This window comes from Subtercola frigoramans (assembly GCF_016907385.1).
Lineage (GTDB): Bacteria > Actinomycetota > Actinomycetes > Actinomycetales > Microbacteriaceae > Subtercola > Subtercola frigoramans.
In genome coordinates this window covers 2808540-2921586 of sequence record NZ_JAFBBU010000001.1, presented here as the reverse complement: position 1 = coordinate 2921586, position 113047 = coordinate 2808540, and the positions used below count along the sequence as shown (strand labels likewise).

The 113047-nt window shown below is 65.2% G+C and carries 113 protein-coding genes and 2 pseudogenes (2 of these 115 only partly in view); 70 read left to right on the top strand and 45 right to left on the bottom strand.

All coding sequences use genetic code 11. The annotated features are described in order from the left end of the window. The 5 genes from JOE66_RS13685 to JOE66_RS13665 form a co-directional block, all read left to right on the top strand. On the top strand, positions 1 to 430 hold the end of the coding sequence (locus JOE66_RS13685) for an acyl-CoA dehydrogenase family protein (protein ID WP_205110285.1). 755 nt of this gene lie to the left of the window's left edge; 430 of the gene's 1185 nt are visible here — the last part of the coding sequence; its start codon lies beyond the left edge, outside the window; it ends in the stop codon at positions 428 to 430. A 124-nt stretch (positions 431 to 554) separates the two neighbouring features. Continuing rightward, a complete protein-coding gene (locus JOE66_RS13680) occupies positions 555 to 1487 on the top strand; it encodes a LysR substrate-binding domain-containing protein (RefSeq protein ID WP_205110283.1) in 933 nt (310 codons plus the stop codon). Positions 1488 to 1572: 85 nt separating this feature from the next. Then, positions 1573 to 2034: a VOC family protein gene (locus JOE66_RS13675; protein WP_205110281.1), complete on the top strand. Its 462-nt coding sequence runs from the start codon at positions 1573 to 1575 to the stop codon at positions 2032 to 2034. Continuing rightward, positions 2031 to 2768: a 3-oxoacyl-ACP reductase FabG gene (fabG, locus tag JOE66_RS13670; RefSeq protein WP_205110279.1), complete on the top strand. Its 738-nt coding sequence runs from the start codon at positions 2031 to 2033 to the stop codon at positions 2766 to 2768. The genes JOE66_RS13675 and fabG overlap by 4 nt, the downstream gene beginning before the upstream one ends. Positions 2769 to 2987: 219 nt before the next feature. Beyond that, positions 2988 to 4343, top strand: a complete 1356-nt coding sequence (locus tag JOE66_RS13665) for an MFS transporter (protein ID WP_205110277.1) — start codon at positions 2988 to 2990, stop codon at positions 4341 to 4343. A gap of 105 nt (positions 4344 to 4448) precedes the next feature. Here the strand turns inward: JOE66_RS13665 and JOE66_RS13660 are convergent, their stop codons facing one another. Further along, positions 4449 to 5855 carry a serine/threonine-protein kinase gene (locus JOE66_RS13660; protein WP_205110275.1) on the bottom strand — a complete coding sequence of 469 codons (1407 nt, stop codon included), beginning with the start codon at positions 5853 to 5855 and terminating at the stop codon, positions 4449 to 4451. Positions 5856 to 6135: 280 nt separating this feature from the next. Here JOE66_RS13660 and JOE66_RS13655 point away from each other — a divergent pair, with 280 nt between their 5' ends. Continuing rightward, positions 6136 to 6393, top strand: a complete 258-nt coding sequence (locus tag JOE66_RS13655) for a DUF6458 family protein (RefSeq protein WP_205110273.1) — start codon at positions 6136 to 6138, stop codon at positions 6391 to 6393. Between the two features lie 51 nt (positions 6394 to 6444). Here JOE66_RS13655 and JOE66_RS13650 read toward each other — a convergent pair whose 3' ends face one another. Then, entirely contained in the window at positions 6445 to 7218 is a 774-nt protein-coding gene (locus tag JOE66_RS13650) for a ParA family protein (RefSeq protein ID WP_205110272.1), read from the bottom strand. Between the two features lie 145 nt (positions 7219 to 7363). Here JOE66_RS13650 and JOE66_RS13645 point away from each other — a divergent pair, with 145 nt between their 5' ends. Continuing rightward, a complete protein-coding gene (locus tag JOE66_RS13645; RefSeq protein WP_239518315.1) occupies positions 7364 to 7789 on the top strand; it encodes a YchJ family protein in 426 nt (141 codons plus the stop codon). Positions 7790 to 7792: 3 nt separating this feature from the next. On the opposite strand, the gene JOE66_RS13640 is transcribed toward JOE66_RS13645, so the two are convergent. Together JOE66_RS13640 and JOE66_RS13635 are read right to left on the bottom strand one after the other, a co-directional pair. Continuing rightward, on the bottom strand, positions 7793 to 8449 hold the full coding sequence (locus JOE66_RS13640) for an alpha/beta hydrolase (protein WP_239518314.1): 657 nt from the start codon (positions 8447 to 8449) through the stop codon (positions 7793 to 7795). A gap of 2 nt (positions 8450 to 8451) precedes the next feature. Beyond that, positions 8452 to 9519 (bottom strand): ring-cleaving dioxygenase, encoded by a 1068-nt coding sequence (locus tag JOE66_RS13635; protein WP_239518313.1) that lies wholly within the window; start codon positions 9517 to 9519, stop codon positions 8452 to 8454. Positions 9520 to 9611: 92 nt separating this feature from the next. Here JOE66_RS13635 and glsA point away from each other — a divergent pair, with 92 nt between their 5' ends. From glsA to JOE66_RS13620, 3 genes are all read left to right on the top strand, one after another. After that, on the top strand, positions 9612 to 10607 hold the full coding sequence (gene glsA / locus JOE66_RS13630; protein WP_205110268.1) for a glutaminase A: 996 nt from the start codon (positions 9612 to 9614) through the stop codon (positions 10605 to 10607). A gap of 66 nt (positions 10608 to 10673) precedes the next feature. Next, positions 10674 to 12074, top strand: coding sequence for a MoxR family ATPase (locus tag JOE66_RS13625; RefSeq protein ID WP_239518312.1), 1401 nt, complete (start codon positions 10674 to 10676; stop codon positions 12072 to 12074). Continuing rightward, the gene (locus JOE66_RS13620; RefSeq protein WP_239518311.1) at positions 12067 to 14151 is read left to right on the top strand and encodes a vWA domain-containing protein; all 2085 of its coding nucleotides are present in this window, start codon (positions 12067 to 12069) and stop codon (positions 14149 to 14151) included. The genes JOE66_RS13625 and JOE66_RS13620 overlap by 8 nt, the downstream gene beginning before the upstream one ends. A gap of 43 nt (positions 14152 to 14194) precedes the next feature. On the opposite strand, the gene JOE66_RS13615 is transcribed toward JOE66_RS13620, so the two are convergent. From JOE66_RS13615 to JOE66_RS13600, 4 genes are all read right to left on the bottom strand, one after another. Beyond that, positions 14195 to 15577, bottom strand: a complete 1383-nt coding sequence (locus JOE66_RS13615) for an LLM class flavin-dependent oxidoreductase (protein WP_205110266.1) — start codon at positions 15575 to 15577, stop codon at positions 14195 to 14197. A 3-nt stretch (positions 15578 to 15580) separates the two neighbouring features. Then, positions 15581 to 16774, bottom strand: a complete 1194-nt coding sequence (locus tag JOE66_RS13610) for an acyl-CoA dehydrogenase family protein (protein ID WP_205110264.1) — start codon at positions 16772 to 16774, stop codon at positions 15581 to 15583. A gap of 112 nt (positions 16775 to 16886) precedes the next feature. Continuing rightward, positions 16887 to 17420 (bottom strand): RNase H family protein, encoded by a 534-nt coding sequence (locus JOE66_RS13605; RefSeq protein WP_205110263.1) that lies wholly within the window; start codon positions 17418 to 17420, stop codon positions 16887 to 16889. Between the two features lie 179 nt (positions 17421 to 17599). Next, entirely contained in the window at positions 17600 to 18880 is a 1281-nt protein-coding gene (locus JOE66_RS13600; protein WP_205110262.1) for an HNH endonuclease signature motif containing protein, read from the bottom strand. Between the two features lie 62 nt (positions 18881 to 18942). Here JOE66_RS13600 and JOE66_RS13595 point away from each other — a divergent pair, with 62 nt between their 5' ends. Further along, positions 18943 to 19248 carry a hypothetical protein gene (locus JOE66_RS13595; RefSeq protein WP_205110261.1) on the top strand — a complete coding sequence of 102 codons (306 nt, stop codon included), beginning with the start codon at positions 18943 to 18945 and terminating at the stop codon, positions 19246 to 19248. Positions 19249 to 19422: 174 nt separating this feature from the next. On the opposite strand, the gene JOE66_RS13590 is transcribed toward JOE66_RS13595, so the two are convergent. Genes JOE66_RS13590 through JOE66_RS13575 form a run of 4 tightly spaced genes read right to left on the bottom strand, consistent with a single transcriptional unit; the run spans position 19423 to position 21469 of the window. Further along, positions 19423 to 19782 (bottom strand): hypothetical protein, encoded by a 360-nt coding sequence (locus JOE66_RS13590; protein ID WP_205110260.1) that lies wholly within the window; start codon positions 19780 to 19782, stop codon positions 19423 to 19425. After that, positions 19779 to 20537 (bottom strand): SDR family oxidoreductase, encoded by a 759-nt coding sequence (locus JOE66_RS13585; RefSeq protein ID WP_205110259.1) that lies wholly within the window; start codon positions 20535 to 20537, stop codon positions 19779 to 19781. The genes JOE66_RS13590 and JOE66_RS13585 overlap by 4 nt, the downstream gene beginning before the upstream one ends. Next, positions 20534 to 21001 carry an MmcQ/YjbR family DNA-binding protein gene (locus tag JOE66_RS13580; RefSeq protein WP_205110258.1) on the bottom strand — a complete coding sequence of 156 codons (468 nt, stop codon included), beginning with the start codon at positions 20999 to 21001 and terminating at the stop codon, positions 20534 to 20536. Before JOE66_RS13580 ends, JOE66_RS13585 begins: the two co-directional genes overlap by 4 nt. 33 nt (positions 21002 to 21034) lie before the next feature. Next, positions 21035 to 21469: an MFS transporter gene (locus JOE66_RS13575; protein WP_307827210.1), complete on the bottom strand. Its 435-nt coding sequence runs from the start codon at positions 21467 to 21469 to the stop codon at positions 21035 to 21037. A 128-nt stretch (positions 21470 to 21597) separates the two neighbouring features. Here JOE66_RS13575 and JOE66_RS13570 point away from each other — a divergent pair, with 128 nt between their 5' ends. Continuing rightward, the gene (locus JOE66_RS13570; RefSeq protein WP_205110257.1) at positions 21598 to 22053 is read left to right on the top strand and encodes an SRPBCC family protein; all 456 of its coding nucleotides are present in this window, start codon (positions 21598 to 21600) and stop codon (positions 22051 to 22053) included. 18 nt (positions 22054 to 22071) lie between these two features. On the opposite strand, the gene JOE66_RS13565 is transcribed toward JOE66_RS13570, so the two are convergent. Continuing rightward, positions 22072 to 22716, bottom strand: a complete 645-nt coding sequence (locus JOE66_RS13565; RefSeq protein ID WP_239518310.1) for a TetR/AcrR family transcriptional regulator — start codon at positions 22714 to 22716, stop codon at positions 22072 to 22074. Between the two features lie 173 nt (positions 22717 to 22889). On the opposite strand from JOE66_RS13565, the gene JOE66_RS13560 reads away from it, so the two are divergent. The 3 genes from JOE66_RS13560 to JOE66_RS13550 all read left to right on the top strand — a co-directional run bounded on the left by JOE66_RS13560 (position 22890) and on the right by JOE66_RS13550 (position 24872). Beyond that, positions 22890 to 23483, top strand: a complete 594-nt coding sequence (locus tag JOE66_RS13560) for a DUF6230 family protein (RefSeq protein ID WP_205110255.1) — start codon at positions 22890 to 22892, stop codon at positions 23481 to 23483. A gap of 127 nt (positions 23484 to 23610) precedes the next feature. Further along, positions 23611 to 24117 carry a DUF6114 domain-containing protein gene (locus JOE66_RS13555; RefSeq protein WP_205110253.1) on the top strand — a complete coding sequence of 169 codons (507 nt, stop codon included), beginning with the start codon at positions 23611 to 23613 and terminating at the stop codon, positions 24115 to 24117. Next, complete coding sequence (locus JOE66_RS13550) at positions 24114 to 24872, top strand: hypothetical protein (protein ID WP_205110251.1); 759 nt, start codon at positions 24114 to 24116, stop codon at positions 24870 to 24872. Before JOE66_RS13555 ends, JOE66_RS13550 begins: the two co-directional genes overlap by 4 nt. A 4-nt stretch (positions 24873 to 24876) precedes the next feature. Here JOE66_RS13550 and JOE66_RS13545 read toward each other — a convergent pair whose 3' ends face one another. Next, positions 24877 to 25302 carry a nitroreductase/quinone reductase family protein gene (locus JOE66_RS13545; RefSeq protein WP_205110249.1) on the bottom strand — a complete coding sequence of 142 codons (426 nt, stop codon included), beginning with the start codon at positions 25300 to 25302 and terminating at the stop codon, positions 24877 to 24879. 62 nt (positions 25303 to 25364) lie between these two features. On the opposite strand from JOE66_RS13545, the gene JOE66_RS13540 reads away from it, so the two are divergent. Together JOE66_RS13540 and JOE66_RS13535 are read left to right on the top strand one after the other, a co-directional pair. After that, complete coding sequence (locus JOE66_RS13540) at positions 25365 to 26396, top strand: LLM class flavin-dependent oxidoreductase (RefSeq protein WP_205110247.1); 1032 nt, start codon at positions 25365 to 25367, stop codon at positions 26394 to 26396. Positions 26397 to 26480: 84 nt separating this feature from the next. Beyond that, positions 26481 to 27131, top strand: a complete 651-nt coding sequence (locus tag JOE66_RS13535) for a TMEM175 family protein (protein ID WP_307827208.1) — start codon at positions 26481 to 26483, stop codon at positions 27129 to 27131. A 12-nt stretch (positions 27132 to 27143) separates the two neighbouring features. Here JOE66_RS13535 and JOE66_RS13530 read toward each other — a convergent pair whose 3' ends face one another. After that, positions 27144 to 28271 (bottom strand): NAD(P)-binding domain-containing protein, encoded by a 1128-nt coding sequence (locus tag JOE66_RS13530; protein ID WP_372435519.1) that lies wholly within the window; start codon positions 28269 to 28271, stop codon positions 27144 to 27146. A 92-nt stretch (positions 28272 to 28363) separates the two neighbouring features. On the opposite strand from JOE66_RS13530, the gene JOE66_RS13525 reads away from it, so the two are divergent. Further along, complete coding sequence (locus JOE66_RS13525; protein WP_205110245.1) at positions 28364 to 29740, top strand: NtaA/DmoA family FMN-dependent monooxygenase; 1377 nt, start codon at positions 28364 to 28366, stop codon at positions 29738 to 29740. Between the two features lie 11 nt (positions 29741 to 29751). Here the strand turns inward: JOE66_RS13525 and JOE66_RS13520 are convergent, their stop codons facing one another. Both JOE66_RS13520 and JOE66_RS13515 read right to left on the bottom strand, forming a co-directional pair. Continuing rightward, a complete protein-coding gene (locus tag JOE66_RS13520) occupies positions 29752 to 30588 on the bottom strand; it encodes an undecaprenyl-diphosphate phosphatase (protein WP_205110243.1) in 837 nt (278 codons plus the stop codon). Positions 30589 to 30770: 182 nt separating this feature from the next. Next, positions 30771 to 31433, bottom strand: a complete 663-nt coding sequence (locus JOE66_RS13515; RefSeq protein ID WP_205110241.1) for a TetR/AcrR family transcriptional regulator — start codon at positions 31431 to 31433, stop codon at positions 30771 to 30773. Between the two features lie 123 nt (positions 31434 to 31556). Here JOE66_RS13515 and JOE66_RS13510 point away from each other — a divergent pair, with 123 nt between their 5' ends. Beyond that, the gene (locus JOE66_RS13510; protein WP_205110239.1) at positions 31557 to 33065 is read left to right on the top strand and encodes an MFS transporter; all 1509 of its coding nucleotides are present in this window, start codon (positions 31557 to 31559) and stop codon (positions 33063 to 33065) included. A gap of 209 nt (positions 33066 to 33274) precedes the next feature. Further along, positions 33275 to 34270, top strand: coding sequence for a GDSL-type esterase/lipase family protein (locus tag JOE66_RS13505; RefSeq protein WP_205110237.1), 996 nt, complete (start codon positions 33275 to 33277; stop codon positions 34268 to 34270). A 54-nt stretch (positions 34271 to 34324) separates the two neighbouring features. On the opposite strand, the gene JOE66_RS13500 is transcribed toward JOE66_RS13505, so the two are convergent. Together JOE66_RS13500 and JOE66_RS13495 are read right to left on the bottom strand one after the other, a co-directional pair. Further along, complete coding sequence (locus JOE66_RS13500) at positions 34325 to 34720, bottom strand: VOC family protein (protein ID WP_205110235.1); 396 nt, start codon at positions 34718 to 34720, stop codon at positions 34325 to 34327. Between the two features lie 29 nt (positions 34721 to 34749). Next, positions 34750 to 36198 carry an MFS transporter gene (locus JOE66_RS13495; protein WP_205110233.1) on the bottom strand — a complete coding sequence of 483 codons (1449 nt, stop codon included), beginning with the start codon at positions 36196 to 36198 and terminating at the stop codon, positions 34750 to 34752. 120 nt (positions 36199 to 36318) lie between these two features. Here JOE66_RS13495 and JOE66_RS13490 point away from each other — a divergent pair. The 3 genes and pseudogenes from JOE66_RS13490 to JOE66_RS13480 form a co-directional block, all read left to right on the top strand. After that, positions 36319 to 36645: pseudogene (locus JOE66_RS13490) on the top strand (alpha/beta hydrolase); the annotation flags it as partial. Between the two features lie 118 nt (positions 36646 to 36763). After that, positions 36764 to 37609, top strand: coding sequence for an HAD family hydrolase (locus JOE66_RS13485; RefSeq protein ID WP_205110231.1), 846 nt, complete (start codon positions 36764 to 36766; stop codon positions 37607 to 37609). A gap of 18 nt (positions 37610 to 37627) precedes the next feature. Then, positions 37628 to 40135 (top strand): glycoside hydrolase family 65 protein, encoded by a 2508-nt coding sequence (locus JOE66_RS13480; protein WP_205110229.1) that lies wholly within the window; start codon positions 37628 to 37630, stop codon positions 40133 to 40135. Between the two features lie 24 nt (positions 40136 to 40159). On the opposite strand, the gene JOE66_RS13475 is transcribed toward JOE66_RS13480, so the two are convergent. Then, on the bottom strand, positions 40160 to 41410 hold the full coding sequence (locus tag JOE66_RS13475; protein WP_205110227.1) for an amidohydrolase: 1251 nt from the start codon (positions 41408 to 41410) through the stop codon (positions 40160 to 40162). 81 nt (positions 41411 to 41491) lie between these two features. On the opposite strand from JOE66_RS13475, the gene JOE66_RS13470 reads away from it, so the two are divergent. Continuing rightward, positions 41492 to 43291, top strand: a complete 1800-nt coding sequence (locus JOE66_RS13470; protein WP_205110225.1) for an amidohydrolase — start codon at positions 41492 to 41494, stop codon at positions 43289 to 43291. Positions 43292 to 43361: 70 nt separating this feature from the next. Here JOE66_RS13470 and JOE66_RS13465 read toward each other — a convergent pair whose 3' ends face one another. Further along, entirely contained in the window at positions 43362 to 43736 is a 375-nt protein-coding gene (locus tag JOE66_RS13465) for a DUF4190 domain-containing protein (protein WP_239518309.1), read from the bottom strand. A gap of 131 nt (positions 43737 to 43867) precedes the next feature. Here JOE66_RS13465 and deoC point away from each other — a divergent pair, with 131 nt between their 5' ends. The 3 genes from deoC to JOE66_RS13450 are packed head-to-tail and all read left to right on the top strand — an operon-like array spanning position 43868 to position 47360. Then, a complete protein-coding gene (gene deoC / locus JOE66_RS13460; protein WP_205110221.1) occupies positions 43868 to 44920 on the top strand; it encodes a deoxyribose-phosphate aldolase in 1053 nt (350 codons plus the stop codon). Between the two features lie 47 nt (positions 44921 to 44967). After that, positions 44968 to 46503: an aldehyde dehydrogenase family protein gene (locus JOE66_RS13455; RefSeq protein ID WP_205110219.1), complete on the top strand. Its 1536-nt coding sequence runs from the start codon at positions 44968 to 44970 to the stop codon at positions 46501 to 46503. Further along, positions 46500 to 47360: an aldehyde dehydrogenase family protein gene (locus JOE66_RS13450; protein ID WP_205110217.1), complete on the top strand. Its 861-nt coding sequence runs from the start codon at positions 46500 to 46502 to the stop codon at positions 47358 to 47360. Before JOE66_RS13455 ends, JOE66_RS13450 begins: the two co-directional genes overlap by 4 nt. 187 nt (positions 47361 to 47547) lie before the next feature. Here the strand turns inward: JOE66_RS13450 and JOE66_RS13445 are convergent, their stop codons facing one another. Together JOE66_RS13445 and JOE66_RS13440 are read right to left on the bottom strand one after the other, a co-directional pair. Next, complete coding sequence (locus JOE66_RS13445) at positions 47548 to 49143, bottom strand: HNH endonuclease signature motif containing protein (protein ID WP_205110215.1); 1596 nt, start codon at positions 49141 to 49143, stop codon at positions 47548 to 47550. A gap of 928 nt (positions 49144 to 50071) precedes the next feature. Beyond that, on the bottom strand, positions 50072 to 50563 hold the full coding sequence (locus JOE66_RS13440) for a MarR family winged helix-turn-helix transcriptional regulator (RefSeq protein WP_205110212.1): 492 nt from the start codon (positions 50561 to 50563) through the stop codon (positions 50072 to 50074). Between the two features lie 196 nt (positions 50564 to 50759). Between JOE66_RS13440 and JOE66_RS13435 the strand changes: the two genes are divergently transcribed. Further along, on the top strand, positions 50760 to 51086 hold the full coding sequence (locus tag JOE66_RS13435; RefSeq protein ID WP_205110210.1) for a hypothetical protein: 327 nt from the start codon (positions 50760 to 50762) through the stop codon (positions 51084 to 51086). Positions 51087 to 51272: 186 nt separating this feature from the next. Continuing rightward, positions 51273 to 52037 (top strand): 3-hydroxybutyrate dehydrogenase, encoded by a 765-nt coding sequence (locus tag JOE66_RS13430; protein WP_205110207.1) that lies wholly within the window; start codon positions 51273 to 51275, stop codon positions 52035 to 52037. 30 nt (positions 52038 to 52067) lie between these two features. Here JOE66_RS13430 and JOE66_RS13425 read toward each other — a convergent pair whose 3' ends face one another. After that, positions 52068 to 53018, bottom strand: a complete 951-nt coding sequence (locus JOE66_RS13425; protein ID WP_205110205.1) for a LysR family transcriptional regulator — start codon at positions 53016 to 53018, stop codon at positions 52068 to 52070. 93 nt (positions 53019 to 53111) lie between these two features. Here JOE66_RS13425 and JOE66_RS13420 point away from each other — a divergent pair, with 93 nt between their 5' ends. From JOE66_RS13420 to JOE66_RS13410, 3 genes are read left to right on the top strand one after another with little or no spacing between them, the layout of a single operon-like run. Then, complete coding sequence (locus JOE66_RS13420; protein ID WP_205110203.1) at positions 53112 to 54002, top strand: phosphatase PAP2 family protein; 891 nt, start codon at positions 53112 to 53114, stop codon at positions 54000 to 54002. Further along, on the top strand, positions 53999 to 55186 hold the full coding sequence (locus tag JOE66_RS13415; protein ID WP_205110201.1) for a diacylglycerol/lipid kinase family protein: 1188 nt from the start codon (positions 53999 to 54001) through the stop codon (positions 55184 to 55186). The genes JOE66_RS13420 and JOE66_RS13415 overlap by 4 nt, the downstream gene beginning before the upstream one ends. After that, complete coding sequence (locus JOE66_RS13410) at positions 55179 to 55982, top strand: DUF1206 domain-containing protein (RefSeq protein WP_205110199.1); 804 nt, start codon at positions 55179 to 55181, stop codon at positions 55980 to 55982. The genes JOE66_RS13415 and JOE66_RS13410 overlap by 8 nt, the downstream gene beginning before the upstream one ends. A 30-nt stretch (positions 55983 to 56012) precedes the next feature. On the opposite strand, the pseudogene JOE66_RS17680 reads toward JOE66_RS13410, so the two are convergent. Beyond that, positions 56013 to 56459 (bottom strand): annotated as a pseudogene (locus tag JOE66_RS17680) (phosphatase PAP2 family protein); the annotation flags it as partial. Positions 56460 to 56842: 383 nt separating this feature from the next. Between JOE66_RS17680 and cls the strand changes: the two are divergent. Next, positions 56843 to 58327: a cardiolipin synthase gene (gene cls / locus JOE66_RS13400; protein WP_307827206.1), complete on the top strand. Its 1485-nt coding sequence runs from the start codon at positions 56843 to 56845 to the stop codon at positions 58325 to 58327. A gap of 47 nt (positions 58328 to 58374) precedes the next feature. Here cls and JOE66_RS13395 read toward each other — a convergent pair whose 3' ends face one another. Both JOE66_RS13395 and JOE66_RS13390 read right to left on the bottom strand, forming a co-directional pair. Beyond that, positions 58375 to 59007, bottom strand: coding sequence for a DUF2510 domain-containing protein (locus JOE66_RS13395; protein WP_205110195.1), 633 nt, complete (start codon positions 59005 to 59007; stop codon positions 58375 to 58377). Between the two features lie 376 nt (positions 59008 to 59383). Next, positions 59384 to 59779, bottom strand: coding sequence for a hypothetical protein (locus JOE66_RS13390; protein ID WP_307827205.1), 396 nt, complete (start codon positions 59777 to 59779; stop codon positions 59384 to 59386). A gap of 195 nt (positions 59780 to 59974) precedes the next feature. On the opposite strand from JOE66_RS13390, the gene JOE66_RS13385 reads away from it, so the two are divergent. The 17 genes from JOE66_RS13385 to JOE66_RS13305 all read left to right on the top strand — a co-directional run bounded on the left by JOE66_RS13385 (position 59975) and on the right by JOE66_RS13305 (position 75449). Then, on the top strand, positions 59975 to 61312 hold the full coding sequence (locus JOE66_RS13385; protein WP_205110193.1) for a phenylacetate--CoA ligase family protein: 1338 nt from the start codon (positions 59975 to 59977) through the stop codon (positions 61310 to 61312). Between the two features lie 32 nt (positions 61313 to 61344). Continuing rightward, positions 61345 to 61563 (top strand): hypothetical protein, encoded by a 219-nt coding sequence (locus JOE66_RS13380; RefSeq protein WP_205110192.1) that lies wholly within the window; start codon positions 61345 to 61347, stop codon positions 61561 to 61563. Between the two features lie 11 nt (positions 61564 to 61574). Continuing rightward, positions 61575 to 63821 carry a bifunctional salicylyl-CoA 5-hydroxylase/oxidoreductase gene (locus JOE66_RS13375; RefSeq protein WP_205110190.1) on the top strand — a complete coding sequence of 749 codons (2247 nt, stop codon included), beginning with the start codon at positions 61575 to 61577 and terminating at the stop codon, positions 63819 to 63821. Positions 63822 to 63943: 122 nt separating this feature from the next. Beyond that, a complete protein-coding gene (locus JOE66_RS13370) occupies positions 63944 to 64798 on the top strand; it encodes a tryptophan 2,3-dioxygenase (protein ID WP_205110188.1) in 855 nt (284 codons plus the stop codon). Beyond that, entirely contained in the window at positions 64795 to 65856 is a 1062-nt protein-coding gene (locus JOE66_RS13365) for an amidohydrolase family protein (protein ID WP_205110186.1), read from the top strand. The genes JOE66_RS13370 and JOE66_RS13365 overlap by 4 nt, the downstream gene beginning before the upstream one ends. Next, positions 65853 to 67106 carry a kynureninase gene (locus tag JOE66_RS13360; protein WP_205110184.1) on the top strand — a complete coding sequence of 418 codons (1254 nt, stop codon included), beginning with the start codon at positions 65853 to 65855 and terminating at the stop codon, positions 67104 to 67106. The genes JOE66_RS13365 and JOE66_RS13360 overlap by 4 nt, the downstream gene beginning before the upstream one ends. Continuing rightward, positions 67099 to 68043: a PaaX family transcriptional regulator gene (locus JOE66_RS13355; protein ID WP_205110182.1), complete on the top strand. Its 945-nt coding sequence runs from the start codon at positions 67099 to 67101 to the stop codon at positions 68041 to 68043. The genes JOE66_RS13360 and JOE66_RS13355 overlap by 8 nt, the downstream gene beginning before the upstream one ends. Beyond that, positions 68036 to 68410, top strand: a complete 375-nt coding sequence (locus JOE66_RS13350) for a hypothetical protein (protein WP_205110180.1) — start codon at positions 68036 to 68038, stop codon at positions 68408 to 68410. Before JOE66_RS13355 ends, JOE66_RS13350 begins: the two co-directional genes overlap by 8 nt. A 164-nt stretch (positions 68411 to 68574) precedes the next feature. Next, positions 68575 to 69567, top strand: coding sequence for a transporter substrate-binding domain-containing protein (locus JOE66_RS13345; protein ID WP_205110178.1), 993 nt, complete (start codon positions 68575 to 68577; stop codon positions 69565 to 69567). A 122-nt stretch (positions 69568 to 69689) separates the two neighbouring features. After that, complete coding sequence (locus JOE66_RS13340; RefSeq protein WP_205110176.1) at positions 69690 to 70583, top strand: amino acid ABC transporter permease; 894 nt, start codon at positions 69690 to 69692, stop codon at positions 70581 to 70583. Next, complete coding sequence (locus JOE66_RS13335) at positions 70583 to 71389, top strand: amino acid ABC transporter ATP-binding protein (protein WP_275576821.1); 807 nt, start codon at positions 70583 to 70585, stop codon at positions 71387 to 71389. The genes JOE66_RS13340 and JOE66_RS13335 overlap by 1 nt, the downstream gene beginning before the upstream one ends. Before the next feature lie 10 nt (positions 71390 to 71399). After that, complete coding sequence (locus tag JOE66_RS13330) at positions 71400 to 72167, top strand: SDR family NAD(P)-dependent oxidoreductase (RefSeq protein ID WP_205110174.1); 768 nt, start codon at positions 71400 to 71402, stop codon at positions 72165 to 72167. 31 nt (positions 72168 to 72198) lie between these two features. Then, complete coding sequence (locus tag JOE66_RS13325; RefSeq protein WP_205110172.1) at positions 72199 to 73488, top strand: acyl-CoA dehydrogenase family protein; 1290 nt, start codon at positions 72199 to 72201, stop codon at positions 73486 to 73488. Continuing rightward, the gene (locus tag JOE66_RS13320) at positions 73485 to 73796 is read left to right on the top strand and encodes a TIGR04076 family protein (protein WP_205110170.1); all 312 of its coding nucleotides are present in this window, start codon (positions 73485 to 73487) and stop codon (positions 73794 to 73796) included. The genes JOE66_RS13325 and JOE66_RS13320 overlap by 4 nt, the downstream gene beginning before the upstream one ends. Continuing rightward, on the top strand, positions 73793 to 74125 hold the full coding sequence (locus tag JOE66_RS13315; protein WP_205110168.1) for a TIGR04076 family protein: 333 nt from the start codon (positions 73793 to 73795) through the stop codon (positions 74123 to 74125). The genes JOE66_RS13320 and JOE66_RS13315 overlap by 4 nt, the downstream gene beginning before the upstream one ends. Further along, positions 74118 to 75152 carry an LLM class flavin-dependent oxidoreductase gene (locus JOE66_RS13310; protein WP_205110166.1) on the top strand — a complete coding sequence of 345 codons (1035 nt, stop codon included), beginning with the start codon at positions 74118 to 74120 and terminating at the stop codon, positions 75150 to 75152. The genes JOE66_RS13315 and JOE66_RS13310 overlap by 8 nt, the downstream gene beginning before the upstream one ends. A gap of 3 nt (positions 75153 to 75155) precedes the next feature. Then, positions 75156 to 75449: a putative quinol monooxygenase gene (locus JOE66_RS13305; protein ID WP_205110164.1), complete on the top strand. Its 294-nt coding sequence runs from the start codon at positions 75156 to 75158 to the stop codon at positions 75447 to 75449. Between the two features lie 43 nt (positions 75450 to 75492). Here the strand turns inward: JOE66_RS13305 and JOE66_RS13300 are convergent, their stop codons facing one another. Beyond that, positions 75493 to 76347 carry an acyl-CoA thioesterase gene (locus JOE66_RS13300; protein ID WP_205110162.1) on the bottom strand — a complete coding sequence of 285 codons (855 nt, stop codon included), beginning with the start codon at positions 76345 to 76347 and terminating at the stop codon, positions 75493 to 75495. Continuing rightward, complete coding sequence (locus JOE66_RS13295; protein WP_205110160.1) at positions 76344 to 76799, bottom strand: cupin domain-containing protein; 456 nt, start codon at positions 76797 to 76799, stop codon at positions 76344 to 76346. The genes JOE66_RS13300 and JOE66_RS13295 overlap by 4 nt, the downstream gene beginning before the upstream one ends. 110 nt (positions 76800 to 76909) lie before the next feature. Between JOE66_RS13295 and JOE66_RS13290 the strand changes: the two genes are divergently transcribed. From JOE66_RS13290 to JOE66_RS13275, 4 genes are all read left to right on the top strand, one after another. Further along, the gene (locus JOE66_RS13290) at positions 76910 to 77737 is read left to right on the top strand and encodes an IclR family transcriptional regulator (RefSeq protein ID WP_205110158.1); all 828 of its coding nucleotides are present in this window, start codon (positions 76910 to 76912) and stop codon (positions 77735 to 77737) included. Between the two features lie 41 nt (positions 77738 to 77778). Beyond that, positions 77779 to 78183 (top strand): RidA family protein, encoded by a 405-nt coding sequence (locus JOE66_RS13285; protein ID WP_205110156.1) that lies wholly within the window; start codon positions 77779 to 77781, stop codon positions 78181 to 78183. 131 nt (positions 78184 to 78314) lie between these two features. Next, positions 78315 to 79826, top strand: coding sequence for an ATP-binding cassette domain-containing protein (locus tag JOE66_RS17675; RefSeq protein ID WP_307827204.1), 1512 nt, complete (start codon positions 78315 to 78317; stop codon positions 79824 to 79826). 36 nt (positions 79827 to 79862) lie between these two features. Next, complete coding sequence (locus JOE66_RS13275) at positions 79863 to 82373, top strand: HAD-IC family P-type ATPase (RefSeq protein WP_307827203.1); 2511 nt, start codon at positions 79863 to 79865, stop codon at positions 82371 to 82373. Between the two features lie 26 nt (positions 82374 to 82399). On the opposite strand, the gene JOE66_RS13270 is transcribed toward JOE66_RS13275, so the two are convergent. Next, positions 82400 to 83002, bottom strand: a complete 603-nt coding sequence (locus tag JOE66_RS13270; RefSeq protein WP_205110151.1) for a nucleoside deaminase — start codon at positions 83000 to 83002, stop codon at positions 82400 to 82402. Positions 83003 to 83250: 248 nt separating this feature from the next. Here JOE66_RS13270 and JOE66_RS13265 point away from each other — a divergent pair, with 248 nt between their 5' ends. Continuing rightward, complete coding sequence (locus JOE66_RS13265; RefSeq protein WP_443741971.1) at positions 83251 to 83550, top strand: DUF7882 family protein; 300 nt, start codon at positions 83251 to 83253, stop codon at positions 83548 to 83550. A gap of 32 nt (positions 83551 to 83582) precedes the next feature. Here the strand turns inward: JOE66_RS13265 and JOE66_RS13260 are convergent, their stop codons facing one another. After that, positions 83583 to 85304, bottom strand: a complete 1722-nt coding sequence (locus JOE66_RS13260) for an AAA family ATPase (RefSeq protein ID WP_205110147.1) — start codon at positions 85302 to 85304, stop codon at positions 83583 to 83585. A 226-nt stretch (positions 85305 to 85530) separates the two neighbouring features. On the opposite strand from JOE66_RS13260, the gene JOE66_RS13255 reads away from it, so the two are divergent. Genes JOE66_RS13255 through JOE66_RS13240 form a run of 4 tightly spaced genes read left to right on the top strand, consistent with a single transcriptional unit; the run spans position 85531 to position 88260 of the window. Next, the gene (locus tag JOE66_RS13255; protein ID WP_205110145.1) at positions 85531 to 86100 is read left to right on the top strand and encodes an alternate-type signal peptide domain-containing protein; all 570 of its coding nucleotides are present in this window, start codon (positions 85531 to 85533) and stop codon (positions 86098 to 86100) included. 59 nt (positions 86101 to 86159) lie between these two features. Beyond that, positions 86160 to 86663, top strand: coding sequence for a SipW-dependent-type signal peptide-containing protein (locus tag JOE66_RS13250; RefSeq protein ID WP_205110143.1), 504 nt, complete (start codon positions 86160 to 86162; stop codon positions 86661 to 86663). Continuing rightward, the gene (locus JOE66_RS13245; protein WP_205110141.1) at positions 86660 to 87583 is read left to right on the top strand and encodes a hypothetical protein; all 924 of its coding nucleotides are present in this window, start codon (positions 86660 to 86662) and stop codon (positions 87581 to 87583) included. Before JOE66_RS13250 ends, JOE66_RS13245 begins: the two co-directional genes overlap by 4 nt. 35 nt (positions 87584 to 87618) lie before the next feature. Next, positions 87619 to 88260: a signal peptidase I gene (locus JOE66_RS13240; protein WP_205110139.1), complete on the top strand. Its 642-nt coding sequence runs from the start codon at positions 87619 to 87621 to the stop codon at positions 88258 to 88260. Between the two features lie 19 nt (positions 88261 to 88279). On the opposite strand, the gene JOE66_RS13235 is transcribed toward JOE66_RS13240, so the two are convergent. After that, the gene (locus JOE66_RS13235) at positions 88280 to 88543 is read right to left on the bottom strand and encodes a DUF3892 domain-containing protein (protein WP_205110137.1); all 264 of its coding nucleotides are present in this window, start codon (positions 88541 to 88543) and stop codon (positions 88280 to 88282) included. Between the two features lie 170 nt (positions 88544 to 88713). Beyond that, complete coding sequence (locus JOE66_RS13230) at positions 88714 to 92169, bottom strand: proline dehydrogenase family protein (protein WP_205110135.1); 3456 nt, start codon at positions 92167 to 92169, stop codon at positions 88714 to 88716. Between the two features lie 125 nt (positions 92170 to 92294). On the opposite strand from JOE66_RS13230, the gene JOE66_RS13225 reads away from it, so the two are divergent. Beyond that, positions 92295 to 93224, top strand: coding sequence for a LysR substrate-binding domain-containing protein (locus JOE66_RS13225; protein ID WP_205110133.1), 930 nt, complete (start codon positions 92295 to 92297; stop codon positions 93222 to 93224). 2 nt (positions 93225 to 93226) lie between these two features. On the opposite strand, the gene JOE66_RS13220 is transcribed toward JOE66_RS13225, so the two are convergent. From JOE66_RS13220 to JOE66_RS13180, 9 genes are all read right to left on the bottom strand, one after another. Continuing rightward, positions 93227 to 93574: a DUF202 domain-containing protein gene (locus tag JOE66_RS13220; protein ID WP_205110131.1), complete on the bottom strand. Its 348-nt coding sequence runs from the start codon at positions 93572 to 93574 to the stop codon at positions 93227 to 93229. Continuing rightward, positions 93571 to 93933 (bottom strand): YidH family protein, encoded by a 363-nt coding sequence (locus JOE66_RS13215; RefSeq protein WP_205110129.1) that lies wholly within the window; start codon positions 93931 to 93933, stop codon positions 93571 to 93573. Before JOE66_RS13215 ends, JOE66_RS13220 begins: the two co-directional genes overlap by 4 nt. Positions 93934 to 94019: 86 nt before the next feature. Continuing rightward, positions 94020 to 95045, bottom strand: a complete 1026-nt coding sequence (gene add / locus JOE66_RS13210; protein ID WP_205110127.1) for an adenosine deaminase — start codon at positions 95043 to 95045, stop codon at positions 94020 to 94022. Continuing rightward, positions 95042 to 96058 carry a nucleoside hydrolase gene (locus JOE66_RS13205; protein WP_205110125.1) on the bottom strand — a complete coding sequence of 339 codons (1017 nt, stop codon included), beginning with the start codon at positions 96056 to 96058 and terminating at the stop codon, positions 95042 to 95044. Before JOE66_RS13205 ends, add begins: the two co-directional genes overlap by 4 nt. Then, entirely contained in the window at positions 96055 to 96825 is a 771-nt protein-coding gene (locus JOE66_RS13200) for a nucleoside phosphorylase (protein ID WP_205110123.1), read from the bottom strand. Before JOE66_RS13200 ends, JOE66_RS13205 begins: the two co-directional genes overlap by 4 nt. Before the next feature lie 100 nt (positions 96826 to 96925). After that, a complete protein-coding gene (locus JOE66_RS13195; RefSeq protein WP_205110120.1) occupies positions 96926 to 97819 on the bottom strand; it encodes an ABC transporter permease in 894 nt (297 codons plus the stop codon). Further along, positions 97819 to 98718, bottom strand: coding sequence for an ABC transporter permease (locus JOE66_RS13190; RefSeq protein WP_205110118.1), 900 nt, complete (start codon positions 98716 to 98718; stop codon positions 97819 to 97821). The genes JOE66_RS13195 and JOE66_RS13190 overlap by 1 nt, the downstream gene beginning before the upstream one ends. After that, positions 98711 to 99499: an ATP-binding cassette domain-containing protein gene (locus JOE66_RS13185; RefSeq protein ID WP_205111996.1), complete on the bottom strand. Its 789-nt coding sequence runs from the start codon at positions 99497 to 99499 to the stop codon at positions 98711 to 98713. The genes JOE66_RS13190 and JOE66_RS13185 overlap by 8 nt, the downstream gene beginning before the upstream one ends. Positions 99500 to 99662: 163 nt before the next feature. Beyond that, on the bottom strand, positions 99663 to 100802 hold the full coding sequence (locus JOE66_RS13180) for an ABC transporter substrate-binding protein (RefSeq protein WP_239518307.1): 1140 nt from the start codon (positions 100800 to 100802) through the stop codon (positions 99663 to 99665). 173 nt (positions 100803 to 100975) lie between these two features. On the opposite strand from JOE66_RS13180, the gene JOE66_RS13175 reads away from it, so the two are divergent. From JOE66_RS13175 to JOE66_RS13155, 5 genes are all read left to right on the top strand, one after another. Next, positions 100976 to 101593 carry a TetR/AcrR family transcriptional regulator gene (locus JOE66_RS13175; protein WP_205110116.1) on the top strand — a complete coding sequence of 206 codons (618 nt, stop codon included), beginning with the start codon at positions 100976 to 100978 and terminating at the stop codon, positions 101591 to 101593. 125 nt (positions 101594 to 101718) lie between these two features. After that, positions 101719 to 103134: an NtaA/DmoA family FMN-dependent monooxygenase gene (locus JOE66_RS13170; RefSeq protein ID WP_205110114.1), complete on the top strand. Its 1416-nt coding sequence runs from the start codon at positions 101719 to 101721 to the stop codon at positions 103132 to 103134. Then, positions 103131 to 103622 (top strand): cupin domain-containing protein, encoded by a 492-nt coding sequence (locus JOE66_RS13165; protein ID WP_239518306.1) that lies wholly within the window; start codon positions 103131 to 103133, stop codon positions 103620 to 103622. The genes JOE66_RS13170 and JOE66_RS13165 overlap by 4 nt, the downstream gene beginning before the upstream one ends. Beyond that, on the top strand, positions 103619 to 105013 hold the full coding sequence (locus JOE66_RS13160) for an amidohydrolase family protein (RefSeq protein WP_205110112.1): 1395 nt from the start codon (positions 103619 to 103621) through the stop codon (positions 105011 to 105013). The genes JOE66_RS13165 and JOE66_RS13160 overlap by 4 nt, the downstream gene beginning before the upstream one ends. Positions 105014 to 105064: 51 nt before the next feature. After that, positions 105065 to 106072 (top strand): adenosine deaminase, encoded by a 1008-nt coding sequence (locus JOE66_RS13155; protein ID WP_205110110.1) that lies wholly within the window; start codon positions 105065 to 105067, stop codon positions 106070 to 106072. Between the two features lie 137 nt (positions 106073 to 106209). Here the strand turns inward: JOE66_RS13155 and JOE66_RS13150 are convergent, their stop codons facing one another. Then, positions 106210 to 107046 (bottom strand): HAD family hydrolase, encoded by an 837-nt coding sequence (locus tag JOE66_RS13150; RefSeq protein WP_205110108.1) that lies wholly within the window; start codon positions 107044 to 107046, stop codon positions 106210 to 106212. A 157-nt stretch (positions 107047 to 107203) separates the two neighbouring features. On the opposite strand from JOE66_RS13150, the gene ligD reads away from it, so the two are divergent. Next, the gene (gene ligD / locus JOE66_RS13145) at positions 107204 to 108241 is read left to right on the top strand and encodes a non-homologous end-joining DNA ligase (RefSeq protein WP_205110106.1); all 1038 of its coding nucleotides are present in this window, start codon (positions 107204 to 107206) and stop codon (positions 108239 to 108241) included. 6 nt (positions 108242 to 108247) lie between these two features. Here the strand turns inward: ligD and JOE66_RS13140 are convergent, their stop codons facing one another. Next, positions 108248 to 109300 (bottom strand): ATP-dependent DNA ligase, encoded by a 1053-nt coding sequence (locus JOE66_RS13140; protein WP_205110104.1) that lies wholly within the window; start codon positions 109298 to 109300, stop codon positions 108248 to 108250. A 115-nt stretch (positions 109301 to 109415) separates the two neighbouring features. Here JOE66_RS13140 and JOE66_RS13135 point away from each other — a divergent pair, with 115 nt between their 5' ends. From JOE66_RS13135 to JOE66_RS13125, 3 genes are all read left to right on the top strand, one after another. Beyond that, entirely contained in the window at positions 109416 to 109718 is a 303-nt protein-coding gene (locus JOE66_RS13135) for a zinc ribbon domain-containing protein (protein WP_205110102.1), read from the top strand. A 173-nt stretch (positions 109719 to 109891) separates the two neighbouring features. Beyond that, positions 109892 to 110782 (top strand): DUF4097 family beta strand repeat-containing protein, encoded by an 891-nt coding sequence (locus tag JOE66_RS13130; protein WP_205110100.1) that lies wholly within the window; start codon positions 109892 to 109894, stop codon positions 110780 to 110782. Further along, positions 110779 to 111522 carry a PadR family transcriptional regulator gene (locus JOE66_RS13125; RefSeq protein ID WP_205110098.1) on the top strand — a complete coding sequence of 248 codons (744 nt, stop codon included), beginning with the start codon at positions 110779 to 110781 and terminating at the stop codon, positions 111520 to 111522. The genes JOE66_RS13130 and JOE66_RS13125 overlap by 4 nt, the downstream gene beginning before the upstream one ends. Before the next feature lie 84 nt (positions 111523 to 111606). Here the strand turns inward: JOE66_RS13125 and JOE66_RS13120 are convergent, their stop codons facing one another. After that, a complete protein-coding gene (locus JOE66_RS13120) occupies positions 111607 to 112371 on the bottom strand; it encodes a TIGR00645 family protein (RefSeq protein ID WP_205110096.1) in 765 nt (254 codons plus the stop codon). A 208-nt stretch (positions 112372 to 112579) separates the two neighbouring features. Between JOE66_RS13120 and JOE66_RS13115 the strand changes: the two genes are divergently transcribed. Then, positions 112580 to 113047: the start of a TerC family protein gene (locus JOE66_RS13115; protein ID WP_205110094.1), read on the top strand. The gene runs 537 nt beyond the window's last position; 468 of the gene's 1005 nt are visible here — the first part of the coding sequence; its start codon is at positions 112580 to 112582; its stop codon lies beyond the right edge, outside the window.

Below are 113047 nucleotides of genomic sequence, written 5' to 3'. Positions count from 1 at the left end.
CCGCACGACCGTGGCCTGGGAGGCGGTGGGCCACGCGATCGCTGCCTTCGAGATCGCCCGCGACTACTCGCTCGAGCGAAAGCAGTTCGGCAAACCGATCGCCAGTTTCCAGCTGGTTCAGAACAAGCTCGCGAACATGCTCAGCGACCTCACCTGCCTGCGACTTCTCGTTCTTCGGGCCTCCCGGCTTCAGGATGAGAATCGCTTGTCGAACGCGCAAGCGTCACTGGCGAAGCTCGCCGCTGGACAGAAGGCCAGGGAGATCTGCCGGGAAGCCCGGGACATGCTCGGCGGGAATGGACTGCTTCTGGAGCGTCACGTGGCCCGGCATCTTCTCGATATGGAGGTCGTGCACACCTACGAGGGAACCGACTCCATGCAGTCACTCATCATCGGTCGCGAGATAACGGGTATCGCCGCTTTCAGCTGATCCCTGTGCAGCGCCGTAGCTGGCGAGAGTGTCAGCCCGTATTGGTGGCCCATCGGCAATGAATCCTGACCCTATTGATATAGTTATGGTTCGTAAAGCCGACGGTGCTGTCAAGGGAGATGCAATGGAGCTTCGACATCTGAAAGCCTTTCTGGCGGTTGCCGAAGAGCTCCATTTCGGCCGAGCCGCTGAACGACTTCACATGGCCCAGCCGCCACTGAGTCAGTTGATCCGAAAACTCGAGACGCACCTGGGCACGCCGCTCTTCGAGCGAAGCACGCGCGCGGTTCGGTTGACGTCGGCCGGTGTCGCACTGGTTGGCCCGGCGAAGGCGGCGGTCGACGCTGCCAACGATGCCGAGCGGGCGGCACGGGCCGGGGGCCGGGGCGAGTACGGGCGCGTGACGATCGGCTTCGTCGGGGCGACGAGCAGGGAACTGATGCCGCTGCTCATGCGCGGTGTTCGTGCTGCCTACCCCGACATCGAGCTGGTGTTCGCAGGCCAGGTCTACACGAGCACGGCATTCACCCAGGTCGCCGAACGAAAGCTCGACATCGGCTTCGTTCTGATCCCCACCACCTTCCCCGGCTTGCGCTATCGCGCGCTCGAGGAGGAGACCCTCTACGCGGTCCTGCCCACCGACCACCCGCTCGCCGAACGGGAGAGCATCGAGGTCGGAGAGCTGTCGCAGGACGTGTTCGTCAGTTTTCCCTCAGACACCGGCTCGTTCGTGCGCACGGTGATGCTGGAGGTCTGCCACGACGCGGGATTCTCTCCTCGGATCGTTCTCGCTGCCCCCGACTCCTACATGATCCATGCCTTCGTCGCAGCCGGCGCGGGGGTGACCATCACGATCTCCTCGTGCCTGCACATCCAGCAGCCGGGCGTCGTGTACGTGCCCTTGCGAGGCATCCAGCAACGGTATCAATCTGCCCTGGCCTGGCACGAGGAGAACTCCTCCGCCGCCGTACATGCAGTGCTTCGAGTTGCTGACTCCGTGTTGCCCCGGCCCGAACATCCACTGTCGCCCGTGCCGCAGGTGGTACAGCGATTGTGATGGTATCGCTCTTATTCCGAGCCTGATTGGGTATTGGACACGACGGAAGAGCCTTGTAAAGATCAGTCAACGAAAGGACACACTCATGGCCACTCTTCGACTGCATCATGTCAACGTCACATCTGACAACATGGGCACCCTGGCAGCGTTCTACCGGGATGCGCTGGGTCTGGAACTGCTGCCTTCCCCTCCCATGATCGCCACCAGCGCCAATGACGGCACAGACGGTGACGAGGAATGGGACGAGGGCGCCAAGTTCTTCAACGCCGGCGACCCTGTCGAGCTGCAACTGCACGCGACCCGTCGCCAGCCCTATCTGGCTGCGCAGGAGGGGCACTCGGTCAACCCGCTCATCGCTGGGCACTTCGCTTTTCGCACCGACGACATCGAGGCCGTCAAAGCCCAGCTCACCGAGAACGGAATTCCCTTTGACGATTGGGGAATCTGGTCAGTCAAGGGCTGGTACCAGATCTTTTTGACCGACCCGGCCGGCAACATGATCGAGATCCACGAGCTGAAGGACGATGCTCTTCCCTCGCCGTCATGATCGTTGCGGGCAAAGTCGCGGTGATCACTGGAGCGGCTGGCGGGCTCGGTCTCGCGATGTCCCGGCGCCTTCTGGCTGAGGGAGCTCGCGTAGTGCTCACGGACATCTCCCAGGAGGCATTGGACAGGGCGCTCGCGGAGCTGGATTCTTCGGGCTCCGCTGTCGGCGTCGTGGCACGTGCGTCAGATCCGAACGACGTCGAAACCGTGGTGACGAAGACGGTCACCGAGTTCGGCAGGCTCGACGTGTGGGTCAACAACGCAGGCATCACTCGCGACGCAACGATGCGCAAGATGTCTGTCGAGGACTTCGACCTGGTGATCGACGTGCATCTGCGCGGTACCTGGCTGGGAACGCGGGCCGCCGCGAACTGGATGCGCGACAACGGTGGTGGCTCCATCATCAACGTGTCATCCATCTCGGGCAAGGTCGGCAACGCCGGCCAGACGAACTACAGTGCGGCGAAGGCCGGCATCGTCGGGCTGTCGAAAGCGGCCGCGAAAGAGGTCGGATTCGCGGGCGTGCGCGTCAATGCCATCCAGCCGGGGCTGATTCGAACGCCCATGATCGAATCCATGCCCGACCACGTCAAGACCGCGCGCTTGGCCGAAATTCCGCTCGGGCGATTCGGCGAGCCTGACGAGGTCGCCGATGTGGTCCTGTTCCTGGCCAGCGATCTCTCGCGGTACCTGACAGGGACCGTCATCGAGATCTCGGGTGGCCGCAACATCTGATTCTCGGACGGGCTCGGGCGCCCATCCGGTAGTGGCTGAGTACTTATTTGTATCGAGTCTCAATTTCAGCAAGTTTCGGTATTAGACATCAATCAATCGCCTTGTCATTCTCTATAGACAAGGTCGCCAACCCGCACAGACCGACAGCCGGACGACCAGTCCCTCTCGTTCACAGCGACGCATCCCTGCACGTAATGCTGATCAAAGGAGATACAACGCATGACGCAACTCACCGCTGAGGAGCAGCGAACAGCCGCTCTCGGCTCACCACAGAAACTCAAGACCGCTCTGGCTGCCGGCACCGGCGCGATGATCGAGAACTACGACTTCCTTGCCTTCGGAACCGCATCTGCGCTCTACTTCGGCAAGGCATTCTTTCCCTCGGCCGACCCCACCATCGGCACGCTCCTCGCGTTCCTGACCTTCGGGGTCGGGTTCCTTGCACGCCCGCTCGGTGGGGCCATCGGTGGCTACCTCGGAGACAAATACGGGCGCAAGCCAGTTCTCGTCACCTCGCTTCTGGTGATGGGCTCGGCGACGTTCGTCATCGGTCTTCTGCCCACCTACGGGCAGATCGGCTTCCTCGCTCCGCTCATTCTCGTTGCGGTGCGCCTGATCCAGGGTCTCGCCTACGGTGCCGAATGGGGAGGGGCCGTCATGATGACGTTCGAGCACGCTCCCTGGCGGAGCAAGGGTGCCTATTCGGCCATTCCCCAGGCCGGGAGTCCGACAGGAATCGCCCTTGCCACCGTGGTGTTCCTGGTCTCGGCCCAGCTGGGCAACGATTGGGCGTGGCGGATTCCGTTCCTCGCCAGCGCAGTGCTCATCGCCGTCGGCCTGTTCGTTCGCCTGAAGCTCGAGGAGTCCCCGGACTTCAAGGAGGCCAAGATCGCGGGTGAGATTCTGAAGAACCCGCTCAAGGAGGTCGTTCGCAAGGGATGGCGCACGATCGTGCAGATCATCTCGCTGCGCATCGTGGAATCCTGCGCGTACTACATCGTCGCGACGTTCCTGCTGTCGAACATCAACGTGCATCACCCGGAGGCCAAACAGACGACACTGTTCGCCCTTCTCATCGCTTGTGTGATCGCTATCCCCGCTGTGATCACCTCAGGCTGGATCTCCGATCGCATCGGCCGCAAGCGGATGTACTTCATCGGCACGATCGCCGTGATCGCCTTCGGGTTCCCCATGTTCCTGTTGACCAACGGTGGAGACCCGGCGTTGATCGTGCTCACCTACATCATCGGCATCAGCCTGATCTGGGCGTCTCTGGCGGGCGTGCAGGGTGCCTGGTTCGGAGAGCTCTTCCCCACGAACACCCGCAACTCGGGAGTCTCGCTGGGTTACCAGCTCGCGTCGAGCATCTCCGGGTTCGCTCCGTTCATCGCTGGTGCACTCGCAGCCACGTTCGGCTGGGTGGGCGGCTCGCTCTTCTACATGCTCGTCGGCGTGATCGGACTGGTCGGTGTGCTGGTCACTCGTGAGACCTGGGGCAAGTCGGAGCGCGCCCGGGTCCAGGCGATTCTCGACGGAACCGCCTCGACCGACGCCTCGGTGAACGCGGTTCGCTGACCCGGTTCATCTGAACAGCTCAAGGAACGGCTCATCGGAGACGGTGTGTCTGAGGCTCCGCTAGGGGCCGGCAGGCGCACCGTTTTCGTTCGGGTGAGGCCTGGTTCAGCCCTTCCCTTTACCCTTGTCCTTCCCGTTACCGTTGGTGCCATTCCCGTTTCCGTTGTTGCCCGAAGTTCCACCATCGGCGGGAGTTGTCGAGTCGACCGGTGCCGCGGTCTGTTCAGCGGGCGTCGGCGAATTGGTCGCTGTCGCGGTCTGTGCAGTTGTCTCAGGCGTCGGAGTGGGTGTAGCCGTGGGAACGGAGACGCCGGTCTGCGCCGGGTCAGACACCGAGGATGCGTTCGAGCCAGCGAGACTGGTGCCGGCCCAGATCACGCCGCCTAGCAACACGAGCACGGCGGCGGCAACAAGGGGAGCGCGGCGTCTGCCCTGTGGGGTGGGCGGGTCCTGGGTGAGGAGTTCTGCCGCACCAGAGAGTCTCTGTGTCGCCGCAGTGTTCGACATGGTGTTCGCCCGCGTGTCTGACGCTGTGCTCGACGCTCTGGGCAGAAGCTCGCTCGGCATTCTGACCGTGGGTGTCGGCATCGCCGCGGTGGCGGCATTGATCGTTCCCGCTCCTGCGGCAGTTCCAGCGGCGGTGACGAGCTGCCACCCGGCCAGGTCTGCAGCGACACCCCGTGCGCGCACGGCCACGTCGAGGGCGCTCGGGCGGGCATCCGGGTCGCGTGCGGTCATCTGGGTGAGCAGCGTGATCCAGCTTGCCGGGATTCCCTCACCGACCACAGGATCCCGGAAGGCGCGGGCGCTCAGCGATTCGACGATCGTGCCGGGATACTCCCGCCTGCCAGTGAGGCACTCGAGGATGACGAGACCGAGCGCATAGACGTCGGTCGCAGGGCCCGGTTTCGCCCCCGAAGCCTGTTCGGGGCTCAAGTATGCGGCGGTGCCGATGACCGTTCCGATCGTCGTCATGCGATCGGCACCCACGAGGTAGGCGATTCCGAAATCGGCGAGTTTCGCCCGATGAGTGGGCGAGGGCAGCCCGGTGGGTGCCAGGAGGATGTTCGCGGGTTTCAGGTCGCGATGCACGATGCCGATGGCGTGCATCGCAGAGAGGCCTTCGGCGATGTCGCTGGTGATCTGGGCGACGAGGTCGCCGGTGAGCCTCGCCGCGCCCCGCGCATTGTCGAGGGCCGAGCGTAGGTCGAGCCCGTCGATGAGCTCCATCACGAGAAAGCTGGGGATCGCTGAGTCGCCACCCGCGAGGTGAGCGTCGTACATCGTCACCAGGTTGGGATGATTCAGCCGGGCGAGCACATCGACCTCCCCCCGCCGCCGGCCGTCATCGCGTGCCTCGCCGGCGCTGAAGAGCTTGACGGCGACCTTTCGGCCCAACTGGGTGTCGAGCGCTTCGTACACGGTGGAGAATCCGCCGGAACCGATCCGACGCACGATGGCGTAACGGCCAGCGAGGGTCCTGCCGGTCCAGCCGGTGCCGACCTCTGTCATGACTCTGCCTCTGATTGACGGATCTGGGAGTGCGCCTCCCGGAGTGGTCCGTGTCGATCCAGCGGGCCGGAAGGCCTCCCCGCACGGTAGTCATTGTGACTGATCCGCGCGTCTGACGCGAGCTGCGCGAGCCCGCTTGACACCGGCCCCGGCCCGTGTCAACCCCATACCCGGCCAGGTGTCGGGTTGTTACGATCGCTGGGTCCTCAAGCGAGGCACGCCGTGTCGGTCTGCTGCTCCGCAGTATGTCAGTCAGGCGAACGAAGCAAGGAGAACCATCATGAGTCTTGGATCAGGAATTGTGCTCTTCGTCATCGGGGCGATCCTCGCCTTCGCCGTTGACGTGCAGGTGTCGTGGATCGATCTGCACCTCGTCGGCTACATTCTCATGGCGGCCGGTGTCCTGGGAATCATTCTCGGCATCGTCTTCATCACCCGCCGTCGCCAGACCACCATGACGACACGCTCGGCGGTCGATCCGGTCAGCGGCGAGCACGTTTCACGCCGCACCATCGACCGCGACGACCCGCTGGTCTGATTCGAGCAGTTTGAATCGTCGGGCGGCGCATGTGCAATCGCCGAGCGCCGATCAGCGCTTACGCTTGCGCGGCTTCGACTTGTTCGTGGCCTTCACGTTGGACTGCACCCGCACCCAGAGTTCGCTGAATGCGTTTGCGGATTCAGTTCGAGGTGCGTAGACCCCAACAGGTGAGCGTTCGGTTCCCATCCGCTCGATCACGACGCTCGACGGCACAACGACGTTGACGACCACACCTCTGTCGCGTGGTAGGTCTCTCACGGCTTCGCGGTGAAGCGTCTTTCGCCGGTCGACCATGGAGAGAAAACCGAGCACGGGTGCGGAACTGGCGGAGCCCGACACGAAATCGGTGACCTGCTCCAGCGAACGCAAGGAGAGTGGCGAGGGCACCACCGGCACAACGACGAGGTCTGCCGCATTGACGGCATTCGACGCGACCAGCGATGCTCCCGGGGGGCAGTCGAGAATGACGACGTCGTAGTCGCTCGCGACGGTCTGCAGAATCCGCGAGAGTCGACTTGTTGACCCTTTCGCGTGGTCGAGCACCAGGTCGAGGTCGCGGTAACTGGCGTCGGCCGGCAGCACATCGAGCCGCTCGAATGCCGACGCCTTGATGGCACTCTTCGCCGCTACCTTACCCCCGACGAGCCCGTCGACACCTCCCTTGAGTTTCGGCTTGACCTCGAGGAGGAACGTTGCGGCCCCCTGGGGATCGAGATCCCAGAGCAACACACGGAAGTCTTCCGAAGCGGCCCAGGCGAGGTTCACCGCCGCAGTCGTCTTGCCGACTCCGCCCTTGGTGCTGTACACCGCGACGATCTTCATGCGACACCCGCCGTTGCTTGATGCGTGTTCGCCTCTCGTTCAGCGAACGTTCACGTGACGAACCTACTGCTGGCTCACCGCAATGCAGGGGGGACCGCGCCGTGGGCGGGCTATTCTGGGCTGGTCTGTGCTCTGGAGGATGACGATGACCGGCACCCCCGCTTTCGCATGGCCGCAGCTGGCCGAGACCGACCGGTGCCCGTGCCTCAGCGGGCTGCCCTACGGTGAGTGCTGCGCGCCTGCCCACTCCGGGGCCCAGCCGTCGCTCACCGCCGAACGGCTCATGCGATCGCGATACTCCGCGTTCGTTCTGGGCGACGAACCCTACCTGCTGGCGACCTGGCACAGCTCAACCCGCCCTGTGTCGCTCGGGCTCGACCCGGCACAGCGCTTCTACCGGCTCGACATTCTCTCGAAGACAGGCGGTGGGATGCTCGACCGCTCGGGCACCGTCGAGTTCGTCGCCCGGTTCAGGCTTGACGGGCGCGCCGGTCGACTCCACGAGACCAGTCGGTTTGTCTCCGAGCGCGGTTGCTGGTTCTACGTCGATGGAATCCTCGGCGACTCCTGATCTTCAGCTCGCCGCTGTTGCCAACCAGGCCTGTGCTTTCTCGATCTCCTCGGCGGTGATTCCGTGGCCGCCGCTTCGAGCGACACGCTCGACGCCGGCGCCGGCCCGAAGCAATTCGGTCTCGAGCTGGTCGACCGACGATGACGGCGCCATCGGATCGGCTTCTCCGTTCAGCAGCAGCACTCGGGAATCCGGGAGCGGCAAAGGAAGCTCACGGTTGCCGAGAGGGTACATCCCGGAGAACGCCATGGCGAGGGTGACAGTTTCGGGGTGCAGAACCGCAAGCGCGAGGGCGATGTTCGCGCCGTTCGAGAAACCGACCGCAATGATGGGCCGAGCATCCATACCGGGTGCCAGGCCGTATTCCTGACGCGCCCAGGCTACAAACTCGGCGAGTTCAGCCGCCTTCACGTTCACGTCGTCGACGTCGAACTGCCCCTCGGCGATGCGGCGGAACCATCGGGTCGCACCGTGCTCGCTCACCCTGCCACGGGGAGCGAGCACGGCCGCCTCAGGGTCGATGGCGTCAGCGAGCGACAGGATCTCACGCTCGTTGCCGCCCGTGCCGTGGAGCATGAGCAGTACCGGAGCGTCTCTGCGAGCATCGAGCCCCGGTCGGTACACGTGCGGCCACGACGAAAGCTCCGCGGCGTCCATCATGGCTATGCTCCCGTGGAATCTGTGTCGCTATGTATGGAGTCGCTGAGTACGGAGTCGTTGAGTACGGAGTCGTTCCGTACGGAGTCGCCCAGCGCGGGATTGTTCTCTGCGGGCAGCCGAACGGGGATGACCGAGTGCTCGATCGCCTCGCGCGACGGCTCGAGCCACGGCGGCAGTTTCAGGCTGCGGCCGAGTTCGAGCAGCGGTTCGTCGATGTCGAACCCGGGGGTGTCTGTGGCGATCTCGAAGAGTACGCCGCCGGGCTCACGAAAGTAGATCGAAGTGAAGTACTGGCGGTCGAGAATCTGCGTGACCTCGTAGCCGTGGCCGGCGAGCTGCTCGCGCCAGAGCTGCTGGGTCTCCTGGTCGGGCACGCGGAACGCGATGTGGTGCACGGTCCCGCCGGCGGTGAGGCCGGTCTGTGCCTTCGGGTCGGCGATCACGTCGACGATGTGCCCGGCGAGTTCGGAGCCGCCGGCAGAGAAACGCAGACGGTTGCCCTGCTCAGAAATCAGGGACATGCCGAGTTCTTCGGTGAGCACCCGCGCGGTGCCCGTCGGGTCTTTCACCGTCAGAACAGAGGAGTGCTGGCCCCGAACGGCGAACTCGGCGGGTACGGATGCTGAATCCCACGGGTCGCGCGGGTCGACGATGCTCGAGGCCACCAGGTCGAGTTGAAGTCCGTCGGGGTCGCGCAGCGAAAGGCGTTCCTCTGCCTGGTTCTCGCTGGTGACAGTGGATTCTACGCCGAGCCCGGCGAAGTGCGACTTCCACCAGCCGATGCTCCCTGCCGGCACGGAGAAGGCCGTGCTGGTCGACTGGCCCGCGCCGATGCGGCCTGGGCGGATTCCCTTCCACGGGAAGAACGTCATCAGAGAACCGGGGCGGCCTGCGTCGTCGCCGTAATACAGGTGGTAGGTGCTCGGGTCGTCGAAATTGACCGTCTTCTTCACGAGCCGGAGGCCGAGGCCGGTGATGTAGAAGTCGATGTTCTTCTGCGGGTCGCCTCCGATCGCGGTGACATGGTGTAGTCCGGAGGTCTCGGCGGTCATGGTGTTCTCCTGTTTCATGAACGATTGTATGTATGCAAACGTATGGAAATCTGGATTATTCCCGAGATGTTGCCTGACCACTATCGTGGTGTTGAAAGTGGGGCACTGACATGAGCACCGAAATCGATCCCGACGCCACTCGCCCGCCCCGACCGCGGGTCTCGACGGGCGTTCTGCCGTCGATCGCCGAGGTCACGGCGCTGCTGGACGAAGCCCACGGCCGTTACCGCCATCTCGACGAGGGTGATGTCGCCGACTACATTCCCTCGCTCGGTGAGGCCGACCCCTCACTGTTCGGCATCAGCGTGTGCGGGGTGAATGGCGGAATCAGCAGTGTCGGTGACGCGCTGCGTGAGTTCAGCATCCAGTCGATCTCGAAGGTGTTCGTCTTCGCCCTGGTGTGCCAGCACAGCGGCCATGACGCCGTGTCTGAGCTCGTCGGGGTGAACAGCACCGGCCTGCCGTTCAACTCGGTCATGGCGGTCGAGCTCAACGGCGGCAACCCGATGAACCCCTTGGTGAACGCGGGGGCGCTCGCGACCACGAGCCTGGTGCCGGGTGACGACGCCGAAGAGAAGTGGGCCTTCATCCAGCACGGGCTTTCGGAGTTCGCCGGTCGCCCGCTCGAGCTGGATCAGTCCACCTTCGAATCAGAGACCGCGACCAACCAACGCAATATGGCGATCGCGCGCCTGCTCCAGAGCTACGGGCGCATGAATTTCGACCCGATTGTGACCACCGAGGTCTGCACGAAACAGTGCTCGCTGCTCGTCTCTGCGCGCGATCTGGCGGTCATGGCAGCCACACTGGCATGCGGGGGAGTGAACCCGGTCACGGGTATTCGCGTCGTCGACGCCCGGGTCGCCAGGGACACGCTCTCGGTCATGGCGACGGCCGGCCTCTACGAGCTGTCGGGCGACTGGCTCTTCGAGGTCGGGGTCCCGGCGAAGAGCGGTGTGTCGGGTGGCATCGTCGCCGTCTCGCCGGGCAAAGGCGGGCTCGGCACGTACTCGCCTCGTCTCGACCCCGCAGGCAACAGCGTTCGTGGGCAGCGCACCGCGCGCTTCCTCTCCATCGCCCTGGGGCTCGACATCTTCGCTTCGTGAACGGCTCACGTTACGGGCTTGTCACTGACAGGCGTGTCACCTGTCCAGCGGCGTAGCATTACATGGATGATGCGCTCATCCTCGTCCATGCCCACACCCGCAACGGTCGGCGAGCTCCGCTCTTCGGGGCACGTCTACAAGACGCTGCGCGCGGAGATCCGTGACAACCTCCTCGACGCGCTGCGGGAGGGCCGGGATCCGTGGCCCGGGCTCCACGGGTTCGAATCGACCGTCATCCCGCAGCTCGAACGGGCGCTGATCGCGGGGCACGACATCGTGCTGCTCGGCGAGCGCGGGCAGGGCAAGACGCGCCTGCTCCGAACGTTGAGCGGTCTGCTCGACGAGTGGTCGCCGGTCATCGAAGGCTCCGAGCTCGGCGAACACCCGTTCGAGCCGATCACCTCGCAGAGCATTCGCCGGGCATCCGAATTCGGCGACGAGCTGCCGATCTCGTGGCGCAGTCGCGACGAACGGTACTTCGAGAAACTGGCCACGCCTGACACGAGCGTGGCCGACCTGATCGGTGACGTCGACCCGATGAAGGTGGCCGAGGGGCGCAGCCTGGGCGACCCCGAGACGATCCACTTCGGGCTCATTCCGCGGAGCCACCGCGGAATCGTGGCGATCAACGAGCTGCCCGACCTGGCGGAGCGCATTCAGGTCGCGATGCTGAACGTGATGGAGGAGCGCGACATCCAGATTCGCGGTTACGTGCTGCGCCTGCCGCTGGACGTGCTCGTCATGGCGAGTGCGAACCCCGAGGACTACACCAACCGCGGCCGCATCATCACGCCGCTCAAAGACCGGTTCGGTGCGGAGATCCGCACGCACTACCCGATGGAACTCGCCGATGAGGTCGCGGTCATCCGGCAGGAGGCGAAGCTCGTCGCCGATGTGCCCGACTATCTCGTCGAGATCCTGGCGCGATTCACTCGTGCCCTCCGCGGTTCGAACGCGGTCGACCAGCGCAGTGGCGTGAGCGCGCGCTTCGCCATCGCCGGCGCCGAGACGATTGCGGCCGCTGCGCTGCACCGCGCGACACGCCAGGGCGAGACCGAGGCGGTCGCGAGGCCCGTCGACCTCGAAACGGCGGTCGACGTTCTCGGCGGCAAGATCGAGTTCGAGTCGGGCGAAGAGGGGCGTGAAGACGAGATTCTCGACCACCTCCTGCGCACAGCGACGGCTGAGGCGGTCAGGGCACACTTTCGAGGCATCGATTTCGGCCCGCTCGTGGATGCCGTCGAAAGCGGGGTCATGGTCACGACGGGCGAACAGGTTTCGGCACGCGACTTTCTGACCGGGTTGCCGCCACTCGGGGAGTCGCCGCTCTACGACGAGATCGGCGAGCGCCTCGGGGCGACGAACGATGGGCAGCGGGCCGGGGCGATCGAACTGGCGCTCGAGGGCCTCTACCTGGCGCGCAGGCTGAGCAAGGAGAGCGGCGGGGGCGAGACGATCTATGGCTAGGGCCAACCGCCGCCTCACGCACGACTCCCGGTACGGCAGGTACGTCGACGGTCCAGATCCCCTGGCGCCCCCGGTCGACCTGGCCGAAGCCCTGGAGGCGATCGGTGAAGACGTGATGGCCGGTTCGTCGCCCGAGCGCGCCCTCAGCGAGTTCCTGCGGCGGGGCGGCGCAAACCAGGCCGGCCTCGACGACCTCGCACGACGGGTTGCCGAGCGTCGCCGGGAGCTGGCCCAGAAACACAACCTCGACGGCACCCTGCACCAGATCAAAGAGCTCCTCGACAAGGCGGTGCTGGCCGAGCGCAAACAGCTGGCCCGCGATGCGTCGATGGATGATGGCGACCGCGCCCTCGCCGAGATGCAGCTCGACGCGCTCCCCCCGTCTCCCGCCGCGGCCGTCAGCGAGCTGAGCGACTACCAGTGGCAGAGCAGCGAGGCCCGCGCGGAATTCGAGAAGATCAAGGACCTCCTGGGCCGGGAGATGCTCGACCAACGGTTCGCCGGCATGAAGAAGGCGCTCGAGAACGCGACGGAGGCCGACCGCGAAGCCATCAACGCCATGCTCGCCGACCTCAATGAGCTGCTCGATGCGCACAAGCGCGGCGAAGACACCCCCGAGCAGTTCGACGACTTCATGGCCAAGCACGGTGAGTTCTTTCCGGAGAACCCCGGCACCGTCGACGAGCTCATCGATGCGCTGGCCGGGCGGGCCGCCGCCGCCCAGCGCATGCGCAACTCCATGACCCAGGAGCAGCGCGACGAGCTCGATGCCCTTGCCCTGCAGGCGTTCGGTTCGCCAGAGCTGATGCAGTCACTGGCCCAGCTCGACGACACCCTCCAGTCCTTGCGTCCCGGCGAGAACTGGAGCGGGTCTGAGCGCATGAGCGGCGAGCAGGGTCTCGGGCTCGGCGACGGCACCGGCGTCTTCCAGGACATCGCCGACCTCGACGAGCTCTCGGAGCAGTTGTCGCAGTCCTACAACGGCTCGCAACTCGACGATCTTGACCTCGACAAACTCTCGCGGCAACTCGGCGATGAAGCGACAGTGGATGCCCGGGCGTTGCAACAGCTCGAGAAGGCCCTCCGCGACTCCGGCACCCTGAAGCGCGGCACCGACGGCACGCTCAAGCTCAGCCCGAAGGCCATGCGCCAGCTCGGCAAGGCCCTTCTGCGTGATGTCGCCGACCGCATGTCCGGCCGCCAGGGCAACCGCGACCTGCGCCAGGCCGGGGCTGCCGGCGATCGTTCGGGCGCGACCCGCGAGTGGGCCTTCGGCGACACCGAACCGTGGGACGTAACCCGCACCATCACCAACGCGTTGACGCGCACGGCGGGGGAGCGGGCGGGCAGTACCGGTTCGACAGCTCGGCCCACGGGCATCCGGATCGAAATCGGCGACGTCGAAGTTCAGGAGACAGAGGCGCGCACCCAGGCGTGTGTGGCCCTGCTCGTCGACACGTCTTTCTCGATGGCGATGGATGGCCGGTGGGTGCCCATGAAACGAACCGCGCTTGCCCTGCATACGCTCATCACGTCGAGATTCCGTGGCGACGACCTCCAGCTGATCGGTTTCGGCCGCCACGCTGAGGTGATGGACATCGAGCACCTCACCGGCCTCGACGCCATGTGGGACAAGGGCACCAACCTGCACCACGCGCTTCTGCTGGCCAACCGGCACTTTCGCAAGCACCCGAATGCCCAGCCGGTGCTGCTCATCGTCACAGACGGCGAGCCGACCTCCCATCTGGAGCCCAACGGCGAGGTGTACTTCAGTTACCCGCCCGACCCGGTGACGGTGGCGTACTCGGTTCGCGAGCTCGACAACTCAACTCGTCTGGGCGCCCAGACGACGTTCTTCAGGCTCGGCGACGACCCCGGGCTCGCCCGCTTCATCGACTCGATGGCCCGTCGTGCCGGAGGCACAGTCGTTGCCCCCGAGCTCGACGACCTCGGTGCGGCCGTGGTGAGCTCGTATCTCGGCTCGAGGCGTGGGCCAGGCGGCGGCTCCGGTTCTGGTGGAGGTACTTCCGGCTTCGACGACATGTTCGGCCGAGGCTGGGGTCGCTGGGCCGGCTAGTCCGCCAACCAGCTAGCCCGCCAACCAGCCCGCCAGCCAGTCGTCAGTCTGTCCCGAACGCCGCCCGCCGGAGCGCCCTGGCCGGATGCTCGTCGGGCAGGTAGGGCCCCGTGCCCGGGAACACCTTCTCGCGCAGGGTGCCCGGTGCGTACGACTCCTGCATGAGGCCCCGGCGGCGGAGCTCTGGGCTCACGTGCTCCACGAAGTCCTCGAAGGTTCCCGGTGAGACGACGTACTGCACGTTCATGCCGTCGATGCCGGCATCCTGCCATTTCTCGAGATGATCGACGATCTGCTCCGGAGTTCCGACGACCCGCTGGTTGCCGTACCAGCGGACGAGTTCACCGATCGTGTACCGCGGATTCGGCGACATCCGGATGAGTTCAGCGACGATTCCCGTGGCTCCCTCCGGGCGCTTGGCGATCTCGAAGATGGGCTCGGCAGGGTCGAGGGTGCTGAAGTCGTAGTCGAGAAACACACTCTGCTTGGCGAGGTTGGCCTCGATACTCTGAAAGTCGGTGATCTCCTGGTGAAGGCGCTGCGCCTCTTCTTCTGTGCTGCCGACGACGAACCCGAGAATGCCGAAGAGCTTGACGTTGTGGGGTGAGCGGCCGTGCCGTGCGGCGGCAGCACGAACATCCCGAACCACTGGCGCTGCCTCCTCGGGCGAGAGTGCATTGATGAAGAGACCCTCGGCGTTGCGACCGGCGTAGTCGCGCCCGCGCGGTGAAACCCCCGCCTGCATCAGAAACGGTGTGCGCTGTGGCGACGGTTCGCTGAGGTGCGGCCCGACGACGTCGTAGAAGGGGCCGACGTGGTTGATCTCGTGGATCTTGGACGGGTCGCTGTACTGGCGAAGAGCCGCGTTGCGCACCACGGCATCGTCTTCCCAGCTCGCCTCCCAGAGTTTGTAGACGACCTCGATGAAATCGTCGGCGCGGGCGTACCGGTCGCCGTGGTCGGGAAGACCGCCGAATCCGAGGTTTCGCCCGGCCCCGGGAAGGAACGTCGTGACGATGTTCCACGAGATGCGCCCCCGCGTGAGGTGGTCGAGCGACGACATCTTGCGTGCGAACGAATACGGCGGCTCCTGCAGAATGTTCTGCGTCAGCACAAACCCCAGGTCCTTCGTGGCATATGCCAGAGCGGGAATGAGTTCGCCTGGGTCGTTGATCGGGAACTGCATACCACTGAAGACTGCCGAATCGCGAGACGATCCGAAGGTGTCATAGGGAGCGAGTACATCGGCGAAGAACAGCGTGTCGAAGTGCCCGCGCTCGAGCAGCTGGGCAACATCGACCCAGTAGTCGATGCTGTTGTACTCGAGCTGACGGCTGCCCGGCCACGCCCACATGCCCTGGTCATGGTGCGAAGCTGCGAACATGTTGAACGCATTGAAGATCATGCGCGGCCGCTCGGAGGGCATCGCTCAGTTGCTTTCGGTTTCGATGTCTTCGGTTTCGGAGATGCCGAACACAGCCTTGCCGATCTCGCCCGCGAGCACTTCGGTCGAGTAGGCCATCAACTGGCCTGCCTGGGCGTCACGCAGGTGCCGCTGAATCGGCGAAGTCTTCAGGAACCCGGATGCCCCACCCACCCTCACCCCGAGCTGCGCCACGTCGACCGCGATCTTGTTCGCAAGATACTTCGCACGCGAGAGGTTGCCGAAGAAGGCCGGTACGCCGCTATCTGCCTGCCACAGGGTCTGTCGGATGAATGCCCGCACCGATTCAAGGCGGCTCTGCACCTCTGCGACCTCGAACTGCAGCCACTGCTGGTGGCTCAGCGGCTTGCCGAGAATGATGCGGTTTGTTGCATGCTGGATGATCGCCCCCAGCGCCGCGTCAGCAATGCCCAGCGAGATCATCGGCAGTCCGGCGGGAATCACGGCGAAATCCGTGAAGAGGGGAGCGCGCCCACGCTGGCTCGCTCTCAGCACCGTGTTGTTGAACGAGAGCAGCTGGCTTCGCGTGGCACGAAGCCCCAGCGTGTCCCAGATCGGGATGATCGTGACCGACTCGTCTGGCGCCACACCGAAGAACGTGGGCTCACCGTCTACCAGCGCGTTGACGAGCAGGTATTCGGCGATCTCGCTCCCCGACACGAACCGCTTGGCCCCGTCGAGCGCCCAGCCGCCGTCGACCGGCAGCGCTTGCTGCTGCGGATTCAGGAACTTGTTGCCGCTGGTCGGTTCTGAGAGGGCATTCGAGAATCGCTTGCCTGCCCTCAGCTCGTCGGCGTAGAAGGAACCGAGTGTCTCGTGGGTCAGTTGCGCGAGACTCACGCCGGCACCGGAGTGCATGGTGAAGATCGTGCCAGTGGACGGGTCGGCTTCGCAGATCATCCGCACGATCTCGCCGAAGGCCTGGTAGCTCAGCCCCCGACCGCCGAGGTTCCTCGGAAGCACTGCCTCGGAGAGACCCGCGTCGTGGAGTGCCTTCAGGTTGTCGACGGCGATTTCGGCCTTGTCGTCATACGCGGCGGCCGTCGTAGCGAAGCCGACGCACAAAGAACCAACTGCGTCAATGAGGTCGTTCTCCCATGCGGCAACGGCAAAGGGTGTCTCAGCGAGGGCGATTGTCGGGCTGAGGCTGAGGACGGGCAGACTGTCGGAACGAGGCACAGTCCGATCATCCGGGGTGATGTGACGTGCTTCTTTTCCACTTCATGGCCAGCATGTAAACACCGGCCGGATTCGGCCCTCAGAACGGGTTGAATCTGAGAAGTCCGTCCGATCAGAAGAGCGTGTCAGCCGAAGCGTCGGCAGGCGCGGATACTGTCTCTGTCTGCGTCACCGGCGCGCGCCCCCCGGGAAAGCCTGGCCCAGTGTCTGGGGTGCGCCCGCGAGCGAAGGCCTCCGCAGCGCCTCGGGCACGGATGTCCGCGGCCTCATTCAGCTCGTGCCCGACGTGGCCCTTGACCCACTCGAATCGGTAGCGGCGCCCGACGATGGCATCGTCGATCTCTTTGATGAGGTCGAGATTCATGACCGGTTTGCCGTCTCCCTTGCGCCATCCCTTGCGCTTCCAGCCGGGCATCCACTTGGTCACCGTGTTGATGACGTACTGGCTGTCGCACAGGATGTGCAGGTCGTCGTCGACGTGCGCGGTCGCCCGGAAGAGCTCGAGAACGGCTTTGAGCTCACCCATATTGTTTGTTCCGTGTGGCCAGCCGCCCGCGCCCCAGGTGTTCTCATCGATGTACCAGGCCCAACCTGCCGGGCCTGGGTTTCCCAGCGCTGAGCCGTCAGCGGAAGCGGTGATCGTCATCTGATCAAGGGTACCCGTCGATGGAACGAGGTCGGTGACCCGCGAAGGGTCAGAAGGGGCAGACGAAGCAGGCGAAGCAGACGAGGCAGACGAGGCAGGCGAAGCAGGCGGAGCAGACGAGGCAGACGAGGCAGGCGAAGCAGGCGGAGCAATAGGGACGATTCGGTCACTGTGGGAGGTCAGAAAGGCGGTTCGTCTGAGTTGTCTCCTTCCTCCTGCTGTTCGGTGAACTGCACGACGGGTTTCGCGAGGGGTGTGCGTTCGATGTTGTATTGGTGGCCGGCGGGTGAGGTCCAGGTGATGGTCGGGGCGTGCCCGTTTTCTCCGGGGGTTTGTCGGATGGTCCATTGGGTGTGGTGTTTGACTTTGTGGTGCGTGGTGCAGAGTGGGCTGATGTTGTTGTAGGCGGTTTCGCCGCCGTCGGCCCAGGGGATGGTGTGGTCGAGGTCTGCGGTGGTGGAGGGGTGGCAGGGGGTGGGGAAGGTGCATTCGGTGTGGGTGAGCCGGATGAGTTCGTCGAGGTCGGTGGGGGGTTTGTAGCGTTGCCGCCCGTAGCTGAGGACGACACCGGTGGCGGGGTCTGTCAGGATGCGGGTGAAGGAGTGGGCGTCGCGGGTGATGGTGAGGGCGGTGTGCCGGTCGATCGGGCCGTACCCTTCGAGGTTTGCTGGGCCTGAGGTCTGGTCGGGGTCGGGGTCGCCTTGGTGGTTCCGGCCCAACAGGGTGAGGGCGGGGACGGTGATGTTGACGCGGGCCCGGATGTGGGGGGTGACGCGGGGGGTGTGGGTGTCGCTGTTGAGCATGAGGTCGGTGAGGATGTCGACACGGAGTTGGGTGAGGGTGCGGGGGTCACCAGCGTGTTTGGCGGAGCGGGCCATGTCGGTGGCGCGGTTGTGGATGGCGACCGCTTCGACGGCGGCGGTGTACAGGGTCAGGTACGCCATCCCGTCGGACCCGGGTTCCAGATACAGGCGCCTCCCCGTGACGGCGTCGGTGTGGCGTTGGGTGTCGGTGCGGGGTTGTGCTTCCTCTACGACTGCGCGGGCTATTTTGTCGAGGCGTTGCGCGGTGACTTTCCGCGCCCAGGGCAGTACCGCCTTCTCGTACCTGCCTAACGCTTCCCGGGGCAGCGGGTGCGAACGGGTGACAATCGTTTCGGTGTGCCGGTACGACACCCGCCCCAAAGCAAGGGCTTCACGGGTGCTCGTGAACGGGCCGGCAAGACCTTCGCAGGTGTCGACCAGTCGCCTCGCATCATTCTCGGTGAGGTGCAGGGCGACGGCGAGTTCGAGGACGACCTGGCGCTCGACGATCTGGTCGGAGGACCACTGCGGGCCCCCGCCGCCACTGCTGGCGAAGCTGTCCTGGGTGTGCAGCGCGAACCCCGCGATCCTTGCTTCCTCGACGAGGAGGGCGTGTGCGGCGTGCGCGGCCGCGATCGCCCGATGCGACACCACCACCGCAGCGACCGCCGCCGCGAACCGGGCCCGCCGCGACGACGACGACGAAGACGACCCTGACGGTGATCCTGACGACGGTGATCCTGACGACGCTGATCCTGACGACGCTGATCCCGATGACGCTGATCCCGATGACGCTGATCCCGATGACGCTGATCCTGACGACGCTGATCCTGACGAGGCCGATCCTGACGAGGCCGATCCCGACGACTGTGACCCTGGCGACGACGACGACGACCGTGGTGACCGCGACGGTGCCTCGTTTGCGGCAGGGTCATCATTCGTCGAACCCGCGGGCTCTAGGCCGAAGTGATCGGGGTCTGTGGAGGTCGAACCAGATAGGCCCGGATCAACCTCGTCATCGGTGAGTAATGCTCGTGTCATGAGAGCAGTCAACCACCCACCCCCGACACCGAAAACCCAAAATCCCAGATCAGTGCACAACTCGCACAATCGACCGCCTGTGGAGGAGAAGCGCCGGTTACGCAGTCGCAACAGATCTGAACGACCAGCGAGCCGGTGAACAGCACGGCCGGCAGCGCTCAGTCGTCGTCGCTCTCGCCGAAGTCGGGCCGAACATCCCACGCGGTCTGCCGCCGCAACGCAGAGACCAGGGTCAGCGCCTCGAGCCGTGCCTGATCTGTGCTCACCGTGCTGTAGACGTCGATCGCCAGCGGAGGTGGCTCTCCGAGTTTCGGCAGCTCGACTTCGACCCATGCCTGATCGGCGAGACGGATGACCGGCCGCCCCAGTTTTGCATTCTCAACCGGCGCATCCACGACCAGCGAGATCACTGCGAGGGTGTCGAGCTTCGAGATCGCCTGGTACAGGATGATCGTGGCGCAGTATTCCGCCACCTCGATGTCATCCCGGCGTGCGCCGCGTCGAAACCACCAGCTCATCGCCACGACAGCCGCTCGACTGATTCGATCCACTCGGTGAAGGTCTGCCTGCCGTGATCGGCCGACGGGCTTGCGACCAGGGTGGAGTTGCGCAGGGCTCTGCCGAACCCACCGGGCAGCGGGAGTTCGAGAACCCGTGCGGTGCCGCCGACGGCCTTCGAATAGCGCCTCACCATCTCTGCCATCCGGAGTACTTCGGGACCGGCGAGGTCGGTCGCGAGGCCGTTCGGCTTTGATTCTGCGTGGAAGATCAGCCGTTCGGCGACCTCGCGCGCCGCGACCGGTTGCGAAATCATGGTCGGGATGATCGTGAAGGGCCCGATCGTCACCTGGCCGTAGATTTGCCGAGCGAACTCATGGAACTGGGTGGCCCGGAGGATGGTCCACGGTACGGCTGCCTCGTTCACCAGGCGTTCCTGCGCGGCTTTCCCGGCGTAGTACCCGAATGGCGCTTGGTCGCTGCCAACTATGGAGAGTGCGATGTGGTGGGCGACGCCCGCCTGCACCTCGGCCGCCAACAGGTGGGAGGTGACGAGAGTGAAGAATCGCTTCGACTCTTCGGCAGACTGCGTCGAGATCGAAGTGACGTCGATGACGGTCTGGGATCCCGAGAGCGTCTCGGCGAGACCCAACCCTGAGGTGAGGTCTACGCCGGCAGCGCGCGAAAGGGCAAGAACCTCGTGACCGCGTTCGCGAGCGACGGCCACAACGTGGCGCCCGACGGTGCCGGTGGCCCCGGCGACGGCGATCTTCATCGTGGCTGCGACCCTTTGTCGGCGTCGGTGCTGGTGCTGGCACGTGCGTCGGCATTCGCGCTGGCGCTGGGATCAAACGGCCGCCGGTCGCGCGGCAACAGAGAGACGACGATGTCGTACGAATTGCCGATCAGGTCTTCGACGAGCGTCGTGTCGACGTCGGGGACACGTGTGAGCGTTGCGCTCGAGGGGGCAGGACCGCTTGCGACTATCGAGATCCAGTGCTGCTTGTTCACGTGGTACCCGGGGATGATGCTCTCGTAGCTGTATACCAGTGACCTCGCATGGGGCGGGGCGCACTTGAGAGTGAGGCAGGCGGGACGGTCGCCGAGGTTGACCAGCGCGAAGACTTTGCCGACGACTTTGAAGACCTCTGTTCCCTCGCCGAAGGGCTGGCCGCGAGTCACTGCCGGGAAGCTGCCGGCGACGCGGAGTGCGAGTTCGGTGAGTGCCTCTCGTTCCATGAATCCAATGTAGGCGCCAGTCGCGGAAACTGCCTACGGCTTGATCGCGGTGACGAGGATGCCGTAGAGGAGCGGAGCGCCTGCCCCGGCGATCTGGCCGAGATCGAAGAAGTACGAGATCGCCTGGCTGCGCAGTTCGAGCGGGAAGATCTCGCTGACGGTGAGGTAGGCGCTCGACGCGCCGGCACTTGCGGAGAAGAACGATACGCACCAGAAGATCGTCTGGGTCGTGGCGTTCAGAACCTCGGCCTGGAACAGTACTGCGGAGACGGCAAGCACAACCCCGGCGAGGCCGTAGGTGAGGAAGATCATCTTGCGACGGCCCCACACGTCGAAAAGGTGCCCGAGCAGGAGTGGCTCGAGGAGGTTGCCGATCGCGAACGGGAAGAAGAAGTACTGGCGAGACCGAGGATCGGGCCGAGGAAGAAGCCGATGCGCCAACCGATGGCACGTGGCACCTACCCGCACTCTCCGCGCCTCTAGCACCTCGAATGCCAGACGGTAAGGGGGTCAGGCCCCAGAATTTCGACGCTTAGGCTCGAACGATCATCCGTCTCAGAGTCATCCGTCTCAGAATGAAACAATTGGAGCAGTCCATGCCTCAGGTCATTGAAACCATCGACGTCGACGTACCCGTGTCCGTCGCCTACAACCAGTGGACGCAGTTCGAGGAGTTCCCCCGATTTCTCGACGAGGTCGTGTCGCTCACCCAGCCAAGCGACACGCTCACTCTCTGGAAGGTCAAGGTCGGCCCTGTCGAGCGCGAGTTCGAAGCGACGATCACAGAGCAGCACCCCGACGAAAGGGTTGCCTGGAACAGCACCGGCGGCGAGGTCGATCACGCAGGAGTCGTGACCTTCCACAAGCTCGCCGAGGACAAGAGCCGCGTGACCGTGCAGATCGACTGGGAAGCCACAGGGCTGCTGGAGAAGCTGGGCGGTGCGCTGGGCGCGGACAACCACGCGATCAAGAAGGATCTGGCGAACTTCAAGAAGTACATCGAAGCGCAGGGCACCGCAGACGGCGCGTGGCGGGGTGACGTGCAGGCGTAACGCGCCACCCAAACAGGACTACAGAACGACCCCGCTCAGCGATTCCCCGTGAGCGGGGTCGATCGCTGTGGTGATGGCAACGAGGCTGTTCGTCAGGAGCTGCACGATGTCGGCGTCACTCATGTCAGTGTTGAGCGCAGCATCCACGAGCGTCTGCTCGGCGAAGGCGACCCACGACCGAACGGCGATGCGCAGGAGCCCGGAATCGGGGATGCCGAGCTCCAGGAACAGGACCAGCACGCGTTCGGCCTGAGTCGCGCGGGCGTGTTCGATCACCTCGCGGACTTCGGCGTCGCCACTCGCTGTACCCCGCACGAGCGAATAGAAGGTGCTCTCATGCTCACGTGCGAAGCGCACCGTTCTGCGAAGCGTCGACCAGAGCCTCTCGGCGGGCGGCAGTTCGAGTAGTGGCTCTGTCGCGTGGAGCATGCTGTTGAAGGCGGCACTCACGATCTCGCGGTGAAAGCCCTGCTTCGAGCCGAAGTAGTAGAAGAGCAGGCCCTTGGAGACGCCGGCCTGCTTCGAGAGCTCTTCGAGCGGCAGGGACTCGAGTGTTCGGTCGGCCAGTGCGGCGACGCCGAGGGCGACGAGTTGCGCCCGGCGTGCGTCGGGCAGGAGCCGAGTGCGCCGCTCAGGCTGGATTGCGTGGTCTGGCATAGCCATAACAGCCAGCGTAACTCGCCGGGCGCGGCCGGGCTCGTCGACCACACGCTCGCGCGCTACTGACCGTTGAATAATTAACTACTGACCAGTGCGCAGTTAACTATTGACAAGCGGTCAATAGGTTGAATAACCTCGCTCTGTCTGCACCACTTCATTCGTATCAAGGAGGATCCATGAAGTTCCGTTCACTCACGCGCTCGAGGCCCGGTCGTATCGCCCTCGCCGCCGTGCCCGTCACGATCGCCGCAACGCTGCTGATGGGAAGCGTGGCCAACGGCGCCGTTCCCGTTTCGTTCGCCATCTCGGGCAGCCAGTTCCAGATCGGTGCATCGCAGCTTGATGGCACCGGGTTCTCGCAGTATTCCGGCGTCGCAGTCGATGCAAAGGGCGCGCCCCATCCTGTTGCGATCGCCAACATCGCCTCGGCCAGCCTCGCCGACCTCTGCCAGTCGGTCGTCGCAGACACACCCCTCGGCCAGCTCGGCCTGCTGATCAACGCGGGCGGCGGCGGAAACCCCGCGACGGCGACCGGCCTGCAGCTCGGAATGACCGACCTCAAGGGTGACGCCACGTTCAACAACATGCGCATCGGTGTCGATGCGTCGAAGGTGAACACCTCGGCCAAGGGTTCTGTCGGCGACTTCTCGCAGGACGCCGATTCGCTCACCATCAAGAACCTGCAGCAGACCGCGTGGAGCACGCAGGCGTCGGTCTTCACCCTCACCGGGCTGCACATGTCGATCACCGGCGGGACGACCTGCTTCTAGCAGCTCCTCCCCTTCAGATCGAGGATGACCGGGGTGCCGGTGGCTGCGTGCGCACTGCGATGCGTTCCGGCCCTCCGGCCCCCGGGCATCACATGAACAGTTGCTTGAAAAGACGAGGAGCTCACCGATGAGTACAGAAACCGTTCCGAATCGCCGGAGTGCACGGGCCGCCGTCGTGGTTCGCGACGAGGCACTGCCACGGGCATCCACCGCCCGACGCGCTCGCTTCGCGGCGTGGTACCGGCAGCGACCGCTGATCGGCGGGCTGCTCACGATTCTCGCGGGAATCGAGATGTTCCTCTCGAGCCAGCTCGACCTCGGCAACATGCACATCCAGGTCGGGATCGAGGGGTTGCAGGCGACGATTCTGCCGATTCTGATGGTGCTGCTCGGCACGCTGGCCATCGTCATGCCGGCGCACCGCGTGTTCTACGGCATCATCTCGCTGGTGCTGGCCGTGTACTCGCTGGTCGGTGTGAACCTCGGCGGGTTCTTCATCGGCATGCTGCTCGGGATGATCGGGGGAGTCATGGTCGTGTCGTGGATGCCCCGGCGACCGGCCCTCGACGGCGTCGCCACGGCCGACGTCACCACAGTCGACGTCTCCACAGCCGACATCACCACGAAGGAATGAGGTTCGCCTCGGGCATTCGCAGCGCGGGCCTTCTCGCCGTCGTCGCCATCGGTGTGGTCTCTGGTCTGGGTGCTGCGCCTGCCGACATGACGCAGGCGACGCTCGCACCGCGAGACACGTGCTTCCTGGGGATCATCGGGTGTTCGCCCGCCCCGGCTCCGACGGCTACGCCGACGCCCAGCGCCACGTCTGGTCTGCCCGTGCTGCCTCTGCCGACGGCCCTTCCCACGCCTCTCGCGAATCCGCTGCCCTCGGCCGCCCCGCTGCTTGCTCCGACGGCTACGCCAACGCCGTCGGCAACACCGGGCCCCTCACCGATTCCGGTTCTCGCACCGGCCGACCCTGGCGCCATGCCGCTCACGCGCAACCCAGCCAAGCTCTCGGGTTCGACGCTGTCGATCTCGGGACTCAGGGGCCTGGGCGTCGTCACAGTGACCCTGCCTGACGGTTCGACGATGCGCGTGATCAAACTCGAAGCAGACCATGTGTCGATCGATGGCTTCGTTCTCGACGCGGCCGGTCCCGACGGCCACGGTGTGCTGACCCATGCGACGAACATGACGGCCGACGGCTCGGTCGTGGTCTATCTCGATTCGATCGCCGGGCTGCTCGGCAGTGGTGCTGCAGCGGTGTTCGACGCAGTGACTCCGCCGACAGCATCCGATCTGGGCGGGCTGAACGCCCTGACCCTCACCCTCTACGGGCTGTCGGCCGATGTCGATACTCTCAGCGGTTCACACGAAGAACTGCACTGAGCGATCACTTCCGTGGGGTGAGTTTCACGACCGGGATGGTGCGTCCAGCTGCTTTGGCCTCGTACTCTGCGAAGCCGGGGGAGCGAGAGGTGAACTGGGCCCACGCACTGTCGCGTTCATCGCTGCCGAGCACGGAGGCGACGACCTCCACCGTCGCCGTGCCGCTCTCCGCCGGCACCTCGACCGTGGTGTCGGGGTGCGCGAGCAGGTTGGCGAACCAGGCAGGGTTCTCGGGTGCGCCGCCCTTGGACGCTGCTATGAACCACGAGCCGTCGGACTGGGCGATTCCCATCAGGGGGTGAACCCGTTCGATGCCGGACTTGGCTCCGAAGGAGTGAACGAGGATCAGGTTCGACCCGAAGCCGGCCGTCTGCACGTGGCCGTTGTTGGCGCGGAACTCCGCGATGATCTGTTCGTTGAAGTCGGTCATGGTTTCAGCGTATGACGTTGGTGCGCGTGGGGCCACAGCCAACGGCGATAGTGTGATTGACCATGAGCGAGATCAGCGGTCGGCCCCTTTCGAAGCTCGGCTTCCTGACCATCGGCACCTTCGACGAGAACGACCCGTTCACCGGGCATGAGAACACCTTGCGGCTCATCGAATTCGGCGAGCAGCTGGGGTTCGACAGCGCGTGGCTTCGCAACAGGCACCTGCAATACGGCATCTCATCGCCGGTCGCGGTGCTCGCCGCGGCAAGCCAGCGAACCAGGCACATCGAACTGGGCACCGCCGTGACTCCCCTCGGTTTCGAGAACCCGTTCCGGCTGGCCGAAGACCTCGCGACGGTCGATGTGCTCTCGCACGGGAGACTGAACCCGGGCATCAGCACGGGATCGCCGACGCATTTCGACGACGTCAAAGCGGCCCTCTACCCGGATTCCTCAGAAACGGAAGACTTCGGCTACGAGCGCGCCACCCGGTTGCTTGCGGCACTGCGTGGCGACACGATGAGCACCTTTGAGGGAACGGAGGGTATCGAGGAGTATTCGCCGATCATCCAGCCGCACTCGCCGGGCCTGATCGACCGGGTCTGGTATGGCGCGGGCAGTCTCTCCTCGGCCGCGTGGGCCGGCGACCAGGGTCTCAGCCTGCTGAGCAGCAGTGTGGTGCGAGCTCAGGAGAACGACGACAACGACTTCGCCCGCATCCAGCGTTCGCTGATCGACACCTTTCGCGAACACCACCCGCTCGGCGCGAGCGCTCGGGCGTCGCAGGGGCTCGTCGTCATTCCGACCGACACCGCTACGAGCGAGCAGGCGGCAAAGTACCACGCTTACGCAGAAAGCCGCTTCGCACGAACGCGCACGCCTCAGGGGCCCGGCAGATTGCTCTTCGCCCCCGACCTGGTCGGCCCCTCCGAGGTCATCGCCGAGGCGTTGACGGCCCACGCAGGCTACCAGGCGGTCGACGAGGTGGTGTTCGCGCTGCCCTTCACCTTCGGGCAGGCGGACTACCTGCAGATTCTCACCGACATCGCCGGTTCGCTCGGCCCGCTGCTGGGCTGGTCGCCACAGAGCCGATAGCGCCAGAGAGCCCATAGATGGGCCAGCCCCGACGGTTCACGTGAAACGCTGGACCGTTCCCAGCCAGAGCTTTACGCTGTTGCCGTGGGAAAAGCGAGACTCGAGGCCTTCAGCGACGGCGTCATGGCGGTCGCAATCACGCTGCTCGTGCTCGATCTGCACACCAGCGCATCCACCGGCGTTCCGCTCGGCCAGCAGCTCGTCGAGGAGTGGCCGTCGTTCCTCGCCTATGTTCTGAGTTTCTTCGTGATCGGCACCATCTGGGTCAACCATCACATGATGTTCCGCCGGGTGGTCGAGGTCGATCGCCTCACGATGCTCTACAACCTGCTGCTGTTGCTCTTCGTCAGCACGATTCCCTTCACCACGTCGACGCTCGCCGAGTTCATCCAGGACGGCGGTGAGGATGCCCGAGTTGCCGTGATTCTCTACGGCTCCGTCTCGTTCGCCATGAGTGTGTGCTTCACTCTGCTGTTGCAGCGCATCTTCAGCAGGGATCTGATCAGGCAGAACATCGACCAGCGCAGCAGGCGGATTGCCCTGCGGCGCTTCGGCGTGGGGCTGGTGCTCTATCCCGTCGCAACCGTCGTCGGCCTGTTCTCGCCGATCGTCATGATGGTGGGGCTCATCGCGCTCGCACTGTACTACCTGGTTGGCAGTTCGGGAGTCATCCCCGAGGAGTGGTTCGAGAGTTCAGAGCACGCATCGGATGATCGGATCGACGGCGCCGTCTGACGAGCTGGCTCGCTAGGGGCGGTGCAGAATCGTCTGCGTCAGACGGGTGACGGCCTCCCTGCCCGCGCGGTTGGCTCCGACGGTCGACGCCGACGGGCCATAGCCGATCAAGTGCACCCGCGGTTCGGCGGCGACGGCCGTGCCGTCCATCTCGATTCCGCCACTGTGGTTGCGGAGTTTCAGCGGCGCGAGGTGGTCCAGCGCCGGGCGGAACCCGGTCGCCCACAGGATCACGTCGACCGCGAGGAATGTGCCGTCGGCCATGCGCACACCGGTCGGTTCCATCCGCGTGAACATCGGCTGCCGGTCGAGCACCCCGCGTTCTGCTGCCGCCCGCAGCGAGGGTGTCCAGATGAGCCCGGTGACCGACACCACGCTCTGCGGCGGGAGCCCTTCGCGAACCCGACTTTCGACCAGGGCGACGGCGTCGTGGCCGGCCCGTGAATCGAACTCGGCGTCGCGCCAGATCGGTTCGCGCCGGGTGAACCAGCTTGTCGTCGTCACCAGCGAGATCTCGTCGAGCAGCTGCACGGCAGAGATTCCGCCGCCGACCACCGCAACGTGGAGGCCCGCGAATTCCTGCGCGGAGACGTACTGGGCCACGTGCAACTGGCGACCAGTGAAGTCGAAACGACCCGGATAGCTCGGCCAGAAGGGCTTCGTCCAGGTTCCGGTCGCGTTGATCACGGCACGGGTGCGCCAGAGTGCACTCCCGTTCCCATCGGCATCCGGAACACGCGTCTCGACCACCAGCCGCCCGCCCGGGTCTTTGTCGGCACGTCGAACCGACGAGACAGTGACGGGCCGGATGATCGGCAGCTGCTGCGCGCGTTCGTACTCGGCGAAGTACCGGGGCAAGACCTCTGCAGCTGGCTCGAGTGGGGCGAAAGGGGGCTTCTGCATTCCGGGCAGGTCGTAGATGCCATTGACGGTCGCCATCCGGAGGGAATGCCAGCGATGTCGCCAGGCTCCACCGGCAGCGTCTTCAGAGTCGAGAATGACGAAGTCAGACGTGTCGAACCCGCGCCGTCTCAGATGGTATCCGGCCGAGAGTCCGGCCTGCCCTGCGCCGATAACGACGACGTCGACATCTTTCACCGTTGTCGTCCGGATCTCGTCGGGTTGGCTCACCCCACCAATCTACGCAGGAACCCTTCGCCGAAACGCCGCCGAAATACTCAGAGCGTATGTTGTACCAAACAGTTCACTTTCTTCGCCGGTGGGAGTTCTCCATGACAGACAAGACCATCATGCTCGGCATGTTCCAGGCCATGGGCCTCGGTGGCGCCTGGCGCCTGCCCGGCAATACCTCGACCGAGTTTCTCGACCTCGACCACTGGATCACCATGGCGATGCGTCTCGACGAGGCCGGAGTCGACTTCCTGTTCTTCGCCGACGACTACGCCTACCCGATCATGAATGGCCAGGTCATCGATGTCGCCATCAAGGAGGCGCTGCTGTTTCCGAAGGCAGACCCGGTGACCCTGCTCTCAGCACTCGCCGCGGTGACCACAAAACTGGGGCTCGTCGTCACCTCCTCGACGACCATCGAGAAGCCGCAGGCTCTCGCAAAGAGGTTCGCCACGCTCGACCACCTCTCCAAGGGCCGCATCGGCTGGAATGTCGTCACCGGAGCTGGCCAGAACTCCTCGGCCAAACTCTTCGGCGAGAAGATGATCCCGCATGACGAGCGGTACGCACTGGCCGAAGATCACCTTCAGCTCGCGATGAAGTTGTGGCAGGGCTCCTGGGAAGACGGCGCACTCAAAGTCGACAAAGAGAACAACGTCTACGCAGACCCATCGATGGTGCACGAGATCGAACACGACGGCCCGTACTTCCAGGCCCATGGTCTCCTCACAGTGCCGCCGTCACCGCAGCGCACCCCGGTGCTCTTTCAGGCCGGCACCTCGACGAAGGGCCGCGACCTTGCATCGCGCTACGCAGAGGCGGTCTTCCTGGCTGCCGAACCCGACATGATGGCCGAGCAGATCGCCGACCTGCGGGCCAGGGCCGTCTCGCACGGACGTGCTCCCGATGCGATCAAGTTCCTCATTGCGGGTACCTTCATCACCGCCGAAACCGAAGAAGAAGCACTCGCGCTAAGAGAACGGATGATCGGATTCAACACCCTCGAGGGAGCCGCCGCTGCCTACGCGTTCTTCACCGGTCTCGACTTGCTGTCGATGGAGCTCGACAAGCCCCTCTCCACGGTGAAGACCGAGCAGGGCCGCACCAACGTCGAGCGGTTCGCCGGGGAGAACGGCAAGCCCGCACCGACAGTGAGGGAGATCCTCGAGGAGTTCCGCCGCAACGGCGTCATGGGCCAGCCCTTCATCGGCACTCCCGCCCAGGTCGTCGACCAGGCGAAGGCCGTGATCGCCCAGACCGGCGCCGACGGATTCCTGGTACAGCCGGGTCCTGACGGAACCTACGACGACTTCATCGACCTGCTGATGCCGGTGATGCGGGAGCGCGGGCTCATCGCGCCACCGGCATCAGCTGGAACGACACTGAGGGAACGGATCTTCGGTGCCGGCCAGAAGCGCCTGCCCCACGATCATCCAGGTGCACAGTACCTCGCCGGCGCGGAGGTCCTCACCGGGTGACGCCGCGGATGTCAGGTCGCTGAGATCACGCCGGTCACGATGAGGGCCGACACGACCACGGCGAGGGCGATGCGGTACCAGATGAAGACCGTGATCGGGTGTTTGGCGACGAGCCGCAGCAACCACGCAATGGCGACGTAGGCGACGAGGAAGCTGACGACGGTCGCCACGATTGTGGGCACCCAGCCGACCGAGGCGCTCACATCACTGGCGCTCGTCGCTGCTTCGTAGGCGCCTGCGGCCGTGAGTGCGGGGATGGAGAGGAAGAACGAGATCCGCGTGGCCGCGACCCGGTTGAAGCCCTGGAAGAGCCCCGCGCTGATGGTCGCGCCTGAACGGGAGACCCCGGGAATCAGGGCGATGCACTGCATGAGACCGATGATGAGCGCCGACTTCACAGTGAGTGACTTCTCGTCTTTCAGCTGCTTGCCCACTCGCTCGGCCACGTACATCACGATGCTCCAGAGCAGCAGTGCTGCGACGACCACCCAGAGGTTGCGGAGCCCACCGGCGATGAAGCCCTTGGCGGCGAATCCGATGATGCCGATGGGGATCGAGCCGATGATGATGTACCAGGCGAAGCGGTAGTCGTGGTCGGCGCGGGCTTCGGCATTGAAGAGCCCGCGAATCCATGCCAGGAACAGCCGCGCGATGTCCTTGCGAAAGTACACGAAGACCGCGACGATGGCACCGACCTGGATGATCGCGGTGAAGGCCGTCACGCCGGCATCGTCGATCTGCATTCCGAAGAGCTTCTCGAAGATCGTGAGGTGCCCGGTGCTCGAAATGGGCAGGAACTCAGTGATTCCCTCGACGATGCCGAGGATGATCGCCTGGATGATGTTCATGGAGGGGGGTATCCGTTTCGCTCGAGGCACTGCGACCGCGGAGCAGGCTCACGGCTCACGGCACACACAGGCGCTCGCCCAACGCTACAGGCCGATGATCTCCCGCGAATCAGTCCTGCGGACCATCCCCGCCGTACACCTTCAGGATGACGCGCCTCAGGATGACGCTGGCCACTCTTGCTCTATTCGCTGTCGGAAGTGTCGAGCGAATCGGCGGCCGCGACCGCTCGCACGAGGTCGAGCTTGTTGGGGAAGGCGCACTCCATCAATTCTCTGACGTCGACGTCTGTCTCGAAATCGTCGGTCATGCGCAGCCCGATCATGGTGTTGATCAGCATGCCCTGCGCCAGGAAGTTCTGCACCTCCGGAACGCTGAATCCCGCTTCGTCGCGCAGGTACCGGTAGACCTCCATGAATCCGGCCCGCCCGGCCGTGCCGATGACGGGTTCGCGGCCGAGAATGAATCCGTGCATCAGCGACAGCAGGGTGCCGTGCTCCGAAAGTTGGTTCACATACGCCAGGCCCAGGCGGTTGTCGAGCGGTATGGGTGAGGCGGTGTCGGCGACGGCGTCCCTGAACGCGTTCATGAGCAGCGTGAGTGCGCGCTGGATGACCTCGAGGAACAGCTGTTCCTTGCTGCCGAAGGTGCGTACGACGTAGGGCTGGCTGACGCCGGCGGCCGCGGCGACCTGCGCCGTACTCGAGCCGTAGTAGCCGTACTTGCCGAACGTCTCTGTCGCTGCCCTGAGGATCTGTTCGCGGCGCTCGCCGGCCTTCATTCGCGTCGTCGTCACGCTGGGAGAACCCGCCGGCTGCTTTGCCGAGGGATTCGCAGAAACTGTCATGTTGACATGGTATCAGTTGATAACTAAAGTCTAAGTTATCGCGCGATTACCTAGTGTTTCACCACCGTTTCTTCCTGTGCCTTCTCCTGTATTTCTCCGTCTTCCCGATGAATCGAGACGATCATGACCACCGCATTCCCGCCCACCAGCGAGCAACTCACGACCGCGCGCTCCCTCTCCGAGCCGGGTGATCCTGTCGACCCCGCCGTGGTGCACCGCCGCCGCATCCCCATCTGGCTCGCCATCGTCGCCGCGAGCGTACCCATGTTCATGGCCACGCTCGACAACCTGATCATGACCAGTGCGCTGCCGGTCATCCGGGTCAGCCTCGACGCGTCGATCACGGAGCTTCAGTGGTTCATCAACGCCTACACGCTCTCGTTCGCGACCTTCATGCTGATGGCCGTCGCGCTGGGCGACCGCCTCGGGCGCCGCAGGGTCTTCGTGTTCGGCATTGCCCTCTTCACGCTGGCCTCGGCTTTCTCTGCTCTGAGCACAGAGCCGTGGATGCTCATCGTCGGCCGCGCGTTCCAGGGTGTCGGTGCTGCAGCGCTCATGCCGCTCTCGCTGACGCTGCTCGTCGGCTCAGTGAGTACGCGCCTCCGCCCCCTTGCCATCGGCATCTGGGGCGGCATCTCGGGACTCGGGGTCGCGCTCGGCCCGCTGATCGGCGGGGCCGTCATCGAGGGCTGGAGCTGGCAGGCCATCTTCTGGATCAATGTGCCGGTGGGCATCCTGTCGATTCCTCTCGCGTTGTTCGCGCTGCCCAACACCTTCGGAGCCCGCGTTCGTGCCGATTTCCTCGGGCTCGTTCTGGTGGGGCTCGGCGTGCTGGGTGTGGTGTACGGAATCGTTCGCGGCAACGACGCCGGCTGGGGCAGTCTCGAGGTGGCAGGGTCGATCGCGCCGGGCGCCGTGCTGCTGGTGGCCTTCGTGCTGTGGGAGTCGCGAACCCCCGCGCCCCTGCTGCCACTGCGACTGTTCCGTGACCGAAGCTTCACGGTGGCGAACATCATCGGCATCACTTTCAGCTTCGGTATTTTCGGCTCGATCTTCATCCTGATCCAGTTCCTGCAGATCGTGCAGGGGCACTCGCCGCTCGAGGCCGGGCTCATGACGATGCCGTGGACCATGGCACCCCTCGTGATCGCGCCGCTCACCGGGTTCATCACGCCTCGAGTGGGCACGCGCATCCTGATCGTCGCAGGCCTCGCCCTGCAGTCGGTGGGCATCTTCTGGCTCGCGGCCATCCTGTCGCCGACGGCCTCGTACGGCAGCATGGTCGGCCCGTTCCTGCTCACAGGAATCGGCATGGGACTGGTGTTCGCACCGAGTTCATCTGCTGTTCTGCTGAACATGGCACCCGCCGACCAGGCGAAAGCATCGGGCACCAACTCGACCGTGCGTGAGATCGGGGTGGCCCTCGGCATCGCGGTGCTCACGGCAGTGTTCACCGGTCACGGTGGCGAGCTGACGCCGACGGGCTACGTGGATGCCGCCGTTCCGGCGGTGCTCGTGGGCGCGTCGGCCCTGGCGCTTGCAGCGCTCTTCGGGCTGCTCCTGCCGGCGGGCCGCTCTGGCGCCCACGCGGAGCGCCAAGCGGGAGTCGATTCAGGGGCCCTGGCGGTGTAACCCAAGCGGGGGACAAATGGCCGAAATCGTCGTTCTGACCCGTGTTTCTGCGGGTTCCACCCGATTAATTCAGGGTCAACGGTCAGTTTGTCGATAGGGTTCTCTCAAGCTTGAGCGTTCGCTGACAAGCCGGACTCGCGCTACCCCAGTACGCCTCTATTCAACAACGCAGTGTTGGCTGACGATACCCGCAGCCCGGAAGGTATGTCATGAAGCTCACCCGATTCCGCTCCCGAAAAACCACCAGGGCGATCACCGTTCTCGCAGCGGTGGCGGTTGCCTCGCTCTTCGCTGTCGGTGCCGCGGGTTCCGCCTCCGCAGCCCCGCTCTCTGCCAAGTCAAACAAGACGATCGTGAACTACGTCGCCCTCGGTGACTCGTACTCGTCGGGTCTCGGGCTGAAGAACTTCACCGGCCCCGCCGGCTGTGCCCGCTCGAGCAACAACTACGCGAACCACATCGCGAACAACCTGAAGCTCAAGCTCACCGACGTGAGCTGCGACGGGGCTGCAGCCGACAATATCTGGAAGACGCCGGAGACCCTGGCCGGCGGCAGCACTGTTCCCATCCAGACCTCCGCGCTGAGCGCGAGCACTGACCTCGTCACCATCACGGTCGGTGGCAACGGTCTCAAGTTCACTGACATCGCCGCCGTCTGCGCCGCCAAGTCACCGACCGGGCCGCTCGTGCTTCCCCCGCTCTCGGCGTTCCCGAACTGCCAGTCGTACTTCGCCTACGCGCACACCAACTTCGCGAACGTCGTCAACTTCAGCGTCATTCCCGACCTCCGCGCGACCTACGCCGCCATCAGGGCGGCAGCGCCGAACGCCAAGGTGTTCGTGCTCGGCTTCCCGACGATCGCGCCGTCTGCGCCGACTCCCACGTGTTTCTCGCCCCTCACCACGGCGAACAGCTACCCGTTCACCACCAGTGACACTCCGTTCCTGCACGGCGTCGAGACTCTGTTCGCCAATGCCATCAGGACAGAGGCCACCAACGCCGGCTTCACCTACGTTCCGACGTTCGAGGAGTCAAGCGACGACAGCCTCTGTGTTCGCCACCCGTACGTCAATGGCGTGAACGCCACCCTGACCTCGACCGGCGTTCCGGTGATCGACCCCGCGTCGCTCCACCTCAACTACAAGGGCATGGACTTCTTCGCCGACACTGCGCAGCCGCTCATCGCAGCAGCCCTCGGCCGCTAGACGATCGGTGGTCGGGCCACCCCACACAGGGGAGCCTGATTACAGGCAACCACATCAGGCTTCGTAGATCTCGAGCGGCAGGTCATCCGGGTCTCGAAAGAAGAACATCTTCTTCAGAGTGTTCGGGTCGATGCGCAGTTCTTCGACAGTGATTCCTTGCGCCAACAGCTCGGCGTGGGCGGCGTAGACGTCAGTGACGGCAAACGCGAGGTGCCGGAGGCCGAGGGCCTCCGGGTTGCTGGGCCGCGCGGGTGGCCCGGGCGTGCCGCCGAAGCTGAACAGTTCGAGGATGTAGGTGCCGTTCAGAGCGAGCTTGCCCATCCAGGAGTCGCGTTCTGCCCGAAAGTACTCCGCTTCGAGCGTGAAGCCCACGACATCCGTGTAGAAAGCCTTCGACGCTTCGTAGTCGCTGGCGATGACGGCAATGTGGTGAACCCCGAGTAGCTGCATGCACCAACGGTAGCGGGTGAGAGTCAGCCTCAGGCTGCGTCGGCCGCGGCCATGATCGCGTTTTCGGCATCGGCCTTGTGGCGGCGAACAGCGGCGACGCTGGGCAGGAAGATCGCGGCGATCGCCGACAGTGCCAGGGCGACGATGGGCACCCAGATCCCCCCGAGGAACGCGTCGCGAACGACCGCAGAGGTGAACGTGGTGCCGATGAGGCCGAAGAAGACCACGCCCACGATGGCGACGCCGAGGGCTCCGGCGACCTGCTGCACCATTCCGAAGACGCCGGAAGCCGCGCCGGCATTGGTGATCGTGGTGTTGGCGAGCGCAACGTCGGTGAGGGGAACGATCTCCAGCGTCAGTCCGATACCGGCCAGGGCCATCGGAAGGATGAGGTCGGCGCCGACCAGCGCGTCACCGGTGTCTCTGACGATGCCAGAGATCCAGATGAGCCCTGTTATCTGGGCCACCCCGCCCATGGCGATGAGCCCCTTGCCAAGCCGCGGCCCGAGGGGCACCGAGATGAAGCTGCCGATGAGTGCACCGATGCTGAACGGCAGGGCCGCGAGGGCGGCATCGATGGCCGAATAGCGCAGGCCGACCTGCAGGTACAGCACGAGAATGAGGAAGAATGCGCCGATCGACGACGAAAGGGCGAACTGGGTGATGACGCCGGCGCTGTAACCCCGGTTGTTGAACAGGCTCGGGGGCACGAGGGCCGAGCCGTCGCGTTTGTCCCGCCACGACTGGTACACCACGAAGATGATGAGGATGACGGGACTGGCCCCGAGCATCATCCAGATCCAGGGCGCCCAGTCCTGCTCGCGCCCTTCGATGAGTGCGAAGACGGCCAGAAACAGCCCGAGAGACACCAGGAACACGCCCAGCAGGTCCAGCCGCGGCGAGTCGGCCGACCGGGATTCGGGAACCACGACGAGGGCTGCGATGAAGAGCAGGATTCCTACCGGCACATTGATCAGGAAGACCGTACGCCAGCCCAGACCGAACACGTCGCCGGAGACCAACACCCCGCCGACGAGCGGGCCTGCAACGGCTGCAAGACCCGAGATCGCCCCGAGTGCGCCGAACACGGGCGCCCGTTCCTTCGGAGAGAAGAGCACCTGGATGACCGACAGCACCTGCGGCGTCATCAGGGCGGCGAACAGCCCCTGCACGATTCGGAAGGTGACGAGTGTCTCTCCCGTGCCAGCGGCAGCACAGGCGGCCGACACCAGGGTGAAGCCTGCCACGCCGACGAGGAAGAGCCGCTTGCGCCCGAAGATGTCGCCGAGTCTCCCGCCGGTGATGAGCAGTACGGCATAGGCGAGAACGTACCCGCTGACGATCCACTCGAGCTGGGCGGCTGAGGCCGACAGGTCTTCCTGGATCGACGGGAGCGCGACATTCACGATCGTCGTGTCGAGAAGATCCATGAACGACGCGACGATCAGGATGACGACGACTACGAGCCGGTGGGGCACGAATACTGCTCTCTGTTGAGACTGCTGCCGGACTCGAACGGGGGGTGTCTCACGTCGTCGGCGTGACGAGCCTACCGGTCTTGAAACGGCAGGTGAAAAGCCCGGTTCGGCGGAGCATCCACCAGCTCGGCTCCCGCTGCACCGCCCGTCGTCGGCCTGCTGCTCTTCGCCTCCTATCCCGCAACCGACATGAGTACGTCACCGAATGCGAAGGTGCTGTCCATCTCCGGCTCGAACGACGGCCTCGCGACACCGGCGAAGATCGCCGAATCGAAGAAGCTGCTGCCTGCCGCTACGACCTTCGTCGTGGTCGACGGGGGAGTGCACGCCTTCTTCGGCGACTACGGGCCGCAGTCCGGAGACGGCCAGCCCGCCACGACGCATGACGACGCCAGAACGCAGATCTCTGGAGCGAGTGTGGCGTTCGTTGACGGCTTCGACAAATAGGGCGTGAACGCGCTTGCAGTTTGACACTATTCTGTCAATCAGTGGGCTGGGCCCGTCGATGGGCGAACGCCCGGCCGACGGGCAACGTCAGCCAATTCATTTGACCTGAGGGAGTTGCATGACGGCCGAGGCTCCGCAAGAATCGCGGTTCGGCGAGATCCGTGCCGTTCTGTTCGACCTCGACGGTGTGCTGACCCCCACTGTCGACATTCACGTCGTGGCCTGGGCGAAGCTCTTCGAACCGTTCCTGGCCGCCCGGGGGGTCGTGCCGGCCTACAGCGACGACGACTACTACCGGTACATCGACGGCCGACCGCGGGTCGACGGCGTGCGGGCCCTTCTCGCTTCGCGCGACATCGTGCTGCCGGAGGGAACCCCCGACGATTCACCGCTCGAGGAGACCGTCTGGGGACTGGGGCTGCGCAAGAACGACGAGTTCTTTCGGATTCTCGACACCGTGGGTGTGGTGCCCTACCCGGGTTCCGTTGCGTTCCTCGACGCCACCATCGCCTCCGGCCGCGCTGTTGCGGTCGTTTCGAGCTCACGCAACGCGGTGAGCGTGCTGATCGCGGCGCAGCTCAGCGAGAACTTCGCCATCGTCGTCGACGGAATGGTCGCCGACGCGACGGGCCTGCCCGGCAAGCCCGCACCCGACACCTTCGTCTACGCCGCAGATCTCCTGGGTCTTCCTGTCTCTGAATGCGCCGTGATCGAAGACGCCCATTCCGGAGTGCAGGCTGCCAGGGCAGGCGACTTCGGCCTCGTGGTCGGTGTCGACCGTGGGGTCGGCGCGCAGGGGCTCTACGACTCCGGTGCAGACATCGTCGTGAGCGATCTGGCGGAGTTGGTCTCTTCGATCTCAGAACCCGCGATCTCAAAACCCGCGATCTCAGAACCCGCGATCACCCCAGCCACCCCACACCACCCCAACCCCTCCCAGCCCAGCCCACACGACCCAGCCTGACCCGGAAGGCCCCGAACAGTGAACACCGTGACCTCTGATCCACTCGACCGTTACCGATTCCCGATCGATGAATGGGCCCTGACCGAGTCGAGCTTCGAGTCTGCCAACCAGGGGCACACCGAGACGCTCTTCGCCGTCGGCAATGGCTACCTGGGCATGCGCGGCAACGCAGAGGGCGGCTACGGCGGTCACTCCAACGGCACATTCATCAATGGCTTTCATGACACCTGGGCCATCAAGCACGCCGAAGAGGCCTTCGGTTTCGCGCGCGTAGGCCAGACGATCGTCAACGTGCCCGACGCCAAGCTCATCCGACTGTACGTGGATGATGAACCCTTCATCATCGCCGAGGCGGACTGCATCTCCTACGAGCGTCGCCTCGACTTCCGCACAGGGGTGCTTCACCGCGAGATCGAGTGGCGCACACCATCGGGCAAGCGCGTGCTTGTGCACTCCAAACGGCTGACCTCGTTCACCGACCGCCACCTGGCCGTCGTCGACTATGAAGTCACGCTGCTCGACAGTGATGCCTCTGTCGTCTTGTCGAGCCAGACGCTGAATCGGCAGGACTGGGTCGACGAATACGCGGCGACGGCGAACTCCGAGCATCCGATCGACGACCCGCGGCGCGCGGCTGCTTTCGCCGACCGGGTGCTGCTGCCGCGGTTCAAGAAGGCCGAGGGTGGCCGGTACATTCTGGGGTATCGTGCCGCGAACTCGGGCATGACAATCGCCTGTGGCACCGACCATCGCCTCGAAACCGAGAACGAGTATGTCGAGAGCTCGCAGATCGACGACGATCTGGCGAAGCATGTGTACAGCATCCGGGCCAAGAAGGGCCAGCCGATCAGGCTGGTCAAGACGATCACCTATTACACGACCCAGGCGGTGCCCACACGCGAGCTGGCCGATCGCTGCGACCGCACCCTCGACCGCATCGCTGAGGCGCCGATCGAGGAGGTCTTCGATCGCCAGCGCGAGTGGCTCGATGCGTTCTGGCAGCGCTCGGATGTCGAGGTGAAGGGCCAGCCCGCGATCCAGCAGGCTGTGCGCTGGAACATCTTCCAGCTCGCCCAGGCGACCGCGCGAACCGACGGCGGCGGTATCGCGGCGAAGGGCGTCTCGGGTTCGGGGTACGGCGGCCACTACTTCTGGGACACCGAGATCTACGTGCTGCCCTTTCTCACGTACACCTCGCCTGCCGTCGCGCGGAACGCCCTGCGATTCAGGCACGGCATGCTCGACGCAGCGAGGGACAGGGCACGTGAGCTCAACCAGCTCGGCGCGCTGTTCCCCTGGCGAACGATCAACGGTCTCGAATCGTCGGCGTATTACGCCGCCGGAACCGCCCAATACCACATCGACGCCGACATCTCGCATGCGCTCTCGCAGTACGTCTCTGCCACCGGTGACGAGGACTTCCTCATCGCTGGCGGCGCCATCGACATCCTCATCGAGACGGCTCGCATGTGGGCCGACCTCGGGTTCTGGCGCAGCAACGGCAAGCAGACGTTCCACATCCACGGGGTGACCGGGCCCGACGAGTACACCACCGTCGTGAACGACAATCTCTTCACCAACGTCATGGCGAGGGCGAACCTGCGGGCCGCGGTGCGCCGATGCACCGCCATCCGCGCGACGTCGCCCGAGGAGTACGCGCGCATCGCCTTCCGGCTCGAGCTTCGCGACGAGGAGGTCGTCGAGTGGGCGGCCGCTGCCGAGGCCATGCACATCCTGTACGACGAAGAGCTGGGCATCCACCCGCAGGATTCGCAGTTCCTCGAGAAGGAGTTGTGGGACCTGGAGAACACTCCGGCATCGAAGCACCCACTCTTGCTGCACTACCACCCGCTCGTGATCTACCGCTTCCAGGTCATCAAGCAGGCCGACGTCGTGCTTGCCCTGCTGCTGCAGGGTGACGAGTTCAGCCAGGAGGAGAAGCGCCGCAACTTCGAGTACTACGACGCTCTGACCACCGGGGATTCGACCCTCTCTGCCTCGACCCAGTCGATCGTTGCGGCGGAGGTCGGCTACCGCGACCTGGCGCTGGAGTACTTTCTCGCAGCACTCTTCGTCGACCTCGGCGACCTGCACCACAACTCCTCAGACGGCGTGCACGTCGCGTCGACGGGTGGCGTCTGGAGTGCGCTGGCGTTCGGATTCGGTGGAATGCGTGACTACCTCGGCACCTTCACCTTCGACCCCCGCTTGCCGGAGGAGTGGGAGTCGCTCGTCTTCAGGGTCACCATCCACGGCTCGAGAGTGCTCGTGACACTCACCCTCGACGACATGACGTTCACCGTCGAATCCGGTGACGGAGTCGAGTTGTACGTGCGTGGCCGACGGGTGGTCGTGACCCCCGAGAAGGCCGTGACAGTCACCCTCACCAACGAGCCTCCCGCCCTCGAAGGCGCACCGAGCACCAGCGACATCGAGGGCAGCCTCCGTGCAGACGGTTCGGTCATCGTTGCCACGATGCCGACAGACGTCATCGACCTGCCGGGGGAGTACATCCAGACGGAGTGAGTGCGCGCAGGGCGTCGCGGGGCGTCACGCGGGCGCGAGCCATTCGAGCGCCGCGACGGTCAGGTACCGCACTCCGGCGTCAATGGTCGGCTGGATGACCGGGGCGAAGTACGGCGAATGATTGCTGGGAATGTCGGCGTCGACCCGACCTGCCGCTACTGCCGCTGCGAACGCCTCAGGGTCGCTCCCCCCGAAGAACCAGAACACCAGCGGCACTCCGAAAGCGGTGGCCAGTTCGCCGACGTCTTCGCTGCCCGATGCCGCGCCGATGTCGACGACGGAGCGAGCTCCTGATTCACCGTCGGTTTCGAACTCGCGCACGAACCGGGCGCGGAGCCGCTCTGTCGCGACCGCGTCATTCACCGTCGCATCACCACTCTCCCTGACAGTGAACAACGGCTCGATCTCCATGCCGGAGGCCTGCGCCTCTGCTGAGGCGATGCGGCGGATCGCCTCGACCACTTTCGCCCGGGTGTCGGCGTCGAGGGTGCGGACGTTCATACCGATGGTCGCCGTCGCCGGGATCACGTTGCTCTTCGTTCCGGCGTGGAAGGTGCCCACCGTGACCACTGCGAGCGTGCCGGGTTCCACCTCCCGGGCGACCACGGTCTGCAACCGCATCACGGTCGCCGACGCCGCGACGATCGGGTCGATGGTGGTCTGCGGCCTCGACCCGTGCCCGCCCCGGCCCGTGAAGGTGATGTCGAAACTGTCGACACTCGCCAGAGTGGTCCCAGAGTGCAGCGACACCACGCCGGCCGGCAGGGGAGCGACATGCTGCCCCAGCAGGATCTCCGGTCTCGGAAAGCGGTCTGCGAGGCCATCGGCCACCATCGCCTGGGCGCCGGCGAGAGTCTCTTCGGCCGGCTGGAAGATTGCCACGACTGTTCCGCGCCACTCATCCCGGCAGGCAACAAGCTGTTGCACAGCACCGATCAGGCAGGTGACGTGCATGTCGTGGCCGCACGCATGCATGACCGGGATCTCGACGCCATCGTCGCCCCGTACCGTCGCCCTGCTGGCGTAGTCGAGTCCGGTCTGCTCCAGGATCGGCAGGCCATCCATGTCGGCACGGAGGCCCACGACGGGGCCGTCGTGCCCATCAATGCCGTTTCGAAGCACCGCAACGATGCCTGTGCCGCCGACACCGGTCGTCACTTCGAGGCCGGCCTCCGTCATCACCCGCGCGATGATCGCGGCTGTGCGGTGTTCGGCCATGCCGAGCTCGGGGTGTTCGTGCAGATCGCGGTAGACCGCTTCGAGCGACTCGTTCATGCTGCTGAGCATAGAGGCACAGGGTTGCTCTGCGGCGTGTATACACACCAACCGTCGTGCTGCTGCTAAGAATGGCTCACCATGACCGAAACCGTCACTCCTGGCCCCGTCGGCGATACGGGCCCGACTGTCACTGCCGGCACCATCCTCACCGCCTCCACCATCCTCACCGCCGCCACGATCCTCACCGCCAGCACCATCATCACGATGGATGAGACTCGGCCGCGCGCCGAAGCCGTCGCCGTCTCGGGCGGGGTCATCGTCGCCGTCGGGTCGCTCGCCGAGGTGAGAGCGGCGTTGCCGGGTGCGGAGGTGGTCGACACCGGGGCCGCTGTACTCATGCCCGGGTTCATCGAGTCCCACGGGCATCCGATCGTCTCGGGGCAGGCCACTCAGGCGCCGGCGCGGTCGATCTCCCCGTGGGACGCGCCGACGTGGAAAGACGTGCTGGCGATCTTCGCCGAAGCGATCGCTGCGACCCCGGTCGGTGTGCCTCTGCTGTTCAACGGCTTCGACGCGCTGTTGCAGGGCATCGAGCATCCGACAGCCGCGTCGCTCGACGCGATCTTCGGTGATCGGCTGGTCGCTGTCGCCGACAACTCGGGCCACGGTGTCTACTTCACCACTGCACTGATCACCAGCCAGGGGTGGGATGCCCGCCCACCCGCAGACCCGGTGGGCGGCTCGTTCGGCCGCAACGCCGACGGCTCGCTCGACGGCACCGCGTATGAGTTGCCGGCCGTTCTCGCCGTCGTCATGCCGGTCATGGCGAAGATCGGCGGGAACCCGCTGCACCCGGCGATGGCGTTCTACCGCATCATGGCCGAAGCGGGCATCACCTCGACGAGCGAGATGACCTACAACGACCAGCTCAAGGGCGCCTACGAGGCGCTCGCCGTCATGACGAATGTGCCGCTGCGCCTCTCGGTCTACCATGTCTCGGTTGAGGCGAGCTGCGCTGAGCCGCTTGACTCTGACGTCTCGACAGGGCTGTTGGTGAAGCAGGGCATCAAACTCTGGGCCGATGGCTCGCCGTGGATCGGAAACGTGGCTACGTCGTTCGGGTACCTCGACACCGAGACAACTCGCCGCGCGAAGATCGATCGTTCGATTGCTGGCGAGCACGCGATGAACTACTCGCGGGCCGACCTCGACGCCATCCTCGATACCCACGCGCTCTCCGGCTGGCAGATCTCGGTGCACGTGAACGGCGACCTCGGCCTCGACATCGTGCTCGATGCCATCGAGCGGGCGCTGGTGAAGCACGGGCTTCTCGGCACCGATCATCGCTGGCGCGTGGAGCATGTGGGAGCGGGGCGCAAAGACCAGTTCGAGCGCGCCGCGAGACTGGGCGTGGCCATCTCGATGGGGCCGTTCCAGTTCTACTACTGGGGCGACATGCTCGACGGCGAGATGTTCGAATCGCAATACGGCTCGCAGTGGCAGGCCTTCAGGGACGCGTTCAGCTCAGGTGCCACGGTGTCGTTTCACAACGATGGCGCCGTGACGCCGCCGACCCCGTTGCTCAACGTCCAGACAGCGGTGACGCGCCGTACACGCAGCGGCGCACTTCGAGGGGAGAACCAGGCCATCTCGGTGCACGAGGGCCTGGCGGCCGAGACCATCAACGCTGCCTTCCTGCTGAAACGGGATCACCTCGTGGGCTCGATTGCCGTCGGAAAGCTGGCCGACTTCGTGGAACTCTCGGCCGACCCGTACGACGTCGACCCGCGCACTCTTGCGACCGACGTGACCGTGCTCGGCACCTGGCTCGGGGGCAACCGCATCGATCTGGATGCGTTCATGGGTGAAGCGCACGGGGTCGACCCGGCTCAACACGCCGGGTTGTCGGCCCACGTCGCCACCGGCCACCGCTGCTGAGAAATTCCGCGCACGAACGAAACAAGGGGCGTCATCCCGAAGAACGACACCCCTTCTGTGTTGCTGGGTCTTACGGGCAGGTGACCGTGACACCGTTCGAGAGCGTGCTCGTGCCTGACGGCATGCCCTGGCACAGGCTGCTGATCGCAGCGGCACCGGCAGTGATTGCAATGATGGCGATGACGATGCCGAGGATGAACAGCACGGCACCGACGATGATCGCAGCAACAGCAGGGCCGTTCTTGGCGCCGACGCGACGCGACTGCACCAGAGCGACGATACCGAGGATGAGGCCGATGATGTTGAAGAAGATCGCCACGATCAGTGCGACGATACCGAGTGTCTTGCCGGGTACCGACGCCGGGGCGGCGGACTGGGCGTAGACGGGAGCGACGGGCGGGGTTGGGGGTGTGGGCGGCAGCTGGTTGCCATTCGAATCGGTCATCAGCATCTCCTTTGACGGGTTGCGAGTCTTGTTGCGAGTCTGGGCAAATGCTCAGGCGATGTAAAGGTATCGGAAGTTTTGTCATTTGCGATAGATGCCACGCTCAGTCGCCACCGCATAGGCTCGTTCTCATGACTATTGAAAAACCCATCATCGACACCGCCGGTGCCGCGGAGGGCAACCGTGCCGCGTCGGCCGCCGACCGCGCGAACGCGAGAGAACTCGTCGGTGGTGAGGCGACGGATACCAATCTTCGCCGCTACCTCGACGGCATTCCTGGAGTCGATGCGGTCGGTCTGGAACAACGAGCAGCGTCGCTCGGCACCCGCTCGATCAAGACCACATCGAAGGCGTGGGCCCTCGACACGATCATCCGGCTCATCGATCTGACGACACTCGAAGGCGCGGACACGCCGGGAAAAGTGAAATCGCTCGTCGCAAAGGCACTGGTACCGGATGCGGCCGATGCCAGTACCCCGCGTGTCGCTGCCGTGTGCGTCTACGGCGATATGGTCGGTGACGCCGTCTCCGCCCTCGGGTCGGCGCATGGTGACCCGGATGACGGCGGCGTGAGCGTGGCGGCCGTCGCGACCGCGTTTCCGAGCGGCCGGGCGTCGCGCGCGGTCAAACTCGCCGACACCGCCGATGCGGTGAGGGCAGGGGCCGACGAGATCGACATGGTCATCGATCGCGGCGCCTTTCTCTCGGGCCACTACGGCCAGGTCTTCGACGAGATCGTCGCGGTGAAGGAGGCCTGCCGCCGAACAGACGGCAGCTCTGCGCACCTGAAGGTCATTCTGGAGACGGGCGAACTGAACACCTATGACAACGTCCGCCGGGCATCCTGGTTGGCCATGCTCGCCGGCGGTGACTTCATCAAGACGTCGACGGGCAAAGTCGCCCCCGCTGCGACGCTGCCCGTGACCCTTCTCATGCTCGAGGCCGTTCGCGACTGGCACCGGATGACCGGCCAGAAGATCGGCGTCAAGCCGGCCGGCGGCATCCGATCGTCGAAAGACGCGATCAAGTACCTCGTGACAGTGGCAGAGACGGTGGGGGAGGAGTGGCTTCAGCCGCACCTGTTCCGGTTTGGTGCGTCGAGCCTGCTGAACGACGTTCTGCTTCAGCGCCAGAAGCTGACCACGGGGCACTACTCGGGCCCTGACTACGTCACTGTCGATTGACATGCCGAAGAAATAGACGACGCAGACTACGAAGCTGAAGGATTATTGTGACTTTTCTAGAATACGCTCCGGCCCTGGAGTCAACCGGATTGCTGAATCTGAAGGAGCACTACGGCCTCTTCATCAGCGGTGAGTTCGTCGACGGCAGAGGCACCGCCTTCGAAACGATCTCGCCTGCGACCGAACAGACCATAGCCCTGATCTCGTCTGCCGATGACGCCGATGTCGATTCTGCAGTGGTCGCTGCGCGATTGGCCTACGACACGGTGTGGTCGACGATGTCGGGGCGCGACCGGGGAAAATACCTGTTCCGCATCGCCCGCCTGGTGCAGGAGCGAGCCCGAGAACTCGCCGTCGCTGAAACGCTCGACAACGGCAAACCGATCAGGGAGAGCCGTGACGTCGACGTCCCTCTTGTCGCTGCATGGTTCTTCTACTACGCAGGGTGGGCCGACAAGCTCGACCATGCAGGCCTTGGCGCAAACCCCTCGTCGCTCGGGGTTGCTGCCCAGGTCATCCCCTGGAACTTCCCCCTGTTGATGCTTGCCTGGAAGATCGCGCCAGCTCTTGCCGCCGGAAACACCGTGGTGATCAAGCCGGCCGAGACGACCTCGTTGACGGCGCTGCTCTTCGCCGAGATCCTCCAGCAGGCTGACCTCCCCGCAGGTGTCGTCAACATCGTGACCGGTGACGGAGCAACTGGTCGCGCGCTCGTGAACCATCCCGGCGTGAACAAGGTTGCGTTCACGGGATCAACAGCAGTCGGGCGCGAGATTGCTCGATCGCTGGCCGGCACGAACAAGAAGGTCACCCTCGAACTGGGTGGCAAGGCGGCCAACATCGTCTTCGACGACGCACCGATCGACGAGGCCATCGAGGGCATCGTCAATGGAATCTTCTTCAACCAGGGCCAGGTCTGCTGCGCCGGTTCGAGGTTGCTCGTGCAGGAGAACGTGCACGACGAAGTCGTCGAACGACTGAAGGCTCGCATGGCGACGCTTCGGGTGGGTGACCCCCTCGACAAGAACACCGATGTCGGTGCCATCAACAGCGCAGCGCAGCTCGCTCGCATCGAGGCGCTCTCTGCTGCAGGTGAGGCTGAGGGAGCCGAACGCTGGAGCCCGCCGTGTGAGCTGCCGCAGAACGGGTTCTGGTTCGCACCGACGATCTTCACGAACGTGTCGACGAGCCACCGGATCGCCCGGGAGGAGATCTTCGGGCCTGTGCTGTCGGTGCTCACCTTCCGCACGCCCGCCGAGGCGATTGCGAAGGCCAACAACACCCCCTACGGGCTTTCGGCGGGGATCTGGAGCGACAAGGGCAGCCGCATTCTGGCCGTCGCAGACAAACTGCGCGCAGGCGTCATCTGGGCGAACACCTTCAACAAGTTCGACCCCGCCAGCCCGTTCGGTGGCTACAAGGAGTCTGGATACGGCCGCGAGGGTGGAAAGCACGGCCTGGCCGCGTACCTGAGCCCGGCAGCGCCGATTCTGGCGTCAGCATCACCAGCGCCGGCAGCGCCAGCGACAGCATTACCAGCACCGGCACTACCCGCATCGCGACGAAAGAGGGTCTCGAAATGACACATCTCGCTGTTCCGAAGACGTACAAGCTGTTCATCGGAGGCAAGTTCCCGCGCAGCGAGTCCGGGTACACGTATGAGGTTCGGAGTGCATCCGGAGCCTTTCTCGCCAACGCCGCGAAGGCTTCCCGAAAAGACGCCAGGGACGCAGTGGTTGCTGCCCGTGCAGCGGTGTCCGGATGGTCGGGAGCGACGGCCTACAATCGTGGCCAGGTGCTCTACCGCATCGCCGAGGTGCTCGAGGGTCGTCGCGCCCAGTTCGTCGACGAGATCGTTCAGGCCGAGACCGTGACGGCAGAAATCGCCGGGGCTCAGGTCGACGAGGCAATCGACCGGTGGGTCTGGTACGCCGGTTGGTGTGACAAGTACGTACAGGTCGCCGGCAACGCGAATCCCGTTTCGGGGCCCTATTTCAATCTGTCCGTGCCAGAACCCACCGGCGTCGTCGCGATCGTGGCGCCGCAGGATTCGTCTCTGCTCGGCCTCGTGAGTGTCGTAGCCCCCGCACTGGTGAGCGGGAACACGGTTGTTGTTCTCGCGAGTGAGCAGTTCCCGCTCTCAGCGATCAGCTTCGCCGAGGTGCTCGCGACGAGTGACGTACCAGGAGGAGCGCTCAACATCCTCACCGGGTCACCGAAGGACATCGCTCCCTGGCTCGCGTCGCACGCGGACGTGAATGCTCTCGACCTTTCGGGTGCGTCAGCATTGGACTGGGTCGACCTCCAGATTGCGGCTGCCGAAACGCTCAAACGTGTACTGCCTCCCGAGACCGGGCCAGACGCCGGCTACCCGACTCTCGGCCGGATTACGACTCTGACCGAAACCAAGACCGTCTGGCATACCAAGAGCCTGATCTGACCGACGCTCACCGCCGTGTGGGATTCGTCCCAGCCTGATGGCTGGCGAGCGTGACTGTGAGCGGGGCTTCGCGCCCCCAGTGGGGTTGAGGCTCACTCAGTCGCGCAGTTTCCCGGTTCGTGTGCGTTGCCGCCAGCAGCCTGTCTGCGTGGCGATTCCCCGTGGCGTCGACTGGCTGAGTTCGAATTCAGAATGGCGGGGCGTCACCGTCATCTGGGTGACGCGCCCCTTGGAAACATTCTGGGTCTGCGAGATGCCCTGTGCTGTCTGGGCTGTCCGAGCTGTCCGAGCGAGCTGGGCCGTCTGAGGTGTCTGAGTTGGCTGAGCGATCTGGGTCGTCTGAGCGATCGGGGTTGTCTGAGCGATCGGGCTGGCCGTCGGCTTCGTCGTCTGTGTCGTCGGTGAACTGGATGATGGGTTTGGTGAGTGGTGTGGGTTCGATGTTGTATTGGTGGCCGGCGGGTGAGGTCCAGGTGATGGTCGGGGCGTGCCCGTTTTCTCCGGGGGTTTGTCGGATGGTCCATTGGGTGTGGTGTTTGACTTTGTGGTGCGTGGTGCAGAGTGGGCTGATGTTGTTGTAGGCGGTTTCGCCGCCGTCGGCCCAGGGGATGGTGTGGTCAAGGTCTGCGGTGGTGGAGGGGTGGCAGGGGGTGGGGAAGGTGCATTCGGTGTGGGTGAGCCGGATGAGTTCGTCGAGGTCGGTGGGGGGTTTGTAGCGTTGCCGCCCGTAGCTGAGGACGACACCGGTGGCGGGGTCTGTCAGGATGCGGGTGAAGGAGTGGGCGTCGCGGGTGATGGTGAGGGCGGTGTGCCGGTCGATCGGGCCGTACCCTTCGAGGTTTGCTGGGCCTGAGGTCTGGTCGGGGTCGGGGTCGCCTTGGTGGTTCCGGCCCAACAGGGTGAGGGCGGGGACGGTGATGTTGACGCGGGCCCGGATGTGGGGGGTGACGCGGGGGGTGTGGGTGTCGCTGTTGAGCATGAGGTCGGTGAGGACGTCGACTTTGAGTTGGGTGAGGGTGCGGGGGTCATCGTTGTGTTTGGCGGAGCGGGCCATGTCGGTGGCGCGGTTGTGGATGGCGACCGCTTCGACGGCGGCGGTGTACAGGGTCAGGTACGCCATCCCGTCGGACCCGGGTTCCAGATACAGGCGCCTCCCCGTGACGGCGTCGGTGTGGCGTTGGGTGTCGGTGCGGGGTTGTGCTTCCTCTACGACTGCGCGGGCTATTTTGTCGAGGCGTTGCGCGGTGACTTTCCGCGCCCAGGGCAGTACCGCCTTCTCGTACCTCCCTAACGCTTCCCGGGGCAGCGGGTGCGAACGGGTGACAATCGTTTCGGTGTGCCGGTACGACACCCGCCCCAAAGCAAGGGCTTCACGGGTGGTCGTGAACGGGCCAGCAAGACCTTCGCAGGTGTCGACCAGTCGCCTCGCGTCGGGCTCGGTGAGGTGCAGGGCGACGGCGAGTTCGAGGACGACCTGGCGCTCGACGATCTGGTCGGAGGACCACTGCGGGCCCCCGCCGCCACTGCTGGCGAAGCTGTCCTGGGTGTGCAACGCGAACCCCGCGATCCTTGCTTCCTCGACGAGGAGGGCGTGTGCGGCGTGCGCGGCCGCGATCGCCCGATGCGACACCACCACCGCAGCGACCGCCGCCGCGAACCGGTCCCGACGCGACACTGATGACGACGACGAACCCAGCTCTGTGCCGAAGCAATCGGGGTTGGTGAAAGTCGAATCAGCTGGGAGGGGATCAACCTCATCATCGGTGAGTAATGCTCGTGTCATGAGAACAGTCAACCACCCACCCCCAACGCTCGATACTCAAAACCCCCGATCAGTGGACAACTCGCTCAATCGACTGTCTGTGGAGGAGGAGGCGATGAATGAAGAAGCATTGAGCGCGTTGAGCCTCTCGTCACCATGGGATGTTCAAGACTTGGGCAGCCCCTTTCGTGACCAACCCCGCGATGGTACGTTTTTTGTACTGTTTTCCCCAGACCCCGGTGACAGGTGTCGATCGTCAGGCCGACACCGGAGCCGCACGCATGTGCCACACCTGAGGGAGCAAAGTGAACAGGAATCTGAGTTCGAAACTGGCGGCACTCGTCGGTGGCTGTATCGTCGCCGGTCTGCTGGTTTCACTCTCGCGGGCGATTGAATCCCGCGGCAGTGCCAGTGTGGCTCGTGACGTTTCAGAGTCAACCGGCCTGGCGCCCGAGCAGACTGGCTACCTGGCAGAGCGGGTCAGTCACGACTTTGAGCCCACGAGGCACGTGTCAGGGTCAACAGGGCACCTGTCCGTTTTCTCGGCTCACGCGCAGGAGATGTCTGGCGATCGGCCGGGCCGCAACGATAGAACCGATGAGGCGATCAGCCGTGAAGTTCATGCCTTCACGGCGCATTCCTCGGCCAGTGATCCCGGTTATGAGGCAGCGTCGAACGACCTTGATTGGTCTCTGTCTGAGGTGGTCTGAGGCCGACGCCAACTGTGGCGGCACCAACGTGTTCACCGGCCAGAATCCTCACCGGCTACCCTGTTCACCGGCCAGCGGGCTCACTAGCCAGAATCCTCGCCGGCCAGCAAAACCACCACTCGGTGACGAGTCCACTCCGACCTCTCGCCGTCGACAAGCGCCCCGCAAGAGACCCGCGAGCACCCCGCAAGCACCCCGCAAGAGCTCCGGCAGTCGCGCGCCCGCGCAAGCGCGAGATCTCAGGTTGCGGAGGTGGTCGACTGCGCCCCAGCGAGGCCATCTTCAAGCGGGTAGCCGAGAGACGTCGCCAGCCGCAACAGGAGGCCTTCGAGGAGCTCGGTCTCTTCGCCGGTCATGGTGTCGGCCACAGCCGTGATTGCACCCCGGTAGTCGTCGTAGACGCCGGCCATGACCGCTTCACCCGCCGGCGTGAGTTCGAGGAAGATGGCCCGCCGATCGCTTGGGTGGGCGACCCTGACGATCAGGTCGCGTTCAACCAGGCGATCCGAGATTGCTGTGACGGCACCGGTCGTCAGGTTCATCGAGCCGGCGAGCATCTTGGGCGAAGCCTGGCGCGCTTCGGCGATACGCGAGAGCACGCGGAGTTCCGACAGTGTGAGCTCGCGTTCACTCGCGAAGCGGCTTCTCATCTTGTCGAGCGCACGGAGGAGTACGAGGGTAGCGGCCGGTAAGCCATCGACGGCCTGAATCGGCCCCGTCTGCCCGAACATCCGATTCTCCCCGCTGGTTCCCGTATCGATCCCAGAGTGTGACTGGCTCGTGGCTGCACCAGGTTGCCGGGCGAGTGAACTGTGTCAATCCCCAAAACAGCCAGAGTGCAAGCTACTCAGTCTCTGAGATACTTACCCATACTAACGGGCAGTGCGTCAGCACTCCGCTCTGGTCCAACGAGTGAAAAGAGTACTGGTGAGCACGTACCGATTGACGGTGAACAATGAGCGGTATTTCCTCCCGGAGGGCAGAGACGTGTCGGGCCTCAAGGCGATGTTCGCCGATGCAGCCCGCATGGGCGGAGGTTTCGTCGACGTACTGAACACCTCGAAATTGCGCGTCGCTCTGCTGATCACGCCCAGCTCTTCGATCAAATTCGAAGAATTCGACGCGGTCGTGCAGGTCGATGAACTGTGGCAACAGCCCCTGGCGCACTCCTCGGCACAGCCATTTGCACTCTCGAGCAGCGGGGAAGCCGAATTGGGCGCCGACCTGTTCGAGTACGACGACTTCACGTTCTGACGCGCTGCGGGCCGAGCGCGGTTGTCTGCTGACGCTCGCCAGCCGACGGCATTCGGGGGCAGGCTCACAGGTCCCGGATGCCCGTGGCCGCGTTTGTGCGCGAAATCCATTAATCTGCAAATCTGCACAGTGCGGGTGCGTGTTCGGTGATTGATCCGCATTCCAGTGCAGTGATACTCCTGAACCATGACGAACTCTCTCGAACGCAAGACAGCGCTGGTCACTGGCGGCGCAAGTGGAATCGGGGAGGCAGTTGCCCATACCCTCTCCTCGCGGGGTGCGCAGGTCATCGTGGCTGACCGTGACGGCAACGCTGCCCGGCGCGTGGCGGCTGACATCGGCGGCACCGCCTGGGAGGTCGACCTTCTCGACCCTGACCAGGTCTCCGACGAAGCACTCGCCCGCGCCCTGCCGCCCATCGACATCCTCGTGAACAACGCCGGTGTGCAGCGCTTGTCGCCGATCGAGGACTTCGCCCCCGGCGACTTCCGGATGATCGTGACCCTCATGCTCGAGGTGCCTTTCCTGCTCATCCGCCGTGTTCTGCCGTGCATGTACGAACGTGAATGGGGTCGCATCATCAACGTGTCGTCGGTTCACGGATTGCGCGCATCCCCGTTCAAGAGCGCCTACGTGTCGGCGAAACACGGACTCGAAGGGCTGTCGAAGGTGACGGCTCTCGAAGGCGGCCCGAAGGGTGTCACAAGCAACTGCATCAGCCCCGGTTACGTGCGGACTCCGCTGGTCGAGAAGCAGCTGGCCGAGCAGGCCGAGGTGCACGGCATCCCTGAGTCAGAAGTCCTCAGCCGCATCATGCTCACGGAGAGTGCCATCAAGAGACTCGTCGAACCGTCGGAGGTCGCCTCGCTCGTCGGCTGGCTCGCCTCCGAGGAGTCGACGATGGTCACCGGTGCGAGCTACACGATGGACGGCGGCTGGTCGGCTCGCTGAGCAGGCGCTAGCGGCCACGAACGTGCCCTGTCAGCTGTACGGGCTGCCGATCATCCGGCTGCCGGGGCGCCCCTCGAGGGCGTCGCTGAACTCGATCATGCGTGAGCGCAGTGCCGACGCCACGGCAGCGATGGCCGGTTGACGGAGCGCCTCGGTGCGGAGAACCATCCAGTAGGCCAGCCGTTCGCCGACCAGCTCAGGCAGAACACGAACCAGGTCGGCGTGCTGGTCGGCCATGAAGCACGGCAGAAAACCCATCCCCGCACCGGCGCGCGTCGCCTCGACGTGCACGAAGACGTTCGTCGAACTGACTCCATCGACCATGGTCGGCACGAGCCGGCGCGGCGCATCGAGGTCGTCGACCTGCAGGATCGAGTCGATGAAGTACACCAGAGGGTGCATCATCAGCTCGGGCAGTGTCGTCGGAGTGGCGTGTTCGCGCAGGTACGTACGGGAGGCGTACATTCCGAGGGCGTAGTGCCCCAGTTCGAAGGCCTCTGTGCGGTGAACCTGCGGCTCGCCGACCACCACTTCGATGTCGAGGCCAGACCGGTGCTGCAGCGCCCGCCTGGTTGCGGTGACGATTTCGACGCTGAGATTCGGATGCTCGCGCCGCAGCGCAGCGACCGCAGGAGCCGCGATATAGGCGCTGAACCCGTCGGTTGCCGAGAGTCTCACCACGCCGCTGAGCTGTCGGGGTTCGTCGGGCGGCGCTGTGAGTTCGCTCACGGCCGCCTCGACGGCTTCGGCCGCCCCGACGGCCTTCTCGCCCAGGGCGGTGAGTTCCCAGCCGCCGGCCGACCGGGCGAGCACCCGGCCACCGAGTGCCTGCTCGAGCGAGGTGATCCGCCGCGAGACGGTGGTGTGGTTGATGCCGAGGCTCTCTGCCGCCGTGAGGAAGCGGCCGGTGCGCGAAACCGCCAGGAGAATCAGCAGGTCGTCTGCGTCAGGCGACAGTGCCGGGCGAGAGGAATCGTTCATATCTGCAAGTATGCAGTGCAGAGCCGCCTACCGAGCGCGGCGTGGGCGCGCAAGCCCCCGAGCGATGCGGCACCTGCTGCCTACTATCGGAGTATGGAACTTCCTCCTGTGACACCGGCGAGCCCGAAAGACTCGGGAGTCAGGGGAGAGCTGACCCACGATCGATTTGTGGGGTCTCGCGATCTCACTCACTGGTACAGCCCCATCGGGCGCCTTCTCGCCCAACTGACTCGCCGGCTGTCGGCCAGGCTCGGTCCGCACGGCGCGCTCATCCTCACGCTGGCCTTCGGCATGGCCATCGTGGTGCTGTTGAGTGCCGCCGCCGCCCAGGTCTACGACGCCGTCACCGATTCCGACGGCGTCGCTGGGCTCGACAAGCCGCTGCTGGCTGCGATGATGTCGGCCCGTTCGCCCTGGTTCGACGCCATCGTGACCGCCTACACCGACATCGCCGGGCCGATCGGCATGCCGATCATCGCGGTGGGGGCCATCGTCATTCTGGCCGCTCGGCGGCGGTCGTGGACGCCGGTGATCCTCATCGCGGCTGCTGGAACCGGCTCCCTCCTCATGACCATCGCCGGCAAAGACCTGATCGGCCGCGACAGGCCGCCCCTGGCCGACGCCGTACCACCGTACGAATACTCGCCCTCCTTCCCGAGCGGGCACACGCTCAATGCGGTCGTCATCGCGGGAATCATCGCGTATCTCCTGATCCTGCGCCAGAAGACCGCCAGGGCCCGGGTGACCACCATCGCGGTCGCCACGCTCTTCGCCCTGTCGATCGGTCTCAGCCGCGTCTACCTCGGGCACCACTGGTTCACCGATGTGCTCGCCGGCTGGATGCTCGGGGCCGCCTGGCTCGCCATCGTGATCACCGCGCACCGCCTCTACCTCACGACCCGGAGAAGGCCGTCTGAACACCAGCAGCCCGAACACGAGCAGCCCGTGCATGAAAAACCCGACGATCTGGAGCACACGACATGACGCCCTCGAACGAGCCCAGGCACGCCGCCGCTGATGAGGCAGTAACCAGTGCCGCAGACAACCAGCAGAAGACGGCCGCCCTCGTCTACAATCCCATCAAAGTCGACCTCGAGCAGCTGCGTGCGGCGCTTGAGGCGCAGGAGGCGGCGAACAGCTGGGCGTCCACGCTCTGGCTCGAGACGAGCGAAGACGACCCCGGAGAGCAGATCACCAGGAAGGCCGTCGAACAGAAGGTCGATGTCGTCATCGCAGCAGGCGGGGACGGAACCGTTCGCGCGGTGGCAGAAACCCTCCGGGGCACAGGCATCCCCCTTGCGCTGTTGCCCTCTGGCACCGGAAACCTGCTCGCGCGCAACCTCGCGCTCACCCTCGACGACATGGACCACTCTCTGGCGACGGCGTTCACGGGTGCGAACCGTTCCATCGACCTGGGTGTCATCGACATCGAACGGGCGGATTCGACCCGGGACAGGCACGCGTTCCTCGTGATGGCCGGGCTGGGGATCGACGCCAAGATGATCGCCAATACGAACTCCGAGCTCAAGAAGCGAGTGGGCTGGCTCGCCTATGTGCAGGCGATCTCGCTGGCGCTGAGAGACAAAGACGAACTGCGCTTCCGGTATCGGCTCGGCGATCATCCGACCCGCGCTCTTCGTGCCCACACGCTCATCGTCGGCAACTGCGGCTCGCTGCCGGCGAACATGCTGCTGCTGCCCGATGCCGCCGTCGACGATGGGGTCTTCGACATCGTGATGCTCCGACCGAAGGGGTTCTTCGGCTGGATCCAGATCTGGGCGCGAGTCGCGTGGGAGAACGGGATCATCCGGCGGACGTCGATGGGCAGAAAGCTCATGGGTGAGGTGAAGGAGGTCCGGGCGATGGAGTACGACAAGGGGGCGTCCGTCACCGCGCGCTTCAACCGGGCAGAGCACATCGAGCTCGACGGTGACGCCTTCGGTGAGGCGGTGGCGTTCAAGACGTGGGTCGACGCCGGTGCGCTGGTTGTGCGCATTCCGGCCGAGGTCGCCGACGACAGCTCGGGTGATGATGATGCTGCCGATGCTGCCGATGCTGCCGACGCTGCCGACGCAAGTGTCACCAGTGATGCCGGTGCCGATGCCGATGCCGATGCAAATGTCATCAGTGATGACGGTCCCGGTGCGAAGGAGGACGCGCATGCCTGACGCGAAAGCCGCCGCACGTACGGTGTCGAACAGCCCTGTGCTCCGTGGCCTTGCCCGGCTGGGATTTGCGGTCAACGGACTGCTGCACATCCTGATCGGATTGATCGCCATCGGCCTCGCTGTGGGTACGGGGGGTGGCGAAGCCGATCAATCGGGTGCGCTCACCCAGTTGGCGAGCGCTCCGGGCGGTGTCTTCGTACTCTGGGTCGTGGTCGTCGGACTTGCTGCCCTGGGGCTCTGGCTGATCCTCGGTGCCTTCCTCTTTCGGGCTACCGACCCGAAGAAACGCGTTTCGCACATCGTCAAGGAGGTCGCCAAGGGTGTGGTCTACCTCGCGGTTGGCGGAACAGCACTGACCTTCGCGCAGGGCGGCTCATCGAATTCTGCGTCGAGCACGAGCCAGGCCAGTGCAGGGCTCCTGGCGACACCTGGTGGGCAGATCCTGGCTGTCGTGATCGGCATCGCCATAGCGGCAATCGGCGTCTACTTCGTCGTGAAGGGTGCCACGAAGAAGTTCACCGACGACATTTCAGTGCCCTCTGGCACGGCCGGCACCGCCATCGTGTTCGTCGGTGTTCTCGGCTACGTGGCCAAGGGAATCGTGCTGGTACTTGTGGGCGTGCTCTTCGCCGTCGCTGCGTTCGCCGTCGACCCGGGCAGAGCGACGGGCCTCGACGGGGCCCTCCGAAGCCTGGCCACCGTGCCGCTGGGCATGGCGCTGCTCTGGATCGTGGGCGCCGGCCTGATCGCCTACGGTGTCTACAGCGGCGTGCGGGCGTTGCGTGCCCGCCTCTGATCTGACACGCACAGTGCGATACGTGTCGAGCGCGACGATGAGCCCGAGGATGACCAGCGACAGTGACATCGAAGCGAGGGCGTCTGTCGCCCAGTGGTATCCCAGGTAGACCCGGCACACGGCCGCCGCGAAGATGAGCAGGGCGGCGACGACGAATGCCGCCACAGTCACCCGCGGGTTCTTCTTGCGCGAGAAGACCAGGTACGTCAGCAGGAGCAGAAAGTCGCACGCACCGAGAACGTGGCCTGAGGGAAAGGAGAACGTCGTGTCGGTCCCGAAGAGCATGAGCGAGACGGGCGGGCGTTGCCTGCCGACCAGCCGGGTGATGATCTGCACAACGATCACGCCGGTCAGGGTGCCGAGAGCGAGCAGCAGCGGGCGCCAGATGTGCCGGGCGAAGATGCCCCAGCTCACCGTGACGACCAGGATGATGATCGGCAGTGCGATCGGACCGAACACCACTGCTATGCCGATCATGACGACCGTGAGCCAGTCTGTGCGGCGGGCGTCGATCCAGCTCTCGATCGGTGCATCGATGCTCGAGACATCGTCTTTCTGCAGCACGCTGGACAGAATCACGAAGAAGAACACCAGGCCGGCTCCGACGAGGACGGCAGAGATGATGAAGAGGTTTCGCTTGACCGTGGCGTTCACGGGTCGTGTCTCGACGATGAATCTCTCATGGAAGGAACGGAGGGTAGAACCAGGCATGCGATGACGGTAGTACACGGTGCGATTCCGTGGCGGGGCCTCGATTTCGGGCCGGGTGACCGCTAAGGTGTGGCAGGCTCAATGGGTAACAATCTCCGCGGGGTGGCAATGTCAGCGGTCAACAGGTTTCGACGATGGGGTGCAAGAGCGTGAAAGAAGGACTGGCTCGCCTGAGCCGGCACAAGCTGTTCAAGGTCGTGCCGATCGTTGTTCTCATCGCCGAGATCGTCATCCGCATCGGTGCCGTCATCGTGGTGCCGCGCAATCGGCGGCCCACGGCAGCCATGGCGTGGCTGATGGCGATCTTCGTCGCCCCGATCCCCGGGACGCTCTTCTTCAGCCTGTTCGGAACGACCAAGCTGCCCAAAGCGCGTCGAGACAAGCAGCAGGAGATCAACAACTTCATTCTGGAGACGACAGAGGGGCTCGATCTCGTCTCGAAGAACGAGACCTGGCCGGAGTGGTTCAGTTCGGTCGTCGAACTGAATCGCACGCTGGGTGCCATGCCGCTGGTCGGTGGCAACGATGTCAAACTCCTGCCGGACTACACCGAGTCGATTGCGGCGATGACGGCGGCGGTCGAGGCTGCCGAGAAGTACGTACACGTCGAGTTCTACATCCTCAGCCGCGACGCGACGACGGTACCCTTCTTCGATGCGCTGCTTGCCGCCCAGAAGAGGGGAGTCACAGTCAGGGTCCTGTACGACCACATCTCGACCATCCGCAGCCCGAGAGGCCGTGCCACCCGTCGATGGCTGCGGGCGAACGACATCGACTTCTGGGAGATGCTGCCCTTCTATCCGTTCCGGAGCTCGTGTCGTCGACCGGACCTCCGGAACCACCGCAAGGTTCTCGTGATCGACGGTCTCGTCGGTTTCATGGGTTCGCAGAACATGGTCGACCCTTCGTACAACAAGCGCAGCAACATCCGGCAGGGCCTGCGTTGGAAAGACCTCATGGTCAAGATCGAGGGCCCGACGGTCGCGGGTGTGAATGCGATCTTCATCACCGATTGGTACAGCGAGACCGACGAACTGCTCACCCGCGAGACCGAGTCGATCCGTGTCGTCGAGTCGTCAGACACGCTCGACTGCCAGATCGTACCGAGCGGCCCAGGGTTCGAAGGCGAGAACAACCTCCGGTTGTTCAATGCGCTGCTCTACGCGGCCCAGCAGCGGCTGGTCATCGTGAGCCCCTACTTCGTGCCCGACGATTCCATGCTCTACGCCATCACGACGGCCGCGGAGCGGGGCGTCGAGGTGCACCTCTTCGCCTGCGAGGTGGCCGACCAGGCGGTGGTCTATCACGCACAGCGTTCATACTATGAAGCTCTTCTGCGCGCGGGGGTGCGGATCTTCCTCTACGAGAAGCCCGTCGTTCTGCACGCGAAGCACTTCACGATCGACGATGAGGTTGCCGTGATCGGATCGAGCAACATGGACATGCGCTCATTCAGTCTCAACTTCGAGGTCTCGCTGCTCGTCCGTGGGCGCCGTTTTGTTGACGCGCTGCGCGAAGTCGAGGAGGACTACCTGCTGCACTCACGCGAACTGCTGCTCGAAGACTGGCTGCAACGCCCGGTGCGGTCCCAGCTGCTCGACAACGTGTCGAGGCTCACCGCCGCGGTTCAGTGAAGACTGTGCGGCACGGGCTGTACGGCACGGCCTGTGCGGCGCACTCCTCAGGTGCGTGAGTACTGCTGAACGATCTGGGTCATCGAGCCGATCGCGCTCGCAACCTGGACACCGATGACGATCAGCTGGATCACGAACACGCCGATGTAGACCCAGATGACGGCGAGTCCCCGGCCGGTCTGCTGCCTGACGACGACGGAACGCCCGATCACATAGACGACTGAGAGGAAGGCCCACGCCCAGTGGAAACGGCGGGGGAATCCGACCGTGCCGAGGCGCTTCCAGTCCAGGTAGGCGAGAACAACGATGATGGCATAGATAGCCAGCCCGATGAGCTGCACTGCGATGTAACCGGGTGTGTACATCATCGATGTCGACGAGTAGCGGCTCGCACCCGGGTTGTAGAGGGATGCCCGCATACTGTCGGTCATCAGTGAGCCGAAGTTCAGCATCGCGAGGGCCACCGTGTCGATCAACGGAACAAGCACGATGAGCCAGATGAAGGCGTTGTACACCGGCGTGGAAGGCCCGATCCGACTGACCGGTGCGCTGGCCATCGCGTGTTCCGTCCACTGGTAGCCGTCCCACCAGCGCAACTCCGAGGTGCCGGTCGGCGAGGGGTACCAGCCCGGGCCCACAGCGGGCGTTTTACGAGGTTCAGGAATCAGTGGTTCAGACATTCGTGCCTCTCAGGCTTGCTCATGCGTCCGTGTCAGGTGCGGGCTGGTCATGAGCGTACTCGTGATGAGGCTTGCGGCCGCGTTCGCAACGCTCATGCTCGCATCCGTCACTTGTGCGAGATCACCCAGAAGACCGCTATGCCGATGAGAACCAGAACCGTGATGGTGATCACCTGGGGGAGGTAGCGGGGAGGCTCGCTGTCTGGCTCGTCGATGGGAGGAGTGCTCTCGGGTCTGTGGTGCCGGGTCTGTGGTGCCGGGTCTGTGATTCCGGGACTGAAGCAGCGCCTTTATGCAACCGCATGAATCAGGCTATGGTGACCGGCGCACGAACGCAGTCCGCAAAACAGGGGACAACCGAGGGTGCGGGCCGGAGTCAGCGACGGGCCGCGGGGCGCCCCTGCTTCTTCAGGTACCTGACAAGCAGGAAACTGCCGACGGCGGTGACGAGCCACATGACAAGGGTGCAGAGAATCCAGGCCCGGATCCCCGAGATGCGGATTCCGTTGGCGATGACGGCCGCAATGAGCAGGGAGACGAGGGTGGCGACGATGCCGATCCCCCCGATGAAGGCGGGCGCGTTGCGGGTCGTGGCCTTCAATACGGGCGGGACGATCAGGCTCTGAGCCACCGTGAACACGATCACCGTGACCAGGAACCCTTCCCAGGTCAGCGTCACCTCGGTGATGAGCAGCGCTGCGGCGAGGAGCCCGACGCAGGCAGAGCCCAGCGAGACGGCGATGCGGATCAGCAGGATTCTGAATGTAGCCACAGCTGAGACTAGTGCTTCTGTTTCGGCAGCGCGGTGGTGCCGCCAACGCAATTCCGGCGGGAGGACAACTGACTCGCGCTCTCTCAGGTCGGCGTAACACCGAATTAATAGTACAGAAACAGAACGCGCGTCATGATTTGGTTATATTGCCTGAGTGACGCATTCCGGCGCCACGAACCGACGTGCCTCGAGGTAATGATGGATCACTCCCCGTACTGGAACCCGAAGACCGAAACCTTGCCCCGCGAGGAGCTTCGGCAGCTTCAGCTCGCCAAACTGCGCCGCGTCGCAGAGTGGGCTGATGCCCGGAGTCCGTTCTACCAGCGTTCGTTCAGGGCGGCGGGCTTCAGCCCCGATCAGCTCAGGTCGTGGGCCGACATCGAACGCATTCCGTTTCTCACCCGCGACGAATGGATGCAGAGCCAGATCGCGTATCCGCCCTACGGTGAACTGCCTGTGGCGGGCGCCGAGAGTGCGGTAAGGATGCACACCACGAGTGGCACGTCGGGCAAGATGCCACTGCGAGCCCTCGACAGTCGCAAGGACTGGAAGTGGTCGGCGGAGATGTGGAGCTATGCCCTCTGGGGAGTCGGAGTCCGCCCGTCGGACGTCGGCTACATCGCCTTCGGTTATGGCTCGTTCATCGGGTTCTGGGGGCTGCACTACGGGCTCGAGAAGATCGGGGCGATGACGATCCCGGGTGGAGCCCAGACCACGGCCGGCCGGATCAAGCAGATCATCGACTTCGGGGTGACGGTGGTGGCCAGCACGCCCACCTACGCACTTCGCCTCGCACAGGAGGCCCAGGAGCTCGGAATCGACCTCCGCGGCAGTGCTGTGAAGACGATCATCCTCTCGGGAGAACCGGCCGGGTCGATTCCCGAGACGAAAGCCCTCATCGAAGAGCAGTGGGGGGCGAAGGCGTTCGACACCGCGGGTATGACCGAAGTATCGACGATCTTCATGTTCGAGCCTGCCGACCAGCCGGGCGGCTGCCACATCATCGAAGACCACTTCATCGAACAGGTCATCGATCCGGAGACGGGGAAGGAACTCGGTTACGGCGAACGCGGGGAGCGGGTGTGCACCTCATTCGGGCGCAGCATGATTCCGCTGCTCAGGTACCGCACGGCTGACCTGGTTCAGAAGATGCCGTCGAGCCGGGCATCCAACGGCCGTACCTGGGACCTCTACGAGGGCGGGATTCTCGGCCGGGTCGACGACATGAAGCTCGTTCGCGGCACAAACGTCTACCCTCGGGCGGTGGAGGGGATCGTGCGCACCTTCGGGTCGATCGAGGAGTTCCAGCTGCGCATCACGCGCGAGGGAATCCGCGACGAGATCACGCTTCAGGTCGAGCCGTCTCCCAGTGTGAACGACGAGGCCTGGCGAGAGCTCAGCTCGCGGCTCGCCGCCGAGCTGGCAGATGCTCATGAAGGGTTGCGTTTCATCGTCGACCGCGCAGAGACCGGCTCGCTGCCGAGGTTCGAATTGAAAGCCAAACGGCTGACCGACCTGCGCCCGGCACTCTGACGCTCACCATCCCCCCAGAAAGAGGCACTCCCATGTCCCTGTCAGCTTCCCGAACCACCGACCTCCTCGGTCGCACCACCACCAGCGAGGAGAGGGCGCTTCTCGCCGTCTACGACCAGCTCACGGCGCTCGCCGGAGCGGGGCTCGCCCCCTGCGCCGATGCGAACGTGAAGGAGGCGCTCGCCGCGGTCGCCATCGTCGTGACCGACCTGGGGCTGACGTTCGAACACCTGACCGACGTGGGGTGCTGAGCGTGCGTGCTGTGTCGATCGGTGGAGGCCCCGGCGGGCTGATGAGCGCCATCGTGCTCAAGAAGGCCGACCCTGAGAATCAGGTCGTGGTCTACGAGCGCAACGCGGCCGATGACACCTTCGGCTTCGGCGTGGTGTTCTCGCAGGAGACGCTCGACAACCTCGAGGCGGCCGATTCGGTGATCTTCGAACGGGTGAAAGCACGGTTCCGCACCTGGAGCGCGATCGACGTGGACTACCTCGGGTTTCGCGAACGCTCCGACGGCCACTCCTTCGCCGCGCTGGCCCGCAAGGAACTGCTGGTGCTGCTGGGTGAGCGTGCGCGTGAGCTCGGGGTGATCATCCACTACGAAACGCTGGCCCCGGGCCTTGACGATCTGGAGCGTGACTTCGACGTCGTGATTGCCAGCGACGGGGTTCACAGTCGCACCCGGTCAGCGCGCGCCGACGTGTTCAAGCCGAACGTGCACGCCCGGCCGGCCAAGTACGCCTGGTTCGGAACCACCCGGCCCGTCGACTGCTTCACCTTCGTCTTCGTCGACACCCCGCACGGCATGTTCTGGGCACACATCTACCCCTTCAACGAGACGACCTCGACCTTCATCGTCGAGACCGACCCCGCGACCTGGGAGCGTGCCGGCCTCGCTGAGCTCGACGATGACGAGTCGAGGCACTACGCCGAGCGCCTCTTCGCTGACTACCTCGATGGCCACGAGCTGATCGGCAATGCCTCGAAGTGGCTGAATTTCACGCAGGTCTCGAACGAGAGCTGGGTTGCCGGTCGAACAGCACTCGTCGGCGACGCAGCGCACACGGCACACTTCTCCATCGGCTCCGGCACGAAACTTGCGCTCGAAGACGCGATCGCCCTGGCGAACGCGCTGATCGAAGCTCCGGATGTGGCCACCGCCCTCGCGCAGTACGAGAACGTCAGGCATCCCCTCGCGGCCTCGATCCAGCGCTCGGCGAAGACCAGTCTCGAGTGGTTCGAGGGCGTGCAGCGGTACCGTGACCTGCCACCCCAGCAGTTCGTCTTCCAGCTGCTGACCCGCAGCCAGCGCATCACCTACGACAACCTCAAGCTGCGCGATGCGGAGTATGTCGCCCGCCTCGATGAGTGGTTCGCCGAGTCATCGCGCGCGGCCGGCATCGAGGTCGAGAGCGGCACTCCGCCCATGTTCTACCCCTTCACTCTGGGGAGCATGCGTCTCGCAAACCGGATTGTGGTCTCGCCGATGGCGCAGTACTCCGCCGTCGACGGGATGCCCACGAATTGGCACCTCGTGCACCTGGGCGCGCGCGCGGTCGGCGGTGCGGGGCTGGTGTTCACCGAGATGGTCTGTGTGGCCCCCGATGCGCGCATCACTCCGGGATGCCCGGGGCTCTGGAATACCGGGCAAGCCGTTGCCTGGGCCGAGGTCACAGCCTTCGTGCACGAGAACAGCGACGCGAAGATCGGGGTGCAGATCGGTCACGCGGGCCGCAAGGGGTCGACAAAGGTCATGTGGGAGGGCATCGACGAGCCTCTCGACGACGGCAACTGGGAGACGATTGCGCCCTCGGCCATAACGTACCTCCCCGGCAGTGCGATGCCGCGGGAGCTGACGATCGCCGACATGGACAGGGTGGTCGCCGAGCACGTCGCCTCGACCCGGTTGGCCGCCACGGCAGGGTTCGACATCATCGAACTGCACGCGGCCCACGGCTACCTGTTGTCGAGCTTTCTCTCACCGTTGTCGAACAGGCGAACCGACCAGTGGGGTGGTTCTCTCGAGAATCGCGCGCGCTTTCCGCTCCGGGTGGTCGATGCCATGCGCGCCGTCTGGCCCGCCGACAAACCGATGAGCGTGCGCATCAGCGCCACCGACTGGGTCGAAGACGGTTTCTCCGGTGATGACGCCGTGGCCTTCGCCCGGATGCTCGCCGAGCACGGTGTCGACATCGTCGACGTCTCGACGGGCCAGACCAGCGCCGAGGCGAGGCCCGAATACGGCAGGCTCTACCAGACACCGTTCAGCGACCGCATCCGCCAGGAGGTCGGGATCCCGACCATGACCGTCGGTGCGATCGCCTCGGTCGACGATGCGAACACGATCGTGATCGCCGGGCGCGCCGATCTCTGCCTCCTCGCCAGACCGCACCTGGTCGACCCGTACTGGACCTTGAACGCGGCCATCGACCAGCAGTTCAGGGGGCACCGGGTGCCCGAGCAGTACAAGTCGGGCATGTCTGCCCGCCGTCGCGTGCAGAAGCCCTGACGATTCGGTGCCCGGCCACAGACCGGTGCGGAATATCCTGTGCGAAACGAGAACTTAACATTTCGAATTTGTGACGAGCGTCACTGACACGTACCCTAGTGATGAGAGAAAAGAGGTTCTCGATGGCTGTCGAGGAGAACACGAGACCGCTGGAAGCGGGGATCGTCACCGACTTTTCCCAGCGAATGAACTACGGTTCGTACCTCGCGCTCGACGAACTGCTGAGCCTTCAACGGCCGGTGAGCGAACCCGTTCATCACGATGAGCTCCTGTTCATCATCCAGCACCAGACCAGCGAGCTGTGGATGAAGCTGCTGCTTCACGAAATCCGCTCGGCGCGCGATCTGCTGAAGAGCGACGACATCGGAACGGTCCTGAAGCGCATCGCGCGGGTCAAACACATCCAGGAGGTGCTGACGCAGCAGTGGTCGGTGCTGGCCACCCTCACACCCACCGAATACGCGGAGTTCAGGGATTTTCTGGCCAACTCCTCGGGGTTCCAGTCGCACCAGTACCGCGCGGTCGAGTTCATCCTGGGCAACAAGAACGAGAAGATGCTCAGCGTCTTCGACAGCGACCCGGCGTCGCAGCAGATCCTGCGCGAGCTGCTCGAGGAGCCCAGCCTGTACGACGAATTCCTGCGGTATCTCAGCCGCCAGGGTTTCGACATCCCCGCGAGTGCGCTCGAGCGCGATGTCACGAAGGCCTACGTCTTCAACCCCGAGCTGGTGCCGGTGTTCAAGGGGATCTACGAGGCGTCGGGAGACAATTGGCGCGTCTATGAGGCCTGCGAAGAGCTCGTGGACCTCGAGGACAACTTCCAGTTCTGGCGTTTTCGGCACCTGCGCACTGTGCAGCGCACCATCGGTATGAAGCGGGGCACCGGAGGATCCACCGGGGTGGACTTCCTCCAGCGCGCTCTGAGCCTCACCTTCTTTCCCGAACTCTTCGCCGTTCGAACAGAGATCGGCGCGTGAGCACGAGAACGCAGCCCGGCGCGGTTTCGTACTTCACCACCGACGATGCCTTCCTCTCGACCCCGGGCGGTCCAGCCGCCTTCGTCGGAGCCAGCGTCTTCCGTCTGAACGACGGAGTCGTCGCCTACGTGGCACCCGTCGGCGAGGCCACGGTAGCGCCGACCGAGGTGGTGGCACACCTGCCCGGAACGCTGTTCGGGGGTTTCAGCGATTCGCACGTGCACCTGGGGCTCATCGATCCGGCCGGGCTGGCACCCGGTGGCGTCGCGCGGGTCGTCGATCTGGGCTGGATGCCCGACCTGAAGACGGACTACGGCATCGACGTCGCGTTCGCGGGTGCATTCCTGACAGCTCCCGGTGGCTACCCGAGCCGCCAGTCGTGGGCTCCGGAGGGTGCGTGCCTGGAGATCCGTACGGCCGACGAGAGTGCACGTGCTCTGGCCCGGCTGGCTGCGGCAGGGGCGAGCGTCATCAAGCTGACGCTGAACAGCGTGGCCGGCCCGGTGTTCGACGACGCGCTGCTCGAGGCGATCATCCGGCAGGCGCACGCCCTCGGGGTGCCCGTCGTGGCGCACGCCGAGGGTGAAGGCCAGGCCTGGCGTGCTGCACAGGCGGGGGTCGACTATTTCGCCCACACTCCGTTCACCGAGAGGTTGACGGATGACCAGCTCGCCTCGATCGCGACGACAGCCGCTTTCATCAGCACCCTTGACATCCACGGCTACGGAACCCCCACGCCGGGGTTCGAGATCGCTCTCGACAATCTCGCCCGGTTCGCTGCCCTCGGCGGGCGAGTGGTGTACGGAACGGACCTCGGGAACGGCCCGTTGCCCGTCGGCCTCAATGAGCGGGAGCTGGGCGCGCTGGCCGCTGCCGGGTTGGGGCAGCAGGCGCTGGTGTCAGCCCTCACGGCTCGTATCGGCAATCCCGGCGGTTCTTCGGGCCACCGCCTCTCGTACATCGAGGGCCCCGTCAATCACGACCCCAGCGCCACGGCATCGTGGTTGTCGGGCGCTACAGTTCTGAACATTGCACACATTGAGGAGATCTTCGCATGACGTCACCCACTCTCTCTGGAAGCCCTGCGAGTGCGGGCGCCGGCACCGGCGACGCGGAACTCCGCGATTCACTCGACCCGCTGGCCACGTTTCCCTCGCGCTTCGTGCCGAGCGCCGAGGTCGTCGCCTACCTCGACGGCAACTCGCTCGGCCGGCCGCTGAAGGTCACGAAGGATCGCTTCGGTTCGTTCATCGAACAGCAGTGGGGTTCGAGGCTCATCCGCTCCTGGGATGAGGAGTGGTTCGAGTTGCCCCTGACGCTCGGTGACCGGCTGGGTGCGCTCACCCTGGGGGCCGCTGCGGGCCAGACGGTGGTCGCCGACTCGACGACAGTGATGCTCTACAAGCTGATCCGTGCGGCGGTCGATGCTCGGCCCGACCGTACCGAGATCGTGCTCGACGACGACAACTTTCCGACCGACAGGTTCATCATCGAGGGTATCGCCCGCGAACGCGGGCTGACCGTTCGTTACATCACTGTCGACAAGAGGTACGGCGTCACGACCGATCAGGTGAGCGAGACTGTCTCCGATGCGACGGCGCTCCTCGTGGTGAGTCACGTCGCCTACCGCTCGGGCTATCTGGCCGACATGCAGGAAATCACTGCGGCAGCACACTCAGCGGGGGCGTTGGTGCTCTGGGACCTCTGCCATTCCGCCGGCGTGATCCCCACCGAGCTCGATGCCTGGGGGGTCGACCTCGCTGTGGGATGCACGTACAAATATCTCAATGGCGGCCCGGGTTCGCCAGCCTTCGGCTACGTCGCTTCGCGCCTGCAGACCGAAATCGAGCAGCCGATCTGGGGATGGATGGGAGCGGCCGACGTCTTCGGCATGCGCGTGGAGTACCAGCCAGCACCCGGCATGCGCCGGTTCATCAGCGGAACACCCCCGGTGGTCGGAATGCTCGCCATGCAGGACATGCTCGACCTGATCGACGAGGCGGGAATGGATGCCATCCGTGCGAAATCGATCGAGCTCACCGAAGCTGTCCTGAGCTTCTTCGACGAGAAGCTGGCGCCGTTGGGTGTCGAGCTGGCCAGTCCTCGCGACAGCGCCTTCCGGGGCAGTCACGTGACGATTCGGCACGAGAGCTTCAAGGCAGTGAACGAGGTGCTCTGGGAGAACGGGGTGATCCCTGACTTCCGGAACCCCGACGGCCTGCGGATCGGTCTCTCACCCCTCAGTACGACCTTCTCTGAATTACGCGTCGGCCTCGAGGCGATCGTCGAAGCCATGACCCATGGCTGACATCGCCGGCCGGGGTGATGACGCGGGAACGGAGCTCGTTCTGCCCGACCGGGTGGCCGAGCATCCGGGCCGCGGGGCGAGTGCCATTCTCGACGACATGGACTCCCGCCCCGGGAGCACGACCTCGCTCCTTCGAACGGTGGTGGGGCTCTACCTTCGCCGGGTCGGCTGCTGGATGTCGATCGCCGACATCATTCAGCTGATGGAGCAACTCGGTGTGCCCGCGCCCCGAACGCGAACGGCGGTGGTGCGGCTCAAGAAGAAGGAGCTCCTGCTGGCCAAGACGGTCGGCAAGACGATCGGGTATGAGCTGAACCCCGACGCCACGATCATGCTCGCCAAAGGCGACCGGCGCATCTTCTCGGCACGCAACATGAGAAGTGATGACGCGTGGTGCCTGATCTCCTTCTCGTTGCCGGAAGAACAGCGGCATCTGAGGCACCAACTTCGCCGACGGCTCTACTGGATCGGTGGCGGCATGGTCTCGCCGGCGCTCTGGATCTGCCCCGACTTTCTCGCACTCGAGGTCGAAGACATTCTCGACGACCTCGACATCCGCCAGTACACGACCCTCTTCCGCACGGAACGCCCCCGGGTGGCCGGAGAGCTTCGCGAGGCCATCGGCGAGTGGTGGGATCTCGGCGCACTCGAAACTCTTCACCGTGAATTCATCTCGGAGCTCACCGGGTTCGTGAACTCCGACGAGGTGACTCCCGCCGAGGCTTTTGCCCGGTACATCAGAGGTGTCGACACCTGGCGCATGATTCCCTACCTCGACCCGGGGTTGCCGTACGACCTGTTGCCGGCTGACTGGCCGGGTGCCGAGAGTACGCGCCTCTTCGAAGACCTGTCGGCCCGCTACAGCGAACTCAGCTGGCAGTTCGTGACATCGCTGGGGGAAACCTCCGCTCCACGCGGGGAGAATAGACATGCGTGACGCCGTTACTGGGCCCGTTGACACTCTTTCACTTCGGATCGCACGGTTTCTGGATGAGAACTACAGGCCGACAGGCCACCGGCTGCAGCTGATGGTCGGTTTGGCGTCATCCGCTGCTGACGAAGGCGTCTTCGTTGCCGCCGCCGATGCTTCCGTGGTCGCGCAGGAACTCGAGCCTGCTCGGCGGGTGGCACGAATCCAGCCGCGACCGCGCGAGAACACCCTCCGTGACGACGACGTCGTGTACTTTCTGGCGCGATTCGGGCACGAGTACGCGAGCGCGATCTTCGGCGCCGACAGCGGTCTGAGCATCCCCCTGATCACCCGGGCTGCCGGCGATGCGGGCATTCCCGTGGCCTTCTTCTAAGCGTCTGCCAGATTCATGACGAGAGTCAGCATATCGAAACACGACCGTAACACCGGGCAATCCTCCCGATACATAGCTCCGGTAGAAAGGGAGACATACAGGTGGACACGCCTGTGAGACGCCTCTCGTCTCTCGCAATTCCCTCCCGAAGATAAGGAATTACCATGAGCCCCCTGCGCCACCGAACATTCTCGTCACGAAGCTCGAAGACAGCACTCTTCGTCGCCCCCGTCGCCGCCATTGCCATCGTGGGGATGCTGGCCGGCTGCAGTACCTCTGCTGCCACTCCCGCCGCAACGACGAGCACAGCAGCAGTCGACCAGACCCTCTTCGCGCTGCTGCCCGCCTCGATCCAGTCGTCGAAGAAACTCTCGTTCGGCGCAGAGTGGGACACCCCGCCGATGATCGGTGTCGACGCGAGTGACACGAACGTTCCGGTCGGTATTGCTGTCGATCTCGCCCAGGCGATGGCGCCGATCCTGGGTGTCACGGCAACCTTCCAGAACATGCAGTTCCCGTCCCAGATCCCCGGTGTGCAGAGCGGCAACGTCGACGCGCTCATGGGCCAGGTCAGCATCACGGCCGAGCGTGAGAAGAGCGTCGTCGACCTGACGCCGTTCTACCGCTCCACGCTCTCCATTCTGATTCCCGCCGGTAACCCGAAGAAGCTGACGGCTCTGGCCGATGCCTGTGGGCTCACCCTTGGCTCTGTTCCCGGTTCGATTCTCACCACGGTGATCAACAGCGCGAGCGACACCGCGTGTGTCGCCAAGGGCAAGGATGCCATCAAGGTTGCCGACTACAACGGTGCCCAAGGCGCGATCAGTGCTCTCAAGGCCGGAACCATCGACGGCTGGCTCGACTCCACGTCGAACCAGATCCTGGTTGCCCAGTCAGACTCGGCGACCTTCGCCACGGTCGAGGTTCCGGTTGCCGAGCAGGCCGTTGCAGACACCGGCCTGCTCGGCATCGCTGTCGACAAGTCGAACCCCGGCATCACCAATGCCCTGGTCGGCGCGCTGAAGGCCATCATTGCGAACGGCGAGTACGAGGCCATCCTGCAGAAGTACAACCTGACGTCTGACGGGCTCACGGCAGACGAGATCGTGCCCAACCCGACGACCGGTACCGCGGTCGGCGTCAAGGCCGCCTCCTAGCACCATCAGGGCGGTGCGTGGATGCTCGGCATCTGCGCACCGCCCGATTCGCTCGTTGCTGGGCGAACCTGGAATGAGCAACACACGTGAGAATCCGACACACGTGAGAATTGAGGAGTGACATGACAGAGCAAGCCGCACCACGCAGGGGGCCGGGACCGCGCCTGCTGGCGGACGGCCGCCGGGCCGCTGTGGGGCAGAGCCTCATGGTTGTGCCTGTGCGACACTACGGCCGCATGATCCTGGCGGTCGTCGTTGTGCTCGCCGTCATCGGCGCTGCCTACAGCCTCGCGACCAATCCGAACTTCGACTGGTCGATCGTCGCCAAATTCGTCTTCAGCCCGAGCATTCTGCGAGGTCTCGGCTCCACCCTTCTCATCACGATCGTGGCCGAAGTCATCGCGATCGTGCTCTCGATCATCATCGCCATCATGCGGGTGTCGAAGAGCCGCATCGTCAGCAGTGTCGCTGCCGCGTACGTATTCTTCTTCCGGGGCATCCCGATCATCGTTCTGCTCATCATCGTGGGCAACCTCGGCCTCTTCATCAAGGTCGTCACAATCGGGATTCCCTTCACCGACATCGTCTTCTTCTCCGCCCCGATCTCGCAGATCGTCACCCCGTTCGTCGCCTCGGTGCTGGGTCTGTCGCTCGCCGGGGCCGCCTACATGGCCGAGATCATGAGGTCGGGCCTGCTCGCCGTGGGCAAGGGCCAGCGCGAGGCCGCGAAAGCGCTCGGCCTGAACGGAGCTCGCACACTGCGGTACATCGTTCTTCCGCAAGCATTGCGGGTCATTCTCCCGCCGATGGGCAACGAGTTCATCGGAATGCTGAAGGCGTCGGCGATCGTCTCGGTGATCGCCGGTGGTGACCTGCTCACCGTTGCCCTCGGCATCGCGGGAACGAACTACCGCACCATCGAGTTGTTGATCGTGGCAACCATCTGGTACCTGCTGGTGATCGCCGTCTTCTCGGTCGGCCAGTTCTTTCTCGAGCGCAGAACGGCGGAGAAGTGATGACCGACGAGACCGATACAGCAGGTGCATCGATGGTGGGAGCATCCATGGTCAGTATCGAGCACGTCGACAAGTGGTACGGCCAGAACCAGGTGCTCTTCGACATCGAACTCGAGATCGCCGAGGGCGAGACGGTGTGTCTCATCGGGCCGTCGGGTTCGGGCAAGAGCACGCTGTTGCGGTGCATCAACCACCTTGAAGAACTCGGCACCGGCAGCATCTGGGTCGACGGTGAGCTCGTGGGCTACCGGCTGCACAACGATCGACTGCACGAACTACGGGAACGCGAGGCCTGCGCCAAGCGTGTCGAGATCGGCATGGTCTTCCAGCACTTCAACCTGTTCCCGCACATGACGGCCGTCGAGAACGTGTCTTTCGCGCCCACGCTCGTGAAGGGTGAGAACAAGGCCGAGGCCAGGCGTTACGCCACGGAGCTGCTCGCGCGTGTCGGCCTTGCCGGCAAGGAGAATTCGTTCCCCTCACAGCTCTCGGGTGGCCAGCAGCAGCGTGTTGCCATCGCCCGTGCGCTGGCGATGCGGCCCAAGGTGATGCTCTTCGATGAGCCCACCAGTGCGCTCGACCCCGAACTGGTCGGCGAAGTGCTCGCGGTCATGAAGGATCTCGCCCGCACCGGCGGAATGACGCTGATCGTCGTCACCCACGAGATGGGTTTCGCCCGCGAGGTGGGCGACAGGGTCGTGTTCATGGATGCCGGGCGCATCGTGGAGCACGGCACCCCCGACGAGGTGCTCGGCAACCCGAAGAACGAGCGCACGCAGGCCTTTCTCTCGGCAGTCCTGCGATGACAGGCTCGCTGTGACCGGCACACTCACCGGCCCACTCAGCGGGCGAGTCGCGTTCGTGGCGGGAGGGAGCGGGCCGGTCGGCCGCGCGATCTCCCGCACGCTGTCGGGGATGGGCGCATCCGTGGCTGTGCACTATCGCTCGTCAGCGTCGGCTGCACACGAGTTCGCGGAAACCCTCGACTCGCCGAGCATCGCCGTCGGTGCGCGTTTCGACGATCGCGCAGAGGTGGATGCCGCCTTCACTGCCGTTGAGAGCGCGCTCGGCCCGGTGACGATCCTGGTCAATGCCGCTCATACGCCCAGCCCGGTGACCGCGTTCGCCGAGGTGACCGATTCGCAGCTCGACGCCCAGTTCGACAGCACGCGCGGGCACGTGGTGCTGGCCCAACGGGCGCTGCCCGGTATGCGCAGAGCAGGCTGGGGCCGCGTCGTCTACCTCTCGGGCGCCCTGATGACCAGGCCGTACGCGGGGTTCTCGGCCTATGCCGCTGCGAAGTCCGCCGCGTCGACGTTCACGCGGTACATCGCCCTCGAGGAGGGCGTCAACGGCATCACCGCGACCGTCGTGGCGCTAGGCCGCGTCATCGACCCCGACGACGATGAGCCACTCGATGAAGCGCATCAGCAGTTCGCCGAGCGTCTGCTCGACCGCATGGCGCTCAGCGAATTCCCGTGCGTGGACGACGTGGCCGGCGTCGTCTCGCTGGCCGTCGGCCCCCATTCCACCCACCTGACCGGGCAGACCCTCTGGGTCACCGGCGGGGAACCGATCGCCTGAGCGACCACAGACAAGCGAAGAGGACATTCTCATGACCGTGACGACAGAACAGCCCGTCGAATCCACTCCGGACTTGGCCCCCACGCCCCCGACAAGCGATCACGAGCTCGGCCTGCTCGCACCGACCAGCGCGTCGGCCGTGCTTCAGAACTCACACACGGTGGTGCCTTTCGTGCACGAGTCGGCCGACGCCATCGAAGAGGCACGCAGACTCACGCCCGAGGTTGCTCGTGTCTTCCGTGATGCCGGCTTCTTCCAGATGGGGTTCCCCGCCGCTCGCGGTGGGCTCGAGCTGACGCTCGCCCAGCAGGTCGAGGTCGTCACGCGGATCGCCCGGGCCGACGCCTCAGCAGGCTGGAACGTCGGTGTGCTGAACGCAACGGGCTTCTACGCCGGCAGGCTGGGCGATGACGCCTTCGCCGAGCTCTACCCCACGTTCGATCTCCCGACCAGCGGCTCCTTCCATCCGCGCGGACGTGCAGACAAGGTCGATGGCGGCTACCAGGTCAGTGGAGAGTGGGACTGGGGCAGTGGCAGCTATACGGCCGAATACGTGCTCGGCGGTTGTTTCGCCTTCGAAGACGGCGAGCCCCTGATCGGTGCGAGCGGCGCGCAACTCGTGTTGGGCGTCTGGCTGCCGCGCGACGCGATCGTGGTGGCCCACAACTGGCAGACCCTGGGAGTCAGGGGCTCCGGCAGTACCTCGTATTCCGTTCCGGTTCCTGTCTTTGTTCCCGAGCGGCACACCTTCGACCGCGAGGCGCCCTCCAATGGTGACCGGGATCCACTGAACAAGAGCGTGCACATCGCCTTCTTCGGCCTGACCGGGGTGCCACTCGGCATCGCCCAGCACGCGGCCGACCTCGCCGTCGAATCGGTGCGGGCCAGGGTCGGCACGCGCGGTAGTGCTGCGCTCGACACGGCGACGAAACACAAGCTCGGCGAGATCCTCGCCGAGGTCGACTACGGCTACGCCGGCGTCATCGACGTTGCGCGCCGAACCGACGAACTGCTCTTCGAACCGGGTCGTGCGCTCACCGAGGCACAGATCGCCCGCATGGTTGCCGGGCAGGCCGCTGCGACTGCCATGATGCGGCGGGTCGTGGCCCTGAGCGTCGAACTCGTCTCGGCCAAGTACCTCTTCGACGATCATCCGATGCAGCGGGTGATTCGTGATTCGTACGGGGCAACAGCTCACGTCGGTGGCCGCGCGATGATGCTGGGGCTGCTCGCCGCTTCGATTCTGGATGATCGTGAGGCTGGAGTTCTTCTCATCGATGACGTGGCGAACGAGCCCTCGACCGCGACAGGTGCCCCGTGACGGAATACGGCGTGCGGGTGATCGTCGATCGTGTCGACAGGTCGCGCACGGGCACGAAGGTCGGGGACTTCTTCGACGTGTTCGGCTCGACCGTTTCGATGCCGCCCGGAACGAGCTTCAATGTGTACGCCATGAACGCCGTCTTTCCGGTCATCAGCGACCGGCTTCGCGAACCCGATGGCGACGACTGGCTCAGCCGAAAGCCATACATCTGCTCGGCAGACCCTGAAGAGAACATCGTCATGCGCCTCGACCGGATCCCGGTGAGCCAGATCGACTACCTGCCCGGAGAGCGGGCCGACGCGTGAGCACACATCTGCGATGCACGGTCGAGTCGATGAACTACTCGGCCTGCGGGATGGTTCCAGGAGACCACTTCGATGTGATCGACGGCAACCTGTCGATTCCGAACGGCCGGCCGTTCTGCTACTTCGCCATCGCCAACGTGATTCCCCTGCTCTCGGGTCGGCTCGACACGCCCGCCGGTCAGGACTGGCTGGCCTCGGAGCCGCTGCTGGCATGCCCCGACCCGCCCGAGGCGCTCTACATGCGGTTGAAGCGTGTAGTCGACGGTGACCAGACGATCGCAGAAGACGCGGAACCGAACCTTTCGAAAGCCGAGGAAATCCATGACTGAGACCGCCGAGAACGCCCTGACCTTCAGTGCTCGAATCGGTTCGCACATCGGTGTTCGCGATCTGGCGGCGAAGGCCAGATTCGTCGAGGACTCCGGTTTCGACCAGGTGTGGGTCGGCAACGACCTCTTCGGGGAACCCGGTCTGGTGTCACTCGCCGCGATCGCCATGTCGACCGACCGGATCAAGTTCGGCTCCGGCGTCATCGATCCGGTCTCGCTGCACCCCGTGCAGATCGCGATGTTCGCGTCAGGGCTGCAGGAGCTCTCGGGCGACCGATTCCTGCTGGGGCTCGGCGCGGGCTCCGACGTGTTCTACAGCTGGGCGGGGCTCACGCCACCACCCCCGGTGACCAGGACCCGGCAGGCCGTGCTCGCGATCCAGGAGCTTCTGGCCGGCCGCAGCCCGGCGGGAGTCGCGGGTGTCGCCGAAGGCTGGCTACCCCAGGCCAAATTGCGCTTTCTTCGGCCGACGCCGATCTACATCGGGGCGATGGGGCCGAAGATGCTCGAGCTCACCGGCAAGTACGCCGATGGCGCACTGCCGCTCTGCCTGCCGCCGCGCCACATCACCGGGGTGATCGAGCAGATCGGTGCGGGGGCAGCGAAGGCGGGTCGCACTCTCGACGAGCTCGACATCGCTGCGTGCATCTGGTGCTCGATCTCTGATGACCGCGACGAGGCCCGCTGGTACCTGGCCCGGCACATCGCCCTGTACAGCGGTTCGCTCTCGACCGCGGCCCTCGTCGCCAACGGGCTCGACCCCGAAGAGTTCGCTCGCACCCAGGCCCTCATGCTCGACGACCGCGAAGACGACGCGATCGCCTCTGTGACCGATTCGATGCTCGAACTCGGCATTGCCGGTGGCCCGAACGACGTCATCGAGCAGTGCTCCGCGCTGATCGAGGCGGGAGTCAAGCACGTGAGTTTCGGGCCTCCGATGGGCCCGGACACCATGGCATCTGTTCGCATTCTCGGCGAGAAGGTCTTCCCGGCCCTGCGGGAACAACATCACACGAAAGGTATTTGATCGATGATCATCATCTATGGCGGCGTAGCCGTCGACCCCACCCAACTTGCCTCGGTCACCGAGGCAGCCCAGTCGTTCGTCGCAGCGAGCCGAGCCGAGGCGGGGTGCGTGGACTACATTCTCAGCTGGGACCTCGTGGAGTCGAACCGCATCCGCCTGATCGAGACCTGGGCCGACCAGGAGACCGCGACGGCCCACACGCTGCAGAAGCACACTGCCCAGTGGACGAGCGTCATCGGCGCAGCCGCAATCGAGGCGCCCGTCTTTCACAAGCACGAGGCTGCGCCGGCCGCGTAGCGATCCACGCCAGGAAGCAGCCGGATGATCTGCACACGGTGTTTCAGCGCCGGGTGCGGATCATGCCTTCCTGTGCCACAGAGGCCAGCAGCGTGCCTTCACGGCTGAAGAACATTCCGCGGGCCAGGCCTCGGTTGTTCTGAAGGGAACTGGCCTGCTGGGCATAGAGGACCCACTCATCGACCCGGCCGGGGCGGTGGAACCACATCGCGTGGTCAAGGCTGGCCGTCATCAGGTCGGGGTCTGCCCACGCGCGACCCTGCTGGCGGAGGAGCGGCTCGAGAATGGTGTAGTCGCAGACGTACGCGAGCGCCGCGGCCTGCAATGCGGGATCGTCGGGCAGAGCGTCGAAAGCCTTCACCCATACGGCCTGGTGAGGCGCACGGTTGCCGTCGACGGTGAGGTAGACGGGCCCTGGCACATGGCGCATGTCAAAGCTCCGGCCCGACGACCAGTAGTGTGCCGCAGGGGTGTCGACGCCCTCGAGCGTCTGCGCGGCGGGCGGCAGGTCTTCGGGCTGCGGCACGCCGGTCGGCATGTCTTCGGCGAACTCGGTCCCGGACTCAGGAACAGCGAACGACGCCAGGGCGGTGAAAACGAGCGTGTCGTTCTGGATCGCGCGCACCTGGCGGGTTCGGAACGAGCGGCCATCGCGCAGTCGCTCTACTTCATACCGAACGGCCACCTCGCTGTCGACCGGCAGCAGAAAGTAGCTGTGCATCGAATGGATGGTGAAGCCCTCACCCACACTGCGACCGGCGCTGAGCACAGACTGGGAGACGAGATCGCCACCGTACGCCTTCGGCCAGGGCACGTATTGGGGGGTCGCTTCGAAGGTGTCCGGGCCGAGCATCCGCAGCTCTGTCGCTGCCCGGAAGACTGCCGAGGTGGGCGTCATGAGCGCCGGTACCCGACCAGCACGGAGTCGTCGACCTCGTCGAGGTTCACGACGATGTTGTCGGGGGTTCGGGTGGTGAGCCAGACGAGTTCGTCGGTGGTGCTCATGTTCACTTCGACGTGGGGCATGTAGGGAGGCACGAAGACGAAGTCGCCTTGTGCCATGTCGACGTACTCTCGGTACCCCTCGCCGAAGTAGATTCGGGCGATGCCGGTGAGAACGTACCCGCCGGTCTCGGCCTCGCCGTGATGGTGCGGCAACGACCGGAAGCCCGGTTCGTTGCTGACCTTGCCGAACCAGATCTTCGTGGCCGGGGTGTGCTGGATGCTGACGCCCGAAATCCGGTGGGCACCGCCGGATTGGCCCGTGTCGGCGTGCTCAGCGCCTTCGCGGGTCACCACGGGTACCACGGTCGCCGCTGTCGGGTACTCGGCTGCAGAGGAGAGGTTCATGGTTCGAATGTAGCAAGAGATTCCTCTCAGCGGTATGCAATAATGGAACATCCCTTCATGCGGAATACCGCGATCGGCGAAGGTGCACACTGGCTGGGAGGCTTGGGCTGATGGCGCAGATTCTGCAGTCGGTGAGCCAGGCACTGAAGATCGTCGTGCTGCTGCAGGAGCAGCCCAGCCTCGGGGTGCTCGACATTGCCAGGGCACTCGACATCAGCTCCTCGTCTGCGCACCGGCTCCTGGCCACCCTTGTTGAAGCGAATTTCGTCGTGCAGCCGCAAGCGGGCGGCAAGTACGCGTTGGGGCCCGCGATGAAAGGTCCCTCGTCTGAGATCGAGCGACTGATCGAAGTGGCGACGCCCGATCTGGTCGCCCTTCGGGACCGAAGCCAGGAGACGGTTCACCTCGCTGTGATCCGCGGCACCGACACCCACTTCGTTTCAGCCGTCGAATCACCGAGGGTGATGCGGGTGACGAGCAGGGTGGGCCGGAGCCTTCCGGCGCACACGACTGCCGCCGGAAAGCTGCTGCTTGCCTCTCTCAGCGACGATGAACTGGCAGAGCTCTATCGTGACCACGATTTCTCTGGGGGTACCGAGAGCAGCATCGGCGGTCTTGCCGGGCTCCGTGTCGAAGTGAGGTTGGCTGGCGCTCGAGGCTACGGCCGCAATCTCGCTGAGTCGGAGCACGGCGTCGCGGCGCTCGCGGTGGGGCTCCGAGACGCCCAAGGGCGGGTCTTCGCGTCGCTCACCGTGACCGGGCCCGACTCGCTCTTCAACCCGGCGGGAACCGAAGCGCTGTCTGACCGTGAACGTGAGTTGCTCGAGATGCTCACCGAGACGGCGGCGCATCTCGAGTCTGAGCTGGCGGCCACTCGTGCAGGCCGTGTGCTCGCGCAGGGCCCCGCAACGAACCCGGCAGCCTCACCAATCCGATAACCAAGCAGCCTGAACAGCTGACCCGAACGAAGGAACCAGCCGTGACCCACGAGATCGTCAACCCCGCACACCTGGCCAAGCCCTCGGGCTTCTCCCACGGCACCAAGGCCGGAAACACCGTCTACCTCGGTGGCCAGACCGCAATGGATGCCACCGGAGCCATCGTGCCCGGCGGAATCGTCGAACAGTTCCGGCAATGCTTCTCGAACGTGCTCGACACGCTCGCCGAAGCGGGCGGTACGCCTGAAGACCTGGCGAGTGTCACCATCTACCTGACCGATATCGACGACTACCAGAAGAACGGCAGGGAGATCGGCCGCATCTGGCGCGAGCTCGCCGGTACGCACTACCCGGCGATGGCGGGTGTCGGTGTGACCGGCCTCTGGCAGAAGGAGGCCCTCATCGAGATCCAGGGCATTGCCGTGCTGCAGGACCTTCGACCCTGAAAACCCTGCGCCTAGCCCGCATGATGGACTTCTGACCCGCGAAATCGAGCTGGGGCGCGGGCATCCAGAACCGACGGGCTCAGAAACCCGCCGGTGTTCGGGGTCAGCGCGGGCAGAGAAGGGCAGGGCGGGTGTTTGTTGCGTGGCGCGACCTGAGGTTCGCGAAGGGGCGATTTCTGCTGATCTCCGGGGTGGTGGCGCTCATCACCGTTCTCGTGGGCTTTCTGTCGGGCCTGACTGCGGGGCTGGCCGACCAGAACATCTCTGCCGTACTGGGTCTGCCCGCTGACTCGATCGTGTTCTCTGTGCCGGCCGAGGGCAACAGCCTGAGCTATTCCGATTCGGCGATCACCGAGGCGCAGGCGGTGACGTGGAGTGCCGAACCCGGCGTCACCGCCGTTCGCCCGATCGGCATCAGCCAGGTCAAGGTCTACTCGGGCGAACGACAGGCGGCCGTCGCCGTCTTCGGGGCAGACCCGGGTGTGAACGCCAGTGTTCCGGCCGAGTCGGGTCACCTCACCCTTCCCCGCACTGTGGCCACGAGTCTCAGCGTGACCGCGGGCGACTCTGTGAAGGTCGGCGGGGCCGAGTTCACCCTCGACGCGGTGACTGATGACACCTGGTACTCCCACACTGCCGTGGCCTGGATGACCCTGGCCGACTGGCAGGGCATCGCTGCCACCACCGGCAACTCGGGGGCGTTCGCGACCGTGCTCGCCGTCTCGGGGTCGGCCTCCGCGTTCACCGCAGCCGCTGCGGCCGCTGCCACCACGTCGAAGTCGGTGTTGCTCTCGCTCACCGCGCTGGCCGCCTTCCGTTCGGAGATCGGCTCGCTGCTGCTCATGGTGGCGATGCTGTTCGGCATCTCGGCGCTGGTCGTCGGAGCCTTCTTCACGGTGTGGGGCATGCAGCGCCAGCCCGATGTGGCCATTCTCAAGGCCCTGGGGGCATCGAACCGGATGCTCGTGGTCGACTCGCTCGGCCAGGCCGCCGCCGTTCTCGTCATCGGTGTGGGTGCCGGCATCGGGCTGACTGCGGGGCTCGGTATCACCGGCCCATCGGGTTCGGGCAAGTCGAGCCTGCTGGCCGTGGTGTCGACCCTCATCAGGGCGGACTCGGGGTCGGTGGTGATCGATGACATCGATGTGAGCGGCCTCACCTTGAAACAGAGCGCCCAGTTTCGGCGGGAGCGCCTCGGCATCATCTTCCAGCAGTCGAATCTGCTGCCCTCCCTCACCGCGCTCGACCAGCTCCTGGTGATGGAGCGACTCAGCGGCGAGCCGCTGAAGCGGGGCTCCTCGCGAGAGGCCGATCGAAGACGCGCGCTCGAGTTGCTCGACTCTGTCGGGCTGTCGGCAGAGGCGCACAAGCGCCCAGCGAGTCTCTCGGGGGGAGAACGGCAGCGGGTGAACATCGCCCGGGCGCTCATGAACCACCCCACGGTGTTGGTGATCGACGAACCGACTGCCTCGCTCGACCAGGCGCGCGGAACGAGCATCCTGAACCTGATTCTCGAGCTGACCGCCCAACAGAACACGGCGACGCTGCTCGTGACGCACGACGAGAACCAGCTCGCCCGATTTGCCCGCCACTATGTCATGGTTGACGGAACCGCGACGGAGGCCGAAGCTGCCCGCGCGTGATCGGTGAGATCGGTGGAGAATTCTGGGGGAACACGCGTGAGTGACGACGTGGTCGGCGGCGGACTCAGCCCCGCCGACGTGGCGGATCGTGAGAACGCCGGCCTGACGAACGCGGTCGCGCACAGTTCGAGCCGCAGCTTCTGGCAGATCTTCCGCGCGAACGTCTTCACGCTGTTCAACGCGATCGTGGCGACGAGTTTCATTCTGCTGCTCGCCCTCGGCCAGTGGAAGGACGCGCTCTTCGGGGTGACCGCCGTCACCAACGCAATCATCGGCGTTGTGCAGGAGTACAAGGCGAAACGGTTGCTGGATGCCCTGGCCATTCTCACGGCGCCTGACGTGAGAGTTCTTCGTGGGGGAGAGACCGTGAGTATTCCGTCGGCCCGAGTGGTGCGTGACGACGTGCTTGTGCTTCGAACCGGCGACCAGGTCTCTGCGGATGCCCTGGTGTTGGCTGGAGAAGGGCTCCAGGTCGACGAATCGCTGCTCACCGGCGAATCGCTGGCGGTCGAACGACGGCCCGGCGACACGCTGCTCTCGGGCTCGAGCGTCGTGGCCGGCAACGGCTTCGCGAGGGCGACGGCGGTCGGGCCGGCCTCGTTCGCCAGCGGGCTCACCGCAGAGGCGAGACGGTTCTCGCTGGTGCACTCCGAGATCCGTACCGCGACGAACCGGGTGCTGCGCTCGATTGCGATCGCGCTCGCCCCGATCATGCTGGTGGTGATCAACGGGCAGATGCAGACTCTGGGTGGGTGGAGAGTCGCGCTTGAGACCGGGAGCTGGCGGCTCGGCGCGGTGGGGGCCGTGGCGAGTGTGATTGCGATCGTGCCGCTCGGCCTGGTGTTGATGACGAGTGTGGCGTTCGCCGTGGGAGGGGTGCGACTGGCACGCCGGAACGTGCTCATTCAGGAACTCGCATCGGTCGAAGGCCTGGCGAGAGTCGATGTGCTGTGCCTCGACAAGACGGGCACCCTGACGGAGGGGAGTATCGACTTCGACACCGTGCACGTGCTCGGTCAGGGTGTTTCGCGGGAGGCAGGGCCAGTGAATCCGGGCTCGATGCCTGCGGACAGCGGGGCGTGGAGGAGCGCACTGGCATGGATGGCGACGGAGCCCAACGCGAACGAGACGGCGCGGAGCATGGAAGGCGTGTTCGGGGGAGGTGCTGCAGGTGGTGGCGCCGCTCTGCTGGAGCACCAGGTGCCTGTCGCTGTCGTGCCGTTCGACTCAGTGTCGAAGTGGAGTGCCGTCTGTTTCGCATCGGGAGCGGCGGGCTCGCAACCGGGTCTCGGGGGCACGTGGGTGCTGGGTGCGCCGGAGCTCGTGTTCGCTGAAGAGCGAGGAGATTCGCCGCGTTCGGATGAGGTGCGCGATGCGCTGGCCCGGGCATCCACTCTCGCCTCTTCGGGGTTGCGGACGCTCGTCTTCGCGCACTCGACGGTGCTGTTGGCCCCGGATGCTGCGGACGAGGGCGTGACGGTGCTCCCGGCAGCACTCGTTCCGGTGGCGCTTCTCACCTTTCGTGAGAAGGTGCGGGCCGATGCGGCGAGCACGCTCCGGTACTTTCGAACCGAGGGCATCTCGCTTCGGATCATCTCTGGCGACGACCCCCGGACCGTCGCTGCCGTCGCAAGGCGGGTGGGGTTCGATGCCGGGGAGGGATTCGACGCGCGGAACCTGCCCGACGACCTGGCCGAACTGGCTGACCTCCTGGAGGTGCAGCGTGTCTTCGGTCGGGTGACGCCGCGCCAGAAGGAGACGATGGTGAGGGCGCTTCAGAGCCACGGGCACACGGTGGCGATGACGGGTGACGGGGTGAACGACGCGCTCGCCCTGAAGCAGGCGGACCTCGGAATCGCGATGGGATCTGCTGCCCCGGCGACGAAGGCTGTCGCGAGGCTTGTGCTGCTCGACGGGCGCTTCTCCTCGTTGCCAGCGGTTGTCGCCGAAGGGCGGAGGGTCATCGCCAACGTCGAGCGGGTCTCGATGCTGTATCTCTCGAAGGCGGCCTATGCCGCGCTCATCTCCGTGGTCTTCGGGCTGCTGCTCTGGGGCTTTCCGTTCCTTCCCCGGCAGCTTTCGGCGCTCGACGGATTGACCATCGGTCTGCCGTCGTTCTTTCTCGCGCTGATGCCGAACTCCCGCCGCTACTCCGCGGGCTTCCTTCGGCGCTCGCTCACGTTCGCGGCGCCAGCGGGGGTGATCGTCACGCTTGCAGTGTTCGCCGTGAATCTGACCGCCCGATCCGGCGCCAGCATCGCGCTGCCGATCGAAGCCCGAAGCGCCTCGGTTCTCACGCTGGCCGTGCTCGGGCTCGGAATCCTCGGGGTCGCATCGCGCCCGCTCGACAGGGTGCGGGTCGCCATCATCGCTGCCATGATCGTCGGCACCGCTCTGCTCTTCACCATTCCGCTCGCCCGTGACTTCTTCGAGCTGACGGTGCCGAAGGGCGATCTGCTCACGGCAACCGTGGTCGCTTCGGCCGGGGGCCTCGTTGCTCTCGAGATCCTTGCGCGGGTGCGTGCGCATGCCCGCTGGGGTCGGTGACAGCCGACCCCGTCATCCTCGTTGGGTCAGCTCGCTGCGCCGCGGGCGTTGTACACGAGAGCATCGGCCTCGCCGTAGGAGCGGAAGACCGCCAGGGCTTCCTCCCGCCCCACGTTCTGGGACACCGAGATGCCGCGGCTTTCGAACTGCTCTGCCCAATCGTCACGGACCGGGCCCTCATCGAAGCCGGTGAGCGCCTCGAGTTCGGGGCCGGAGCCAGCGACCACGAGGTGCCTGACGCCGGACCACATGGTCGCCCCGTAACACATGGCGCAGGGGCGCCAATTGACCACGAGCTCGAGGTCACGGTGGGCCCCAGAGCTGTCGTCGCGTGCACCGAGGTCCCACGAGCCGAGGGCGACCTGGGCGAGGCTCAGAGCCATCACCTCAGCGTGTGCCGATGACAGGGCAGAGGCGAGCACGACGTTCACCCCCACGGAAATCAGCTCACCCGTGGCATGATCGACGACGATCGCGGCGAAGGGGCCACCGTTTCCTTCACGGAAGTTTCGGGCGGCGAGGGCATTCACCAGTGACATCCGCTGCTCGGGAGTCTGGAGTGTGCGAGGCAGGCCATCGAGTTCACGGATGAGCCAGGCGGGCAGTTCGAGAGCGAAGGACGTCTTCATGCGGGGGAGGCTCCTGTCAGATGCGTTGGACTTGGGGGGCGTCTGCGGTCGAGATGGTGTGCATTCCTATTCTCGCCCGGGAGGAGCCGTGACACGTCTTCGGGCCCGTCGTTCAGGATGCCCAGAATTTTCTTTCGCGTCGCCGTGACGATTGGGCGTTCTCTTCCGTCTTACTTGTGGCGGTTTCTCTGAGTCGCCCTTTCACTTCGATCAGCACGATACATAAGGCAGGTAGATTCTTGGGCACAATGCGCTACGGGGCTTCTGGAACGGAAGCACAGTTCGACGATCGTCTTCTGGCACACATGAAGACCGTCATTGTGGCCAAACTGCGACGCGAAGAGAAGTTCACGCTCTCGTTCACGAAGGACAAGAAGGGAGGTGGCCGCAGCACGATCTGGCTTCACCCGGCGATCGAGCTTGCTTTCGACTTCGACGAGGTCACGCGCCCGTCATTGAACCGTGCCTGGATCGACGAACTCATGCGGTCGGCCAACAGCAATGACGGAATGACCGTCATCGACGAGCCGGTGGTTCCCGCAAGGTAGCCGATCGGGCCGTGCTGGGTTGCGCCCTGGCCTCAGAGGCCGCGCGCGATGGCCGCCGCGGCCGCGAGCCACGCACGCCTGGTGGCGGGCTGCAGTGCACTGTGCTGGATTCGTCCGGCTTTGAGGGCCGGGTCGAACGGCACGATGACCACATCGCGAACGAACGGCCGAAAGTCGTCAGCCATCCGTTCGGAGATGCTCGACTCCTTGGGCTGCCATTCCGAGACGATCACGACAGCGTTCCGGGCGAGTTCGGCGGCCTTCTCGCTGCGGCTCTGCACCGCTTGAAGCGTCAGCAGAGCGGCCTGCGCCCGGTCTTCCATGGTCGTTGTCGGAACCACGAGCTGGTCGGTGTGGTCGAGCATGCGGAGCCAGTTCTCCGCGCGATCGCTGTTACCGGAGTCCATGAAGATCAGGCGATAGTACTTCGCGGCAATGCTGTGCACCACGTCGACCTCGGCGGCTGTCATCTCGTGGGTGCCGGCAACATCTTCGTCGGAGCGCAGAACGTCGAACTTGTCGGCCTGCTGGTGGTGCACGAACTTCGACATCTGGCCGAATTCGGCTTTGGCATCGAGCAGTTCGTCGGCGCTTGCGAGCACGTCGAGCACCGTGGAGTCGTGTCCACCACTGTCGGTTCGCCAGCCGAGGGTGCCCATGGTCTCGTTGTTGTCCCAGGCGAGCACGCCGCCCCCGCCATAGCGTGCGAAGACCGCCGCGAGATTCACGACGGTGGGCGTCTTGTTCGCCCCGCCCTTGCGGTTGATCACACTGATGGTGCGGTGAGCCGACAGGTGCCTCGAGATCTCCTCGACATCGCTGCGCTCTGCGCGTTCCGTCGCTCCGGGCGGTAGCCGGAGCCCGAGGTGGTTCACGAAGCCGGCGAAGCCCTGGCGCGCGGGTTCGACGATCGAGGGCTCGGCGAGGAACGACGGAGCCTCGAGCAGGTCGCGGCGGGCCTGGTCTGAGAGCGGCTTGCTCCCGGGCTCTTCTGAGCTGCGGGTTCTCGCTGGTGCTGAGGTGCGTTCTGCCGCCGTGGGTTCCGCCTTCCGCGCGGGCCGTCCCGCCGTTTCTGGCTGATCCAGCGCTTCGGCCGTTTCTGGCCGTTCGCTGGGAACGGCCCCCGCTGCGATGTAGGAGGAGCGTGCCGTGAACGGAGCCGACGACACCGGTACGCGGTCACCGGTGGCGTCTGCGGCCGCCGAGGTGCTCGTGGCGTTCACCCTCACCGCGTCACCCGTCGTAGGAGATTCATCGTCAGCGACTTCCGCCGCCTGGTCTTCGGTTCCGATTTCGTCGCTCGCATCGTTGCCAGCTCCTTCTTCATCTAGACGGCTCACGCTGTGCGTCTCTTCACCCGCTGGCTCGCCGTTGTCAGTCTCGTCGTCGATCGGGCCTTCATCAACCGAATCCTCGTCGATCGGGTCTTCGGCGTCGTCGCTGCCGTCCTCCGGGGGAGGCCAGGGCTTAGGCAGCTCTTCGAACGGCATGAAGCTCTCTTCTTCGATCGCGCCGTCGATGTCGACCACCAGAAAGCTGAGCCCGGTCTGGGCTGTCACCGTGACCCGAACCGGCCGCTCCACACGCACCGCTTCAGCCTGGATCTGCCGGACGAGGCTCTGCAGGGCCGCTCCCTCGGAATTCTCGGTGATCTGCTGCGTCACATTGTCGACCCTCAGCAGCGCGGTGTTGTCGGGGCGCAGCCGCGCCGTGATCAACGGACGTTCGAGGGCACGACTCCTGTCGATTGCCATCTGGGCACCCCGTCTTTGCTCGAAGAATTCTGTGAACCACAGACAATCCTATTTGAGCGTATCGCGAGCGCCCTGCAAACCCCGATCTCAGGGGGAGGCTGACGCCTGTTTCGAGCTATCCGCGCCGTGCTTGTGCCGCTGGGCGACAGGATGCCCGGCTAATTGTGCCTCGCACCGCAGGAGTGTGCGGCAGTGGCATAGTCTCCAAAAAAAAGGGGAATCACACATGAACAGACTCGTCAAAGGCGCCATCGCCGGAGCAGCCGGTATTGCGCTTCTGTTGGGTGGAGCCGGTACGTTCGCGTACTGGAACTCGTCGGCAACAATCTCGGGCGGCACCATCGTTGCCGGTAACCTCGTGGTCTCCGACCCCGGCCCCGCGGGAGTGTGGACGATCAATGGTGGTTCGACGCCGATCGTGCTCGCCGGCTACAAGATCGTTCCGGGTGATGTTCTGACCTACACGAAGACCATGCACATCGTCGCCACCGGTGACAACCTCGTCGCAACGCTCGGCCTGGGGGCCGCATCCATTCAGGCCTCGACGGCAGCGGCGCCCGACGTCGCCCTCGCTGCGTACCTCACGAAGGGCGCTGTGCTCACGGATTCTGGCACAGGAATCACCGGAGCCAGCCCCAGCTACACGATCACGCCCGGCGCCGTCGGAATTGCCCAGGATGTCGTCACTGTCGTGACGATCACCTTCCCGAAAGACGGTGTCGCCGGCTTCGAGAACGGTACCAAACTCGGCAGTGTGAGCCTCGATGCGCTGACTGTCATACTCAGCCAGGTCTGAGTCAGCGCAGCTGACGCGTGGCCAGGTCACGTTCGCGGTCGTGCGCAACCGCCATCGCAGTGACCTGCGCCGCCGTCGGTGTCGCCGTGCTCGGCGCGGGCGGAACCTACGCCCTGTTCAACAGTTCTGCCGCCGCTTCGACCAAGGTGAGCGTCGTTGCAGGAACCGCCAGCATCTCGGTGACCTCGCCTCTGGCGCTCCCCGCGGTCGTGCTCTACCCCGGTGGAACGATTCGAGGGCCCGTCACGGTCAGCAATACGGGCAATACGCCTGTCGCGCTGCGCGTCACCGCGCTGAGCGGCCCGTCTCCGGCGAACGTGTTCAGCCAGGCCCTCACCGTCGGTGTCGGGGCGGGCACAGCTGCGGCGTGCGCGGCTGGCACGGTGACGCCGACCTGGTCAGGCACGTTCGCTTCGGCGACGGCGGCGCCGATCGGTTCGCTGGTGCCGATCGGTGGATCGGCAGAACTCTGCGTCTCGGTCGCGCTCGCGGCGGCAGCGCCGAATGCGGCCCAGGATCTCCTGTCGGGATTCACCCTGACCCTCGACGGTAGACAGCCGTGAGGGCAGGGCGGGCCGCAGCCGTCGCTGCGCTGACCACCTTCATCGTTCTCGCGTTCTGCGCCCCGGCCAGTGCGGCATGGACTTCGGCGACCGTCGCGCTGACTGCGACACCCACCGCTGCGGCGGCGACCGCGACGCTGACAGGGACGTCTGCCCTGGCCTCGGAGTACAAGTTCGCCGTCGCTTCGCCGTCGACGATCGTGGTGGAGCCACTGACGGTCTCCAATACCGGCACCGCACCCCTGTCGTACACGCTCACGGCTGTGAACTCCGGGAGCCTTTCGCCGTCTCTCGTTGCGGTCTCGCTGTGGCTTGCCGGGGCGGGCGTGTGCCAGGCGACAGTGCCTACCACACCGGGGCAGGCGACAACAGGGACCCTCGCCGCACTGCCAGCGCTGCCGAGCGGAGCCGGTTCGGCCGCGGGCGGTGTGAGTTTCCTCCTCTGCGCGGCGACGAGCCTCAGTTCGACCGTTGCGGCGAGCCAGGGCCAGTCGATCACGGCGACCCTGACCGTGACGGGCCGGGTCGGCAGCAACTGGGTGGCGGTCGCCGCAGGGGCACCGTTCATCCAGGACATCTTTCGCACCGGAGACCCGGGGGTGGTGGTGCGTACGCAGAAGTCGACGCTGAACGTGCTGGGTATCGTGGTGTCGACCTACGTGACGCTGTCGTGGGCAGCGCCGACGTCGACGGGGACGGGCCTGACGTACCCGATCATCCGTTCGGGTACCGGTGCCCTGGTGAAGACGGCCACGGCGACGAGTGTTGACATCGTCTGGGCCGACCTCGCTTCGAGCCCGCAGACACTGCTGGTGCAGGCGAAGGAGACACAGTACGGCACGACATCGGCGGGCAGACCGATCACCCTGACGGGGAACGCGGGCGTGCTCGGGCTGCTCGAGAACGTGACCTGCCCGTGAGCGCGAGTGGGAGCGGGAAGCCTCGACGGCGAAGCGTGCAGCGACACCGTCGGCACGCGGCAGCCGTCGTCGAGCGCAGCTTCTGGCACTACCTGGGGTCAGCGCTCAGCGGGGCCGTGCTGGTGCTCGTGCTCGCGGTTGCGGTCGTGGTCATCGTCGTTCCGAGGGCCGCGGGCGGGCAGGCCCTGACCGTGCTGACGCAGTCGATGGAGCCAGGGCTTCCGCCGGGCACACTCGTGGTGATCCGGCCCGAGAACATCGACGCGATCAGGGTCGGAGAGGTGCTCACCTACCAGATCGACTCCGGCAGGCCGGGAGTGGTGAGTCACCGGGTGGTCTCATGCACGATCGCCAGTGACGGGGTGACGACATTCATCACCAAAGGCGACAACAACGATGTCGCCGACCCGAAGCCGGTGATGCCCGTGCAGATCCAGGGCACGCTGTGGTACGCCGTGCCGTGGATCGGGTACGTGAACACCTGGATCACGGGGGATGCCCGGGGGGTTGTGGTGCCAGCCCTCGCCGTGGCGCTCTTCGGCTATGCCGCGTTCATAATCTTCTCCGCCTGGAGAGATCGCCGCCGGGCAAAGGAGAAACCGAGCGAAGGGGATGAACAGAACGCGCTGGATGATTCAGATGCTGTGTATGTCCCGGATGCGGGTGAGCGCTTGTAGCTCAGCTGGCCCGGGCCCCTCAGCAGTCAGGCAGGTCGAGCAGGTTGTTGCGGTCGTCGGGCTCCCAGTCGGCGCGCAGGTACGTGCCCCCGGCGTCGCGAGCGTGGCGTACGACGGCCCGCTGGTCGGGCAGTTCGACGAAGTAGCTGTGATCACCGAGCTCGAGGTCGAGAATCACCTCGGGAACAGCCAGCAGCGCCGACGCCTCTGCCGAATCGAACCGCACGTGGGTGATGTACCCGAACTCGTCTTTACGGGTCGCGATGATCCGGCGTTTGGCCACGAGCGGCACCTCCTTCAGCAGTTGCCGTGCCACTGGGCTTCGAGGTCTCGCGCTCGGGTGATTCGGCGAGTCTCCACTGTAGGGCGCATCGACATGTCGCCGCTGTTTCGTCATTCTGAGAGCTCTTTCAGGCCCGCCGTTCACCTTCGTCGTTCAGCCCAGCCGGTGATTCACCGATGCCAGAGATCTGTCGGCGATCCGAATCGGTGCGCGGTGACGCTGATGGCCTGCTCGCGGAGGAAGGGCAGCAGTTCGAGTCGACCCGATTCGGTGACCTCATTCGAATACACGGCGACATCGACGCGGCCGTTGCTCGCCCTCGCGAACACGGCACCCGCCTCCGGGTCGCTGGCGATGAGCCGAATGCGCCCGGCGGGCAGAGTGGATGCCCGGTCCAGCCATTCTGCGTCAGACTCCGTCACCGCGTTGGCCACGGCCGAGGTGACGGCTCTCGCCTCCTGCGCCGTGAGCATTGCGACAGCGTCGTGCAGCACGCCTGATTCGGCAGCGGAGACGGTGACACCGGAGCCAGCAGTCACTGCCGCCGAGAGGACGCGTGCGAGCTTCTCGGGCGATTCACCCCCGTTCAGCCGGATGGTGACGGGCACGGGCCGGTAGCGGAACACGTTCTGCTCCGCGCTGAGGCCGGAGATGTCGCGGGCGACGCCGAATTCCCCGGCCCAGGCCCTGGCGTCGGAGGCGCGCGATCGGGTGAGGAAGTCTGCGTCGGAGCCTGTGGCCTCAGCCACCCAGTTGCCGAGCCCCACCAAATAGTTAGGCCCGCCGGCTTTGGTGCCGGGGCCGACGGCCGACTTCTTCCAGCCGCCGAAGGGCTGGCGACGAACGACCGCACCCGTTGTGCCGCGGTTCACGTAGAGGTTTCCGGCCTCGACGGTATCGATCCAGGTGCTGATCTCCGCGGGCTCGAGCGAGTGCAACCCGGCTGTGAGGCCGTAGTCGACCTGGTTCTGCAGCACGATCGCCTCCTCGAGTGTCTGGGCCGTCATGATGCCGAGAACCGGGCCGAAGCACTCGGTGAGGTGGAACTCAGAACCGCGCTTCACCCCCGACCGCACGCCAGGGCTCCACAGCCTCCCGGAACCATCGAGCTGCCTCGGTTCGACCACCCAGCTCTCGCCGGGTGCCAGTGTGGTGAGTGCCCGCAGGAGCTTACCGCTGGCGGGTTCGATGATCGGGCCCATCTGCGTGGTCGCATCGCTCGGGTAGCCGACCTTCAGGGCACGAACCGCATCAGCGAGCTGGTTGTTGAATCGTGCCGAGGTGGCGACCGAGCCGACCAGAATGACCAGCGACGCCGCAGAGCACTTCTGGCCGGCGTGCCCGAAGGCCGAAGAGACTACGTCACGAGCCGCGAGGTCGAGGTCAGCGCTCGGGGTGACGATGATCGCGTTCTTTCCGCTGGTCTCGGCCAGGAGCGGCAGATCGGGCCGGAACGAGCGGAAGAGCTCTGCCGTCTCGAAGCCCCCGGTGAGGATCACGCGGTCAACCCTTGAGTTGGAGAGGAGTTCGGCACCGAGCGACGACTCCTCGAACTGCACCATCTTCAGCACCTCTCGCGGCACACCCGCCTCCCAGAGCGTTTCGACCATGACCGCTCCGCTGCGTGCGGCCTGCGGCGCGGGCTTGATGATGACGGCAGACCCTGCGGCGAGAGCTGCAGTCACCCCTCCCGCGGGGATCGCGACCGGAAAGTTCCAAGGTGGCGTCACCACCGTGAGCCGGGCCGGAACGAAGGTCGCCCCGGCAACGGCGTCGAGTTCTGCGGCACGCTCGGCGTAGTAGTGCGCGAAGTCGATGGCCTCCGACACCTCCGGGTCGGACTGGTCGAGGGTCTTGCCCGTCTCGGCAGCCATGACTTCGAGCAGTTCGGCCCGGTGCTGCTCCAGGGTGTCTGCGGCGCGGTGCAGAACGGCACCCCGCTCCGCCCCGCTGAGGGAGCCCCAGGCGGCGGCGTGCTGCCGGGCATCCTCGATCACGGCGTCGAGCTCGGCGACCGTGGCGATGGTCACCGCCTCGACTGCGGCAGCCCCGAGCTCGGAGGAGGTCACGCGGCCGATGATGGCGCGACCCCAGGCCTGGTTCGCCGGGAGCGCCGGGTCGGTGTCGACCGCGTTGTGAAATGCGCTGGTGTCGGCCGGTACGGCGGGGTGCTGACGGTTCTGCGTGCGATTGGCTGCCGGCACGGCGCTGTCGAGAGCCTCGACCGAGGCGAGAAAACGCTGCTTCTCGCGTTCGAACAGCTCGTCGTCACTGGTGAGTTCGAAGACGGCAGACATGAAGTTGTCTGTGCTGGCACCCTCTTCGAGCCGGCGGATGAGGTAGGCGATGGCCACGTCGAATTCAGCAGGATGCACGACCGGCGTGTAGAGCAGAAGACCCCCCACATCGCGCCTGACGGCCTCGGCCTGCCCCGACGCCATTCCGAGCAGCATCTCGAACTCGATGCCGCGGTTCACGCCGCGCCGCTCGGCGAGCAGCCAGGCGAAGGCGAGGTCGAACAGGTTGTGGCCCGCCACACCGATGCGTACGTTGTCGATGCGGTCGGGGTGCAGCGCATAGCTGATCACGCGCTTGTAGTTGGTGTCGGTGGCCTGCTTCGACGCAAGGGTGGCCAGGGGCCAGTCGTGCAGCGACGATTCGACGTGCTCCATCGGGAGGTTCGCACCCTTGACGATGCGCACCTTGATTCCCGCCCCGCCCTGTGCGCGTCGTTCGGCCGCCCAGGCCTGCAGGCGCATCATCGCCGAGAGCGCGTCGGGCAGGTAGGCCTGCAGCACGATGCCTGCTTCGAGGTTCTTCAGCTGCGGCTGGTCGAGGATGCCCCGGAAGACCGCCATGGTGAGTTCGAGGTCCTTGTACTCCTCCATGTCGAGGTTGATGAACTTCGGCCGCGAGGCCTTCGCGGCCAGTTCGAAGAGAGGAGTGAGGCTGGTGATCACATGTTCGACGGCCTCGGCGAAGGCCCAGGGGGAGTGCGGGGCGACGGTGGAGGAGACCTTGATCGAGACGTAGTCCACGTCGTCGCGGGCGAGCAGTGCCCGGGTGCCCGCGAGGCGGCGTTCGGCTTCGTGGGAGCCGAGAACGGCCTCGCCGAGAAGATTGACGTTGAGTTTCACGCCGCGGGACCTAATTTTCGCGATGGCCCGGCCGAGCTTCGACGGCGTTGCATCGATGATGAGGTGGCCGACCATCCGGCGCAGAACCGCGCGGGAGGCGGGCACCACAAGGCGAGGCAGGGCCGGGGCGAGTGTGCCGCCGACGCGAACGGCCGCGCGCAGGTACCAGGGCAGGAATGCGGGCACCCTCGGTGCGAGGGCGCGAAGGTTGCGGGCAGCGACCCCCAGGTCTTCGGGGCGCACGACGCCGTCGACGAACCCGACCGTGAACGCGAGGCCGTTCGGGTCTTTCAGCACGCCGGCGAGCTGGGCGGCCGAGGCGTCGACGGGAACGGTGGATGACGCGGCGAGCCACCGGCGAACCAGGGCGACCACGTCGCCGGTCAGGGCGAGGGCCTCGGCGCGCAGTCCGTCGTTGGGCCGTTCGTCTGGCGAGGCCGTGCTGCCAGCCGTGCGGGGGTCGTGTTCGCTCTGCAGGATGTCGGTCATACGGTTCAGTATGAATCGACCATCCCATAAGATAAAGCGATCTTTTCTTACCAGTATCGGTAAGTTCTACTGATTGATGTCAACGGAATCGGCGCAGGATCGGAAAGTATCGAAAGAGGAGTGTTGTGCTCGATGTGAGGCGGCTTCGGCTGCTGCGGGAACTCGCCATTCGTGGCACTCTCGCCGAGGTCGCCGCAGCGCTCAACCAGAGTCCGTCATCGGTTTCGCAACAACTCACCCAGCTCGAGAAGGAGGTGGGGGTTGCCCTGCTCCGCAAGAGCGGCCGGAGGGTTCAGCTCACTCCGGAGGCCGAGATCCTGGTCGAGCATACGACGGCCGTGCTCGAGCGGCTCGAGCTCGCTGAATCCGACCTCGCCGCCTCCCTCGAATCGGCGACGGGTGTGGTGCGCATTGCGGTCTTCCAGTCGGCGGCGCTCGCCCTGATGCCCGGGGCGCTCACGCTGCTCGCCCACGAGCACCCGCAACTCCGGGTGGAGATGACCCAGCGCGAGCCCGAGACGGCACTCTACGAGACGTGGGCCCGCGACTTCGACATCGTCATCGCCGAGCAGTACCCAGGGCATGCTGCCCCGAGGTATCCCGAGCTTGACAAGGTCGAACTCACGACAGACGGGTTGCGCCTGGCCGTGCCGCCAGCGGGGCTCAGGGGCTCCAGGGCAACCGACACGGCGGTCACCCTCGCCGATATGGCCGGAGCGGCGTGGGTGATGGAGCCGCGGGGTGCAGCGTCGAGGCACTGGGCGGAGCAGGCCTGCCGCCGGGCGGGTTTCGAGCCCGACGTCAGGTTCGAGACGGCAGACCTGCAGGCCCAGATCAGGCTCATCGAGTCGGGCAATGCCGTGGGGCTGATGCCCGACCTGGTGTGGACGGGCCGGGGCACGACGGCCCAGCTGATCACCCTCGAGGGCGCGCCACAGCGCACCATCTTCACCTCGGTGCGCCGAGCCAGCGCCCGCCGGCCGGCGATTCTCGCGTGCCGTGATGCGCTTGCCCGTACGGCGTCGAAACAGGCCGCGGCACGCGTCAGCGTCTGATGTCAGCGCTGCAGTAGAACAAAACCCAGTGCCACGAGAGCGGCAAGCAGTACTGCGGCCGCAACCACGGCCATCACCCCGGCACCGGGCAGCAGCGCAAGTTCGTCACGGGTGAGTCGTTCGTGAATCACGCGATGACGGATGCTCGACCGCACCACCACGAACACCCCGAGCAGTGCGCCCGCGACCCCCGCGGCGACGCCCCACCAGCCCGCGACGGGTGCCAGCACGCGGATTCCGACGAGCGAGCCCACCACGATCGAGAGGCCGGTGCGCTGCCACGACAGCGCTGTGCGCTCGACCTGCAGGCCCGGATCGAAGACGCGGTCGCTGCCCTCTGGCGTGCTCATCGCAGAAAGTAGCCCAGTAGGAGCAGAACCCCGACGACGCTGGCGACCGCAGCGATGGCTGGCGCAAAGAGCGTGCCCGGCAGCGGGCGGGCCTCGCGCATCGCCTTCTCGACCCTGGCCCAGCCGAACCACGCCTGCAGGGGCGCGAGAATGCCGGCGGCAATCAGGACGAGGGCGGCAGCGAGCCGGAATCCAGGGGCGATCGGCACGCTCAGGGCTTCGAGCGCGACGCCGCCCGCGATCAGTGCCAGTGAGGTGCGGATCCAGGCCAGGAACGTGCGTTCGTTCGCGAGGCTGAACCGCGGGTCGGGCTCGTCGCCGGTGCCATACACCCGCTTCGGAAACCGGTTCTCGCTCACGCCCACCACGCTACTGCCTCACGCCGACTTTCGGCGCTGCCGGTTGCGAGGTCTGGACCTCAGCCAGCCAGCGCAAGCGGCTGTGCTTACACCGCCGACGCGAGCCACGCATCGATGCCCGTCTTCGCCTTCGCCTTCATTTCGGCAGACCCACCACCGCACTCGATCGAGCTCCAGGCGCAGTCGGCGAGCTGGGCATCCGTCAGCCCGAGTACGGCGCGGCACAGCTCGTACTCCGAGAGGATGTTCGGGCCGAACAGGATCGGGTCGTCGGCGTTGATCGAGCAACGCACACCCGCGTTCAGCAGCACGAGCAAGGGGTGGGCGTCGATGTTCGGCACCACTTCGAGCAGCAGATTCGAGGTGGGGCAGACGTCGAGGCAGATGCCATCGGCGGCAAGGCGTTCGAGCAGCGCGGCGTCCTGCACCGAGGTGACCCCGTGCAGAATACGGTCGGCCTTCAGCACCTCGACGGCCTCGAGCACCTGGTCGGGGCCTGCGAGTTCACCGGCGTGCGGGGTCGAGAGCAGGCCGGCTGCCTTGCCGATGGCGAAGGCCTCTTCGAACCGGCCCGCAGGGTAACCGCGCTCGTCGTTGGCGAGCCCCAGCGAGACGACGCCGCGGCCAGCGAAGGCTGCGGCGATCTCGGCATAAGCATTGGCGTCCTCGACGCTCTCGGTGCGGTCGACCGTGATCATGAAACCGATCTCGACGCCCCACTTGGCACCGGCCTCTGCCGCCTTGTCGAGCATGATCTGAAGCGCAGCCTCCGTCGATCCGAAGGTCTCGACGTAGAAGTGGGGGCTCACGCCGAACTCCACATACACCACACCTTCGCGAGCGGCGTCTTCGACCGATTCGTCGATCAGACGGAACAGGTTCTCGGCCTTCGAGAGCACGGCGAGCAAGCCGCGATAGGTGGTGCTGAACTCAGTGAAGTCGCTGTAGGTCACCGAGAGGTCGGGCATCGGTACGACGACACCGAGCTCATCGCTCATCTGCTGCAGGGTCTCAGGGCGGATCGCCGCCTCCATGTGCAGGTGCAGGTGGCCCTTGGGTAGGGCGGTGAGATCGCGTACAGCGAGGGATTCGAGAGTGGTGGTGTCGGTCATGCGGTGGTGCCTCCTTGGCTGGCGTGGCTCGGTGAACCGTGAATGAGGGAATGGATGAACGCGGTGACGAAGGCGGCGGTGTCGACGCCGGTCACGGCGATGGTGTCGGGGGCGGGCTCGATCGCCCAGGGCACGGCGCGCCCCTCTGCGGTTTGCATGATGCGCGCCCGGGTGGTGAACCCGTCGTGGGTGATGTTGGCGGGGCCGGTGACACTGGCCGTGATCCATTCCGGGTGCACCATCAGCGCAGCAGCGAGTCCGTCGTGCACCGGGCTGATGCGCCGGCCCCAGGCCAGCCGGTAGAAGTCGAGGTAGGTCTCGAGGATCGCCGCGGCGAAGACGCCGGTGGGCGTACCCGACTTGTGCAGGGCCACGACGTCCTGTTCGTCGGTGACGACGCCCGAGGTGATGTTCACGCCGACCATCACGCGGCGCGTGGCCGGAGCGCTGAAGACCAGGTTCGCGGCATCCGCGTCGTTCTGGATGTTCGCGTCGAACATGTCGCTCTGCCCGACCTCGGGGAACGGCCCGCTGCCGCCCATGATGGTGATCGAGCGGAACAGCGTGAGCAGCTCGGGCTCGGCCTGCAGCGCGAGGGCGATGTTGGTCAGCGGCCCGAGGGTGAGGAGTTCGAGTTCCCCGGGCTGTGCGCGGGCCAGTTCGACCAGAAGCTCCGCAGCAGTCTGGTCGACGAGACCGGTGGGCATGGGCCGGTCGTCGATGTCGACGACGTCGCCCAGCCCGTCGTAACCGTGCACGTAGTGCGCGATGTGCGGTTCGGCGTTCAGGGGTTTGGCGGCTCCGCGGGCCACCGGCAGGTCGGTGATGCCGACCAGTCCGAGCACGTAGGCGATGTTGCGCAGCGAGTCATCGATCACGCAGTTGCCGTAGATCGAGGTGACGGCGACGATCTCGACGTCGGGCTGCGCCGCGAGGTAGAGCAGCGCGAGCGCGTCGTCGATGCCGGTGTCGGTGTCGACGACGATGCGGCGCTTCACTTCTGCCCCGCTCACAGGTCGAGCGCCACAGCTGCATCGAGGGCCGCGACGATGCTGTTGCGCCAGCCGTCCATCAGTTTGGCCGGGTCGTGGTCGTAGAGGCTCGTGCCGTCGACGAGGTTCGAGGAACAGGCGCAGATCATCCCCGCTCGAAGCTTGCGCAGCCGAGAGACCACGTACAGAGCGGAGCTCTCCATCTCGACGTTCAGGATGCCCAGCGAGTTCAGTTCGGCGATCCACTCGGGCGTTTCTGCGTAGAAGGCGTCGTCCGACGCGTTCAGACCTGACAGCACCTGGTAGTCGGTGCCGGCGCCGGGCAGGGCCAGCGCGGCAGTTCGAAGGGCCAGCGTCAATTCGAGGTCGGGAACCGCCGGAAAACCGTGATGCGCGTAGGCGGCGGTGGTGCCGTCGTTGCGCAGCGTTCCTTCGCTCACCAGGAGATCGCCCGGGTTCACACCCGGCTGCAATCCCGCCGAACTGCCGACCCTGATGAACGAAGTGACGCCGACGCGGGCGAGCTCTTCGACCGCGATCGCTGTCGATGGGCATCCCATTCCCGTGGAGGTCGCGGTGATGAGTTTGCCCTTGTAGTACCCGGTCATGGTGCGGTGTTCGCGGTTGTGAGCCACGTCTGTCACGTCGGTCAGGAACTCGGCGATGAGCGGCACGCGGAAGGGGTCGCCCGGCAGCAGGGCGACCGTGCCGACCTCTCCCGGGGCGATTCCGATGTGGTACTGCCGGGCGTTCATTCCAGCCTCGGCTTTGTCGATGATCTGTGACATCACGGTTCTTTCGTGTCGTTCTGGGTGGATGCTGCGCCGTGATGTGGCGACGGATTCCCGGCTGGCGGCCGGCGAGCCTGAAAGGGGTGGTGCTCGGGGCCTACTTGCCGGTCGACTTGCCGGCGTTGGGGCCCCATTTGGCGAGAACCGCCGTCTCGACGAAGGTCGCGAGCGTGTACAGCAGGATCGACACGAGCGTGATCACCACCACGATCGCCCAGATCTCGTTGTACTGCGACTGCGATTTCGCCGTGGTGATGGCGGCGCCGAGGCCCTCGTAGGTGAAGAGCCATTCATAGAGCATGGCGCCGGTGATGGCGCCCGGAACCGCGATGCGCATCGAGGCGAAGAAGTACGGCAGGGCCGTGGGGATCGCCACCTTGCGCATGATGGTCAGGCGGCTGCCGCCATAGACCCTGATCAGGTCGACCGACTGGGCGCTCACCGAGCGGAAGCCGAGCGTGAGGTTGACGAGCAGTGGGAAGAACACCACGACGCCACCGATGAAGGCGGCCGTGACGAGCCCGTTGCCGAACACCAGGAAGATCACGGGGGCCATCGCGAGCAGCGGCACCGTGCGAAGCAGCATCGCGATCGGCATGAACATGAACTCGATCGGGCGGATGAGCGTGAACACGATCGAGATCAGCACCGAGGCGCCCACCCCGAACACGAAGCCGACGGCGGCGTGCCCGAGCGTCACCCAGAGCAGGCTGCCGATCAGTTCGCGGTTCTCGAGCGCCGTTGTCTTGCTCTTCGGATTGTCGACGAACAGGTAGTTGAAGACGTCGGCTGGCGTCTTGGCGATGAACGGGCTGGCGTGAAGAAGCTGGATCGCCAGGCTCCACAGCAGCCCCAGGATGATCGCCGAGACCAGGATGGTGCCGAGGCTCGTCGCCGTGCGTCGCACGACGTATTTCAGCGTCGCCGCGGTCTGCGGGTTCATGGTGCGCCGCTGGATGCGGGTCGCCTGGGCAGGAGTAGCGGTGGCCATCAGAAACCCTCTCCTGCGCGTGCATCGCCGGCCGACCACGGTGCGACGAGGCGGCCGATGCGCCCGATCACGAAGTAGGCAAGGCCCGCGACACCGGCGCAGATCAGTGCGATTGCCCAGAGGTGCACCGACGCTGCGGTGGCCTGGGCGGCAAGCAGAAGAATTCCGATACCGGAGTCGACACCCACCAGGAAGTATTCACCGAGCACTGCGCCGAGAAAGGCTGCCGGTGCGGCGAGCTTCAGAGCGGCGAGGATGCTCGGCAGGGCTGCGATCAGGCGAACCTTGCGCAGCTGGGTGAACCGGCCGCCGCCGTAGGCGCGAACCACATCGAGCTGCGTCTCACTCGCCGCGTTCAGGCCCAGGAGGGTACCGATGACCGTGGTGAAGATCACGCTGAGCGCGGCCAGGAAGATCGAGGTGGTGCGGCTGCTCGCGGGCGAGAGCAGCGTCACGATCGGGGCGATGGCGGTGAGAGGGATGCACGAGCACACCACGGCCAGCTGCACAGAGAGGCCCTCGAACCACGGGATGACCAGAACGAGGAAGGCGAGGAAGAACGCAATCAGGTTGCCCCAGAGGAAGCCCCAGGCGGCGGAGGTCGCCGTGACGCCGATGGCGTTCCAGAAGATCGGATCGGTGAGGTCAGCGACGAGTTGCCCGAACACCTCGAACGGGGGCGGAACAGAGCCCGTGACTGAGAAGAAGGTCACAGCGATGAACTGCCACGCCACGATGATGAGAATGATGCCGAGAATCGAACCGGCCCAGGGCGGCATCGACTTCATCGACGACAGCGAACCCAGGAAACCGGCCCGGGCGGAACCGCGCGCGGTCTCTGCGTCGATCGCAATGCTCTCGCCGAGTTCGTGCTCGGTCTCCATCTTGAGATCAGTCATCGGACACCGTGCCGTGGGCACCGAAGAGGATCTCGGAGATCTGGTCGACGTAGGCGTGGAATTCTGGCGTTCGGGTGAGCTCGGGAAGGCGGGGCCTCGGCAGGTTGATCTCCACGACCTCAGCGATGCGGCCCGGCCGGGCGCTCATCACGGCGACGACGTCAGAGAGGAAGACGGCCTCACTGATTCCGTGGGTCACCATCAGTGTCGTCGCGGGCTTCTCGCCCCAGATGCGCAGCAGTTCGACGTTCATCCGCTGGCGGGTCATGTCGTCGAGCGCACCGAAGGGTTCGTCGAGCAGCATGATGCTCGGTTCCACCGCGAGGCAGCGGGCGATCGAGACGCGCTGGCGCATGCCACCGGAGAGCTGGGCGGGCTTGGCATTCTCGAATCCCGAGAGACCGACGAGTTTGATCAGGTCGTCGACGAGTCCGGGCCTCGGCGTGATGCCTGCGACCTCGAGCGGGAGCCGGATGTTCTTTGCCACCGTGCGCCAGGGAAGGAGTGCTGAGTCCTGGAAGGCGATGCCGGTCTCGTGGCCGCGCTGCACGTCGGCGGCACTCTTGCCGTTGACGATCACCGTTCCGGAGCTGGGTTTCTCCAGCCCGGCCAGAATGCGCAGGATCGTCGACTTGCCACAGCCGGAGGGGCCGAGCAGGGTGAGGAATGAATCCTTCTTCGTGCCGAGATTGATCTCGGAGAGGGCCTGCACGGTCTTGCGTCCGAGAGAGAAGGTCTTCGTCAGGCCCTGGATGTTGATGCCGGTCGCAAGCTCGGGCATCGCTGCCGGATCGCTTGTTGCAGTGGCGAGTTGCGCCTGCTCGGGGAGTGAAGTGACCATCACTTATTCTGCTCTTTCTCGGGTCTTGATAACCAGTACAGCGGTGTTAAAGAGTGCTGGGCTGTCGATACCGGAGAGTGCGCGGTATCGACAGCCCAGTGGGTTACGCGGTGGGGAGCGTGAAGGTGGTGATCAGCTCGGGGTTCTCGGCGTAGACCTCTTTGAGGAGGCTCATGTCGAAGAGCTGGTCGGCTGTGATGACGGTTCCCATGGAGGCGAGCGACTTGATGTTCTCGGCGATCAGCTCGTCGGTCATCGTGAAGAGGCCGTTCTTGTTCACGTCGGCCGTCAGGATGAGGCTGTTCTGCGCCGTGGCCTCTTCGGTCTGTTCGGTGACGTCGAGCTTCTGGTCGACACCGTACTTGGTCACGGCGAGGTTCGCCGAGCCGGCCGGGTCCTTGACCGCGTCGGTCCAGCCCTTGATCTCGGCGACCAGGAACGCCTTGAGCAGGTCGCGCTTGTTGTCGATCGAGTCCTGCGTGACCGTGTAGGTCTCTGCCACGAAGGGCAGGCCGTTGTCGGCGAAGCCGAGGATGACGGGGGTGAAGCCGTCTTTCTTGGCCAGGATCGGCTCGTTGGTGATGTACGACATGTGAGCGTCGTAGGCACCGGTCTCGAGCGGGGCGATGTCGTACTGCGTGGTGACGAGCTCCACATCGGCGGTCGTGAGGCCGTTCGCTGCGAGGAAGCCCTCGAATGTGGTCTGGTTTCCGCCGGACTGCACGCCGATCTTCTTGCCTTTGAGGTCGGCGATCGTCTTGATCGGCGTCTTCTCGGCCAGCGACAGGAGGCAGAACGGGTTCTTCTGGTACGTCGAGGCGATGACCTTCAGCGGCGCGCCCTGCAGGATCGAGGGAGCGGTGATCGAGACGCCCGAGAGGCCGACCAACGACTGCCCGGAGAGAAGGGTCTCTTCAGCACCGGTCTGGCCGCCACCCGCGAGCAGAGTGACCTCGGTGAAACCAGCGTCGGTGTAGTAGCCCTTCTCGGTGGCGTAGTACTCACCGGCGAACTCGATGTTCTTGATCCACGACAGCTGCAGTGCGATCGTGCCGTAGGCGCCGGGAGCAACGCTCGCGCCGGCGGTGGCCGCTGCGGTCGAAGCCGCGGTGGTCGAACCCGTCGAGCAGGCCGCGAGAACGGCGGTGCCACCGATCGCGAGGGCGCCGAGGCCGCCGATGCGGAGGAATGAGCGCCGGTCGAAAGGCTTGCTGAGGGCTGGTGGGGGGGTGAAGGCGTTCAAGGGATCTCCCAGTGTGTGCGGTCGGGTGTGAGACGTGCTCAATCAGAAAAGCATTCGTTGTGCCGTGAAACTTTTCTACATCGTGACCGAAACGCTAGCTCGCGATTGTTACCGCCGCATTTCGGCGGCGTTGCCTTCGGTGCACCAAGCTGTGAATCGCTAACGTCGAAGCTATGACTGAACCGAAGCCGAGCGATGCTGCTGCAGGCGAATCGCAGCCCCGGAGGCAGCAACTCCTCGAGAACATCATCGGCTACGTGCTCGAGAACGGGGTCAGCCAACTCACCCTCCGCGCCCTCGCCCAGGCCGCCGGCTCGAACAACCGCATGCTGCTCTACTACTTCGGCAGCCGCGAGAACGTCATCGTGGCCGCACTCGCGGGGGCCGAAGACAGATTTCCTGGTATGCGGGCGATCATCCCGAATCTCGACGACCAGAGCATTCCGCTCGACACCCGTCTCTTCGACGCCTGGCAGACCATTGCCGATCCTCTCAACCGCCCATTCCATCGGCTGTTCTTCGAGATCTTCGGCATCGCCGGCTTCCAGCACCAGCAGTTCACCGACCTGCTCACGGCAATCAGCACCGAGTGGGTCGCCCATGTGGCAGCAGCCTTCGAGCACGAAGGGGTGCCGGATGCTGTGGCCCTCGTCTTCGCGCACGAGTTCGTCGCACTCTGGCGCGGGCTCCAGGCAACCCTGCTCAGCATGGGCGACGAAGACCTCGTCAACCGTGCGGCGATCGACGCCACAACAGCACTGCTCGCCCGAGTGCGCCTGGCTGTCGTGTGACGCCCGGATTCCCCTCATGTTAAGAATCTGTTTCGTGGCTTTACCTTTCATGAACCATTTGGTTCACTGGGGGAAGGCCGTGACCCGTAGTCGGCCATCCTCTTTCAGAACGGAAATCGCCAGGCATGAAACAGATCCACTTGGGAGTATTCGAAGTTGCAGGCCCGCAGGTCGGTGGCACCCTCAGCTGGCCCCACCCGCGAAGTGACTCGCTCCGCTACCACGAGCTCGACTTCTGGATCGGCATGGCCAAGACCCTCGATGCGGCCGGCTTCGACTTCCTCTTCTTCGCCGACGGCTTCGGGTTCCCGGCGATCGACGGCGACCTGCCCGAGCTGGCCGCCCGCGGCGGAATCAACTTTCCGGGGATCGACCCGTCGCTGCTGATTCCCACACTCGCCAGGGAGACGGAACGCCTCGGGTTCGTGGTGACGAGTTCGACCGGCCTCGATCATCCACTGCAGACCGCCCGGCGGTTCGCCACCCTCGATCACCTCACCGGTGGGCGCATCGGTTGGAACATCGTGACCGGTGCTTCGGCGAACACCGTCGCGGAACTGTTCGGGCACAACACAATGAAGGCACACGACGACCGCTACGACCAGGCCGACGAGTACGTCGACCTCGCCATGCAGTTCTGGGAAGGCTCGTGGGAGGACGACGGCTTCGTGGGCGACAAAGAGAATCAGGTGCTGGCCGATCGCTCGAAGATCCACCGCATCACCTTCGAAGGTCAGCACTTCCGCTCGACCGGGTACTTCACCGTGGACCCGTCGCCGCAGCGCACGCCCGTGCTGTTCCAGGCCGGCACCTCGGCACGGGGCCGTGCCTACGCTGCACGCAATGCGGAGTGCGTCTTCGTGCAGGGTACGACGGTCGAAGCGACGAAGGCCAATGTCGCCGACATCAGGGCGCGCGCGGCCGAGTGGGGCCGCGCGCCCGATTCGCTGAAGATCATGGTGGGGCTCACCGTGACCGTGGCCGAGACGAGCGAGGCAGCGGCCGCCCAGCGCAAGGAGTTCGACGACCTGCAGACCGACGAGGTCGTTGCGGTGCTGTACGCCGGAAACACGGGCATCGACCTGTTGTCGCTCGACCCGGCTCGCGACCTCACCCAGCTGCGTGACGACGGCGGCGTGGTGGGTCAGATGGGGCAGAGCAACATCGACCGGTTCCTGCCGAAAGACGGCAGCCCCGCGCCGACCGTACGCGAGATCCTCGACCAGCTCCGCGGCCGCGGAACCAGGGGGCTGCAGCTCACCGGTAGTGCGACCGAGGTCTGCGACCAGCTCGAGTACCTCGTCGACGAGACCGGCCTCGACGGCTTTCTGCTCGAACCGATCTTCGCGCCGGCCGACCTCGAGGACTTCGCACGCCTGGTCGTGCCGGAGCTCCGTCGTCGCGGTCGCATGCCAGCCGAATCCGGTACGGGTTCGCTGCGCGAACAGGTCCTGGGCAAAGAGGGTGCACACCTCTCCGATGATCACCCCGGCAAGCGCTTCTCCGTCTCCTCGGCGCTGGCCGCGGAGGTCGGTGTTTGACCGACTCGGCGCCAGAGCCAGGCCAGCTCGCCCGCCGCACGGTCGACGGCGAACTCATCGAATGGCTTGACGTTCCCGATCGGGCTGCGCTCCTCGAGCTCGAGCCGCACCCTGAAGGGGGCTGGTACCGGCGAACCTGGGCCTCGGGTTCCGGTGTGGTCGTCGCCGGCGAACCTCGGCCGGCTGCGACAATGATCTACTTTCTGCTCCCTCCCGGCGAGGCGTCGGCCTGGCATGTCGTCGCGTTCGACGAGATCTGGCTCTGGCACGGCCCGGGCTCTGTGCGGCTCGAACTCGGCGGTTCCGGTGAGGCGCCACTGACGACGGAAGCGCTGACCCTCGGGCCCGCGATCGAGCGGGGCGAGCATCCACAGCTCATCATCCCGGCCGGGGTGTGGCAGCGTACGCTGCCCTCAGGCACGGAAGCGCTCGTCACGTGTGTCGTGTCGCCCGGCTTCACCTTCGCTGATTGGAAACTGGCCGAATGACCACTCACCCTCCCGCGCAGCTTCTCACCGCCGACTTCGTGGTGACGATGAACGACTCGAACGAGATCATCGCGGACGGCGCGGTGCTCGTGCGGGGCTCGGTGATCGAGTCGGTGGGCCGGGCATCCGACCTGCTCGCCGCGAACCCGGGCGTGCCGGTCATGGCGATGCCCGACCGGCTCCTCATGCCCGGGCTCGTCAACGCCCACCATCACTCCGGGTTGCTGCGCGGCACAGCGGAGCACCTGCCGGTGTGGGAATGGCTGCGCCTGCACATCGACCCCATGCACCGGGTGCTGCGCCCGGAGGAGGCGGAGGCAGCGTCGTGGCTCTGTTATGCCGAGGGCCTGCTCGCGGGCACCACCACGGTGGTCGACATGTGGCGCTACATGCAGGGCAGTGCGCGGGCAGCCGAGGCCCTCGGCAACCGTCTGGTCACCGTCAACTACGTCGGCGCGCACCCCGACTACGACTACTTCGACACGCTCGACGACAACGAGGCGATGCTCGAGCAGTGGACCGGGGGAGCGGGCGGCCGCATCTACCCGTGGGTCGGGCTCGAGCATCCGTTCTACGCCGATGAGGCCGGGCAGGCGCGCGCGATCGCCCTCGCCAAGGCCTACAACACAGGCCTCTACACGCACTGCAGCGAGTCAGAGATCGAGGTCGCCGAGTTCGAGAGCCGCTACGGGGCACGGCCGATGTTCGCGCTCGAGAAGCTGGGCTTCTTCGACGTGCCGAAGGCGATGATCGCCCACGCGGTGTGGCTCGACCCGAGTGAGATCGACCTGATCGCGCGCCGCGGGGTCGGTGTTTCGCACAACCCGGTGAGCAACATGAAGCTCGCGAGCGGCATGGCGCCGGTCGCGGAGTACCTGGCCGCCGGGGTCGCGGTCGGCATCGGCACCGACGGCGAGAAGGAGAACAACAACCTCGACATGTTCGAGGAGATGAAGGTCGCCTCGCTGCTCGGCAAGCTGCGCACAATGGATGCTGCGGCCATGGACAGCTGGGACGTGCTGCGTATGGCGACCATGGGTGGGTCGCGGGCGCTCGGTCTCTCTGCCGAGATCGGGTCGCTCGAACCGGGCAAGAAGGCCGACCTGATCGCGGTACGCACTGACACCCCGCGCATGACACCGCTGCTCGGCGACGGACCGTACGCGAACCTGCACCACAACCTGGTGCACGCCGTTCGCGGCAGCGATGTCGACCTGACCATGGTCGACGGAAAGGTGCTCGTCGAGGGCGGCGAACTGCTCTCGGCCGATGTGCAGGAGCTGATCGCCCGAGCCCGGGCCACCGTACCGGGGCTCTTCGAACGGCGTTCGGCGTACCTCGCGAGCGTCGATGAGCCCGCCGGCCTTTTCGAGCCCCCGTTGGTTGAGTAGGCGCGCGAAGCGTGCTGTATCGAAACCCCCCGATACGAGAGACTGTTACCCATGACGAACGCCATGTACACGCTGCCCAAGGCCGAGCTGCACCTGCACATCGAGGGGACCCTCGAGCCCGAGATGGTCTTCGCCCTGGCTGAGCGCAATGGCATGGAGCTGCCCTTCGCCAGCGTCGACGACATCCGCAGTCGGCTCGACTTCACCAGCCTGCAGCCGTTCCTCGACCTCTACTTCGAGTGCGGGGCGGTACTGCGCACGCAACAGGACTTCCACGACCTGGCCGCGGCGTACCTCACGCGGGCGCACGAGCAGGGTCTGCGCCACGTCGAGATGTTCTTCGACCCGCAGGGCCACACAGCCCGGGGGGTGCCCGTCGACGCGGTGATCGACGGACTGCTTTCGGCGCTCGCCGAGGCGCACGAGGAGTGGGGAATCACGGGCGGCCTCATCATGTGCTTCCTGCGCGACCTGCCGGTCGAGTCGGCCTTTGCGCTGCTCGACTCTGTGGCCCACCGGGTGGACGATCTGATCGGCGTGGGCCTCGACTCGACCGAGGTCGGTTACCCGCCAGAGCTGTTCGAGCAGGTGTACGCCCACGCCCGCGGGCTGGGGCTGCACGCCGTGGCCCACGCTGGCGAGGAGGGCGGCCCTGAATACGTCTCGGGTTCGCTCGACCTCCTGAAAGTGGAGCGGGTCGACCACGGCATCCGCAGCCTCGAAGACCCCGAGCTCGTCGAGCGGCTGCGGGCTGCGCAGGTGCCCATGACGGTGTGCCCACTGTCGACGGTGCGGTTGGCCGGTGTGCCGACGATGGCCGATCATCCACTGCCCCGGATGATCGAGGCCGGGCTGCTCGTCACCATCAACTCCGACGACCCCTCGTACTTCGGCGGCTACGTCGGCGACAACTACCTCGCCATTCAACAGACCTTTGGCTACGACAACCTCGCGATGGCCGGCTTCGCACTGAACTCGGTCACGGCGTCGTTCGCCTCCGACGCGCGCAAAGACGAGCTGCGCGAAGAGATTGCCGCCTGGGGCAAGAAGCACGGCTGAGCCCGAGGGATCGAGCCCGGTTCGAGCCGTGGCCCACGACGGAGCAGTCCACGCGACCACGGAATAGTCCACGCGGATTCGCACGTGCAGTCTGCACGCGGCGCCGTGCCTGGACTATTCCGTGGCGGGGCCAGAACTCAGAAGCTGGTCGCCCAAGCGGTGATCGCGGGGTAGAGCTGCTCGATGAGGGGCGCGCGGTAGGTCGGCCGGGCATCCCGGGCCGCGAAGCGTTCGATGAGCGCCGTCTCGCAGCCGAGCGCCACGGCCGGTTCGAGGTCGTTGCGCCAGATGTCGCCCACACTGAGCAGCCGCTGTGGCGAGTCGGCGAGGTCGTGCGCCTCGAGCAAGCCTTCGAGAATGGCCCGCATGCCAGCCGGTTTGCCAGCCGAGGTCACCAGTTCGTCGAAGAATCCGGCGAGCCCCAGTGTTTCGAGCTGTTGCTCGACGCCGTTGCGCGGTGCATTGGTGACGAGGACGACGTGCACCTGCTCGGGTAGCCCCGCGAGCAACTCGCCGAGGCCGGCGGGCGCGTACGTCTCGATCATGCCTGACGCCAGCTCGTCGCGGCTGCCTGCGTACGCGGCCGAGAGTTCGGCGTCGGTGATTCCGGATGCCCGGGCCAGCCTCTCAGCGGCCGCATACCCGTCTGCGCTCCCCGCGACCAGGGCCAGCGCGTCGAGCAGTGCCGGCAGCACATCGCCGCCCCGGGGCCCCTCCATGGGCGATTCGGCGCGCGCAGGCCCTTGGCTGCCATCGAGATACGCGCCCACCGCCGCACGGATGAGCCCATGTCGGTGCGGCGGCAGCCCGGAATCCGGTTCTCCTGGAACCTGCACTTCGGAGGCATGGTGCTCGAAGATCGCCTCGTGCCCGAGCGATTTGTCGAGCAGGCGGGCGTAGCTGAATACCGGCCCGTCGCCGAGGCAGACGGTGCCGTCGAAGTCGAGCACCAGGATTCGCGAAGTTGTCGTCACCCTTCGATCATGCCTCCCCTCGAGCGGCCGGTACGACACCACCCCAGCAACTCTTCCCCCGTTCTCCCGTCTGCCGCGCAGTCAAGCTCCCCTCCCCGACCGGTCCACAACGCCCGCCCCCGTGACCGCCGGGAACTCGGCGAGTATGTTGTTACTCATGGCAAGCGAAGCGGTGATGCTGAGTGTCGATGGCCCGAACGGCGTGCGTGACGTGCGCCTGTCGAGCCCCAGCCGCGTGCTCTGGCCGGAACCCGGAATCACGAAACTCGACCTGGCAAACTACATTGTCGAGGTCGGCGAAGCGTTCCTGCGGGCCAACGGCGACCGCCCAATGTCGCTGCAGCGATTCCCTGGCGGCATCGATGGCGAACAGTTCTTCTCGAAGAACCCGCCGAGGGGCGCGCCTGACTTCGTGCGGGCGGTGCCGGTCGTGTATCCGAGTGGGCGCACGCATCCGCAGCTCGTCATCGACGAACCCGCCGCTGCAGTCTGGGCGGTGCAGATGAACACGGTCGTCTTCCACCCGTGGGCGTCTCGCGCTGAGAAGAGCGACTATCCCGACGAGCTCCGCATCGACCTCGACCCGCAGCCGGGCACCGACTTCGGCGACGCCATCCCGGTGGCGTTCGAGCTTCGCGCGGTGCTCGCAGAGGCCGGGCTCACGGCGTTCGTCAAGACTTCGGGCAACCGGGGCATCCACGTGTTCGCGCCGATCGAGCCGGCGGTCGAGTTTCTGGATGTTCGGCACGCCGTCATCGCGGCAGCCCGCGAGCTCGAGCGACGCCTCCCCGCAGCCGTCACCACCGCCTGGTGGAAGGAGGAGCGCGGTGCGCGCATCTTCGTGGACTTCAACCAGGCCAACCGTGACCGCACGATGGCCGGCGCGTACAGCCCACGGGCGCTGCCGGGGGCTGCCGTCTCGTGTCCGCTCGAGTGGGATGAACTCGTCGCGGCGGACCCGAAGAGCTACACGATTCTGACTGTGCCGGAGCGGTTGCGTACGGTGGGTGACCCGTGGAAGGCTTTGCACGAGCATCCTGGTACCCTCGACGTGCTGCTCGGCTGGTGGGCGCGCGACCTCGAGGCGGGCTTGGGCGAGTTGCCCTTCCCTCCCGACTTCCCGAAGATGCCCGGCGAACCCCCGCGGGTGCAGCCCTCCCGTGCCCGCAAGCCGGCCGCTGCCGACCCGCAGTAGTGAGTCTCAGGCGAGAACCTCGCTGAGGTCGTAGGCGATGGCTCGGTCGAGTTGCTCGAAGGTGCACGACGAGGCGTCGCGGTCGGGTCTCCAGCGGAAGAACTGGGCGGTGTGGCGAAAGCGCGAACCCTCCATCTGGTCGTAACGCACCTCGGCGACGAGGGTGGGCGCGAGCCGCACGAACGACAGGTCTTTGCTGCCCGAGAACCTGTTGCGCTCTGTTTCACCGCGAACGATCTCGCCCGCGGCATCTCGCAGCACGAACGGTTCCAGTTCATCGACGAGCTCGCGCCGGCGCACGTCGGTGAAGGCCGAAGCGCCGCCCACGCTCTGCAGGGCCCCTTCGTCGTCGTACAACCCGAGCAGCAGCGAGGCCACGCCGGCGCCGCTGGCATGGATCCGGTAGCCGAGCACGACCACGTCGGCGGTGCGATGGTGTTTCGTCTTGAGCATGACGCGCTTGTTCGGGGAATACGTAGCTGCCAACGGCTTGGAGACCACGCCATCGAGCCCCGCGCCCTCGAATTCCACGAGCCAGCGCCGCGCGACCTCGACATCTGAGGTCGTCTGCGAGAGGTGCAGAGGCGCTGACAGGTGCGTGCCGAGTTCGCTGAGAGCGGCCCGTCGTTCGCTGAAAGGCCGGTCGAGGCAGCTCACATCGCCGACCGAGAGCAGATCGAAGGCTACGAACAGTGCCGGAGTCTCGACGCTCAATTTGGCAATACGGCTGGCCGCCGGGTGGATGCGCGCAGAAAGCGCCTCCCAGTCGAGACGTTCGGCGCCGCTGGCCCCGGTGCGGACCGCGATCTCGCCGTCGAGAACGCAGGGGCCGGGCAGCTGCGTGACGAACGCGGCGACGAGTTCGGGAAAGTATCGCGTGAGCATCTTCGAGCCGCGGCTGCCGATTTCGACCGTCGTTCCGTCAAAGTAAACGATGCCGCGAAACCCGTCCCACTTGGGTTCATAACTGAGCCCACCCGCCACCGAATCCGGTGCGGGAACGCTCTCGACGGCTTTCGCGAGCATCGGTGCGACGGGCGCGGTGGCGGAGGGGATCATGGTTCGATCATCCTCTCGTCTCCGGCATTGCGACAGGGAATGGAGGGAGCGCGAAAAGGGCTTGACGAGAGATGCTCAGGGGTCGATAGTTGTTCGCAAGTGAGAGGGGATTCTTATGAGCACCATCAGCACGGTCAGCACCAACACCACCACCGGTACGGAGATCAGCACCGACACCAGCACCATGCTCACCTGCCTGAGTTGCGGAATGCCCATCGAATCCGGGGAGTACTGCGACCACTGCACCGATGAGACAGGCGCGTTGCAGAGCTTCGATGATCGCTTCAGCCGCATGACCCAGTGGCAGCTTCGCGCGAACCCGGGCGAGACGCAGCAGGAGGCCGAGCGGGCCACGCTGCAGTACCTGGCAACGATGCCAGCTTGGCGCGATCATCCCCGGGTCGTTGCCCGCGAGTAGCAGTTACGCGTGCGCGTGCGCCAGGGCCTGCTGGCCGTCGGCGCGCGCAAAACATTCACCAGCACCGAGGCTTCGGTGAAGAAACGCGATATAGCTTGACTTGGGGCGCCGCCTGACGTACCGTTCTTTCATACCAACACGCGATATATCGCGTTTGACGATGGGAGATCGGCATGGCGCTGGAGAAATGGCTCGTGAATGGGCCGAAGATCATCGACCTCGAGCTTGTGCGCTCGGTCAAAATCAGTCTGATCGGCGGCAAGATCGACGTGATCGGCCACGACGAGCCGGGTGCGCGCGTCGAGATCCACTCCGTGCAGGGCAAAGACCTGAAGGTCTCGATCGATGGCGACCTGCTCGAAATCGATCACCCGCAACTGCGCTGGGACAACTTCATCGACGTGTTCGCGTCGTTCAGAGGTTCGGCGAAGGCCGACATCAGCCTTCTCGTTCCCCGTGACGTCGCGATGAAGTTCGGTGTGGTGACAGCAAGTGCACTCATCTCGGGCATGACCAACGACGCGCGCATCAGCACGGTCTCGGGCGATGTCGTCATCGACAACGTCACCGGCGACCTCGAACTTAACACCGTCAATGGCGAGATCTCGGTGAGCGACCACCATGGCGTCGTGGCCGTTCACACCGTCTCCGGCGACATCACGGTGAGCGGGCAGGTGCGCCGATTCTCCTGCGACGGCGTTGCCGCCAACGTCTTCCTCGACCTCGATGGAGACGTCGACACCCTCGACAACAACACCGTGAGCGGCGACTTCACCGTGCGTCTCGATGCCGAACTCGGGGCGCGGTACAACCTGAACACCGTCTCCGGAGTGCTCTCTCTTGACGGCTCGACGTTCCGGGGAACCCACGGCAAGGGCAACAACTTCACCACGGGCACCCTCGACGGCCGCTTCGTCGAAGTCCACGCCAATTCCGTCTCGGGCGACATCACGTCGATCCGGCGTGCATCTGGCGCCCCGGCCTCGGGTGAAACGACTCCCGACGCTGGCGCGACCGTCGAACCCGACGCGGCCGCAGAACACGAATCGCAGGCCAGCGCGTGAACCCCGTCTTCGGCCACGGCCACCTGCGGTTGTACCTGCTCAGTCTGCTCGCCGAGCATCCTCGCCATGGTTATGAACTGATCCAGGCGCTCAGCGACCGCTTCGGAGGAACGTACAGCCCGAGCGCCGGCACCATCTACCCCCGCCTGGCCAAACTCGAGGGGGAGGGCCTCGTCACGAAATCCGCCGATGGCCGCAAGACCATCTACGAGATCACCGACGCCGGCCGCGCTGAGCTTGCCGCCCGCGGCGACGAACTCGACTCGATCGAAGACAACGTCACAGATACGGTACGGATGCTCGCCGACAGTGTTCGCGCCGGCGTGAACTCGGCCATGCGGAGCCTCCGCGCCGACCTCGCCTCTGCCGCCCGTGAGGCGTCGCGCACCGACACCCGCGCGAACACCGGGCGCAGCTATGCTGGGCCGTCTTCGGGAACGCCAAGTGGGTCTGCGGCTGGTGACGCTGCGGGAGAATCCACCTCCGCAGAATCAGGCTCGCCCACAGGAACCGCCGGTGCTTCGTCTCCGAGTGCCCCGACGTCCGACGAGCAGCGTCGGGGCAACACCGACGCGCTGCGTGAGGCGGAGACGGTACTCGCGACGTTCCGGGCGAAGGTTCGCGCCGACCTGCGCAAGCACGCCGCGAAGGGGGCCGTGTCACCCCAGGCGGTGCAACGGCTCACTGAAGAACTGACCCGAATCCAGGCCGAACTTCACATGAACCTGTCCGCACGGTAGTGAGAGGTCATGGCGACGAATCGTCGGCCCTGAGTCAATCCGACGCAAATAGTGCGTCGGTCTGATCCAGGGCCGACGATTGCGTTATTTCTCGGACGGAGTGACGCGCGACGCCTCGACGAATCTGCCGTCGATGAGGTAACCGGCGATCGGGGTGCCGGCACTTGCTGAACCGACAGCGCCCGGCAGTTCCGTGAAGGGCGCTCCCGCGCCTATCGCGGCGAACTGCTCGTGACCACGGTTCTGCGACATCTTGTCGATGAACGCCAAGGCCAGGGCCGACAGGATGAACACGCTGTGGATGATCACCTGCCAGAAGACTCCCTCGCCGGTGTAGCTCTCGCCGGTGACGCTGTCGTCTTCGGCGTCGGGTGCACCGATGTCGCCGACCTCGATGAACGTCTTCAGCAGGTGGATCGACGAGATGCCGATGATCGCCATCGCCAGCTTCACCTTGAGCACGTTCGCGTTCACGTGCGACAGCCACTCCGGCTGGTCAGGATGCCCGTCGATGTCGATCTTCGAAACGAACGTCTCGTACCCGCCGATGATGACCATGATGAGCAGGTTCGCGATCATCACGACGTCGATGAGGCCGAGCACGGCGAGCATGATTACGGCCTCGTCGATGTGCAACGGGTCCTTGATCACCGTCTCGGCCAGGTGCACCAGTTCGATGACGAAGACCACAACGTAGATCAGCTGGGCGACGATGAGCCCGAGATACAGCGGTGCCTGCAGCCAGCGGCTGAAGAAAATGAGATACCCGATGCCCTTCACTCCGGCGCTCTGCGGTTGGTAGACGCGAGGATTGAGGAGGGGAGGAATGGTCGTTTGGGGTTTGGCCATACCCGAAGGGTACGGGGGAGTTCCTGTACAATCTCTCAATGAAGGGGAGTATCCCGATTCACCGTTGTCGTCAGTACGGTTTCCGTCGTTGGAGGCCCGGTCGCGGTGGCATGGCTGGTCAGCATCGTCTGCCGGAGCATGCGGGAGAGACTTTCGCCGATTTGTGCTGCCTGAATCACCGGCGGCCGACAGCGAAAGGCACCACTGAATGACTGCCCTGCCCCTCTGGTTCGAGATCACGTCGCTCGTGGTTCTCACGCTGATTCTGATTGCCGACCTTCTGCTGGTGATCAAGCGGCCACACATCCCCTCGGCGAAGGAATCGACACTCTGGGTCGTCTTCTACGTCGTGCTCGCCCTCATCTTCGCCGGGCTGATCTGGGCGATCGGCGACAGCCAGCACGCCGTCGAGTTCGTTGCGGGCTGGCTCACCGAGTACAGCCTGAGCATCGACAACCTCTTTGTCTTCGTGATCATCATGGCGAGGTTCGCTGTGCCGCGAAAGCTGCAGCAGGAGGTGCTGATGGTCGGCATCGTCATCGCCCTGATCCTTCGCGCCATCTTCATCGTGCTCGGCGCAAGTCTCATCGAGAACTTCAGCTGGATCTTCTACATCTTCGGTGCGTTCCTCCTCTATACAGCGTTCAAGCAGGCGTTCGGCAACCACGATGACGAC

Bases quoted from the DNA above. Each gene is read 5' to 3' on its own strand.
- JOE66_RS13680 (WP_205110283.1), top strand. From the start codon at position 555: ATGGAGCTTCGACATCTGAAAGCCTTTCTGGCGGTTGCCGAAGAGCTC.
- JOE66_RS13675 (WP_205110281.1), top strand. From the start codon at position 1,573: ATGGCCACTCTTCGACTGCATCATGTCAACGTCACATCTGACAACATG.
- fabG (WP_205110279.1), top strand. From the start codon at position 2,031: ATGATCGTTGCGGGCAAAGTCGCGGTGATCACTGGAGCGGCTGGCGGG.
- JOE66_RS13665 (WP_205110277.1), top strand. From the start codon at position 2,988: ATGACGCAACTCACCGCTGAGGAGCAGCGAACAGCCGCTCTCGGCTCA.
- JOE66_RS13660 (WP_205110275.1), bottom strand. From the start codon at position 5,855: ATGACAGAGGTCGGCACCGGCTGGACCGGCAGGACCCTCGCTGGCCGT.
- JOE66_RS13655 (WP_205110273.1), top strand. From the start codon at position 6,136: ATGAGTCTTGGATCAGGAATTGTGCTCTTCGTCATCGGGGCGATCCTC.
- JOE66_RS13650 (WP_205110272.1), bottom strand. From the start codon at position 7,218: ATGAAGATCGTCGCGGTGTACAGCACCAAGGGCGGAGTCGGCAAGACG.
- JOE66_RS13645 (WP_239518315.1), top strand. From the start codon at position 7,364: ATGACCGGCACCCCCGCTTTCGCATGGCCGCAGCTGGCCGAGACCGAC.
- JOE66_RS13640 (WP_239518314.1), bottom strand. From the start codon at position 8,449: ATGATGGACGCCGCGGAGCTTTCGTCGTGGCCGCACGTGTACCGACCG.
- JOE66_RS13635 (WP_239518313.1), bottom strand. From the start codon at position 9,519: ATGAAACAGGAGAACACCATGACCGCCGAGACCTCCGGACTACACCAT.
- glsA (WP_205110268.1), top strand. From the start codon at position 9,612: ATGAGCACCGAAATCGATCCCGACGCCACTCGCCCGCCCCGACCGCGG.
- JOE66_RS13625 (WP_239518312.1), top strand. From the start codon at position 10,674: ATGATGCGCTCATCCTCGTCCATGCCCACACCCGCAACGGTCGGCGAG.
- JOE66_RS13620 (WP_239518311.1), top strand. From the start codon at position 12,067: ATGGCTAGGGCCAACCGCCGCCTCACGCACGACTCCCGGTACGGCAGG.
- JOE66_RS13615 (WP_205110266.1), bottom strand. From the start codon at position 15,577: ATGCCCTCCGAGCGGCCGCGCATGATCTTCAATGCGTTCAACATGTTC.
- JOE66_RS13605 (WP_205110263.1), bottom strand. From the start codon at position 17,420: ATGACGATCACCGCTTCCGCTGACGGCTCAGCGCTGGGAAACCCAGGC.
- JOE66_RS13590 (WP_205110260.1), bottom strand. From the start codon at position 19,782: ATGAGCTGGTGGTTTCGACGCGGCGCACGCCGGGATGACATCGAGGTG.
- JOE66_RS13585 (WP_205110259.1), bottom strand. From the start codon at position 20,537: ATGAAGATCGCCGTCGCCGGGGCCACCGGCACCGTCGGGCGCCACGTT.
- JOE66_RS13580 (WP_205110258.1), bottom strand. From the start codon at position 21,001: ATGGAACGAGAGGCACTCACCGAACTCGCACTCCGCGTCGCCGGCAGC.
- JOE66_RS13570 (WP_205110257.1), top strand. From the start codon at position 21,598: ATGCCTCAGGTCATTGAAACCATCGACGTCGACGTACCCGTGTCCGTC.
- JOE66_RS13565 (WP_239518310.1), bottom strand. From the start codon at position 22,716: ATGGCTATGCCAGACCACGCAATCCAGCCTGAGCGGCGCACTCGGCTC.
- JOE66_RS13560 (WP_205110255.1), top strand. From the start codon at position 22,890: ATGAAGTTCCGTTCACTCACGCGCTCGAGGCCCGGTCGTATCGCCCTC.
- JOE66_RS13555 (WP_205110253.1), top strand. From the start codon at position 23,611: ATGAGTACAGAAACCGTTCCGAATCGCCGGAGTGCACGGGCCGCCGTC.
- JOE66_RS13550 (WP_205110251.1), top strand. From the start codon at position 24,114: ATGAGGTTCGCCTCGGGCATTCGCAGCGCGGGCCTTCTCGCCGTCGTC.
- JOE66_RS13545 (WP_205110249.1), bottom strand. From the start codon at position 25,302: ATGACCGACTTCAACGAACAGATCATCGCGGAGTTCCGCGCCAACAAC.
- JOE66_RS13540 (WP_205110247.1), top strand. From the start codon at position 25,365: ATGAGCGAGATCAGCGGTCGGCCCCTTTCGAAGCTCGGCTTCCTGACC.
- JOE66_RS13525 (WP_205110245.1), top strand. From the start codon at position 28,364: ATGACAGACAAGACCATCATGCTCGGCATGTTCCAGGCCATGGGCCTC.
- JOE66_RS13520 (WP_205110243.1), bottom strand. From the start codon at position 30,588: ATGAACATCATCCAGGCGATCATCCTCGGCATCGTCGAGGGAATCACT.
- JOE66_RS13515 (WP_205110241.1), bottom strand. From the start codon at position 31,433: ATGACAGTTTCTGCGAATCCCTCGGCAAAGCAGCCGGCGGGTTCTCCC.
- JOE66_RS13510 (WP_205110239.1), top strand. From the start codon at position 31,557: ATGACCACCGCATTCCCGCCCACCAGCGAGCAACTCACGACCGCGCGC.
- JOE66_RS13505 (WP_205110237.1), top strand. From the start codon at position 33,275: ATGAAGCTCACCCGATTCCGCTCCCGAAAAACCACCAGGGCGATCACC.
- JOE66_RS13500 (WP_205110235.1), bottom strand. From the start codon at position 34,720: ATGCAGCTACTCGGGGTTCACCACATTGCCGTCATCGCCAGCGACTAC.
- JOE66_RS13485 (WP_205110231.1), top strand. From the start codon at position 36,764: ATGACGGCCGAGGCTCCGCAAGAATCGCGGTTCGGCGAGATCCGTGCC.
- JOE66_RS13475 (WP_205110227.1), bottom strand. From the start codon at position 41,410: ATGAACGAGTCGCTCGAAGCGGTCTACCGCGATCTGCACGAACACCCC.
- JOE66_RS13470 (WP_205110225.1), top strand. From the start codon at position 41,492: ATGACCGAAACCGTCACTCCTGGCCCCGTCGGCGATACGGGCCCGACT.
- JOE66_RS13465 (WP_239518309.1), bottom strand. From the start codon at position 43,736: ATGACCGATTCGAATGGCAACCAGCTGCCGCCCACACCCCCAACCCCG.
- deoC (WP_205110221.1), top strand. From the start codon at position 43,868: ATGACTATTGAAAAACCCATCATCGACACCGCCGGTGCCGCGGAGGGC.
- JOE66_RS13450 (WP_205110217.1), top strand. From the start codon at position 46,500: ATGACACATCTCGCTGTTCCGAAGACGTACAAGCTGTTCATCGGAGGC.
- JOE66_RS13445 (WP_205110215.1), bottom strand. From the start codon at position 49,143: ATGACACGAGCATTACTCACCGATGATGAGGTTGATCCCCTCCCAGCT.
- JOE66_RS13440 (WP_205110212.1), bottom strand. From the start codon at position 50,563: ATGTTCGGGCAGACGGGGCCGATTCAGGCCGTCGATGGCTTACCGGCC.
- JOE66_RS13430 (WP_205110207.1), top strand. From the start codon at position 51,273: ATGACGAACTCTCTCGAACGCAAGACAGCGCTGGTCACTGGCGGCGCA.
- JOE66_RS13425 (WP_205110205.1), bottom strand. From the start codon at position 53,018: ATGAACGATTCCTCTCGCCCGGCACTGTCGCCTGACGCAGACGACCTG.
- JOE66_RS13420 (WP_205110203.1), top strand. From the start codon at position 53,112: ATGGAACTTCCTCCTGTGACACCGGCGAGCCCGAAAGACTCGGGAGTC.
- JOE66_RS13415 (WP_205110201.1), top strand. From the start codon at position 53,999: ATGACGCCCTCGAACGAGCCCAGGCACGCCGCCGCTGATGAGGCAGTA.
- JOE66_RS13410 (WP_205110199.1), top strand. From the start codon at position 55,179: ATGCCTGACGCGAAAGCCGCCGCACGTACGGTGTCGAACAGCCCTGTG.
- JOE66_RS13395 (WP_205110195.1), bottom strand. From the start codon at position 59,007: ATGTCTGAACCACTGATTCCTGAACCTCGTAAAACGCCCGCTGTGGGC.
- JOE66_RS13385 (WP_205110193.1), top strand. From the start codon at position 59,975: ATGATGGATCACTCCCCGTACTGGAACCCGAAGACCGAAACCTTGCCC.
- JOE66_RS13380 (WP_205110192.1), top strand. From the start codon at position 61,345: ATGTCCCTGTCAGCTTCCCGAACCACCGACCTCCTCGGTCGCACCACC.
- JOE66_RS13370 (WP_205110188.1), top strand. From the start codon at position 63,944: ATGGCTGTCGAGGAGAACACGAGACCGCTGGAAGCGGGGATCGTCACC.
- JOE66_RS13360 (WP_205110184.1), top strand. From the start codon at position 65,853: ATGACGTCACCCACTCTCTCTGGAAGCCCTGCGAGTGCGGGCGCCGGC.
- JOE66_RS13355 (WP_205110182.1), top strand. From the start codon at position 67,099: ATGGCTGACATCGCCGGCCGGGGTGATGACGCGGGAACGGAGCTCGTT.
- JOE66_RS13350 (WP_205110180.1), top strand. From the start codon at position 68,036: ATGCGTGACGCCGTTACTGGGCCCGTTGACACTCTTTCACTTCGGATC.
- JOE66_RS13345 (WP_205110178.1), top strand. From the start codon at position 68,575: ATGAGCCCCCTGCGCCACCGAACATTCTCGTCACGAAGCTCGAAGACA.
- JOE66_RS13340 (WP_205110176.1), top strand. From the start codon at position 69,690: ATGACAGAGCAAGCCGCACCACGCAGGGGGCCGGGACCGCGCCTGCTG.
- JOE66_RS13335 (WP_275576821.1), top strand. From the start codon at position 70,583: ATGACCGACGAGACCGATACAGCAGGTGCATCGATGGTGGGAGCATCC.
- JOE66_RS13325 (WP_205110172.1), top strand. From the start codon at position 72,199: ATGACCGTGACGACAGAACAGCCCGTCGAATCCACTCCGGACTTGGCC.
- JOE66_RS13310 (WP_205110166.1), top strand. From the start codon at position 74,118: ATGACTGAGACCGCCGAGAACGCCCTGACCTTCAGTGCTCGAATCGGT.
- JOE66_RS13305 (WP_205110164.1), top strand. From the start codon at position 75,156: ATGATCATCATCTATGGCGGCGTAGCCGTCGACCCCACCCAACTTGCC.
- JOE66_RS13300 (WP_205110162.1), bottom strand. From the start codon at position 76,347: ATGACGCCCACCTCGGCAGTCTTCCGGGCAGCGACAGAGCTGCGGATG.
- JOE66_RS13295 (WP_205110160.1), bottom strand. From the start codon at position 76,799: ATGAACCTCTCCTCTGCAGCCGAGTACCCGACAGCGGCGACCGTGGTA.
- JOE66_RS13290 (WP_205110158.1), top strand. From the start codon at position 76,910: ATGGCGCAGATTCTGCAGTCGGTGAGCCAGGCACTGAAGATCGTCGTG.
- JOE66_RS13270 (WP_205110151.1), bottom strand. From the start codon at position 83,002: ATGAAGACGTCCTTCGCTCTCGAACTGCCCGCCTGGCTCATCCGTGAA.
- JOE66_RS13265 (WP_443741971.1), top strand. From the start codon at position 83,251: ATGCGCTACGGGGCTTCTGGAACGGAAGCACAGTTCGACGATCGTCTT.
- JOE66_RS13260 (WP_205110147.1), bottom strand. From the start codon at position 85,304: ATGGCAATCGACAGGAGTCGTGCCCTCGAACGTCCGTTGATCACGGCG.
- JOE66_RS13255 (WP_205110145.1), top strand. From the start codon at position 85,531: ATGAACAGACTCGTCAAAGGCGCCATCGCCGGAGCAGCCGGTATTGCG.
- JOE66_RS13230 (WP_205110135.1), bottom strand. From the start codon at position 92,169: ATGACCGACATCCTGCAGAGCGAACACGACCCCCGCACGGCTGGCAGC.
- JOE66_RS13220 (WP_205110131.1), bottom strand. From the start codon at position 93,574: ATGAGCACGCCAGAGGGCAGCGACCGCGTCTTCGATCCGGGCCTGCAG.
- add (WP_205110127.1), bottom strand. From the start codon at position 95,045: ATGACCGACACCACCACTCTCGAATCCCTCGCTGTACGCGATCTCACC.
- JOE66_RS13200 (WP_205110123.1), bottom strand. From the start codon at position 96,825: ATGTCACAGATCATCGACAAAGCCGAGGCTGGAATGAACGCCCGGCAG.
- JOE66_RS13195 (WP_205110120.1), bottom strand. From the start codon at position 97,819: ATGGCCACCGCTACTCCTGCCCAGGCGACCCGCATCCAGCGGCGCACC.
- JOE66_RS13190 (WP_205110118.1), bottom strand. From the start codon at position 98,718: ATGACTGATCTCAAGATGGAGACCGAGCACGAACTCGGCGAGAGCATT.
- JOE66_RS13185 (WP_205111996.1), bottom strand. From the start codon at position 99,499: ATGCCCGAGCTTGCGACCGGCATCAACATCCAGGGCCTGACGAAGACC.
- JOE66_RS13175 (WP_205110116.1), top strand. From the start codon at position 100,976: ATGACTGAACCGAAGCCGAGCGATGCTGCTGCAGGCGAATCGCAGCCC.
- JOE66_RS13170 (WP_205110114.1), top strand. From the start codon at position 101,719: ATGAAACAGATCCACTTGGGAGTATTCGAAGTTGCAGGCCCGCAGGTC.
- JOE66_RS13160 (WP_205110112.1), top strand. From the start codon at position 103,619: ATGACCACTCACCCTCCCGCGCAGCTTCTCACCGCCGACTTCGTGGTG.
- JOE66_RS13155 (WP_205110110.1), top strand. From the start codon at position 105,065: ATGACGAACGCCATGTACACGCTGCCCAAGGCCGAGCTGCACCTGCAC.
- ligD (WP_205110106.1), top strand. From the start codon at position 107,204: ATGGCAAGCGAAGCGGTGATGCTGAGTGTCGATGGCCCGAACGGCGTG.
- JOE66_RS13140 (WP_205110104.1), bottom strand. From the start codon at position 109,300: ATGATCCCCTCCGCCACCGCGCCCGTCGCACCGATGCTCGCGAAAGCC.
- JOE66_RS13135 (WP_205110102.1), top strand. From the start codon at position 109,416: ATGAGCACCATCAGCACGGTCAGCACCAACACCACCACCGGTACGGAG.
- JOE66_RS13130 (WP_205110100.1), top strand. From the start codon at position 109,892: ATGGCGCTGGAGAAATGGCTCGTGAATGGGCCGAAGATCATCGACCTC.
- JOE66_RS13120 (WP_205110096.1), bottom strand. From the start codon at position 112,371: ATGGCCAAACCCCAAACGACCATTCCTCCCCTCCTCAATCCTCGCGTC.